The organism is Pseudomonas sp. NUPR-001 (assembly GCF_052147955.1).
GTDB lineage: Bacteria > Pseudomonadota > Gammaproteobacteria > Pseudomonadales > Pseudomonadaceae > Aquipseudomonas.
Window position 1 is genome coordinate 5,325,001 of the sequence record NZ_CP197353.1, and the last position, 112,473, is coordinate 5,437,473.

107 protein-coding genes (2 of these 107 cut by a window edge) are annotated in these 112,473 nt (G+C 61.5%); 67 read left to right on the top strand and 40 right to left on the bottom strand.

All coding sequences use genetic code 11. The annotated features are described in order from the left end of the window. Window positions 1-651 carry the 5' portion of a CoA-acylating methylmalonate-semialdehyde dehydrogenase gene (locus tag ACP6KB_RS24485; protein ID WP_442109965.1) on the bottom strand. It extends 843 nt beyond the left edge of the window, so 651 of the gene's 1,494 nt are visible here — the first part of the coding sequence; its start codon is at window positions 649-651; its stop codon lies off the left edge, out of view. 72 nt (window positions 652-723) lie between these two features. Then, window positions 724-2,070, bottom strand: coding sequence for an aspartate aminotransferase family protein (locus ACP6KB_RS24490; RefSeq protein WP_442109967.1), 1,347 nt, complete (start codon window positions 2,068-2,070; stop codon window positions 724-726). Window positions 2,071-2,188: 118 nt separating this feature from the next. Here ACP6KB_RS24490 and ACP6KB_RS24495 point away from each other — a divergent pair, with 118 nt between their 5' ends. The 4 genes from ACP6KB_RS24495 (at window position 2,189) to ACP6KB_RS24510 (ending at window position 5,443) form a co-directional block, all read left to right on the top strand. After that, window positions 2,189-3,106 (top strand): LysR family transcriptional regulator, encoded by a 918-nt coding sequence (locus ACP6KB_RS24495; protein ID WP_133216596.1) that lies wholly within the window; start codon window positions 2,189-2,191, stop codon window positions 3,104-3,106. A 62-nt stretch (window positions 3,107-3,168) separates the two neighbouring features. Beyond that, a complete protein-coding gene (locus ACP6KB_RS24500) occupies window positions 3,169-3,831 on the top strand; it encodes a TetR/AcrR family transcriptional regulator (RefSeq protein WP_442109969.1) in 663 nt (220 codons plus the stop codon). Window positions 3,832-3,841: 10 nt separating this feature from the next. Then, complete coding sequence (locus tag ACP6KB_RS24505) at window positions 3,842-4,426, top strand: IMPACT family protein (protein WP_442109971.1); 585 nt, start codon at window positions 3,842-3,844, stop codon at window positions 4,424-4,426. Window positions 4,427-4,762: 336 nt separating this feature from the next. Beyond that, complete coding sequence (locus tag ACP6KB_RS24510; RefSeq protein ID WP_442109973.1) at window positions 4,763-5,443, top strand: SDR family oxidoreductase; 681 nt, start codon at window positions 4,763-4,765, stop codon at window positions 5,441-5,443. Between the two features lie 44 nt (window positions 5,444-5,487). On the opposite strand, the gene ACP6KB_RS24515 is transcribed toward ACP6KB_RS24510, so the two are convergent. Further along, window positions 5,488-7,152 (bottom strand): phosphoethanolamine transferase, encoded by a 1,665-nt coding sequence (locus ACP6KB_RS24515; protein ID WP_442109975.1) that lies wholly within the window; start codon window positions 7,150-7,152, stop codon window positions 5,488-5,490. A 185-nt stretch (window positions 7,153-7,337) separates the two neighbouring features. On the opposite strand from ACP6KB_RS24515, the gene ACP6KB_RS24520 reads away from it, so the two are divergent. Then, on the top strand, window positions 7,338-8,291 hold the full coding sequence (locus ACP6KB_RS24520; RefSeq protein ID WP_442109977.1) for an adenosine deaminase: 954 nt from the start codon (window positions 7,338-7,340) through the stop codon (window positions 8,289-8,291). 59 nt (window positions 8,292-8,350) lie between these two features. Here the strand turns inward: ACP6KB_RS24520 and ACP6KB_RS24525 are convergent, their stop codons facing one another. Both ACP6KB_RS24525 and ACP6KB_RS24530 read right to left on the bottom strand, forming a co-directional pair. Next, entirely contained in the window at window positions 8,351-9,067 is a 717-nt protein-coding gene (locus ACP6KB_RS24525; RefSeq protein WP_442109979.1) for an ArsR/SmtB family transcription factor, read from the bottom strand. 483 nt (window positions 9,068-9,550) lie between these two features. Beyond that, on the bottom strand, window positions 9,551-10,468 hold the full coding sequence (locus ACP6KB_RS24530; RefSeq protein WP_442109981.1) for a LysR family transcriptional regulator: 918 nt from the start codon (window positions 10,466-10,468) through the stop codon (window positions 9,551-9,553). A 117-nt stretch (window positions 10,469-10,585) separates the two neighbouring features. Here ACP6KB_RS24530 and ACP6KB_RS24535 point away from each other — a divergent pair, with 117 nt between their 5' ends. Continuing rightward, a complete protein-coding gene (locus tag ACP6KB_RS24535; protein WP_442109983.1) occupies window positions 10,586-11,599 on the top strand; it encodes a zinc-binding alcohol dehydrogenase family protein in 1,014 nt (337 codons plus the stop codon). A gap of 125 nt (window positions 11,600-11,724) precedes the next feature. Then, on the top strand, window positions 11,725-11,889 hold the full coding sequence (locus ACP6KB_RS24540; RefSeq protein WP_442109985.1) for a hypothetical protein: 165 nt from the start codon (window positions 11,725-11,727) through the stop codon (window positions 11,887-11,889). Here ACP6KB_RS24540 and ACP6KB_RS24545 read toward each other — a convergent pair. Continuing rightward, complete coding sequence (locus ACP6KB_RS24545) at window positions 11,873-13,054, bottom strand: multidrug effflux MFS transporter (RefSeq protein WP_442109986.1); 1,182 nt, start codon at window positions 13,052-13,054, stop codon at window positions 11,873-11,875. The genes ACP6KB_RS24540 and ACP6KB_RS24545 overlap by 17 nt on opposite strands. Window positions 13,055-13,170: 116 nt before the next feature. After that, a complete protein-coding gene (locus ACP6KB_RS24550; RefSeq protein ID WP_442109988.1) occupies window positions 13,171-13,368 on the bottom strand; it encodes a heavy-metal-associated domain-containing protein in 198 nt (65 codons plus the stop codon). Window positions 13,369-13,515: 147 nt separating this feature from the next. Here ACP6KB_RS24550 and ACP6KB_RS24555 point away from each other — a divergent pair, with 147 nt between their 5' ends. From ACP6KB_RS24555 to cueR, 3 genes are read left to right on the top strand one after another with little or no spacing between them, the layout of a single operon-like run. Then, window positions 13,516-13,902, top strand: a complete 387-nt coding sequence (locus ACP6KB_RS24555) for a hypothetical protein (RefSeq protein ID WP_442109990.1) — start codon at window positions 13,516-13,518, stop codon at window positions 13,900-13,902. A 53-nt stretch (window positions 13,903-13,955) separates the two neighbouring features. Then, window positions 13,956-16,358, top strand: a complete 2,403-nt coding sequence (locus tag ACP6KB_RS24560; protein ID WP_442109992.1) for a heavy metal translocating P-type ATPase — start codon at window positions 13,956-13,958, stop codon at window positions 16,356-16,358. Next, entirely contained in the window at window positions 16,355-16,759 is a 405-nt protein-coding gene (cueR, locus tag ACP6KB_RS24565; RefSeq protein ID WP_442109994.1) for a Cu(I)-responsive transcriptional regulator, read from the top strand. Before ACP6KB_RS24560 ends, cueR begins: the two co-directional genes overlap by 4 nt. 4 nt (window positions 16,760-16,763) lie before the next feature. Here cueR and ACP6KB_RS24570 read toward each other — a convergent pair whose 3' ends face one another. Then, window positions 16,764-17,657: a PA4780 family RIO1-like protein kinase gene (locus ACP6KB_RS24570; RefSeq protein ID WP_442109996.1), complete on the bottom strand. Its 894-nt coding sequence runs from the start codon at window positions 17,655-17,657 to the stop codon at window positions 16,764-16,766. A 181-nt stretch (window positions 17,658-17,838) separates the two neighbouring features. Beyond that, window positions 17,839-18,627, bottom strand: a complete 789-nt coding sequence (locus ACP6KB_RS24575) for an AraC family transcriptional regulator (protein WP_442109998.1) — start codon at window positions 18,625-18,627, stop codon at window positions 17,839-17,841. Window positions 18,628-18,714: 87 nt separating this feature from the next. Here ACP6KB_RS24575 and ACP6KB_RS24580 point away from each other — a divergent pair, with 87 nt between their 5' ends. Then, window positions 18,715-19,734, top strand: a complete 1,020-nt coding sequence (locus tag ACP6KB_RS24580) for a bile acid:sodium symporter family protein (RefSeq protein WP_442110000.1) — start codon at window positions 18,715-18,717, stop codon at window positions 19,732-19,734. On the opposite strand, the gene ACP6KB_RS24585 is transcribed toward ACP6KB_RS24580, so the two are convergent. After that, window positions 19,721-20,998, bottom strand: a complete 1,278-nt coding sequence (locus ACP6KB_RS24585) for an acetyl-CoA C-acetyltransferase (protein ID WP_442110002.1) — start codon at window positions 20,996-20,998, stop codon at window positions 19,721-19,723. The two genes, ACP6KB_RS24580 and ACP6KB_RS24585, sit on opposite strands and share 14 nt — an antisense overlap. A 130-nt stretch (window positions 20,999-21,128) precedes the next feature. Between ACP6KB_RS24585 and ACP6KB_RS24590 the strand changes: the two genes are divergently transcribed. The 7 genes from ACP6KB_RS24590 (at window position 21,129) to ACP6KB_RS24620 (ending at window position 27,787) form a co-directional block, all read left to right on the top strand. Beyond that, window positions 21,129-22,481 carry a 3-oxoacyl-ACP reductase gene (locus ACP6KB_RS24590; protein ID WP_442110004.1) on the top strand — a complete coding sequence of 451 codons (1,353 nt, stop codon included), beginning with the start codon at window positions 21,129-21,131 and terminating at the stop codon, window positions 22,479-22,481. Between the two features lie 2 nt (window positions 22,482-22,483). Next, window positions 22,484-23,338 (top strand): MaoC family dehydratase, encoded by an 855-nt coding sequence (locus ACP6KB_RS24595; RefSeq protein ID WP_442110006.1) that lies wholly within the window; start codon window positions 22,484-22,486, stop codon window positions 23,336-23,338. 61 nt (window positions 23,339-23,399) lie between these two features. After that, window positions 23,400-23,705: a MazG-like family protein gene (locus ACP6KB_RS24600; protein WP_442110007.1), complete on the top strand. Its 306-nt coding sequence runs from the start codon at window positions 23,400-23,402 to the stop codon at window positions 23,703-23,705. Beyond that, window positions 23,702-24,451, top strand: coding sequence for a methyltransferase domain-containing protein (locus tag ACP6KB_RS24605; protein ID WP_442110009.1), 750 nt, complete (start codon window positions 23,702-23,704; stop codon window positions 24,449-24,451). The genes ACP6KB_RS24600 and ACP6KB_RS24605 overlap by 4 nt, the downstream gene beginning before the upstream one ends. A 19-nt stretch (window positions 24,452-24,470) precedes the next feature. After that, entirely contained in the window at window positions 24,471-25,112 is a 642-nt protein-coding gene (locus tag ACP6KB_RS24610) for a DUF4136 domain-containing protein (protein WP_442110011.1), read from the top strand. A gap of 19 nt (window positions 25,113-25,131) precedes the next feature. Next, on the top strand, window positions 25,132-25,692 hold the full coding sequence (locus ACP6KB_RS24615; RefSeq protein WP_442110013.1) for a DUF4136 domain-containing protein: 561 nt from the start codon (window positions 25,132-25,134) through the stop codon (window positions 25,690-25,692). 136 nt (window positions 25,693-25,828) lie between these two features. Continuing rightward, complete coding sequence (locus tag ACP6KB_RS24620) at window positions 25,829-27,787, top strand: pilus assembly protein TadG-related protein (RefSeq protein WP_442110014.1); 1,959 nt, start codon at window positions 25,829-25,831, stop codon at window positions 27,785-27,787. On the opposite strand, the gene ACP6KB_RS24625 is transcribed toward ACP6KB_RS24620, so the two are convergent. Together ACP6KB_RS24625 and ACP6KB_RS24630 are read right to left on the bottom strand one after the other, a co-directional pair. Further along, window positions 27,772-30,468: an ATP-binding protein gene (locus tag ACP6KB_RS24625; RefSeq protein WP_442110016.1), complete on the bottom strand. Its 2,697-nt coding sequence runs from the start codon at window positions 30,466-30,468 to the stop codon at window positions 27,772-27,774. The genes ACP6KB_RS24620 and ACP6KB_RS24625 overlap by 16 nt on opposite strands. Then, a complete protein-coding gene (locus ACP6KB_RS24630; protein WP_442110018.1) occupies window positions 30,465-30,908 on the bottom strand; it encodes a TadE/TadG family type IV pilus assembly protein in 444 nt (147 codons plus the stop codon). Before ACP6KB_RS24630 ends, ACP6KB_RS24625 begins: the two co-directional genes overlap by 4 nt. A gap of 74 nt (window positions 30,909-30,982) precedes the next feature. On the opposite strand from ACP6KB_RS24630, the gene ACP6KB_RS24635 reads away from it, so the two are divergent. Continuing rightward, window positions 30,983-31,453 (top strand): prepilin peptidase, encoded by a 471-nt coding sequence (locus tag ACP6KB_RS24635; RefSeq protein WP_442110020.1) that lies wholly within the window; start codon window positions 30,983-30,985, stop codon window positions 31,451-31,453. A gap of 132 nt (window positions 31,454-31,585) precedes the next feature. After that, the gene (locus ACP6KB_RS24640) at window positions 31,586-32,368 is read left to right on the top strand and encodes a response regulator transcription factor (protein WP_442110022.1); all 783 of its coding nucleotides are present in this window, start codon (window positions 31,586-31,588) and stop codon (window positions 32,366-32,368) included. Window positions 32,369-32,388: 20 nt separating this feature from the next. On the opposite strand, the gene ACP6KB_RS24645 is transcribed toward ACP6KB_RS24640, so the two are convergent. The 8 genes from ACP6KB_RS24645 to cpaB are packed head-to-tail and all read right to left on the bottom strand — an operon-like array spanning window position 32,389 to window position 39,828. Next, window positions 32,389-32,652 carry a DUF3613 domain-containing protein gene (locus ACP6KB_RS24645; protein ID WP_442110024.1) on the bottom strand — a complete coding sequence of 88 codons (264 nt, stop codon included), beginning with the start codon at window positions 32,650-32,652 and terminating at the stop codon, window positions 32,389-32,391. 7 nt (window positions 32,653-32,659) lie between these two features. Next, a complete protein-coding gene (locus ACP6KB_RS24650) occupies window positions 32,660-33,388 on the bottom strand; it encodes a tetratricopeptide repeat protein (protein ID WP_442110026.1) in 729 nt (242 codons plus the stop codon). Window positions 33,389-33,402: 14 nt separating this feature from the next. Further along, window positions 33,403-34,290, bottom strand: coding sequence for a type II secretion system F family protein (locus tag ACP6KB_RS24655; protein WP_442110027.1), 888 nt, complete (start codon window positions 34,288-34,290; stop codon window positions 33,403-33,405). Between the two features lies 1 nt (window position 34,291). After that, complete coding sequence (locus ACP6KB_RS24660; RefSeq protein WP_442110029.1) at window positions 34,292-35,173, bottom strand: type II secretion system F family protein; 882 nt, start codon at window positions 35,171-35,173, stop codon at window positions 34,292-34,294. Further along, window positions 35,170-36,441, bottom strand: coding sequence for a CpaF family protein (locus tag ACP6KB_RS24665; protein WP_442110031.1), 1,272 nt, complete (start codon window positions 36,439-36,441; stop codon window positions 35,170-35,172). Before ACP6KB_RS24665 ends, ACP6KB_RS24660 begins: the two co-directional genes overlap by 4 nt. Further along, on the bottom strand, window positions 36,438-37,628 hold the full coding sequence (locus ACP6KB_RS24670) for a pilus assembly protein (protein ID WP_442110033.1): 1,191 nt from the start codon (window positions 37,626-37,628) through the stop codon (window positions 36,438-36,440). The genes ACP6KB_RS24665 and ACP6KB_RS24670 overlap by 4 nt, the downstream gene beginning before the upstream one ends. Next, a complete protein-coding gene (locus ACP6KB_RS24675; protein WP_442110035.1) occupies window positions 37,625-38,875 on the bottom strand; it encodes a type II and III secretion system protein family protein in 1,251 nt (416 codons plus the stop codon). The genes ACP6KB_RS24670 and ACP6KB_RS24675 overlap by 4 nt, the downstream gene beginning before the upstream one ends. A gap of 20 nt (window positions 38,876-38,895) precedes the next feature. Next, complete coding sequence (gene cpaB / locus ACP6KB_RS24680; protein WP_442110037.1) at window positions 38,896-39,828, bottom strand: Flp pilus assembly protein CpaB; 933 nt, start codon at window positions 39,826-39,828, stop codon at window positions 38,896-38,898. 320 nt (window positions 39,829-40,148) lie between these two features. Here cpaB and ACP6KB_RS24685 point away from each other — a divergent pair, with 320 nt between their 5' ends. Together ACP6KB_RS24685 and ACP6KB_RS24690 are read left to right on the top strand one after the other, a co-directional pair. Further along, entirely contained in the window at window positions 40,149-40,355 is a 207-nt protein-coding gene (locus tag ACP6KB_RS24685) for a Flp family type IVb pilin (protein WP_442110039.1), read from the top strand. A gap of 54 nt (window positions 40,356-40,409) precedes the next feature. Further along, entirely contained in the window at window positions 40,410-40,817 is a 408-nt protein-coding gene (locus ACP6KB_RS24690) for a response regulator (protein ID WP_442110040.1), read from the top strand. Between the two features lie 69 nt (window positions 40,818-40,886). Here the strand turns inward: ACP6KB_RS24690 and ACP6KB_RS24695 are convergent, their stop codons facing one another. Next, a complete protein-coding gene (locus ACP6KB_RS24695; RefSeq protein ID WP_442110042.1) occupies window positions 40,887-42,551 on the bottom strand; it encodes a ShlB/FhaC/HecB family hemolysin secretion/activation protein in 1,665 nt (554 codons plus the stop codon). 74 nt (window positions 42,552-42,625) lie between these two features. Then, on the bottom strand, window positions 42,626-44,980 hold the full coding sequence (gene pbpC, locus ACP6KB_RS24700) for a peptidoglycan glycosyltransferase PbpC (RefSeq protein WP_442110044.1): 2,355 nt from the start codon (window positions 44,978-44,980) through the stop codon (window positions 42,626-42,628). A gap of 104 nt (window positions 44,981-45,084) precedes the next feature. On the opposite strand from pbpC, the gene ACP6KB_RS24705 reads away from it, so the two are divergent. Further along, entirely contained in the window at window positions 45,085-45,378 is a 294-nt protein-coding gene (locus ACP6KB_RS24705; RefSeq protein WP_133216558.1) for a hypothetical protein, read from the top strand. An 83-nt stretch (window positions 45,379-45,461) separates the two neighbouring features. Here ACP6KB_RS24705 and ACP6KB_RS24710 read toward each other — a convergent pair whose 3' ends face one another. Next, window positions 45,462-50,372 (bottom strand): alpha-2-macroglobulin family protein, encoded by a 4,911-nt coding sequence (locus ACP6KB_RS24710; RefSeq protein ID WP_442110047.1) that lies wholly within the window; start codon window positions 50,370-50,372, stop codon window positions 45,462-45,464. 101 nt (window positions 50,373-50,473) lie between these two features. Between ACP6KB_RS24710 and ACP6KB_RS24715 the strand changes: the two genes are divergently transcribed. Next, on the top strand, window positions 50,474-51,817 hold the full coding sequence (locus tag ACP6KB_RS24715; protein WP_442110049.1) for an MATE family efflux transporter: 1,344 nt from the start codon (window positions 50,474-50,476) through the stop codon (window positions 51,815-51,817). A gap of 72 nt (window positions 51,818-51,889) precedes the next feature. Here ACP6KB_RS24715 and speA read toward each other — a convergent pair whose 3' ends face one another. The 4 genes from speA to ACP6KB_RS24735 form a co-directional block, all read right to left on the bottom strand. Further along, the gene (gene speA, locus ACP6KB_RS24720; protein WP_442110051.1) at window positions 51,890-53,803 is read right to left on the bottom strand and encodes an arginine decarboxylase; all 1,914 of its coding nucleotides are present in this window, start codon (window positions 53,801-53,803) and stop codon (window positions 51,890-51,892) included. A 153-nt stretch (window positions 53,804-53,956) separates the two neighbouring features. Further along, on the bottom strand, window positions 53,957-54,328 hold the full coding sequence (locus ACP6KB_RS24725; protein WP_010221702.1) for a translation initiation factor Sui1: 372 nt from the start codon (window positions 54,326-54,328) through the stop codon (window positions 53,957-53,959). Between the two features lie 195 nt (window positions 54,329-54,523). Continuing rightward, on the bottom strand, window positions 54,524-55,060 hold the full coding sequence (locus tag ACP6KB_RS24730) for an NUDIX hydrolase (RefSeq protein WP_442110053.1): 537 nt from the start codon (window positions 55,058-55,060) through the stop codon (window positions 54,524-54,526). 3 nt (window positions 55,061-55,063) lie between these two features. Further along, window positions 55,064-56,137: a DUF2333 family protein gene (locus tag ACP6KB_RS24735; RefSeq protein WP_442110054.1), complete on the bottom strand. Its 1,074-nt coding sequence runs from the start codon at window positions 56,135-56,137 to the stop codon at window positions 55,064-55,066. 281 nt (window positions 56,138-56,418) lie between these two features. Between ACP6KB_RS24735 and ACP6KB_RS24740 the strand changes: the two genes are divergently transcribed. The 14 genes from ACP6KB_RS24740 to ACP6KB_RS24805 all read left to right on the top strand — a co-directional run bounded on the left by ACP6KB_RS24740 (window position 56,419) and on the right by ACP6KB_RS24805 (window position 75,301). Further along, window positions 56,419-58,032: a diguanylate cyclase gene (locus tag ACP6KB_RS24740; RefSeq protein WP_442110055.1), complete on the top strand. Its 1,614-nt coding sequence runs from the start codon at window positions 56,419-56,421 to the stop codon at window positions 58,030-58,032. Window positions 58,033-59,324: 1,292 nt separating this feature from the next. After that, the gene (locus ACP6KB_RS24745; protein ID WP_442114370.1) at window positions 59,325-60,104 is read left to right on the top strand and encodes a methyl-accepting chemotaxis protein; all 780 of its coding nucleotides are present in this window, start codon (window positions 59,325-59,327) and stop codon (window positions 60,102-60,104) included. Window positions 60,105-60,238: 134 nt separating this feature from the next. Next, window positions 60,239-62,029, top strand: coding sequence for a protein-disulfide reductase DsbD (locus tag ACP6KB_RS24750; protein ID WP_442114371.1), 1,791 nt, complete (start codon window positions 60,239-60,241; stop codon window positions 62,027-62,029). Window positions 62,030-62,202: 173 nt separating this feature from the next. After that, the gene (aroQ, locus tag ACP6KB_RS24755) at window positions 62,203-62,655 is read left to right on the top strand and encodes a type II 3-dehydroquinate dehydratase (RefSeq protein WP_028945755.1); all 453 of its coding nucleotides are present in this window, start codon (window positions 62,203-62,205) and stop codon (window positions 62,653-62,655) included. A gap of 97 nt (window positions 62,656-62,752) precedes the next feature. Then, window positions 62,753-63,211 (top strand): acetyl-CoA carboxylase biotin carboxyl carrier protein, encoded by a 459-nt coding sequence (gene accB, locus ACP6KB_RS24760; RefSeq protein ID WP_442110058.1) that lies wholly within the window; start codon window positions 62,753-62,755, stop codon window positions 63,209-63,211. A 17-nt stretch (window positions 63,212-63,228) separates the two neighbouring features. Then, entirely contained in the window at window positions 63,229-64,584 is a 1,356-nt protein-coding gene (gene accC, locus ACP6KB_RS24765; RefSeq protein WP_442110060.1) for an acetyl-CoA carboxylase biotin carboxylase subunit, read from the top strand. Window positions 64,585-64,836: 252 nt separating this feature from the next. Further along, the gene (gene prmA, locus ACP6KB_RS24770; RefSeq protein WP_442110062.1) at window positions 64,837-65,715 is read left to right on the top strand and encodes a 50S ribosomal protein L11 methyltransferase; all 879 of its coding nucleotides are present in this window, start codon (window positions 64,837-64,839) and stop codon (window positions 65,713-65,715) included. A 40-nt stretch (window positions 65,716-65,755) separates the two neighbouring features. Next, on the top strand, window positions 65,756-67,042 hold the full coding sequence (locus tag ACP6KB_RS24775) for a DUF3426 domain-containing protein (RefSeq protein ID WP_442110064.1): 1,287 nt from the start codon (window positions 65,756-65,758) through the stop codon (window positions 67,040-67,042). Between the two features lie 237 nt (window positions 67,043-67,279). After that, a complete protein-coding gene (gene dusB, locus ACP6KB_RS24780) occupies window positions 67,280-68,293 on the top strand; it encodes a tRNA dihydrouridine synthase DusB (protein ID WP_442110066.1) in 1,014 nt (337 codons plus the stop codon). Then, window positions 68,290-68,610: a DNA-binding transcriptional regulator Fis gene (fis, locus tag ACP6KB_RS24785; RefSeq protein ID WP_003186237.1), complete on the top strand. Its 321-nt coding sequence runs from the start codon at window positions 68,290-68,292 to the stop codon at window positions 68,608-68,610. Before dusB ends, fis begins: the two co-directional genes overlap by 4 nt. A gap of 82 nt (window positions 68,611-68,692) precedes the next feature. Further along, the gene (gene purH, locus ACP6KB_RS24790; RefSeq protein ID WP_442110068.1) at window positions 68,693-70,300 is read left to right on the top strand and encodes a bifunctional phosphoribosylaminoimidazolecarboxamide formyltransferase/IMP cyclohydrolase; all 1,608 of its coding nucleotides are present in this window, start codon (window positions 68,693-68,695) and stop codon (window positions 70,298-70,300) included. 144 nt (window positions 70,301-70,444) lie between these two features. Continuing rightward, window positions 70,445-71,740 carry a phosphoribosylamine--glycine ligase gene (gene purD / locus ACP6KB_RS24795; RefSeq protein WP_442110070.1) on the top strand — a complete coding sequence of 432 codons (1,296 nt, stop codon included), beginning with the start codon at window positions 70,445-70,447 and terminating at the stop codon, window positions 71,738-71,740. Window positions 71,741-71,875: 135 nt separating this feature from the next. Then, a complete protein-coding gene (locus ACP6KB_RS24800) occupies window positions 71,876-74,647 on the top strand; it encodes a response regulator (protein ID WP_442110071.1) in 2,772 nt (923 codons plus the stop codon). Window positions 74,648-74,704: 57 nt separating this feature from the next. Further along, a complete protein-coding gene (locus ACP6KB_RS24805; protein ID WP_442110073.1) occupies window positions 74,705-75,301 on the top strand; it encodes a MarC family protein in 597 nt (198 codons plus the stop codon). Here the strand turns inward: ACP6KB_RS24805 and ACP6KB_RS24810 are convergent. The 6 genes from ACP6KB_RS24810 to cobG all read right to left on the bottom strand — a co-directional run bounded on the left by ACP6KB_RS24810 (window position 75,286) and on the right by cobG (window position 81,278). After that, window positions 75,286-75,996 carry a hypothetical protein gene (locus ACP6KB_RS24810; RefSeq protein ID WP_442110075.1) on the bottom strand — a complete coding sequence of 237 codons (711 nt, stop codon included), beginning with the start codon at window positions 75,994-75,996 and terminating at the stop codon, window positions 75,286-75,288. The two genes, ACP6KB_RS24805 and ACP6KB_RS24810, sit on opposite strands and share 16 nt — an antisense overlap. 71 nt (window positions 75,997-76,067) lie before the next feature. Then, window positions 76,068-76,781 (bottom strand): hypothetical protein, encoded by a 714-nt coding sequence (locus ACP6KB_RS24815; RefSeq protein ID WP_442110077.1) that lies wholly within the window; start codon window positions 76,779-76,781, stop codon window positions 76,068-76,070. A gap of 106 nt (window positions 76,782-76,887) precedes the next feature. Continuing rightward, window positions 76,888-78,588 carry a precorrin-3B C(17)-methyltransferase gene (cobJ, locus tag ACP6KB_RS24820; protein ID WP_442110079.1) on the bottom strand — a complete coding sequence of 567 codons (1,701 nt, stop codon included), beginning with the start codon at window positions 78,586-78,588 and terminating at the stop codon, window positions 76,888-76,890. Beyond that, a complete protein-coding gene (locus tag ACP6KB_RS24825) occupies window positions 78,588-79,319 on the bottom strand; it encodes a precorrin-2 C(20)-methyltransferase (RefSeq protein WP_442114372.1) in 732 nt (243 codons plus the stop codon). The genes cobJ and ACP6KB_RS24825 overlap by 1 nt, the downstream gene beginning before the upstream one ends. Then, on the bottom strand, window positions 79,319-79,945 hold the full coding sequence (locus tag ACP6KB_RS24830; protein ID WP_133211149.1) for a precorrin-8X methylmutase: 627 nt from the start codon (window positions 79,943-79,945) through the stop codon (window positions 79,319-79,321). Before ACP6KB_RS24830 ends, ACP6KB_RS24825 begins: the two co-directional genes overlap by 1 nt. Next, window positions 79,938-81,278 carry a precorrin-3B synthase gene (cobG, locus tag ACP6KB_RS24835; RefSeq protein WP_442110081.1) on the bottom strand — a complete coding sequence of 447 codons (1,341 nt, stop codon included), beginning with the start codon at window positions 81,276-81,278 and terminating at the stop codon, window positions 79,938-79,940. Before cobG ends, ACP6KB_RS24830 begins: the two co-directional genes overlap by 8 nt. Window positions 81,279-81,395: 117 nt before the next feature. On the opposite strand from cobG, the gene cbiE reads away from it, so the two are divergent. The 16 genes from cbiE to cycA all read left to right on the top strand — a co-directional run bounded on the left by cbiE (window position 81,396) and on the right by cycA (window position 96,129). Further along, window positions 81,396-82,607 (top strand): precorrin-6y C5,15-methyltransferase (decarboxylating) subunit CbiE, encoded by a 1,212-nt coding sequence (gene cbiE, locus ACP6KB_RS24840; protein WP_442110083.1) that lies wholly within the window; start codon window positions 81,396-81,398, stop codon window positions 82,605-82,607. After that, window positions 82,600-83,709: a cobalt-precorrin-5B (C(1))-methyltransferase gene (locus tag ACP6KB_RS24845; protein WP_442110085.1), complete on the top strand. Its 1,110-nt coding sequence runs from the start codon at window positions 82,600-82,602 to the stop codon at window positions 83,707-83,709. Before cbiE ends, ACP6KB_RS24845 begins: the two co-directional genes overlap by 8 nt. Continuing rightward, window positions 83,706-84,437 (top strand): cobalt-precorrin-6A reductase, encoded by a 732-nt coding sequence (locus ACP6KB_RS24850; protein WP_442110087.1) that lies wholly within the window; start codon window positions 83,706-83,708, stop codon window positions 84,435-84,437. Before ACP6KB_RS24845 ends, ACP6KB_RS24850 begins: the two co-directional genes overlap by 4 nt. 58 nt (window positions 84,438-84,495) lie before the next feature. Further along, window positions 84,496-84,726 carry a type II toxin-antitoxin system VapB family antitoxin gene (vapB, locus tag ACP6KB_RS24855; RefSeq protein WP_442110089.1) on the top strand — a complete coding sequence of 77 codons (231 nt, stop codon included), beginning with the start codon at window positions 84,496-84,498 and terminating at the stop codon, window positions 84,724-84,726. Beyond that, window positions 84,726-85,136: a type II toxin-antitoxin system tRNA(fMet)-specific endonuclease VapC gene (gene vapC / locus ACP6KB_RS24860; RefSeq protein WP_442110091.1), complete on the top strand. Its 411-nt coding sequence runs from the start codon at window positions 84,726-84,728 to the stop codon at window positions 85,134-85,136. Before vapB ends, vapC begins: the two co-directional genes overlap by 1 nt. Window positions 85,137-85,261: 125 nt before the next feature. Beyond that, complete coding sequence (locus ACP6KB_RS24865; RefSeq protein ID WP_442110093.1) at window positions 85,262-85,699, top strand: NfeD family protein; 438 nt, start codon at window positions 85,262-85,264, stop codon at window positions 85,697-85,699. Between the two features lie 23 nt (window positions 85,700-85,722). Next, a complete protein-coding gene (locus ACP6KB_RS24870) occupies window positions 85,723-86,580 on the top strand; it encodes an SPFH domain-containing protein (protein WP_442110095.1) in 858 nt (285 codons plus the stop codon). 216 nt (window positions 86,581-86,796) lie between these two features. Beyond that, window positions 86,797-87,183, top strand: coding sequence for a DUF2946 domain-containing protein (locus tag ACP6KB_RS24875; protein WP_442110097.1), 387 nt, complete (start codon window positions 86,797-86,799; stop codon window positions 87,181-87,183). A gap of 47 nt (window positions 87,184-87,230) precedes the next feature. Further along, window positions 87,231-87,701, top strand: a complete 471-nt coding sequence (locus tag ACP6KB_RS24880; protein WP_442110099.1) for a copper chaperone PCu(A)C — start codon at window positions 87,231-87,233, stop codon at window positions 87,699-87,701. A gap of 23 nt (window positions 87,702-87,724) precedes the next feature. Beyond that, the gene (locus tag ACP6KB_RS24885; protein WP_442110101.1) at window positions 87,725-88,153 is read left to right on the top strand and encodes a DUF2946 domain-containing protein; all 429 of its coding nucleotides are present in this window, start codon (window positions 87,725-87,727) and stop codon (window positions 88,151-88,153) included. Between the two features lie 80 nt (window positions 88,154-88,233). Further along, window positions 88,234-90,297, top strand: a complete 2,064-nt coding sequence (locus ACP6KB_RS24890; protein WP_442110103.1) for a TonB-dependent copper receptor — start codon at window positions 88,234-88,236, stop codon at window positions 90,295-90,297. A gap of 58 nt (window positions 90,298-90,355) precedes the next feature. After that, window positions 90,356-91,717, top strand: coding sequence for a PepSY-associated TM helix domain-containing protein (locus tag ACP6KB_RS24895; protein WP_442110105.1), 1,362 nt, complete (start codon window positions 90,356-90,358; stop codon window positions 91,715-91,717). Window positions 91,718-91,883: 166 nt separating this feature from the next. Further along, window positions 91,884-92,672, top strand: a complete 789-nt coding sequence (locus ACP6KB_RS24900) for an ABC transporter ATP-binding protein (protein WP_442110107.1) — start codon at window positions 91,884-91,886, stop codon at window positions 92,670-92,672. Next, window positions 92,669-93,613 (top strand): ABC transporter substrate-binding protein, encoded by a 945-nt coding sequence (locus ACP6KB_RS24905; RefSeq protein ID WP_442110109.1) that lies wholly within the window; start codon window positions 92,669-92,671, stop codon window positions 93,611-93,613. Before ACP6KB_RS24900 ends, ACP6KB_RS24905 begins: the two co-directional genes overlap by 4 nt. Further along, window positions 93,610-94,620, top strand: a complete 1,011-nt coding sequence (locus tag ACP6KB_RS24910) for a FecCD family ABC transporter permease (RefSeq protein ID WP_442110111.1) — start codon at window positions 93,610-93,612, stop codon at window positions 94,618-94,620. The genes ACP6KB_RS24905 and ACP6KB_RS24910 overlap by 4 nt, the downstream gene beginning before the upstream one ends. A gap of 111 nt (window positions 94,621-94,731) precedes the next feature. Next, a complete protein-coding gene (cycA, locus tag ACP6KB_RS24915; protein WP_442110113.1) occupies window positions 94,732-96,129 on the top strand; it encodes a D-serine/D-alanine/glycine transporter in 1,398 nt (465 codons plus the stop codon). 66 nt (window positions 96,130-96,195) lie between these two features. On the opposite strand, the gene ACP6KB_RS24920 is transcribed toward cycA, so the two are convergent. Further along, window positions 96,196-96,486: a hypothetical protein gene (locus ACP6KB_RS24920; protein WP_442110115.1), complete on the bottom strand. Its 291-nt coding sequence runs from the start codon at window positions 96,484-96,486 to the stop codon at window positions 96,196-96,198. A 438-nt stretch (window positions 96,487-96,924) separates the two neighbouring features. On the opposite strand from ACP6KB_RS24920, the gene ACP6KB_RS24925 reads away from it, so the two are divergent. From ACP6KB_RS24925 to ACP6KB_RS24970, 10 genes are all read left to right on the top strand, one after another. After that, window positions 96,925-97,293, top strand: coding sequence for a Tc toxin subunit A (locus ACP6KB_RS24925; RefSeq protein ID WP_442110117.1), 369 nt, complete (start codon window positions 96,925-96,927; stop codon window positions 97,291-97,293). Continuing rightward, the gene (locus ACP6KB_RS24930) at window positions 97,233-97,370 is read left to right on the top strand and encodes a hypothetical protein (RefSeq protein ID WP_442114373.1); all 138 of its coding nucleotides are present in this window, start codon (window positions 97,233-97,235) and stop codon (window positions 97,368-97,370) included. The genes ACP6KB_RS24925 and ACP6KB_RS24930 overlap by 61 nt, the downstream gene beginning before the upstream one ends. Then, window positions 97,370-97,567, top strand: a complete 198-nt coding sequence (locus ACP6KB_RS24935; protein WP_442110119.1) for a hypothetical protein — start codon at window positions 97,370-97,372, stop codon at window positions 97,565-97,567. The genes ACP6KB_RS24930 and ACP6KB_RS24935 overlap by 1 nt, the downstream gene beginning before the upstream one ends. A 233-nt stretch (window positions 97,568-97,800) precedes the next feature. Then, window positions 97,801-99,066 (top strand): urea ABC transporter substrate-binding protein, encoded by a 1,266-nt coding sequence (gene urtA / locus ACP6KB_RS24940; protein WP_442110121.1) that lies wholly within the window; start codon window positions 97,801-97,803, stop codon window positions 99,064-99,066. Between the two features lie 84 nt (window positions 99,067-99,150). Continuing rightward, window positions 99,151-100,638 carry an urea ABC transporter permease subunit UrtB gene (gene urtB, locus ACP6KB_RS24945; RefSeq protein ID WP_442110123.1) on the top strand — a complete coding sequence of 496 codons (1,488 nt, stop codon included), beginning with the start codon at window positions 99,151-99,153 and terminating at the stop codon, window positions 100,636-100,638. Beyond that, window positions 100,638-101,717: an urea ABC transporter permease subunit UrtC gene (gene urtC, locus ACP6KB_RS24950; protein ID WP_442110125.1), complete on the top strand. Its 1,080-nt coding sequence runs from the start codon at window positions 100,638-100,640 to the stop codon at window positions 101,715-101,717. The genes urtB and urtC overlap by 1 nt, the downstream gene beginning before the upstream one ends. A gap of 35 nt (window positions 101,718-101,752) precedes the next feature. After that, window positions 101,753-102,574 carry an urea ABC transporter ATP-binding protein UrtD gene (urtD, locus tag ACP6KB_RS24955; RefSeq protein ID WP_442114374.1) on the top strand — a complete coding sequence of 274 codons (822 nt, stop codon included), beginning with the start codon at window positions 101,753-101,755 and terminating at the stop codon, window positions 102,572-102,574. A 63-nt stretch (window positions 102,575-102,637) separates the two neighbouring features. After that, a complete protein-coding gene (gene urtE, locus ACP6KB_RS24960; protein WP_442114375.1) occupies window positions 102,638-103,336 on the top strand; it encodes an urea ABC transporter ATP-binding subunit UrtE in 699 nt (232 codons plus the stop codon). A 36-nt stretch (window positions 103,337-103,372) separates the two neighbouring features. Next, the gene (locus ACP6KB_RS24965; protein WP_442110127.1) at window positions 103,373-103,903 is read left to right on the top strand and encodes a GNAT family N-acetyltransferase; all 531 of its coding nucleotides are present in this window, start codon (window positions 103,373-103,375) and stop codon (window positions 103,901-103,903) included. Between the two features lie 5 nt (window positions 103,904-103,908). After that, on the top strand, window positions 103,909-104,430 hold the full coding sequence (locus ACP6KB_RS24970; protein ID WP_442110129.1) for a GNAT family N-acetyltransferase: 522 nt from the start codon (window positions 103,909-103,911) through the stop codon (window positions 104,428-104,430). 120 nt (window positions 104,431-104,550) lie between these two features. Here the strand turns inward: ACP6KB_RS24970 and ACP6KB_RS24975 are convergent, their stop codons facing one another. Then, window positions 104,551-104,856, bottom strand: coding sequence for a chaperone modulator CbpM (locus ACP6KB_RS24975; protein WP_442114376.1), 306 nt, complete (start codon window positions 104,854-104,856; stop codon window positions 104,551-104,553). 2 nt (window positions 104,857-104,858) lie between these two features. Next, window positions 104,859-105,809 carry a curved DNA-binding protein gene (cbpA, locus tag ACP6KB_RS24980; RefSeq protein ID WP_442110131.1) on the bottom strand — a complete coding sequence of 317 codons (951 nt, stop codon included), beginning with the start codon at window positions 105,807-105,809 and terminating at the stop codon, window positions 104,859-104,861. A gap of 160 nt (window positions 105,810-105,969) precedes the next feature. Here cbpA and ACP6KB_RS24985 point away from each other — a divergent pair, with 160 nt between their 5' ends. Beyond that, the gene (locus tag ACP6KB_RS24985; RefSeq protein WP_442110133.1) at window positions 105,970-107,235 is read left to right on the top strand and encodes an Hsp70 family protein; all 1,266 of its coding nucleotides are present in this window, start codon (window positions 105,970-105,972) and stop codon (window positions 107,233-107,235) included. Between the two features lie 123 nt (window positions 107,236-107,358). On the opposite strand, the gene ACP6KB_RS24990 is transcribed toward ACP6KB_RS24985, so the two are convergent. Both ACP6KB_RS24990 and ACP6KB_RS24995 read right to left on the bottom strand, forming a co-directional pair. Continuing rightward, a complete protein-coding gene (locus ACP6KB_RS24990) occupies window positions 107,359-108,366 on the bottom strand; it encodes an AI-2E family transporter (protein ID WP_442110135.1) in 1,008 nt (335 codons plus the stop codon). Between the two features lie 45 nt (window positions 108,367-108,411). After that, window positions 108,412-109,212, bottom strand: a complete 801-nt coding sequence (locus tag ACP6KB_RS24995) for an AraC family transcriptional regulator (RefSeq protein WP_442110137.1) — start codon at window positions 109,210-109,212, stop codon at window positions 108,412-108,414. 97 nt (window positions 109,213-109,309) lie between these two features. Here ACP6KB_RS24995 and ACP6KB_RS25000 point away from each other — a divergent pair, with 97 nt between their 5' ends. Continuing rightward, the gene (locus tag ACP6KB_RS25000) at window positions 109,310-110,206 is read left to right on the top strand and encodes a DMT family transporter (RefSeq protein ID WP_442110139.1); all 897 of its coding nucleotides are present in this window, start codon (window positions 109,310-109,312) and stop codon (window positions 110,204-110,206) included. Here ACP6KB_RS25000 and ACP6KB_RS25005 read toward each other — a convergent pair. After that, complete coding sequence (locus tag ACP6KB_RS25005) at window positions 110,187-111,077, bottom strand: lipase family alpha/beta hydrolase (RefSeq protein WP_442110141.1); 891 nt, start codon at window positions 111,075-111,077, stop codon at window positions 110,187-110,189. The two genes, ACP6KB_RS25000 and ACP6KB_RS25005, sit on opposite strands and share 20 nt — an antisense overlap. 193 nt (window positions 111,078-111,270) lie before the next feature. Between ACP6KB_RS25005 and ACP6KB_RS25010 the strand changes: the two genes are divergently transcribed. Beyond that, window positions 111,271-111,801, top strand: a complete 531-nt coding sequence (locus ACP6KB_RS25010) for a ferritin-like domain-containing protein (protein ID WP_442110143.1) — start codon at window positions 111,271-111,273, stop codon at window positions 111,799-111,801. A gap of 40 nt (window positions 111,802-111,841) precedes the next feature. On the opposite strand, the gene ACP6KB_RS25015 is transcribed toward ACP6KB_RS25010, so the two are convergent. After that, window positions 111,842-112,473 carry the 3' portion of an AsmA family protein gene (locus ACP6KB_RS25015; RefSeq protein WP_442110145.1) on the bottom strand. It continues 1,402 nt past the right edge of the window, so the window shows 632 of its 2,034 coding nt (coding positions 1,403-2,034); the start codon falls outside the window, past its right edge; it ends in the stop codon at window positions 111,842-111,844.

The window sequence follows — 112,473 nt, forward strand, 5'->3', positions numbered from 1 at the left end:
GACTTCAGGCGCTTCGATCAGCGCGTCAACCGCTTCCTTGTCACCGTGCACCACGTTCAGCACACCTTTAGGCAGGCCAGCTTCGTGCAGCAGTTGGGCAATCAGCAGCGTCGAGCTTGGATCACGCTCCGAAGGCTTGAGGATGAAGCAGTTACCACAGGCAATGGCCAGCGGGTACATCCACAGCGGCACCATGGCCGGGAAGTTGAACGGGGTAATACCGGCAACTACACCCAGCGGCTGGAAGTCAGACCAGGCATCGATGTTCGGACCCACGTTGCGGCTATATTCGCCTTTGAGCACTTCGGGGGCCGCGCAGGCAAATTCGACGTTCTCGATGCCGCGCTTGAGTTCACCGGCAGCGTCTTCCAGGGTTTTGCCGTGCTCTTCGCTGATCAGCTGAGAAATACGGGCCTCGTTCTGCTCCAGCAATTGCTTGAAGCGGAACATCACCTGAGCGCGTTTGGCCGGCGGGGTGTTACGCCAGGCCGGGAAAGCGGCCTTGGCTGAGTCGATGGCCTGTTGCACGGTTTGCTTGCTGGCCAGGGCTACCTTGTGGATCGCCTGGCCGGTAGACGGGTTGAAGACATCAGCGGTGCGCTCGTTAGCAGCGACCAACTCGCCATTGATCAAATGTTGAACAGTGCTCATGCAAAACTCCAGAAAGGGGCTTTATCTGAGCGCGAGCGTACTCGCGCCCTCTTCTTATATAAGGTGTATCGATCAGGCGACCGAGTTGATCGCTTCGCCAACCGCGTCGAACAGGCGGTCCAGTTCCTGCGGCTGGCTGTTGAAGGTTGGGCCGAACTGCAGGGTGTCACCACCAAAGCGCACGTAGAAGCCGGCTTGCCACAGCTTCATGGCAATCTCGTAAGGACGCACGATGGCGTCGCCGTCACGTGCAGCGATCTGGATCGCGCCCGCCAGGCCGTAGTTACGGATGTCGATGATGTTCTTCGCACCCTTGATGCCGTGCAGCACTTTTTCGAAGTGCGGTGCCAGTTCGGCGGCGGCCTGCACCAGGTTTTCCTTCTCCAGCAACTCCAGCGCCGCGATACCAGCAGCACATGCGACCGGGTGCGCCGAGTAGGTATAGCCGTGTGGGAATTCCACGGCGTATTCCGGCGTTGGTTGGTTCATGAAGGTTTGGTAGATCTCGCTGCTGGCAATCACCGCACCCATCGGAATCGCACCGTTGGTGACTTGCTTGGCGATGCACATCAGATCCGGGGTCACACCGAACGCCTCAGCACCGGTCATTGTGCCCATACGGCCGAAGCCGGTGATCACTTCGTCGAAGATCAGCAGGATGTTGTGCTGGTCACAGATTTCACGCAGGCGTTTCAGGTAGCCCTTCGGCGGCGGCAGTACACCGGCGGAGCCGGCCAGCGGCTCAACGATCAAGGCGGCGATGTTCGAGGCGTCATGCAGCTCGATGAGCTTGAGCATTTCATCGGCCAGGGCAATACCGCCCTCTTCCGGCATGCCCTTGGTGAAAGCGTTGCTGGCCAGCAGGGTGTGCGGGATGTGGTCGACGTCCAGCAGTTGGCCGAACAGTTTGCGGTTACCGTTCACGCCACCCAGGCTGGTACCGGCGATGTTCACACCGTGGTAACCACGGGCACGGCCGATCAGTTTGGTCTTGGTGGCCTGGCCTTTCAGGCGCCAGTAGGCACGCACCATCTTCACCGCCGTGTCAGCGCACTCGGAACCGGAGTTGGTGTAGAACACGTGATTGAGGTTGCCTGGCGTCAGCTCGGTGATTTTCTCGGCCAGCTGGAACGACAGCGGGTGGCCGAACTGGAAGGCTGGCGAGTAATCGAGCACGCCCAATTGACGCGATACGGCTTCCTGGATTTGCTTGCGGGTGTGACCGGCACCGCAGGTCCACAGGCCCGACAGCGAATCATAGACCTTGCGGCCCTTGTCGTCGGTCAGGTAGCTACCTTCAGCAGCAACGATCAACCGTGGATCGCGCTGAAAATTGCGGTTAGCGGTATAGGGCATCCAGTGGGCATCCAGCTTGAGCTGGCTGGCCAAACCGACAGGAGCGTTTTCAGGCAGATTCATCGGGCAAGTCCTCGCAAGGCAATTGAGCAGCGATAAGTGTTGTTGCGACTAAGTTGTCATGACGATAAAGTCTGGAAAAGCCAACTTTTCTAATCTTCAGATAGACGAACACTAAACTATGAGCCGACGCCCCGATCCTCTCGCTCAAGTCAGCGATTTTGACATCCGTCTTCTGAAGATCTACCGCAGCGTCGTCGAGTGTGGGGGCTTTTCAGCGGCGGAAAACGTCCTGGGCATTGGCCGCTCGGCTATCAGCCAGCAGATGAGCGATCTGGAGCAACGCCTGGGCTTGCGCTTGTGTCAGCGTGGACGTGCCGGTTTCTCGCTCACCGAGGAAGGCCGCGAGGTGTACCAATCAGCGCTGCAATTGCTCAGTGCACTGGAGAGCTTTCGCACTGAGGTCAACGGCCTGCACCAGCACCTGCGTGGCGAACTGAACATCGGCCTGACCGACAACCTGGTGACCTTGCCGCACATGCGCATTACCCACGCCCTGGCCCAGCTCAAGGATCGTGGCCCGGATGTGCGTATCCAGATCCGCATGATCGCTCCCAGCCAGGTTGAACAAGGCGTGCTCGACGGCAGCCTGCACGTCGGCGTGGTACCGCAGACCAGCCCACTCTCGGGCCTTGAGTACCAGCCGCTGTACAGCGAGCGCTCGTTGCTCTACTGCGCCGTTGGCCATCCGTTGTTTTATGCCGACGACCGCCAGTTGGACGACGATCGCCTCAATACCCAGGACGCCATCGCCCCGACCTTCCGCCTGCCCGCCGATGTCCAGGCGCACTACCAGGCGCTGAACTGCACCGCCAGCGCCTCGGACCGCGAAGGCATGGCCTTTCTGATCCTCACCGGACGCTACATTGGCTACCTGCCGGATCACTACGCCAGCTTCTGGGTGCAACAAGGCCGACTGCGCGCCCTGAAGCCTGCGCAGCGTTTCTATGACCTGAGCCTGTGCTGGGTAACGCGTAAAGGGCGGCGTCCGCATCTGGTTCTGGAGAGTTTTCTGGAGAGCCTGGCAGCTACTCGCTGAAGGCTATTGCTGGTAGGTTAGCCAATCTGAAGTGATACCCATTGCCTTGTCTGGAACCGCCCATGTCCTTTGAAGTCCCTGCGCATCATGTCACCACCCCGGGCAAGCCCGCCGGGCGAATTCGCCAGAAGAATGAGCAAGCCATCATCCAGGCTGCTGAAGACGAGTTCGCCCGCCATGGTTTCAAAGGCACGAGCATGAACACCATCGCCCTCAAGGCCGGGCTGCCGAAGGCGAATCTGCATTACTACTTCACCAATAAACTCAGCCTGTATGTCGCGGTGCTGAGCAACATCATCCAGTTGTGGGACAGCACCTTCAACGCCCTGAGTGTGGATGACGACCCCGCCCAGGCGCTTAGCAGTTACATCCGCAACAAGATGGAGTTCTCCCGGCGCAACCCTCAGGCGTCGCGCATCTTCGCCATGGAAATCATCAGTGGCGGCAAATGCCTGAGCGACTATTTCAGCCAGGACTACCGCGAGTGGTTCAAAGGCCGTGCTGCGGTGTTCCAGACCTGGATCGACGCCGGCAAGATGGACCCGGTCGACCCGGTCCACTTGATCTTTCTGCTGTGGGGCAGCACCCAACACTATGCCGATTTCGCCACCCAGATCTGCCAAGTCACCGGCCGTAGCCGCCTGACCAAACAAGACATGGAAGATGCCAGCAACAATCTTATCCACATCATTCTCAAAGGCTGTGGCCTGAAACTTCCCGACTGAACCTGCGTTTATGCCTTTTACCCTGCTCGACACTTGCGAGTTTCGCGAAGAGATTCGCAAGAGCCGCTTCATTACCCTGGCAGCGCCGATCACCAGCGCCGCCGAGGCCATGAGCTTCATTGAACAACACAGTGACCTTGCAGCCACCCACAATTGCTGGGCCTGGAAGCTCGGCGCGCAGTACCGCAGCAGTGACGACGGTGAACCCGGAGGTACCGCCGGGCGCCCGATCCTCGCGGCCATCGAAGCGCAAGACTGTGACCAGGTGGTGGTACTGGTGATCCGCTGGTACGGCGGTATTCAGCTCGGCACCGGGGGCCTTGCTCGCGCCTACGGTGGCGGTGCCAATAAATGCCTGCAGCAGGCGGAAAAGCGCTTGCTGGTGAGCCGCAGCGAAGTCAGTTGCAGTTGCAGCTTCAGCGAATTGGCGCTGCTCAAGATAAGAGTGGCAGAAGCGGACGGTCTGGTTCTTGAAGAGCACTTCACTGCCAACGGTGTCGATTTGCTGCTGGCCTTGGGTGAAGAACAGATCGAGCCTGTGCAACGCCAGCTGGCGGACCTGAGCCGCGGCCGGATTGTGCTCGAACGGCGCTGAGCATTTGCCCACATTCACTGTGGGCCTGGCTGTGGATAAGCTCTGAGCACTCGCCTGTACGCCTTTATTTGCGCGGCCTCCAGGCAAACGATCATATTTTGATCAAGATTTGATGACAGTCCATCAACCGTCCGAAAATCAGTGAGTTATCCCCATTTATTACCCCTCGAAGGAAGCCTCACGACGCTTATACCCAGCATGTGTGCTTGCTCACAGATACTGTGGAGCAAACTGTGGATAAGCCGTGTAACCCTTCACCAATAGCCTGTTCAGCCACGCTTTGACTAGACTGGTTATTCTTTGATCAACGACCAATCCATTGAAAGGAGCTCATCCATGCCTTCGAACAAAACCGCCCTGATCATTGGTGCTTCACGCGGGCTCGGCCTTGGCCTGGTACAGCGTCTGCAGGAAGATGGCTGGAACATTGTCGCCACCGTCCGCGACCCTGCCAAGGCACCGGCACTGGCGGCGATACCGGGCGTGCAGGTACAAACCCTGGAAATGAACAGCACCGAGCAGCTCGATGCACTGCAAGCACAGCTCACGGGCCAGCGTTTCGACCTGCTGTTCGTCAACGCCGGGGTGATGGGCCCAGGTGACCAGAACGCCGAACGTGTCCAACTGGTTGACGTTGGCGATCTGTTCATGACCAACGCGGTATCACCGATCCGCGTCGCTCAGCGCTTTGCCCCGCAACTGAACGAAAACGGCGTACTGGCGTTCATGAGCTCGATATTGGGCAGCATTGCCATTCCCGACGGCAGCGAGATCTGCCTGTACAAAGCCAGCAAGGCGGCGCTGAACTCGATGATCAACAGCTTCGTCACCTTGCAACAACCGCCGCAGACGGTGCTGGCCATGCACCCGGGCTGGGTGAAAACCGATATGGGCGGCGAAAACGCCGAGATCGATGTGCTCACCAGCACCCGTGGCATGCTTGAACAAATCAAGGCCCACGAAGGCAAAGGCGGCCTGCACTTTATCAACTACAAGGGCGACAGCCTGATCTGGTAAAGCAGCGGGGACGGCATGGGCCAGCCTGCTGAACGCGGGCTGGCCTATTTCGCCAGCACAAACCTGCTCGCATCAAAATCGAACGCTGGCACATACCCAGTGCCCAGCATATGCGGGCATTTCGATGTTACGAAGTCGTTGCTCAACAGATCATGCGTGCTGTCGTATTCCGGCATCGAAATGCCGGTCAGATTCAACAGTGTATGCGACAGCGAAGAAGTGCTTACACGCTGCCCTTCCCGTTCCTTCAACTTTGCAAGCTTGAGCATTTGCTGATCTGAAACATTGCCGGATGCCCAGACAAATGCCGAGACGGCAAGATCATATTCGTTGCCCATGCCATGACCTAACAACTCACGACTGTCATCCAGTAGGTTCTCGCCGTGGTCCGAAGAGTACAGCAAAATCGATGGTCGCCCGTTTGACTTCAAACCTTCAATAAGCGTACTCAACAGCCAGTCCGTGTATAAGACTGCATTGTCATATTCGGCTGTGAGTTTGTCTTTTGCGCTATCGGTCGCCGGTTTGAATTGGTTGAATTCTTCGGGGTAACGCCGCGAATAATCAAAGTGACTGCCTTTGATATGGATGAATATCGCCTGTTTCTCCGTACCTGCTTTTTCAAGTATCCGCTGGTATTCCGGAATCAGTGCACCGTCATAGCTGCGCTCAAAATACTGACGGTGCTGGGCCTCGGCCGCAATCTGCGGAATGATGCCACCAAAACTGTCGACTTCCTGCGACGACAGCCAATAGGTTGCATAGCCGGCGGCCCGGTAGATACCCACCAGGGATTTTGTCGAAGCTATCGCGTCCCAATCCTGGATGTGCTGAAGGCTCAGCATCGAGGGCACGGCAACCGAGGTGTAGGGCGCGGTCGTGCACATGTTGTTGAACTTGAAAATCCCCGTCTGCTTGGCGATGTTGGGCGTAGTGTCCTTGTGGTAGCCGTAAAGCGACCAGTTGTGTGGCCGCGACGACTCACCGATCACAAAGACAATGGTTTCGATGTTGGAGGTATCGGCGATGCTGGTGATAACAACGTCCGACTCCAGACGCTGTTTGACGTGCTTTTTCGACTCCAGGTACAGCGCTGCCGTAAGCCCCATTTGCGACAGATAACCCACGGGCGTGCTTTGATCTTTGGCCACCAGGTCAAGGACCGCACCCTGGGTCAGTGAATTGACCTTCACGGTTTTATAAAAGTACGCGCCATACCCCAGCAGCAAGCCACTGACGGCGAGCAGAAACAGTATTTTGCTCTGATACAACTTACGCTTATACAGCCCTGCCAAGCCAACGCCGTAGCACAGGACAAACACCGCCAGAACGCTGCTGATCGACTGCCAGTAGGTCGATAAAAAATCACTGGCTTCCTTGTAGTTGGTCAGGCCAATAAATAAGTAGGCCGCCGTCAAGCGTGCGCCAAAATTCAGTACCAGAAAAAGGTCGATACTCGCCACCAGATAGAACGGTAACAGCAGCAGATGAACCTTGAACTGGTTAGCTGAAACAAAACGGATTGCCACCAGCCATAACAAAGAAATGGCAATGGTATAAAAAACCAGAAGGTCGATCTTGGAGTACTGATAGCTCACTACCAAGCGAAATAACAGCGGCGACAACAAAAACGACCACAACACTAACGTTGGCCACTCTGCTTTCAACACGCTCAATGAGTTATTGCGAAACGTAAGTAATTTACTCATTTATAATTATTCTCGATAGGTTCCCACCTGCCACCCAAGCGTAGCTTCGATCGATGGGTGCTGCCACAGGGCCATCTGCTACACACAGGCAGCGACGCACAGGCACCACCCGGTCAGCTTTCTCGGCCAGCCGCGGGCAACCTCTGTAGAATGCTGGCAACCGCACCTGATGAGAAACAGACTCTATGTACGACTGGCTTAACGCGCTGCCCAAGGCAGAATTGCACCTGCACCTGGAAGGATCGCTGGAGCCCGAGTTGCTGTTTGCCCTGGCTGAACGCAACAAGATCGCCCTGCCCTGGAACGACGTCGAAGCGCTGCGTTCGGCCTATGCGTTCAACAACCTGCAAGAGTTTCTCGACCTTTATTACCAAGGCGCCGACGTGTTGCGCAGCGAGCAGGACTTCTACGACCTGACCTGGGCCTACCTGTTGCGTTGCAAGGCGCAGAACGTCATTCACACCGAGCCGTTCTTCGACCCGCAAACCCACACCGACCGTGGCATTGCGTTCGAAGTGGTGCTCAATGGCATCAGCCGCGCACTCAAAGATGGCCAGCAGCAACTGGGTATCAGCAGCGGGTTGATCCTAAGCTTCCTGCGTCACCTGAGTGAAGAGGAGGCACACAAGACCCTCGATCAGGCCCTGCCATATCGCGATGCCTTTATCGCCGTTGGCCTGGACAGCTCGGAAATGGGCCATCCCCCGCGCAAGTTCCAGCGCGTCTTCGACCGCGCCCGCAGCGAAGGCTTCCTGACCGTTGCTCATGCTGGCGAGGAAGGCCCGCCCGAGTACATCTGGGAAGCCATCGACCTGCTGAAAATTCAGCGCATCGACCATGGTGTACGCGCCATTGAAGACGAGCGGCTGATGCAACGAATTATCGATGAGCAGATTCCGCTGACCGTCTGCCCGTTGTCCAACACCAAGCTGTGCGTGTTTGATCATATGAGCCAGCACAACATTCTCGACATGCTCGAGCGTGGCGTGAAGGTCACCGTGAACTCGGACGATCCTGCGTACTTCGGCGGCTATGTGACAGAAAACTTCCATGCCCTGCACACTCACCTGGGCATGACCGAGGATCAGGCACGGCGGTTGGCGCAAAACAGCCTGGATGCGCGCTTGATCAAGCCCTGACACTCTGCCCCATCGCGTGGCAAGCCTGCTCCAGCAGCAAGCGGGCTTGCCATTGGCTGCTAACTCACCGATTTCAACGCCATCGGGTAAGCAATCCGGTTGATCTGGTGCAAGCCTGCTGCATTGATGTGAAGCCTGCGTGAGGTTTCACTTTCGCGGATCCAGCCAGACTGCATGAACAGTTTCAGCAAACTGCTGCCCAAGGCGCCGCCAAGATGGGGTCGATGGTCACTCCACTCGCTGCAGCAGCGGCAACTGGTGAAACTTTTGCCTTGATGGCGGGCCAGGGATTCAATGAAGATGCCATAGCGGGCCAACTGCGCCCGACCTTCATGGGTTGCCTCGATCTGCTGATCCGTACCCTCCAGCCAACCGGCGTCGAACAGGCGCTGATACAGATCCGCCGCCAACTCACCGCCCAGATGATCACCACATAGCCGTGCACGACGCATCGACAATGGAATGCCATCATTGACGCCGGGCGCCTGCGCTTCCCGGGTAATGACCCGGACACTGGCCAAGGCTTCGACCGCTGCGCCCACTTCAGGCCCCGCCAGCCGGAAATAACGTTTCCTTCCGCGCGGCTCCAATTTGAGCAAACCACTGGCCGACAACTTTGCTAAATGGGCACAGGCCGAAGAGGGCGTCAGGCCTGCCATGTCTGCCAGTTCATCAGAAGGCCGCGCCACACCGTCGATCAAGGCCCAGAGCATTGCACTGCGTTTTGGGTCCGCCAGCAAGCTGGCGATCTGGCTGATACTTGTTACTGGTTTCATATCTCAAACTCCCTGCGAGATCACATCTGAAATCGATTGATTAACCATGCCAGCAGCAGTCACTGCGAGGTCCCCGATGCCAGAGCGGCTCAACTAGAAGTTGTGGTGTTACTACACCAGCAGCCAGCCCGTTCTACAGACGGATAAGTTAAGCGTGAGCGCTATACTTTCCGGCCTTTGCCAGGGAGACTTATCTCACTAAAAGTGACTGCGCGAATCATTATAAGCCGCCTCAAAGGCACTGTTTCCCGGTTCCGGCAAGACTACCCGGGTAAAATAGCGCTGCTCTGCCAAACCATAGGCACACCGCCTTCGACAGGCTCACAGGTTAATTTTCGATACAGGTGTTGAAGAAGCGCTTTCCATGCCTGCCCGTTTCAACTTTCAAATCAAAAACTATAAAAAAACCAGACATTAAGCCTACGGTTCATGTATTCAAAAGCTACAAATAAATAGGCAAGTTCTGTAATACCAAAAAGCACCTCAGTGGCTCAGGCCTGCCAATTGTTCGATCAACAGCTGGCAACGCTGCTTGAGTACAGTGCGCAGCAACTGCACTGGCTTACCCAACTGCGCCCGATGCGTGCACATCAGGTTCAACGGCGCAGGCTCGCCCTCCAACTGCTGCAACAGCACCTTCAAGTGCCCAGCCTGCACATCGAACGCCACGTCCAACCAGGACTTGTAAGCGATGCCATAACCTGCAAGTGCCCAACGCCGCACTACATCGGCGTCGTCACAGAATCGATCACCGGTGACAGTGACACCGACCTGTGCGGCCCCCCGCCCAAATCGCCAATGATCGTGAACACGGCTGCCCAACTGATAAAGCAAGCAATTGTGCTGAGCCAGGTGCGCGACGCTCGCGGGCTCACCATGGCGAGCCAAATAATCCGGGGAAGCACATAACACCCGCCGATTTTCCAGGCACACAGGCAGCGCCACCAGGCTTGAGTCTTCTGGTGAGCCATAACGCAGGGCAATGTCTGCGGGCTGACGAAACAAATCGGCATTGCGGTCGCCCAGTAACAAACGCACCGACAGCTTCGGGTGTTCGCGTTGCAATTCATCCAGCCAGGGCAACAGCACATTGCGGCCGAAGTCTGACGGCGCAGACAACTGCAGAACGCCACTGACCTCATCCTGCCCGCGCGCCAGTTCCCGCTGCCCTTCCTCCAGGCTGGCCAACGCACGGCGAGCGTGCGACAGAAAGCCTTCGCCCTCGGCGGTAAGGCGCAGGTTGCGGGTAGAGCGCGCCAGCAAGCGTGTACCCAGTTGTTGTTCCAGGCGTTTGAGGGCCGCACTGGCGACCGCTGGGGACAGGTCGAGCAGCCGCGCGGCGGCGGACAAGCTGCCCAGTTCTGCAGTACGCACGAACAGCTGCAAGTCATCGAATCGCACAGCGTCGCCCTCAATTATCAATAAATTATTGAAAGTATCTGTGCTTCTTGCGGCTTTTAACAGTAAGTGAAAGCGCTAATCATGACGCCCAACGCTCTCCCCTTCAGGACACACTTGATGAAAGCCATTGCCTACTACCAGTCCCTGCCCATTTCTGACCCGGCCGCGCTGCAAGATATTGAGCTACCCGCACCTGAGCCGGGACCACGGGACCTGCTTGTCGAAGTACGGGCCATCTCCGTCAACCCGGTCGACACCAAGGTGCGCCAGAACGTGCAGCCGCAGGACGGTGAAGCCAAGGTGCTGGGCTGGGATGTGGCCGGTGTGGTCACGGCGGTAGGCAGTGAAGTCAGCCTGTTTCAGCCAGGCGACAAGGTCTATTACGCAGGCTCTATCGCCCGCGCTGGCGGCAATAGTGAGCTGCATGTAGTCGATGAACGCATCGTCGGCCACATGCCCAAAACCCTGAGTTTTGCCCAAGCAGCAGCTTTGCCGCTGACCGCCATCACCGCCTGGGAGCTGCTGTTCGAGCGCCTGCAGGTAGCGCAAGGGCAAGACGACCTGGGCCAGCGCCTGTTGATCGTCGGCGCCGCCGGTGGAGTCGGCTCGATTCTTACCCAACTGGCCAGCCAATTGACCGGCCTCACTGTGATTGGCAGCGCTTCGCGCCCGCAGACTCAAGCCTGGGTGACTGAGCTGGGCGCGGACCTGGTGGTCGACCACCGCAAGCCGCTTGCCGAAGCGCTCAAGGCGCAAGGTATCGAGCATGTGACCCATGTCGCCAGCCTGACCCAGACTGACCAGCATCTGCCACAACTGGTCGAGGCCCTGGCCCCGCAAGGCAAACTGGCGCTGATCGACGACCCCAAGCAACTGGACGTCGGCTTGCTCAAACGCAAGAGCCTGTCGCTGCACTGGGAGTTCATGTACACCCGCTCGCTGTTCGAAACCGCCGACATGATCGAGCAGCACAACCTGCTCAATCGGGTGGCCGAACTGATCGACGCCGGCACGCTGAAGACCACCCTGGGCGAGCACTACGGCACCATCAATGCGGCCAACCTGCGGCGCGCGCACGCCCTGCTTGAAAGCGGTGCGGCCAAGGGCAAGATCGTCCTCGAAGGCTTCTGACGCCATACGCCCACCCCGCTGAAGGGGTGGGCACGACCGTCAGTCCGACAACTGATCCAGGTCATTTCCCTGCGGTGGGGCAGCGCTACAATTCTTCAGCCAACGCTAACCGCAGGTATGCCACGATGATCATTCAAGTCAGTGCATCAAGCCAGAAGCCCGGATGCCCCTGGCAAGTTCGCCTGGACCAGCAGGTAGTGAGCTTTCGCAGCGAGGCCGAAGCCCGTGCCTTCGTCACCACCTTGCAGGCCCGGCTACAGGCGCCTCATCCGCTCAAACGGGTCGGCTGAACTGTAAGCGACGAGTCAGCATTGCCATCGCTACCGCCGCCAATCCACACAAGCTGATGACCATGGCCATCGGCATGGCGCTGCCATCGTGCAGTACACCAACCAACGCCGCAGCACCAGCAGCAACGCTGAACTGCAAGCAGCCGAGCAATGCCGAAGCACTCCCGGCCCGTGCGCCTTGCCCATTCATGGCGCACGCCGAAGCGTTGGGGATGATGCAGCCCAAACTGGCGATACAGATGAACAGCGGAATCAGCAGCGGCCAGAGCTTGGCCGGGTGCAGGGCGCTGACTGCCAGCAGGGTCAAGCCCGCCGCCAAGTACACCCACACCGCCCGAGCCAGCAGAAAGGACGGCCCACGTTTGGCCAGCAGCCGCGCATTGATCTGCGCGACCAGAATGAAGCCGGCGGCATTGCTACCGAACAGCCAGCCATAGTGCTCGGCCGGTACGCCATAGAGTTTGATAAAGACGAACGGCGAGCCGGCGATGTAGGAAAACATCCCGGCAATCGCAATCCCGCCCGTCAGGGCATGGCCAATGAACACCCGATCCTTGAGCAAGCGTCCGTACTGGCGCAAGGCACCGGAGAGCGGTTGGCGTGGTTGATTGGCCGGTAGGCTTTCCGGCAGACCGATGGCTACCGCCACGGTGCACGCGGCACTGAACAGCGTCAGGGCAACAAAGATCGACTGCCAGCCGTAAGCGTTGACCAACACCCCACCAAGCATCGGCGCCAGAATCGGCGCCAGGCCCATCACCAGCACCAATTGGGAAAACACCTTGGCCGAAGCGATCGCATCGCATTTGTCACTGACGATGGCCCGCGACAGCACCATCCCGGCACAACCGCCCAAGGCCTGAACGAAGCGCGCCGCAATCAGGGTTTCCAGGTTGGGGGCAAAGGCACAGGCCAACGACGCCAGGGTAAACAGGCACACACCGAACAGCAGCGGGATCCTGCGGCCAAAACGGTCGGCCACCGGTCCATAGGCCAGTTGCCCGATGGACAAGCCCAGAAAGTACGCGGCCAGGGTGGTCTGGATGTGTTTTTCGTCAGTGCCAAAGGCCAGCGCCATCGCCGGAAAGCCTGGCAGGTAGAAGTCGATTGCCAAGGGCCCGAACGCACTCAGGGCTCCCAGAATCAGGATGGTTCGCAGGTTCATCGGAAATCCATAGCAAGCTAAGCAAGTCTGCTAGTGTAACCGCCCTGCCGGGATTGCGCTGTGAAGAGTTAGGCCCGCGCCGCGAATCTTTCGTTCGCCGTACGGGCCTGCGGGGCTCAGACGGCTTCGGCCTGATAACCTTCCTCGCGGATCAGTTCAAGAATCTGCGGGGCTTTCAGCAAGCTTTCTACTTTCACTTGCTTTTGCGCCAGGTCGACTTCAACCACGGCAGCGGCATCTTGAGCTTGAACAGCGCGAGTTACGGCCTTGACGCAGTGGCCGCAGGTCATTCCTTGAACAGTGAACACTTGCATGGGAACTACCTCCTGTGGGTTTTGACGCAGTTTCAAGCTTGCCACCGGGGTAAGGTCAAGTTCCTCTGTACGCTGCCGGGCTGGAAATCGTCGGCCGGGTCGGCCAAGCTGCGAACCTGACGATTGACGATGCAGGAGTTTCATTTCATGCGCAGGGCAGCTTTCGGCCTTTTCGGCCTGCTGGGTATTTTCGGCATGCTTAATCAAGCCAGCGCCGCCGGGCCCACCGACTACAGCATTCTGATCATCTCGCGCGAGCGCCTGGAAGTGGCGACGTCCTGTGAGATTGGCGTGTACATCAACGATCAACTGGCCGGTCGCCTGTTTCAGGAACAGTCCACTTCATTCAATCTGCCCCCGGGTGACCTCGATGTGCGCCTGCGCTACTTGCCCGGCCAGGCACAGGGTTGCCAACCAGGGATCGAGAATCAGCGCAGCAACCGCTTGCGACTACAGGCTGGGCAGATCAATAAATACCGGATTGCAGTCGATCAAAATGGCCTCACATTGATTAGAGCTGGCCTGGGGTATTGACCTTCCCCGCGTGGCAAGGTTGATGCTGATGGCCTGTCCAAGGAGGAGTGCTCATGTCTGCATCTACCACTTTCGATCTGCCGATTGCCGGCATGACCTGCGCCAGCTGTGCTGGCCGGGTCGAACGGGCGCTGCGTAAAGTCAGCGGCGCCGAACAAGTCAGCGTCAACCTCGCCACTGAACAGGCGCGGATTCAAGCACCGGCCGATAGCTTGCCGGAGCTGGTCAAGGCCGTCGAACAAGCCGGCTACCACGTGCCGAGCCAGACCCTCGAGCTGCAAATTGGCGGCATGACCTGTGCGTCCTGCGCTGGCAGGGTCGAACGAGCCCTGGCCAAAGTGCCTGGGGTACAACAGGTCAGCGTCAACCTGGCCAACGAGCGTGCGCACATTCAGGTGCTGGGCCAGCTCGACAGCGCACTGCTGATCGACGCGGTCACTCACGCGGGCTATTCCGCCACCTTGCCGAAAAGCACCCACGACAACCAGGCCGATGCCGAACGCCGCCTGCGCAAGGAGCGCTGGTCGGTTGCCCTCGCGGTACTGCTGGCGCTGCCACTGGTGTTACCGATGGTACTGCAACCCTTCGGCATTCACTGGATGTTGCCGGCCTGGGCGCAATTCGTCCTGGCCACGCCGGTACAGTTCATTCTCGGTGCGCGTTTCTACGTCGCGGCCTGGAAAGCCGTGCGCGCCGGCGCTGGCAACATGGATTTGCTGGTCGCCATCGGCACCAGCGCGGGTTACGGCTTGAGCATCTACCAATGGGCCCAGGCCAGCCCCGGAGAAATGCCACACCTGTACTTTGAAGCGTCCGCCGTGGTGATTGCCCTGATTCTGCTGGGCAAATACCTGGAAAGCCGAGCCAAGCGCCAGACCGCCAGCGCCATCCGCGCACTGGAAGCCCTGCGTCCGGAACGCGCGCTGCTGCTGGTGGATAACCAGGAGCGCGACGTGGCGATCAGCGAACTGCGCCTGCGCGACATCGTCGTGGTAAAACCCGGCGAGCGCTTCCCGGTAGACGGTGAAGTGATCGAAGGCCAGAGTCACGCCGACGAAGCCTTGATCAGCGGCGAAAGCCTGCCGGTGCCGAAACAACCCGGTGACAAAGTCACCGGTGGTGCAATCAACGGTGAAGGCCGCCTGCTGGTGCGTACCCTGGCATTGGGTACCGAAACGGTACTGGCGCGCATCATCCGCCTGGTGGAAGACGCCCAGGCAGCCAAGGCCCCGATCCAGAAGCTGGTAGACCGTGTCAGCCAGGTGTTCGTCCCGGCGGTGCTGGTGCTGGCGCTGATCACCGTGGTGGGCTGGTGGTTGGCCGGTGCCCCGCTTGAGACCGCACTGATCAACGCCGTGGCTGTACTGGTAATTGCCTGCCCTTGCGCCCTAGGCCTGGCCACGCCAACGGCGATCATGGCCGGTACCGGCGTCGCCGCCCGCCACGGCATTCTGATCAAAGATGCCGAAGCGCTGGAACGTGCCCATGACGTCAACCGGGTGGTGTTCGACAAGACCGGCACCCTGACCTCCGGCAGCCCACGCATTGTCCACAGCAAAGCTGCTGTCGGCGAACCGGCGCAATTGCTGCAACTGGCCGGCGCCCTGCAACGTGGCAGTGAGCACCCGTTAGCCAAGGCGGTACTGGACGCTTGTGCAGAGCAAGGCCTGGTGGTTGCCGATATCAGCAACAGTCAGTCACTGACCGGACGCGGCATCGCCGGCAGCCTGGACGGCCGCGAACTGGCCTTGGGCAACCGCCGCATGCTCGACGAGAGTGGCCTGCAACCTGAAGGTCTGGCGGTGTATGCCAAGGAATGGGAAGCCGAAGGCCGGACCCTGTCGTGGTTGATCGAACGCAGCCCGCAGTTGCGCGTGCTGGGCCTGTTCGCCTTCGGTGACAGCCTCAAGGCCGGTGCTGGCCAGGCTGTTCGGCAACTGGCCGACAAGGGCATCAGCAGCCACCTGCTGACCGGCGACAACCGCGGCAGCGCTACGGTCGTCGCGCAAGCCCTGGGCATCGCCGACGTACACGCCGAAGTACTGCCGGGCGACAAAGCGGCAAAAGTGGCCGAGCTCAAGCAGTCGGGTGTGGTTGCGATGGTCGGCGACGGGATCAACGATGCCCCTGCCCTGGCGGCTGCCGATATCGGTATCGCCATGGGTGGCGGCACGGATGTGGCGATGCAGGCGGCCGGTATCACCCTGATGCGTGGCGACCCGCGCCTGGTGCCCGCAGCGCTGGAGATCAGCCGCAAAACCTATTCGAAGATTCGCCAAAACCTGTTTTGGGCCTTTATCTACAACCTGATCGGGATTCCACTGGCTGCCTTCGGCATGCTCAACCCGGTGCTGGCTGGTGCCGCGATGGCACTGTCCAGTGTCAGCGTGGTCAGCAACGCGCTGTTGCTGAAAACCTGGAAACCCGAAACGCCACCACAGGAAGACGTGCAATGAACATCGGCCAAGCTGCTCGCCGCTCCGGGCTGAGCGCCAAGATGATCCGCTACTACGAGTCGATCGGCCTGCTTAAACCGGCGCTGCGCAGCGACAGTGGTTATCGCTTGTATCAGCAGGAAGACTTGCACAGCCTGGCGTTCATCAAGCGCTCGCGCGACCTGGGCTTTTCACTGGAGGAAGTCGCCCGCCTGCTGACCCTGTGGCAGGACCGCCAGCGCGCCAGTGCCGACGTCAAGGCCTTGGCCAGTCAGCATATCGATGACCTCAACCGGCGCATCGAAGAGCTGGTCAGCCTGCGCGACACCCTCAGCGAACTGGTCGCCCATTGTCAGGGTGACGACCGCCCCGACTGCCCGATCCTCAAGGACCTGGCAGCCGGCAGCAGTTGCTGTCACTGACGGGTTATTGCATCCAAGGCGGGGCAGGCTCTTCATTCTTGTTTGAGCCTCGCTCGGCCTCTTCCCGGCCGGCGCGCCGACGAGCGTCTTCAAAGCGTGCGGCATCGATCTCGCGCATCACCCCAGCGACATCGGCGCTGCGCTGCTCTTCCTGGAACAGACCGGTGAGTTCGCTTTCTGGCAGCAGTTCACCGGCCTGATACAGGGCCCACATTTCTTTAGCGAAACGGGTTTCCTTCAGCTCCGGGGCAAAGCGTCCGAAATAGGCCGCCATGTTGCCGACATCGCGCTCAAGCATGCTGAAGGCATGGTTGTTGCCCGCCGCGTCCACGGCCTGTGGCAAATCGATGATCACCGGCCCGTCGGGCCCGAGCAGCACGTTGAACTCCGACAAGTCGCCATGCACCAGCCCGGCACACAGCATCAGCACAATCTGGCGAATGATAAAGGCGTGGTACTCGCGCGCCTGCTCAGGCTCAAGCTGTACATCGTTGAGCCGTGGCGCCGCATCGCCATACTCATCGGCCACCAGCTCCATCAGCAGCACACCATCGAGAAAGTCGTAGGGCCGCGGCACCCGCACACCGGCATTGGCCAGGCGGAACAGCGCCGCCACTTCGGCGTTCTGCCAAGCGTCTTCTGCCTCCTTGCGCCCGTACTTGGAGCCTTTGGCCATGGCCCGCGCCTGGCGGCTGTTACGCACCTTGCGCCCCTCTTGGTACTCGGCGGCCTGACGGAAGCTGCGTTTGTTAGCCTCCTTGTAGACCTTGGCACAGCGCAATTCCTTCCCGCAGCGCACCACGTACACGGCGGCCTCCTTGCCACTCATCAATGGTCTGAGTACTTCATCGACCAGTCCATCTTCAACCAGTGGTTCAATGCGTTTTGGAGTCTTCATCGGCTTCTGTCGGGGATCCTGTTTTGCCAGACACGTGATTTTTTATAGGTCACCGCTGCGGTACCGGCTTGCCACTGGAGCAAGGCCGCACTGCGTTGTAACGGCAATCGGCCTGACTTGCCATAGTTTTTGTAAGTGACTGTGCACAATCGTTCACAAAAATCGCCAGATTTCGCTACCGCTACAGCCGCAAACCGCCCGGGGTAAAGCCGAACAGGCTCTTGAACGCTGCAATATAGGCCGAGGTCGAGTCATAGCCACTGCCCAATGCCGCCTCGGTAACACTTTGCCCGGCTTCCAGTGCGGTCAATGACGACAACAGGCGCATACGCTGGCGCCAGCCGCGAAAGCTCAAGCCGGTTTCACGTTGAAACAGCCGTGTCAGGGTTTTTTCCGAGGTATTCAAGCGTTGCGCCCATTGCCCGAGGCTTTGCCCCTGCTCCGGGTGGGCGAGCAGTTCATTGCACAGCTCAAGCAAACGCGGGTGCTTGGGCAAGGGTAAAGAGAATCCGACCTCAGGCAGGGCCTGCAACTGATCCAGCAATACCGCCACCAACCGTGCATCGGCACTGTCGTCTTCGCGATAGTCCACCGGCAGCAGGCAAAACTGCTTGATCAGCTCACGTGCCAGCGGCGTGACCTCCAGCACCCGGCAGTGCCCCGGCGCCCAGCTGGACGCGTCGCGGCGTACATACAGGCTGCGCATCTCGGCCTGCATCGAAGTCACTACCTTGTGTTCAACCCCCGCTGGAATCCACACCCCCCACTGCGGCGGGGCAAAATAACTGCCTTCGTCGGTGTACACGCCCAGCACGCCACTGATCGCGTAGGAAAACTGCACCCAGTCGTGCTGATGATGCGGCGTCCACGAGCCAGCCCCCAGGCTTTCGGCGCGTGCGTAAAGCGCTCGGGGCAGTTGCTCAAGCACAGGAATCGGACGAGGTGAGGGTTGCTGTCCGTTTATCGGCATCACTTGGCCTTATGTCGCAAGACGGAAATCATCCACCGAGCGTAGCCTCTGCACTCAATGATTACAAAATGATTCGAAGGCTAGCCTATGCATGCGCTCAAACACTTCAAACGCGTGGTCACCGACTGGTTCCTGTGTGGCATGTTCCTCGCCACCTTGCTGGCGTGGCTGTTTCCCAATGTTGGCCGCAGTGGCGGCGCGATGCACGCTGAATACGTGATCAACATCGGTGTATTCCTGGTGTTTTTCCTGCACGGCATCAACCTGTCTGGCGAGCAGATCGGTCGCGGCCTGAAAAACGGCCGCCTGCACCTGATGGTGCAGGGTTTCACCTTTATCGTCTTTCCCGCGCTGTGGTGGTTGGCCAACAGCCTGTTTGGCAGTCATCTGCCTGCGCTGCTGATGCTGGGCTTTTTCTACCTGTGCGCCTTGCCCTCGACTATCTCGTCTTCCGTGGCCCTGACCGGTAGTGCCGGTGGCAATGTACCGGCGGCGATCCTCAACGCCAGCCTGTCCAGTGTCCTGGGTATCTTCATCACTCCGTGGCTGGTCAGCCTGGTGGTCGGCAGCGGTAGCAACGGCATCGACCTGGGTGCCACCCTGCTGGACCTGTGTGCACTGCTGTTGTTGCCACTGCTGCTCGGTCAGTTGCTGCGCCCGTGGCTGGGGCGCTTTTTTGCCCGGCACAAGCGCTACACCAACATCATCGACAAGCTGGTGATCCTGCTGCTGGTTTACGCTGCGTTCTGCAACTCAATGGTCTCGGGCATGTGGCAACAGCAAGGTAACGCGGTGTTGCTTACCGCATTCGCGGGCAGCGCGCTGCTGCTGGCGCTGATTCTCTGGCTGACCACACGCAGCGCCCGCGTGCTGAAGCTGAGCCCGGCCGATGAAGTCGCAGCGGTGTTCTGCGCCAGTAAAAAGTCGCTGGCTGCGGGTGCGCCGATGGCCGCGCTGATCTTCGGTGCACACCCAGGCTTGGGCCTGATTCTGCTGCCGATCATGATCTACCACCCGTTGCAGCTGATCGTCTGCTCGATCATGGCCGAGCACTACGCCAATCGCCCAGCCCCGGAGCCTGCAGCAACGCTGCTCAGCGCTCAATGATCGCGGTTACGCCTTGACCACCGGCAGCGCAGATCGAAATCAGGCCACGGCCCTTGCCGGCCGTGGCGAGCAACTTGGCCATGTTGGCGAGGATGCGCCCGCCGGTGGCGGCAAACGGATGCCCGGCCGCCAGTGAACTGCCTTTGACGTTGAGCTTGCTGCGGTCGATGGCCCCAAGTGGCGCGTTCAAGCCGAGGCGATGCTGACAATAGTCAGGGTCTTCCCAGGCCTTGAGCGTGCACAGCACTTGCGCCGCAAAGGCTTCATGAATTTCGTAGAAGTCGAAGTCCTGCAGGGTCAGGCCGTTGCGCGCCAACAAACGCGGTACGGCGTAGACCGGGGCCATCAGTAACCCTTCCTGACCTTTGACGAAGTCCACTGCGGCGGTTTCACCGTCAAGCAGATAGGCCTGCACCTCAAGATTGTGCGCTTGTGCCCAGTGTTCACTGCTCAGCAGTACCAACGAGGCGCCATCAGTCAGCGGCGTGGAATTTCCTGCCGTGAGACTGGCTTTCTCGCCTTGCTCGAACACGGGTTTGAGGTTGGCAAGCGCTTCCAGGGTCACATCGGGCCGCAGGTTGTTGTCGCGGCTCAGGCCCAGGAACGGCGTGAGCAAATCCTCATGCCAGCCCTCGGCATAGGCCGCCGCCATGTGCTGATGGCTGAGCAGGGCCAGGTGGTCCTGATCCTGGCGCGAGATCTGCCAGGTCTGCGCCATCAGCTCACAGTGCTGCCCCATGGAAAGCCCGGTGCGCGGCTCGACGTTACGGGGCAATTGCGGCTTCAGGTGCCTGGGGCGCAGCTTGAGAAAAGCTTTGAGTTCATCGGCGGTGCTCTTGCCCCGATGCGCCTGCAGCAGGATCCGGCGCAAGCCTTCATTGACCGCGATCGGTGCATCGGAGATGGTATCGACTCCCCCGGCAATACCGCTGTCGATCTGCCCCAGGGCGATTTTGTTGGCAACCTGCAGCGCGGTTTCCAGCCCGGTACCGCAGGCTTGCTGCAGGTCGTAGGCCGGGGTCTGCGCCGACAAGCGCGAGCCAAGCACGCACTCGCGGGTCAGGTTCATGTCCCTTGAGTGCTTGAGCACCGCCCCGGCAGCCACTTCGCCCAATTGCAGGCCATGCAGGGAAAAGCGTTCGATCAACCCTTCCAGCGCTGCTGTGAGCATCGCCTGGTTGCTGGCGGTGGCATAGGCTCCGTCGGAGCGGGCAAAAGGAATCCGGTTGCCGCCCAGAATCGCCACCCGGCGCAGTGAGCGCATAGGTTTCGTCCTTTTCCAATGAGTGTTCAGCGCAAGTTCCCACATTTAGCGTAGGTGTTTTTTCCGCGTTCGAACGACCAATGGCCAAAGATGGTCCACACTTTGAAGCTTATTTCAGGGAGACGTGCACATGAGCGACCGCTACATAGACTTCGCCAACTCGGATCTCGGCCGGCGCCTGGTCGGTGCCGTGGGCTTGCCCAGCCCAGCCCGCCTGGAGCGCTGGAGCGCCGGGCGCCTGCGGCCCGTTGAAGGTGCACTGTTGCTCGGCGGCGGCCCCCTGGCGAACATTGTCGAAACCTTTGCCAAACGCCTGACCGACGAGGTCTACAGCTTTGCCAGCCCCGACCTGAGCGCCCCCGAGTGGGTCGCAGGCCTGGGCAGCAAAATCAAAGCGGTGGTGTTTGACGCCAGCGAGCTGGACGACATCGATCAACTCAAACAACTGCGCGAGTTCTTCCAGCCGCTGCTGCGCAGCCTGGCGCCCTGTGCCCATATCGTGATTCTCGGCCGTGCCCCGGAGCAACTGGATGATCCGCTGGCCCAGGTTGCACAACGTGCCCTGGAGGGGTTCAGCCGCTCGCTGGCCAAAGAACTGCGCGCTGGCGGCACCCTGCAATTGCTGTATGTCAGTGACGCAGGCGAAGCGCATCTGGAGGGCGCACTGCGCTTTTTCCTCTCACCCAAGAGCGCCTTCATCTCCGGTCAGGTTCTGCGTCTGGATGCCTGCGCCAGCAGCGTGCAGGACTGGACCCGCCCCCTGGCCGGACGCAAAGCGCTGGTGACGGGTGCTGCCCGTGGCATCGGTGCGGCGATTGCCGAGACCCTGGCGCGCGACGGTGCCGAGGTCATATTGCTCGATGTCCCACAGGCGAAAAATGACCTTGAAGCCCTCGCCGAACGCCTGGGCGGACGCAGCCTGACCCTGGACATTTGCGCCGCTGATGCCGCCGCACAACTGCTTGAAGGCCTCCCGGAGGGCATCGATATCGTTGTGCACAACGCCGGGATCACCCGCGACAAGACCCTGGCCAACATGACCCCGGAATTCTGGGACTCGGTGCTGGCAGTCAATCTCAAGGCGCCGCAACTGCTGACCCAAGCGCTGTTCGACAGCGGCGCCCTGCACGACAACGCACGCGTAGTACTGCTGGCCTCGATCAGTGGTATCGCCGGTAACCGTGGCCAGTCCAACTACGCCGCCAGCAAAGCCGGCTTGATCGGCCTGGCTCAGGCCTGGGCGCCGAAGCTGGCCACCCGCGGGAGCAGCATCAATGCCGTCGCCCCGGGCTTCATTGAAACACGCATGACTGCGGCCATTCCCTTCGCCCTGCGCGAAGCCGGGCGGCGCATGAGCTCGCTGGGCCAGGGCGGCCTGCCCGAAGATGTCGCCGAAGCCATCGCCTGGCTGGTGCAACCCGACAGTGGTGCGGTCAACGGCCAGGTGCTGCGGGTGTGTGGCCAAGCTGTGATGGGGGCCTGAGCATGACTCGACAGTGGCAGGACCTGAGCAGCACCGCCGCACTTTCCAGCCTCTACCTGCGCGCCGCAAGCAAGCGCAAGATCAGCGGCGATACCTTGCCGGACACGGGACTGCGCTGCACCCTGGCGGTGCAGCCCAAGCAACTGGAGGCGTATCGCAAACTCTGCCATTTCAGCGACGATGGGCGCTTGCCGGCGACCTTCCCCCATGTGATGGCGTTCGCCTTGCAGCTGCAACTGTTGACCGACAAGGCCTTTCCCTTGCCGTTGCTTGGCCTGGTTCACCTGCACAACAGCATCCGCGTGATACGCCCCTTGGGTGGCATCAGCCAACTGCGCTTCGCCGTGCACGTGGAAAACCTGCAAGCGCACGAGAAAGGCGCCACCTGCGACCTGATCACCAACGCTGAAGACGGCCTGGGCCTGATTTGGTCCGAAACCAGCCGCATGCTTTGCCGCGGCCTGAAGCTCGACGCTGAGCCCGCAACCCGCGAAGCTCCCAGCGGCGAGGCACTGGGCGAGTTGACCCGCTGGTACGCCGACAGCGACATTGGCCGCCGTTACGCCCGAGTCTGCGGCGACTACAACCCGATCCACCTGAGCGCCAGCAGCGCCAAGTTGTTCGGCTTCCCCACTGCGATTGCCCACGGCATGTGGAGCAAGGCCATGACCTTGGCGGCATTGCGCAGCCACCTGCCGGTGTCTGGCTATCAGGTCGAGGTGGACTTCCTCAAACCTGTGCGCCTGCCCAGCGAAGTCATCCTCATCGCCAGCCCCACGGCTGATGAGGGCCAACTGCGCCTGGACGGCCACGCAGCGTTAGTGCACATGCGCGGCGCCTGGCGACGTTTGGCCTGAAACGCCGCGCTTGCGTTGCGAAGGCGCCCGCCTGAAGCTATGCAGCTTGAGGAGAGCCTTGATGAACCTGCACGAACTGACCCAACGCCTGCACCGCATCCGCGACAACAATGATTGGCGTGGCTTCCACAGCCCGAAAAATCTGGCCATGGCCGCCAGCGTGGAAATGGCCGAACTGGTGGAGATCTTCCAGTGGCTGAGCGAAGAGCAGTCACGCCAGTTGTCACCTGAGCAACTGGAACACGCCGGCCAAGAGGTCGGCGATGTGGTGCTGTACCTGTTGCTGCTGTGCAGCGAGTTGGGCCTGGACATGGAGCAGGTGGTGCGCGCCAAGCTGGCCGACAGCGAAAGGCGCTTTGCCCAATGAAAGACCGCCATTTCGATGCCCTGGCCACCCGCTTTGCCGAAAAGATCTATGGTGGCGCCAAAGGGGCGATTCGCCTGGCCGTGCTGCAGGCCGACCTTGCCGAAACGCTCCCCGAGCGCCCGCTGCGCGTGCTGGATATCGGCGCGGGCCTGGGGCACATGGCCCTGTGGCTGGCCGAGCGTGGTCACCAGGTGACCTTGGCCGAGCCTGCTGCGCCGATGCTCGAAGGCGCCCGGGCACGCTTTGCCGAAGCCGGCAAGCAAGCCACCTTCATCCAGGCGCCCTGGCAAGACTTGCTCGGGCAACTGACCGAACCTTACGACCTGGTACTCTGCCACGCCGTGCTGGAATGGCTGGCCGAACCGGAGACCATCCTGCCGGTGCTGCACCAGTTGACCCGTAGCGATGGCCTGCTGTCACTGGCGTTCTACAACCGCGATGCGCTGGTGTATCGCAACTTGCTCAAAGGCCATTTCCGCAAACTGCGACGCAATGACATGGCCGGCGAAAAGCAGAGCCTGACCCCGCAAAAACCGCTTGATCCGCGCACACTCAGGGTGCAACTTGAAGGTCTGTGGCAGGTCGAAACAGAAAGCGGCGTACGGGTGTTCCACGACTACATGCCCAGCGAATTCCAGACCAAGGCCGAGTTGCTCGACCTGCTGGAAATGGAACTGGCGCATCGACGTCATCCCGCCTTTGCCGGCTTAGGGCGCTACCTGCACTGGATCTGTCGACCACGCTGAATCACACCAGGAGGGTGACATGTCGTACCGTTTGCCACTGAGCCTGCTGTGCCTGGTGTTGGCAGGCTGCCAGAGCCCCAACCCTTATGTCGCCAGCTCCCGCCCTCTGCCTCCGGCACCCCCGCACGCCGCCAACACCTTCGATGCCAGCGCTTACCCGGCAGCACCTCGGGACTTTGGCCGCTACCGCAGTTGGACCTGGCACAACGATCAGTTGCCAGCCGGTAGCGCGCTGGCCGAGCCGGCACAGTTGGCCGAAGCGGTCAGCAATGCCCTCGACCAGCATGGCCTGCGCCCAGCGCGCAATGGCCAGGCGGGCGACCTGCTGGTCAGCGCCAACCTGCGCCTGGAACGTCGCCTGCGCCAGGTGCGTGACGACTACTACCCGTACGGTGGCTACCCCTACTACCCCTATGGTTATGGCGGCTACGCCGGAATGGGTCGCTACAACAACGGTTATGGGGCGTATGCCAGTGTGCCCTTGGTCCGCACCTATGAAGTCGAGGTCATGGTGGTGCAGGTCGATTTGTATGACGCTCGCGACGGTCAGGCAGTCTGGAGTGCCAGCGCCGAGACCGACAGCCAGGGTTCACAGGGCGAACGCGAGAAAGCCCTGCGTGAATCGGTGAAAAAGGCTCTCAACGGCTATCCTCCCAGCTAAAGGTAATTGGAGATCCATCATGTTGCGCCGTCTCGCTTTACTCTCGCTAATGGTGTTGCTCAGTGCTTGCCAGAGCAACAAAGCCACCCAGGACTACGACGCCAGCCGCGATTTTACCGCCTACCGCAGCTGGGCCTGGCAGGAACCGGCGCTGCAGTACCGTCCCGATGATCCGCGGATCAAGAGTGACCTGACCGAGCAGCGCATTCGCCAGGCGGTGACGGGCCAGCTTGACCAACGCGGCTTGCGCCCGGTCCAGGGCAACAACAAAGCTGATCTGAACGTGCAAACCTACCTGATCGTCGAGCAGCGTCAGCAGCAGATCACCACCAACTACGGCGGTGCCTGGGGCGGTTACTGGGGTAACTACTGGGGCGGCCCGATGTACAACGAAACCCGTAGCGTCGACTACAAAGTGGCGACCATTCAGGTGGACATGTTCGACGCCAACGACGGCAAGCTGGTGTGGCGCGGCAGTGCCGAACAGATCATGAACAACTACCCGCCAAGCCCCGAAGAACGCGCCAGCGCGATTCAGAAAACGGTGACCAACGCCCTGTCGAATTACCCACCACGCTAAAGGCCAATAGCCACCATCGTGACTACACTGTAGGAGCGGGCTTGCCCCGTGATGCGTTTTTTCAGTCAAATCGCATCGCGGGGCAAGCCCGCTCCTACACGCTTTCGACGGCCTCTGCGCCGGCAAAGGAGTGCGCGTGTCCTCTCGCTTTCCCGCACGCCAACGCGGTGCAATCGGCTTGATGGCGGCCCTGACCCTGGGCATGGGCCTGCTGTTCATGTTGATGGTGATCGATAGCAGTCGGCTGTACCTGGAACAACGACGCTTGCAACGTATCGTCGACATGGCAGCCCTGGAAGCCGCTGGCCAACAGGCGGTGTGCAGCGGCAGTGGCCCGCAGGCCGAGGCAGTGGCCCGAGCGGGCGCTACTCGCAACGGCTTCGAACTGAACGCCGGGCAGACCCTGAACACCACCTGCGGCACCCTGAAAACCGGCAGCAACAGCCTGCGGCGCTTCAGCATCGACAGCACCCGCAACGAAGCCATCAGGGTGATTGCCAGCACGCAAGTCACCACCAGCGTAGCTGCAGGGATATGGGCGCTGGCCAATGGCAACAAGGTGCCCGACACGACAACCCTGAGCGCCAGCGCCATCGCTGCAACGCCAAAACCACCGCAAGCCATGCTGCGTATTCGCAGCACCCTGGCGAGCATCGATTCACGCAAGTCCGCACTACTCAACGCCCTGGTAGACCCCCTCGGCGGCCACCTGCAGCTCGACGTCGCCGGCTGGCAAGGTCTGGCCAACACCCAGATCAACCTGCTCAGTTACCTCGACCAACTGGCCATCGGTGTTCATGCGGATGTTGGCGACTATCAGCAATTGCTGCGTGCCGACGCCACGGCCACAAAGATGATCGACGCCGCCGTCAAAGTCCTGCAAAAAGGCGGTGCCAGTGTTGAAGTGGTCAGCAACCTGGCCAAGCTTTCACTGGCATCCGACAACAGCAAAACACTGCACCTGGGCGATATTCTCGACCTGCAAACCGGCACCACCAAAGCCGGGCTGGATGCCACCCTGCAAGTGCTCGACCTGGTGCAAAGCGTGATTCTGCTGTCGAGTAAGAACAACGCAGCCGTGGTTGAAATGCCGATCAGCGTGCTGGGCCTGGTCAATGGCAAAGTGCGCCTGAAAGTCATCGAGCCACAACAGATCTCGGCCATTGGCAACCCACAAACCGACGACATCAACGTCCACACCGCGCAGGTGCGAGCGCTGGTCTCTCTCGATCTGCCGATACTGGAGAGCATTGCCGGCCTGCTCAACGCGGTCACCAACCTCGCCACGCCCTTGACCAACCTGCTGAACAATCTGCTCAGTCTGAATCTGGCCGGTACCGTGCAATCCTTGACCTGTTTGCTGGCCAATGAATGCACTTACAGCGACATACGATTGCTGCCCGGCACCGTCAGCCTGGATGTCGGTGTACAGGTGGCCAGGGCCAACAGCAGGATCAGCCGCTACAGCTGCAACCCGGAGAAATCGCTCACCGCCAGCACCCAGAGTTCAGCCGCGGATCTTGCCATCGGCCAATTCAAGAACCGGGATGATTTCTTCAGCACCGACATCAGCAAAAAAACCGGTGTCGCGGCAGTCACGCCCTTGCCCTTGATTGATATCAGCACCCAAAAATGCCGCTTTCTGCTCGGGCTTTTAGGCTCCTGCGACCCACGCATTCCCTTTGCCGGTGGCGGCATCGGCTTGAAGGTCAATACGTCGCTGGTAGGCAGCAATCCAACCGATCTGAAGTTTTTACCCCCAGACCACACGCCGCCGGCAATCAACCAGCCACCCGCGTATCTGAGCACCAGCGCCAACAATGTCGTCAGCAGTCTGGATGGCACCATCGCAGGCATCGAGCTGCAGGCTTACAGGCCACTCAATGGCAATATTCTGGGCAGTGTGCTAGTGCTGGGGAGTAACGTACTGAACGGCGTCAAAGCGATCCTGCAACCGCTGATCAAAGGCCTGCTCAGCCCATTGGTCGATCCTCTGCTCAACGCCTTGCTGAAAGTCCTGGGGATCGACTTGGTCAAGGTCGAGGTCGGTGCCAACCTCGACTGCTCCAGCACCCGGGCTCAGCTGGTGCTATGAACCGGTAACTCGATACAGAAACGCGCGCCATCAACCGCGTTATCCACACTCAGGCAACCGCCCATGGCATCGATGATCCCGTAGCTGACCGACAAGCCCAAGCCGGTACCGACGCCCACCGGCTTAGTGGTGAAGAACGGTTCGAAGATGCGCTCGAGCAGGCGCGGATCAATGCCGCCACCGTTGTCCTCGACCAGCAGCCGTACCTGGCGCTCATCTGCCTCCATGCGCAAGGCAATCCAGGGTTGTAGCTCGCGCTGCTGTGCACGTTGCTCCAGCAATGCATCACGGGCGTTGACCAGCAAGTTGATCAACACCTGTTCCAACTGATCTTGATGCCCCATCACCAACGTTTGTGGTGGCGCTGTTTCAACCCGCAGATCCACACCTTTACTGCGCAAGCCATCGGCAAGCAATGACAGGGCCCCTTCCACCGCCTGCCAGGGCTCGAAAAGGTGCTGCTCGATCGCTGAGCGGCGGCCGAATACCCGCATGTGATCAACCACCCGCGAAGCACGCAGCACCTGGGCATCGATACGCTTGAGCTTGTCTTGCAGATAGTCCGCCTGCACGTCGCCGTTTTCCAGGCGTTTGAGGGCGTTGACCACCGCCATGCGCATCACGTTCAGCGGCTGGTTGATCTCATGAGCGAGGCCGGTCGCCATCTCACCCAGGGTCGCCATCTTGGCACTCTGCATCAGTTGCTGCTGGGTACGTCGAACCTGGGTGTTATCGCGGCCTACCGCCTGCACTTCCAACAGCCGGCCCTGCTCGTCGAACAAACCGCGATCGGACCACACCCACCAGGCGTGTTCGCGCCCTGGCAGCTCCAGGCAGATCTCTGCAGTGCTTACGGGCTGCTCGACACTCAGCGCTGCCACCCGCTCGACAAAGGCGTCGCGCTGCGCCTGCGACATCCACTGGCCGAGGTTCATGCCGGCCAGTTCTGCGCTCGTACATTCCAGATAGTCAGCCAACGGCTGGTTACCAAACACCAGGTTCAACTCCGGCGTGTAGCGGCAGATCATTGCTGGCGAATCTTCTACCAGCACTCGGTAGCGTTCTTCACTCTCACGCATGCGTTCAGCCGCTTCGGTGGCTTCGGTCACGTCCAGCCAGATTCCCACCACCTCCACCGGCAGGCCAAGGTCATCACGCAACAGCCGCGCCTCGTCGAGCACCCAGTGATAACCGCCATAGCGGTCACACAAACGATAGCGGCTGCGAATCTGTCCCTCGCGCAACAGGGTGCGGGTGCGTGCCAGCCATAGCGCCTGATCCTCAGGATGCACCCACTGGCCAGGCTGCAGCGGCGCCTCACCTGTGCTTTCCCAACCCAGCATCGGTTGCAGGCTGGCACTGAAGAACTCGGCCTGCAGGGCACCTTCGGCGTATCGCTGGATGTAGATCACCGCTGGCGAACTGGCGATCAGGTTTTCCAGGCGCGCCTGGGCTGCGCTGGCTTGCGACTGCTGGTGCTTGATATCGCTGATGTCGAGCATGAAGCCCTGCACCCGACGTTGCTGACCACTGCCGCGTACTTGCCCACACAAGCGATACCAACGTGGATTGGCCGCCAGGTTGTGGTCGAGCAAGCGCAGATTCAAGTGCAAGGCACACCCCTCGCGCTGCAACTCGCCCAGCGCCAGCTGCGCAGCTTCGCGATCAGCCGGGTGCACCCGGCTCAGCCATTGGCCGAGGGTTAGTCGCGCCGGTATCCCCAGGCTTTGCGCCAGCCCGGGGTCCACCTGCAACGAAGATTCACTACAGCGCCATTGCCACCAACCCGCGCCCAATTGCAGCTGCAAACTGTCCAGCCGCTCGGACTGCTGCTGCAAATTGAACGCGGCCAAACGGCTGACCAGCGGCTCGGCGTAGGCCGCGCAGGCGTTGAGTGCGTCTGCCGCATTCAAGGCTTCCAGCGGACCGACACAGATCAGCCAGGCCTGAACAATGTGCCCCTGTGCGTACGGCAACACATACGTGTCGGCTTGTGGCATCAACGCGTGTAGCTCTGCGTGACTGATGCTGGAGACCACCTGCCCCGCCACCTGACGCTCGAGCAAACGCCCGAGCAGTTCATCCGCAGGCCAATGCACGGGATCATGACTGCTGGCATACGTCTGCCAGCCCTGCTCGCCCTGCAGCAGAATCCGCCCAGCAGAGGCGCGCCAATGACGCACCAGCCATTGCAATTGTTCCTGGGCCACCTGGGGCAGACGTTCGATGCTGCAATCGCGCAGTTCCGCCGCCAGGTGACTGGTCAAATGACGCTGCCGCTCTGCATTGTGTGACTGCTGGCGGTGTTGCAGCAGGTCGCCGATGTCGAACAGCTGCAACATCCACTGGCCTGGTTGGCCCTGCAACCAGCCCCGGGTATGCAAGGTGCCGCCAGCGGCGGCCTTGAAGTCCAGATCCAACGGTTGCGCCTGCCAGTCCGGCGGTTCACCTTCGAGCACCAGCAAACTGTGCGGTTGCACGCAGTCCTGCAAGCGCACCTCAGCGTGCGCCGGCAAGGCCAGCGCGCAACGCAAAGGGCCAGCCATGCGCAGCACTCGGGCGGTATCGTCGAGCCACAGCTGCAGCCCCACCGCGGGCACACTGGGCGGCTGTTCCGGCTCTACCGGAGCCGCAGTGGAACGCCCACGCCAACGCTCGAACAAGCCTGGCCCGCCGCTCAAAGTTGCAGACTCGCTTCGGCCTTGAGGCTCGCGGGCAGTCGCGGTACTTCACCGATAAGCGGCAGGTCGATGACCGGCAGCACGGCAGTCAGCTTAGCTTTGGCGTAATCGATCTTCACCGTCAGCAGGTGCTCCTGCGACAAGGTGATACGAACATCATTGGCGAATTTGAATTTCAACGAGTCGGGCATCCACGCCAACTGCTCGCCGACCACCTTTTGCGCCAGCGCCTGGACATCGGCGCCGTAAGTGGCACTGCTGGGGTCCAGGGCAACGCAGCGGCGCACCGCTTCGCTGCTGGCCTGGTTGAACGATTGCAGCATGAGCATCGGCAGACCGTAGCCCACCACCCCATAAAATACCGCGAAGAAGATCACGAATACTGCAACGAACTCCAACGCTGCAGCGCCTTTTTGCCGCCTGGCCAAGCTTGCTTTCATGATCGCGTCTACCCTGACAGTGACACCTGATAGTCAGCATAGAATCTTTCACCACAAAGGGATGCATTTCGCCAATGCAAAGCATTGTCCTGCTGTTGTGGCTTGCCTTGTGCGCTGAACAAGATGTGCGAGAGCGCCAGATTGCCAACACCTTGACCCTCGGCGCGGCGTCATGTGCCTTGGCCTACCTGTTCATAACCGGGCACACCTGGATCGGCGCCGATGCCAGTGAAGGCGGCTGGGCCTTGGCCATCGTCATGCTCCTGACCCTGCCTGGCTACATGCTTGGCCGTTTTGGCGCAGGCGATGTAAAGCTGCTCGCCGCCCTGGCCCTGGCAACCGATCGCATGTACGTGCTGGGGACGTTTATCGGCGCCGGCGTCTCGGTGTTGATCTGGCTGGCCAGCCGCCGCTGGCTATGGTCCCTTTTAAGTCAGAAGGTTAAGAACCGCCTGAAGGCGCTGACCGAGGACTCGTCAAATAAACAGCCCTTTGCGCCGTTCATTCTGGCGGGGTTTGTGCTTGCTGCGGTGTGGACGCATTAGCCGCCATAGGGGGGCAGTGGGAGCGGGCTTGCCCCGCGATAACCAGCGCACAGCACGTGTACAGACTGGCAATCTACGTCTACTTTCTACAGTGCCACCAGGACGATGCAGCTTCTGAACAGGGAGTAGCGTGTGAACAAGACTGTCAGTGAGGTAAAGGTGTTGGTCGTCGATGACCAACCGTTGATCGTCGAAGAACTGTGTGAATTTCTGCAGAACAACGGCTACCGCTGCGTGCCGTGCCACTCCAGTACCGAAGCCATCGAACGGTTTGCCGCTGACCCCGCGATCGGCTTGCTGCTGTGCGACCTGCATATGCCCGAGCTCGATGGCATCGCAATGTTTGACGCGCTGAAGATCATTGCCGGGCAACAGCGAATATTCGAAGCCATCATGCTCACGGGCCAGGCGCACAAGCAGGATGTGATCAGGGCCTTGCGCGCAGGCTTTGCCGACTACTACCAAAAGCCGGTAGACCTCAACGAGCTGCTTGAAGGTGTTCAGCGCCAGGAAGTGGAATTGCAGGAGCGCCAACGAAACGTCCAGCAGTTGGGCACCCTCAATCAAAAACTGCAGTTTCTCGCCGACTCCATCGACGACCTGTACCAGGACTTGGAGAAAGCCCGCGGCCAGGGTGCACATCGTCGCGCCACCGACATCGAAAACGAAACCGACAGCGAAAGCCTGCCGGCCATATTCGCCAAGCTGTCACCGCGCCAACTGGAAGTCGCGCGGCTGGTCGGCAAAGGCAAGACCAATTATCAGATTGCCTGCGAACTGGGCATCACCGAAAACACCGTCAAGCTCTATGTCTCGCAGGTGCTACGCCTGACCCACATGCATAACCGCACACAGTTGGCACTGGCCCTGTCACCGAGCCATTCGCCGCTGTATCTGCGCCATACGTCGCACTAGCCGCGCCGCAACGTATCGGCTTATTTATCGGCCGCGCCCACAGATTCCCAGCGATAGAAGTCGGGAATCGCATATTTGTAGCTGTCCAGCCAGCGCTGCATGCTCTGTTCGCGCTCTTTGGGGGTGGCCGTTTGCGGGGTTTTCGAGGCCTTCTGGTTGCGCGCCTGCAGCTGCAACCAGGTTTCGGTGAGCGATTGTGCCTCGGCCGAGGCTTGCTCCTCGATCGCCGTCGCGGTCAACGGCAAAGCAGCGCAAGCCAGCAGCAGTAACCATGCAACTTTCATAAGCACCTCACTGTTGGCCGAAAGTGGAAGCGGCGGACGGTAGCGCTGCGACCCGATCGGCGCGCACCGCTGGCAGCTTGCCGGGCTTTTTCAATTGCTCGGCACGCGACTGGGCTTCGTTGAATTGAGCCGCGCTCAGGTGCAAGCGCGACACCAGATCGGCGGCCTGCTGCCACTTGTCCTGATACAACAGCAAGCTCACCAGATTGACCGCCGCCAGGCTGTTGTTGTCTTTAAGCTCGATGGCGGTGAGGAACTCGAAACGCGCCTGCTCGACATCGCCCTGGTTGAGGTAGACCACGCCAAGGTCATTGCGAATTTTCTCGTCGGTCGGCGCCAGGCGCACTGCGCGCAACAAATGACGCTGGGCCTGCAGGTTATCGCCACGCGCGGCAGACAACTGCCCCAGGCCATGTTCAGCTTCAGCCGCCAGGCAGCCACCGAGCAGGCTGCGGTACAACGGTTCGGCCTCGCTGCGCCCGAGCAGGCGTAGCACCTTGGCCTTGCGCAGACGCACTTGCGCCATGTCCGCAGGCAGCGTCTCCAGGTGCGCCAGGCTGGCATGCGGGCGACCTTCGCCAAGCATCTCGTCGGCCATGCTCAAGGCCAGTTCCTGACTCGCATCAGGCTTGGCGCAACTGGCATTGCCACCGGCCAGCGCCAACCACGGTGCCCTGCCATCAGTGGCACAACCGCCAAGCAACATCAGGCTCATGACTACCAAGACTGCTTTCATCCATGCTCCTCCACTCACGAGCCCATTGCCTTGGCCAATGCCGTGAAGCCGGGACCGGCGAGCACGATCAGCAAGGCGGGAAACAGAAACACCATCATCACCATCGACATTTTTCCGGACATCTTCGAAATGCGCTCCTGCATGCGCGTCAGGCGCCGATCATCGAGCAGTTGCTTGAGCGCCAACAGCGACTTCATCGCCCCGCCACCCTGGGCCAACAACTGCTGCAGGATCACGCAGGTATCGCTGAATTCATCCACCGCCAACAGCTGCGCGGTTTTCTCCAGTTCCGGGGCCAGGGCCAGGCCCGAGTCGACACGCGCCAGAATCAAGCGCAGTTCCTGGCTGAGCACGGGCAGCAACTGCCGCGACTCCTGACTCAACACGCGCAGCCCCTGCTCTACCGCCAACCCCGATTCGAACAAGATGCGCAGCAACGGTATGAAGGTCGAGACTTCGCGCTCAATCTGCTGCTGACGTCGCGCCGCCGCCAGCGCCAACAGGCGTTTAGGCAACAGGTAGCCGACCCCCAGCGCACACAACGGCACCACCAGCCAGGCGTTCTGCCGGTCGGCGTAGAAGGTTTCCTCAACCACCACACCAATGCCCAAGGCCAGTACGGGCAGCGCAAACTGGCCGGCGGCAAACAAGGCGCGCTGCCGACTGCGCCGCCAGCCGACCCGGTCAAGCAGCACTCGCGTTTCACCGTCGTAGTTCAACAGCCGTTGAGCCACCGGGCTGCTACCCAGCTGCTGCACCCAGTTACCCAGGCGATCGTTACTGGCCAACTGGCCTTGCAGCCGTTGCGCCACCAGACGCTGGCCGCGGCGCTGACGCAAAAACTGGCTAAGCAGCAATACAAACGCGGCGAAGAACAAGACGGCACTGAGCATCAAGACCATTTCACAGGCTCCGCAACATGCGCCACAACGCCAGGCAGCCAACCACCTGCAGCGCGAAGGCACCCAGCAACATCGCCTGGCCGTGACTGTCATGCCACATGGTCAGCAAATAGTTGGGGTTGGTGAACAGAAAATAGCCCGCCATGCCCACCGGTAGCAGGCCCAGAACGATTGCGGTCATGCGTGTTTCACCGGTCATCGCACGCAGCTGCCGGGCGCCCTGCTCACGCTCACGAATCAGCTTGATCAGGTTCTCCAGCAGCTCACTGGCATTGCCGCCGTAGCGATGGTTGATACGCAAGCCCAGGGCAAACAGGCGCAGTTCATCCTGATCATAAAGTTCAGCCAGGTCCTGCATGGCATCGTCCATGCCGACGCCCATTTGCACATTGCGGCGCACGCGCTGCAAGGCACCGTGCAAGGGGTCGCGGGAAGCGTCGATGGCGCCCAGTACCGCATCGCTCAAGGTGCGGCCGGCTTTGAGGCTACGCACACAATGATCGAGCAGCACCGGCAGCTGTTCGATCATGCGTTGCACGCGCCGACGGTAGCGCCAGCCCAGGTACACACGGAACATCAGTGGGCCAGCCAGCAGCGCAAGGACGCCGGGCAGCCACCCCAGCGCCAAGGCCAGTAGCAGTGACAGCGACGCCCACAGCGCCAGCCACGACAGCAGGCGATCGTTGCGCCGCTCAAGCCCGGCGCGCTGCAGTAAACGGTCCAGCCAGTCGTGGTGAGTGGCCACTGCAGGTGACGCCTCTGCCACCCGGCCCAAGCGCTGCAAAGTGCGCTCGGCGCCCGCCTTGCGCAAGCCGCTGTAAAACAGCCGCAGCGACAGCCCCAGCAACGCCAGGCACACCAGCCCCAGCAGCACGGCTATCATGCCGAAGGCTCGGAATACACCCGCCGCAGCTTGTCGCCCGCCGGGTTCGGCGCTTCCCGCATAAAGCCCTCGCCGCCGCGTCGATCAAGGCGAAACAGGGTGTTGGTGACGTACACATCATCACGCACGCCGACCACTTCCAACACTTCACTGACGCAGCGGCGGCCATCCGCCAACCGCGTCAGCTGGATCACCACATCGAGGGCCGCACAGATCATTTGCCGCAAGGTTTTCTCGGCCACCACCCGCCCGGTCAGCCCGACCAGGGTTTCCAGGCGCAGCAGGGCATCCTGCGCAGTGTTGGCGTGCACGGTACTCATCGAGCCGTCGTGGCCGGTGTTCATCGCGGTCAGCACATCAAGCACTTCGACACCGCGAATCTCGCCCAGCAGAATGCGATCCGGGCGCATCCGCAGGGCGTTGCGAATCAGCTCGCTGGATTTGATCTCACCATGGCCCTCGGCATTCGGCGGGCGGGTTTCCAGGCGTACCACATGGGGATGATCAAGCTGCAACTCGGCGACATCCTCGATGCTCACCAAACGCTCATGGGGGCTGATCAGCTGGCTGAGGATATTGAGCAAGGTGGTCTTGCCGGTGCCGGTGCCGCCACTGACGAGGATGTTGCAACGCCGCGTCACCGCCAGCTGGAGAAACTCGAGCATGTCGTGATCGATAGTGCGCGTCGCCAACAGGTCGGCGCTTTTGAGCATGTCTTTGCGAAACTTGCGGATCGACAGGCACGGCCCGTCCAGTGCCACCGGCGGGATGATCGCGTTGACCCGGCTACCATCGGGCATGCGCGCATCGACCATCGGCGAAGACTCATCCAGGCGCCTGCCCAACGGCGCCAGAATGCGTTGCATGACGCGCTCCACATGGTGGGCATCAATAAAACGCAGGTCGGTTTGTTGCAGCACCCCGTTGCGCTCTACAAACACCCGGTGCGGGCCGTTGACCAGAATTTCAGTGACGCTGGCGTCGCGCAGCAACACTTCCAGCGGCCCGAAACCGGTCAATTCATCGACGATTTCCTCGGCCAGACGCTCCATCTCGTAGCGCGATACGGCCAAGTGCAAACGCGAGATGTAGTCCCCGACCTGCTCCATGACAAACTGCGCCAGCGCCGGGCGCGAGCCTTCCAGCAAGTTACGCCCGCTGTCTTCGATGGCATCGATGATGTGCCGGTGCAGGGCGCGCTTGAGGGTAAGCGGGTCGTTGCCCAGGTTGTGCCGGGGGCCGCCGAACAGCTCATCGATGCTACTCATTTGTGCCCCCAGAGCCGGTTGAGCCAACTCGCGCTGACCGGTTTGTTGTGTTCGGAACGGCGGGCCAGGCGCTCACCCAGGGCCTGCAATTGATGGGTGAGGCTTTCACGCGGCGCCAGCTCGAACAGGGTCAATCCCTGGTTCTTGGCATTCAGGCGCACCTCGGGGCTGTAGGGCAGCACCATCAGCAACGGCAGGCCATAGCGCTTGCTCAGGGCTTCGGTGTCTGGCGCCACGCCCTTGAGGTAGCGGTCCACCAGCAGGCTGGCGTGCTCCAGCTTCATACCCTTTTCCCGCCACAGCGCCAGCACCTCAAGGTTGCGCCGACAGTCCAGCACGTTCTGGTCGGTGTACCAGATCAATTTGTCGCAATGGCTGACGAACGTACGCAGCGCTTCGCAGTCGGCCTGACCGGTAAGATTCACCACGATGTGCTGGAAGTGCTGACGCAAGGCGCTGAGCAGCATGTACAGCTCGGCGGCGCTGGTGCGCTCCAGGGGCTCGTCGCCCTCGGCGTAGGCCAGCAAGCGCAGGCCCGAGCTTTCGCGGCTGAAGGCACTGTCGATCAGGGTGTTGTCCAGGCGCCGCAGGTGGCGCAGGGCATCGCCAAAATGAAAGGAAGCCTCAAGGCCGAGCAACGCCAGGCTATCGCCACGGGGTAAACCCAAGTCGAGCAGCAAGGTCTGCTGGCCACTGCATTGCACCACCCGGGCCAGATGGCTGGTCAACAATGCACCATCGGCCGCGCTGTGCGCGCCATACAGTACCGTCAGGCCGCCCAGGCTGGGGTTGCTGGTAACGGCTGGCAGGCGTTTGCTCAAACGCCGCACCAGCCCGGCCACTTCGCTTGAGCGCGAGCCATAGGCGACGAAATCACGGGCACCGGCGCGCATGGCGTTGAGCACCAACTGGTTGTCCATGCCATCGCCGAGGGCGACGATCGCCAGCATCGGCTTGGCTTCCAGCACCCCTTCGATCAGCGCGCACTGGCTGACCACCTGCTCACGGTCCAGGCCAACGAACACCAGATTGGCGAAGGTCACATCAACCAGTGCCAGCAACTCGTCGAGGCTGCCACTGCTGGCACCGACCACCTGCCCCAACGGCGCCAGGGCGCCTTGCAACCATTGCAGGTCGCCCTCATTGCGGGTGATGGCGAGAAAAGTCTGACTCAGGCTTTCGCTCATTGTGATAACCCACTGCGACCTTCAAAGTCGCCGTTTTCGAGGAAGAACAGTCGGCCCCAACTCGGGTCATAGTTGCGTAACCCCTCACCCGGCAAGCTGGGCATTTGCGCATCGGCGGCCAGGGGCTGAACCAGGTGCGGGGTGACGATCATCAACAGCTCGGTTTCATCGCGCGTCATCTGCGACTGCCTGAAGAACGCGCCAAGAATCGGGATATCACCCAGCCCCGGAAACTTGTCCACCGCCGAACGGGTGGTGCTACTGATCAAGCCGCTGATCACGAAACTTTCGCCATCGGCCAGTGAAATGCTGGTATCGGTGCGCCGTACTTTCAGGCCCGGAACCAAAGTGCCGGCAATGTTCACGGCATTGGTGTAATCCAGCTCACTGACTTCCGGGGCAACCTTGAGGGTGATGCGATCACGGCTGACCACCGTTGGTGACAGCGCCAGGCGAATACCGAACTCCTTGTATTCGATCGACACGTTGTCGCTGCCGCTGCTGGGCACCGGGATCGGGATCTCGCCACCGGCCAGAAAACTGGCGGTCAAACCACTGAGCACCACCAGGCTGGGACGCGCCAGGGTGTAGGCAAAACCGCTGTTTTCCAGGGCATTGATCGCTGCCAGAAAGCGGCTGCTGCCACCGCCCCAGACGATATTGAAGACGTCATTGTCCAAGGGAATTCCGGTAATGGCGTCAGCCACACGGCCAGGCCTGACCACGGTGTTCGGCACCGTCCCCGGTGAGCCGATCAGCGAGTTGTTGGAGCCTTTGAACAGCAGGCGCGCACCGGCTTCCTTGAACTTGGTCCGGTTGACCTCGACAAAGCGGATATCGGCCTGCACCTGGCTGGGCAGGGTCGGGTCCTGGGACGGTGGCAAGGCGCTTTCAGCCATGTCGGCGCTGGCCACACCTTTGACGAACAACATCGCCTGGCGCGGGGTTTTCGAGCAGGCGGTCCACAGCATCAGGCTGGTGGCGCCCGGGGCCAACGCGGTCAGCAGTACCGCGTCGTCGCCGCTGGCCTGCACGTCGGCAATTTTCGAATCACCTACCGCTACTCGGGTGATGCTGACCGGCGCACGCACCTCCTGTTGCAGCCCTTGATCCAGTTCGATCACCCCAGGCAACTGGGCCAACGCCGCACAGCCACCACTGGCGGCATGCACCAGCGAAGCGCTTGGCCCGGCCCACAGCAGCGCCCACAGCAAATGCTTGATTACCCGCACGGAACGACTGCTCATTGAAGGGCATCCTTGCTTGGTCAGGGGGTTGGTTGACTGGATTGATTACCGCGGATGATCTCCATGCCACGACGTGGCGTTGAGCTGGCGACAGCCGGGGAAGCAGGTGCCTGCGCTAGCTGGCTGAAGCGATAGAGTTCGCGATTGGCGGTGTCGACTTCGGCAGCGCTGCTGTGCGGGTCAGCCCAGTAGCGGGCCAAACGTTGTTCTTCGGCGCTGCGCACCGCCAGGCGCAAACTACCGGCCTGGGCTGCGAGCAACAGACGACTGACCAGCGCTGCGGGGACGGCCAGCACCACCGTGCGTGCAGCGTTGCGCAGTTGTTCCTGACGGTCTTTTTCATTCAGTGCCTGCACCGGCTGACCATCATTGCCCAGCCCCAACTGCGCGCCGACACTGAGCACCCGCAGCGCCGGTAAAGCCACTTGCGCGCTGGCCTGCGGGTTGTGGTTTTCCTCGCGCAGGTACAACAACACATCAACGTAGTCGCCAGGGCTCAACTGCCCTGCCGCACCGACCACATCATCGATGGCCAGGGCCAGGGCGCGTTCATGCGGGCGGATCATGCGCGCCAGCGGGCCACCGGCGTCAAAGCTGCCCTGCTCCAGCCAGGTACCTGCACGCAACGGTCGCCAGCTGCTGCGCCCAAGCACCTGCTCAACACTGTGAAAACTACCGGCAGGCGCCACTTGCAGGCGCTCCAGCGCAAGGTCTTCGGCAGTCAGCGGGGTGTAAGGCGCAATATCACGGCGCAGTACCACGACCGGTTGGCGCAGCTCATCGGCAATGTTGGCGCTGACCTGCGCAGCGACGGGCACAGGCGCTGTGGTGGGTGCTGCGGCAACGGTAACCGGTTCAACCGCTGGACGGCTCAACAGCAAGCCCCAGTAACCGGCGAACAAGGCACCCAGCAGAAACACGCCAGCGAGGATGATGGTAATGCGACTGCTCATGCCGGCCCTTCCTGATACCCGTATTCGTCCTTTGCACCCAGCTGTGAACCCGCACACACCGTTGTCATCGGAAGTAACTATTTCGCTATTTGAAGGTAGCCCAGCAGAGTCAAAATGCCATTAGCCGTCAGAATTTTTTCCATCGCAAATCCGCCACCCCGTGGAAACAACAGGTTACTGACGTCAATAAGCCACTATCACTTTGTGATTAATGCCTTGTTACATTTGCCGGAGATTCGGGGTTTGACGATGCTGTGGTGGCAAAGGGGAATCATCGAACATCCCCCGCCATCAGCGCCTTGCGCGCCAGGAGAAGTGCCATGCGTGTTTCCCGAATCCTCAAGAGCTGCAAAGATTTCTTCTACCGCAAGGATGGCGCCTCGGGCATCGAGTATGCGATTGCTGCGGCGATGGTGGCGGTGGTGCTGAGTGCGTTTGTCGGCCCCATCTCTGATGACGTCAAAACGATTTTTACCAATGTCAAAACCTCCATGGAGAAAGCTGGCGACGTTGCCCCTCCACAATGATCTGTAGGTTCGCAGCATTGAGCTGGGATATTCGCCCTGAATCAGGAACACACCATGCCGACCTCTTCCCTGCGACAACAGATTCTCTTGGTGGATGATGAAGAGGACGCCTTGCTGGAACTTGCCGAGCTGCTTGAGGGCGAGGGCTTCTGTTGCCATACGGCAACCTCAGTGAAACTTGCCCTGCAACAGCTCACCCGCCACCCGGACGTGGCGCTGGTGATTACCGATCTGCGCATGCCGGAAGAAAGCGGCATCTCACTGATCAAGCGTTTGCGCGAGCACACTGCCCGCCAGCACTTGCCGGTGATTGTCACTTCCGGCCACGCTGACATGGACGACATCAGTGACCTATTGCGCCTCCAGGTGCTGGACCTGTTTCGCAAGCCGATCTATCACATCCGTCTGTTGGAAACCCTGGAAAACCTCTTCCCCAAACCCCGCCTGCACCTGGTGAACTAACCGGTAGGAGCGGGCTTGCCCCGCGATGCGGTGTGCCTGTTATCGGCTAATCGCGGGGCAAGCCCGCTCCTACAGTTGGAAGCTGAAACTCACGGTAAATCGCGGCTGCCGGTTGAGGCTGTCCAGGGCGATGTCTGACATCGGTTTGGCGGCTTCAAGCGACAGGTTGTAGGAACGGCCATCACCTACCCGTACCCCAAGCGCCGCTGAGGACAAGCGTGAATCACGTATTTCCAGCTCATTGAACCAGCTACGTGCGGCATCCACGGCCGCATAAGGCTGCACTAATTTAAGCCAGTCGCTGTCGTGCCTGAAGCTGTAGTTCAACTCGTAGGCCACGCCCCAGCCCTTGTCACCCGAAGCCTGGTCGACAGGGTAGCCACGCGCGAAGGTCTGGCCACCAAATACCACCCGTTCACTGTCCGGCAGGCTGTCGTTGCTCCAGTGCAACGCCGCCGACACTACGCCCTGCCACTGATCAAAAAACCGATTGCTCTGCAGCCCGGACACACGCAGGTGGAGGAAGTCCAGGTCGATGTCTCCATCAGTATCCGCGCCCAGGTAATCCATACCCTGATAGGCACCTGCACTGACGATACGCAATTGCCCAGCGTCGCTCTGGCGCCAGTCACCTTCGAATGCCACCGCACGCAGGTCAGTGTGCGTGCTGGTTTTCTGGGTTAAGCCAATCGCCTGGTAATCCGTATCGTCGTTGGTCACGTACAAGCGCCCCGCGACGCCAAGCCATTCGTTGGGCGCAGCAATTAACGTCTGGCTCAGGCCCACTGAATAGTGGTCGTACTTACGCTGTTGCCTGAGGTCAGTGCCGTTGTTCAGCCGCACCCGTGCACTTGAGTCGCCACGAAAGCTGGCGGCAGACAGGTTCAGTTGCGTGCCCTGAGCATCGACGTACTGGGCGTAGTCCAAGCGGTAGTAATGCTCGTGGAGGTCACCGGGGGGCGTCAGCGCGCTGAAGCTAACCTGCTCGGCCAGTGCCGTCTGGGCGTTGCTGCTGGCACTGAGCAGTGCCTGAAAATCTTCTCGGCTACCCTCGCTCAGGTCCAGCCGGGCACTGAACGGTTTGCGCCTGGCCTGCACGTTCAAGGTATTGGCGCCGTCGGTATCACCCGGCACCACCTGAGCTTCAACCGTCACCCCCGGCACGCGGTTCATCAACGCGGTGTAACGCTCCAGGCTTTGCCGGGTGAGCGGACGCTCGGTTTTGAGTTTGCCCGCCAGCGTGTCCAGGTAAGCTGAGGCCGGGCCTATATCACCCTGGAGCGCGTAGTCGCTAATGTAACCCTCGACCAGCACCACCAGCACCCGGCCGTCAGCAAAATCCTGTGGCGGCAGGTAGGCGTAAGACAACAGGTAGCCGTCTTGCTGGTAACGCCGGGTCAGGCGCTGGGTCGCTTCCAGCAGTTCAGCCACGCTGACTTGGTGATCGACCAGGTGCTGGTAGTTGTCCCGCAGGTCGCTCAACGGATAAAGCGTGCCGCCCTCGAAACGCACCTTGTGCAGATAAAAGCGGCTGCTGTTATCCACAAGCGGCACCTGAGGCGCCGGTAGTTCGATGTGCAGGGCCGGAGCGCCGGGGCGATAGCTATCGACCGGCAGATTGGGCGTCGGCAGGTTGCGCTCGACTTCGCTGGTGTTGAGATAACGTGGCAGTGGTTCGGCGCTCAGCCCGCTAGCCCAACAAAGACTGAGAACCGCGGCGGCCAACGGACGCATTCGACGCTCCATGATCCTGACAGCTTCAAGCGTAGGTGGTGGCCGCGCGGTCGTCTAATCAGCGCTGCGGCCGCTCACTCATTGATCTGAAACTGCACGCGTGCGGTCTGGCCACTTTCATCCAGGGCACTCAACTCGACACGCCCGATCTGTTCGAAGCGCGCGCTCAATTGCGCCTGGCCCAGCGTCTCACCGAGTGGCGCGCCATTGAGGAACCACCAGCGCCGACCACTGCCGCCCAAGGCGGAAAGCTCAAGGCGCAGCGGCTCATTGCTGGTGGCCGGGCGCCGCAACTGATCACCTTCACGCACGCCGACGATGGACAATGGCGGTGCGCTGGCCGGTACCTGTGGCGGGCAGACCGGATCGATCTTCGGCAAACGCGCTTCGCGACGTTCCAGGCGCGGCAACCACGGCTCCAGCGGTGCGGGCCACAAGGCAATGTCCTTGGCCTGCGCCCCCGGGCAACTGGCATCGACCCGCAACCCTTGTGCGTTCACCCAGACGCTTTCGCGCAAACCGACACTCAAAGGTTGGTCAGCCGCTTGCAAGGTCGGTGGTGTGGTGCCGTCCAGGGTCCAGGCAAAACGCTGGCGTCGGCAATTGGTATCTTGCCGGGCCAGCGGTTGGCCCAGCGGCCAGCAAATCGCAGCCACGCCGATATTGCTAGGCACCGCTGCCACCGGCACGCTGATACCGCGCTGACTGTCGCGATTGCTCAGCACGTCATGCACCTGCAGCATCAAGGGCGCCGCCGAGGCCAGACCAAACTGTCCGGGCACCGGCGTGCCATCGGGCCGGCCAATCCAGATACCGATCAGATAGCGCGGCCCGACGCCAATCGACCAGGCATCGCGAAAGCCATAGCTGGTGCCGGTCTTCCAGGCCAACAGCGGACGCTGGACCAGCTCGGCATGCGGGTCACGGTCCGGTCGGGCCTGGCCACTGAGAATGCGGCGAATGATCCAGGCGCTGCCCGGCGACAGCAAACGACGCTCTAGCAGCGGCGCATCCGGTTGCAAGCGCATCGGCGCACTCAAACCGCCGCGCGACAGGGCGCCGTAGCCTGCGACCAGATCTTCCAGGCAGCTACCCGCCCCGCCGAGGATCAACGACAGGTTGGGTTCAGCCAACGGTGGCAGGGTCAGCGGCACGCCACCGTTGCGCATCTGTGCGGCAAAACGCTTGGGTCCATAGGCTTCCAGCAACTGCACCGCAGGCAGGTTCAGCGACAGCGCCAATGCAGAACTGGCCGCCACCGGGCCACTGAAGCCCATGGAGAAATTCCCCGGGCGGTAGTCGCCGTAACGGCGTGGCACATCCTGCAGCAAGGATTCGGAATGAATCAGGCCATCGTCCATGGCCATGCCGTAAAGGAAGGGTTTGAGCGTCGAGCCCGGCGAGCGCAAGGCGGTGATCATGTCGACATGCCCGAAGCGGCGCTCGTCGTTCAGGTCCACCGAACCCAGGTAGGCGCGCACCGCCATATTCTGCGCTTCCACCACCAGAATCGCTGCCGAGGTACGCTCGGGCAGTCGCGCACGCCAGCCCAGCAACAAGTCCTCCAGACGGCGCTGCAGCGAGGCATCGAGGGTGGTGCGGATCAGCGGTGGGCTGTGCGGACGGTTCAGGCGTCGCGCCAGCAACGGCGCCAGCGCTGGCTCCTGGCGCGGCGCGAACAGCAGAGGTTCTTCCATCGCCTCGGTAACCCGCTGCGCCGGCCAGACGTCGTACTCGGCCAGACGCTTGAGCACTTTGTCGCGGGCCAACTGGGCGCGGGCCGGGTGCCGGTCAGGGCGCAAGCGGCTCGGGGCTTGGGGCAGCACCGCGAGCATGGCCGCCTCCGACGGCGTCAGGTGCAAGGGCGACTTGCCCAGATACGCCCAACTGGCGGCGGCCACCCCTTGCAAGGTGCCGCCAAAGGGCGCGCGATTGAGGTACAGCTCAAGAATCTGCGCCTTGCTCAAATGCCACTCCAGCTGCGCGGTGCGCCACAACTGCCGCAGTTTGCCCGGCAAGGTCCGTGAATGCGGATCGAGCAATCGGGCCACTTGCATCGACAACGTGCTGCCGCCCGACACCACCCGCCCACCCTGCAGGTTTTGCCAGGCAGCCCGCCCCAGTGCCAACGGATTCACACCCGGGTGCTGGTAAAACCAGCGGTCCTCGTAGGTCAGCAGCGCCTGCAAATAGTAAGGCGACACCTGATCAGCACTGACCGGATAGCGCCACACGCCTTCGGCATCGGCAAAACGCCACAGCGGCGTGCCATCTTCGGCCAGTACCACCCGGGCCAGGTCGTCTTTAGGCAAGGGCAACGGCCAGATGCGGTCGGCCATCCACACGAGCGCGCACAGCACACCGACAACTGCCGAAACAATGCAAAGGCGTTTTGCCATTGGGCTGAGCGGGCGAGCTAAGCTGAGCATCAAACCTCCCCGTCGCTAGCGGTGGGCAGGGAACCGAGCGGGCCAAGGCATGGCCAAAGCTGTGGCAACGGCAGACTCGCCGCGACGATCATCAGGAAGCAACTATGCATGTAGAAGGTTTTTTCGAGTGGCTGGGCCAGGCGCTGGGCGCGCTGATCCGCTTTGTTGTCGATGGTTTGAGCGGGTTGTTCAACCTGCTGGCCAACGCCGGTGGCAACTTCATTGATGGCCTGGCGCGCACACTGGGCATGGACACCTCGCTGGTCAGCATCATCGCTCTGATCATTGGCCTGATGTTGCTGTACTCGGCGATCCGAGCCTTTATGCGTGCCTCGATCATACTCGGCATCATCTGGCTGGTGCTGGGCTTGTGGGTGTTGAGCTGGATCATCCATTAAAGGGTGGGAGCGGGCTTGCCCCGCGATCGCGGTGTACCTGACACATCGCGATCGCGGGGCAAGCCCGCTCCTACATCAGCAGGTTAGCGGCCTTTGATGACCATTTCGCCGCCTGACTCCCCGACGGCCTGCAGGTTCGGCCGGTACATCGATTCGAACTGTGGCGGCGGCACTCGGTAGGTACCCGGAGTAACCGCACGCGCCAGGTACAGCAGGTGCGTCAAGCCATAGTTGTTCACCGGCAGCGCCGCGACATAGCGATCATCACGGAATTCCTGATGCACAATGTTGGCGTTCTGCATCGCCTCGCGCCACTCTTTGACCGCGCTGCTGGCGTTGTCCAGACTCGCTGCGCTCTGCGCCAGGTTCTGGTTTTCCAGCTCAAGCCCGGCAGGCAGCAGATCGACCACCAAGGCATCCGGCACATAGGTGTTGGTGTTCAACACCAGGTGCACCAGCACCAGGTCACCACTGTTGAGCGCGTGGATGTTCAGCGGCTCACCATTCATGCCCAGGTACTCACGACGAATGTTCAGGCCTTTCTGGCTCGGTGCCGGGGCGTTACGTGGATAACCGGACAGGGTCAATTGCTGGTACAGCGTCTCGCTGCCCTGGTTCTGTACGGTCAGCGGCGAAGCCAGCAGCGGCCCTTCCAGTTTCAAACCAGACTCGCTGTTGTTCAGGTCGCGCAGTTCACCGGCGCTGTCCAGACGCGCCGACCACTGGCCTTCAGGCTTGTTCAGCAAGCCACGACCGGCGAGGAACAAGGCGTTACGCTCCTGGGTCGACAACCACTGACTTGCAGCAATCTGATCGGACAACTGGAACAGGCGTTGATCAACAACGTTGCTGGCCAGGTTGTTTTCTTCGAGCAAGGCCAGGATCAAGGCCTGGTCACGCACCGGGCTGCCGTAGTCGCCCAACCAGTTCCGCCCATCACGCTCCACCGCCAGCCCTGCCTGCAACGCCGTTGCCGAGCGCGGCTTGTCACCCATCTTCTCCAGCGCGATAGCCAACTGCACCAACGGCAGCCCGGAACGCGCATCGCTACGCCGTTCGAACAAACTGCGCAGGGCACCCAGCGGCGCCTGCTGAGTACGCGCGAGTACCAGGCCTGCATAGGCTTGCACGGCAAAACGGCTGTGGTCGCCGTTGCTGCTGTAGCCGGCCTCGATCAGGTTGCGCTCCTGCAGGTAACGCAGCAGGCGCTCACTGGCTTTCTTCAGCGCTTCGGCAGGCACGGCGTAGCCTTGCTCGCGGGCACGCAGGAGGAAGTCGGTGACGTAGGCGGTCAACCAGTACTCTTCCTCGCTGTCGGAACTCCACAGGCCGAAGCTGCCGTTGTAGCGCTGCATACCCAGCAGATGCTCGATGCCCATTTCGATCTTGCGCTTGCGCACCTCGGCTGGCTCGCCGCTGATACCCAGGCGCTTGAGGGTCGCCGCGTCAGCATACAGCGAAGGGTACAAGCCACTGGTGGTCTGCTCCAGGCAGCCATAGGGGTAGGCTTCCAGCGCCCGGATCTGCTCGGCCAGGTTCAACGGCGGACGGCTGGACACGGCCAGCATGCCCTCCAGGCCATCCGGCTCGAACTCGGCCAGATCCGCTTCTGGCAGGCTCCACGGCTGATCGTTGAGCGCTACCCGGTAGTGCTTGAGCATGGCCGGATAGGCCGGACGAACGCCCAAGGTCCACTCACGGCTGAACGCCGTGGCCGTTTCACCCGGCAGCTGCAGGCCCTGCACCTCTACCTTGACCTTGCCTTGGCCCAGACCACCGCTGGCCTGCACCGGCATCAGCAAGGTGACTCGTTGGCCTTGGTTCAGCGCCAGGCTTTGCTCTGCGGCCCCCATCAGGCTCAGCTGGCCTTCGGTGCTCATGCGGACGTTGAGTTTTTGCGCTTGGCCCGACAGGTTCGATACATCCAGGGCCAATGTGGTGCTGTCGCCGCCAGCAAGGAAACGCGGAGCCGACAGCTCGGCGATCAAAGGTGCGGCAACCACGGTCTTGCCTTCTGCCACACCGAAGTGCTCGTCGGTCCAGGCCTGGGCCATCAGGCGCAGTTCACCGTTGAAGTCGGGGATATCGACGCTGGCCTCGCCCTCGCCGTTTTCGTTCAAGGTCACCGGCATGCTTTGCTGAGCGACGATGGTGATGCTGGTGCTCGGACGCTTGCCACCTTTGGCCATCGCCGCGTCACCACCAAAAGCCAGGCTGGCCAAGCGGCCCTGCCCGGCTTCGATCAACTGGCCGTAAATGTCCAGTTGGTCGGCACCGTAGGCCTTGCGTCCGAACATGCCCGTGAAGGGGTCTGGGGTTTTGTAGTCGGTAATGTTGAGGATGCCGACGTCTACCGCAGCCAGCAGCACATGCACTTGCTTGGGCACGCTGCCGTCGGCATTGCGCGCCTGAACCTTGACCGTCAGCGGCTGCTTGGGCCGCATTTTTTCCGGTGCCGTGAGCGTTACTGCCAGCTTGCGCTCGGCGCGATCGAGCGGCAGGTGCAAGACCCCAACGGCACGCTTGGGCGTGGCATTGACCTTGCGCTCGCCCGGGCGGATCACCAGGGCACTGACGTACAGGTCATGACGTGCCCACTTACGGTCGATATTGACTGCGAAGGTCTTGCCTTCAGCCGGCACGTCGATCTCTTGCCACCACAGCGGACCGTCACTGGACTCGACCATCAGGTAACCGGTACCGGCCGCAGGCGCAGTGACGGTTACGTTGGCGGTGGCGCCATCGCCATAGGAGGGTTTGTCCAGCGCCAGCTTGACCTGGTCCGGACGCACCGCGCCGCCGTCGGCGTTGTCCTGGGCCCGGTAACCGGCCCAGAAACGCTCGCTGGACACCAGCCCGGTCTGCGGGTCTTCAACCTCTACGCGGTACGGGCCCCATTCAACCAGGAAGGTCAGCTTGGCGGTGGAGCCGGCCTTGACGTTGACCGTCTCTTCACTCTGGGTAAGGAATTTCTCGTTGTAGTTGTAGCTCCAGCCGTCACTCTGCGAGTAGTTCCAGTAGTAGTCACGACGCTCCCGGATCAGGCGCACCTTGAGGTTGTTGGCGCCCAGTTTGTTGCCGTCGCGGTCGGCAACCAGTACCTCGAATTCCACCGGGCCGTCGCTGTCGGTTTCTTCACCGTCGAACAGGCCGCGCAAACCTGGCAGCCGCGTGGACGGCCAGATCGGCTGCTCCAGGCGCCGGGTAATCGGGCGGCCGCCGGATTCCTGCAGGCTGGCCTGTACAGTCAATTGCAGCGGCGAGCGGGCCTCAGACCATTTGCTCTCGATGCTTAGCGTGGTCTTGCCGTTGGCGTCGAGGGCGACTTCATCGAGCTCCAGGTCCTGACTCAGCTCGGTCTCGGTGATCGAGCCGAACTGATAGCCTGGCAACGCCGGCACCGCTTCACGCAACGGCCGCAGATACGCCTGACCGCTCAAGCGGTTACCCGCGGCCGGAGCGCCGTACAGGTAACGGCCATTGACGGCAATCTCGGCGGTCTCTTCCGGACTCAACGGCGTTTCGCTGCCCTTGAGCTCCAGGGCCAGACGCTCTGGCAGGAAGTCTTCGACCAGAAATTCATAGACCTGCTTCTTGCCGCCGCCAAGGTCGAACAGCAACTGCCAGCGACCGGTCGGGGCTTCAGTGGCCAGCTGCAGTTGATACTGGTACAGGCCATTACTGCTCGGCTCCCAGACGAACTTGCGGCTCACTTGCTCATCCGGCCGACGCACTTCCACCGTGACCGGCTGCGGCTTGAGCGGGCGGCCATCCTGGTCGCGCAGCAGGCCGTTGAGCAGCACGGTTTCGCCGGGCCGGTAGAGGTCACGCGGGCCGAACACGAAAAACTGCAGGGGGTTGGCCTGCGGGCCGGTGATGTCGAATTCGGCCAGGTCCAGCGCGGCACTGTTCAGGCGCAGCATGGTGGTGTGCACGCCCTGGTGTGCCAGCAAGGTTTCGGCTTTCGGCGGCATCGGCAGTTGGGCGTGGCCGTCGCTGTCGGTCTTGCCCTGGGCCAGCACCCGGCCTTCGCCATCGAGCAGTTCCAGGTTGACGTCGTTCAGCGCCTTGCCACCTTCCAGCCCCTGGGTGAAAACGTCCATGCGGTTCTGGTAACGGTGCGCCGATACGCCGATATCGCTGAGGGTGAACAGGGTGGCCGGCTGCGAGTAGTCGTAGGTACCCGAAGCGCGCATCACCGCCAGGTACACGCCCGGCTCCTGCAATTGTTTGATTCCGGCAATCGGCAGCAATACCGTTTCACGCGTGTTGCGCGCCGGGTTGAGGTCGAAACGGCCGCTGTAGACCAGGTCGGCCATATCCAGGGTTTCTTTCGACTGGTAGTAATACAGGCTGCTGTTGCGGCCCCAGGCGCTGAGGAACGGCGAGAGCTTTTCCGGCTTGATGCGGAAGAACTCGACATCGACCTTGTTGACGTTCAGGGCGATCACCGGCAGCCCTTCGGCCAGGCGCGTCGGCAGCAACGAGCCACGGCTGGCAAAGCCGATGGTGGCCTGCATGTCGCGGGTTTCCAGGCGGCTGATCGACTCGGCGGCCAGGCGTTTGCCATTGACTGCCTCAAGGCCGGCATCGATGGTCAGCACCAACTTGCGTTGCGGCTCCAGATGGCGCAGGCGCAGTTCCATGCCGTTGTCGGACAGTTCCCAGGCACCATCGACCTTGCCTTTGACGGTATCGACCAGGTGCACCCGCTCAGCGAAGTTCTGCTGCGCATCCAGCGGCACCGAGAAGCTCAGGGACAGGGCACTGGCGCCATCGACCTGCACTTCCGAGACATCCACCACGCTCAGCTCGCGACCGGCATAACGCTTGGCCAGGGTTGCGGCGTCTTCACGGGCAGGTTTGGCCGCATCCTCGGTCTGGGCCGGTGTTGATACAGGCGCAGGTGCCGGGGCCGGCTTGTCTGGAGCAGACGAGTCACAGGCACTGAGCAAGGCCAGCGCACAGGCCAGCAACAATCCTTTGTTGAGCATGGAGAAAACTCTTTAGCAGCAGGTTCTGAGGGAAGAACTATATATCAACAACGCCGTTCCCGGGCCGTGCAGCTACAATATGCCGCTTGCCTGGAGCCAACATGTCCCGATTGCTGAGCGACTGGCGCGACCGCCCGACCCACCACAAGGTCTGGGCGCTGGCCGCGCCGATGATACTGTCGAATATTTCCGTCCCCCTGGTAGCGCTGGTCGACAGCGCCGTGATTGGCCACCTTCCCCATGCCCATCAGCTCGGTGCCGTTGCCGTCGGCGCCAGCCTGTACACCTTTCTGGCCTGGGTGATGGGCTTTCTGCGCATGGGCTCCACCGGCTTTGCCGCCCAGGCCGCCGGGCGCGCCGATGGTGCGGCGTTGCGCCAGGTGCTGGTGCAAGGGTTGCTGCTGGCAATGTTGTTTGCCCTGCTACTGGGCGTGCTCGCCCTGCCCTTCAGCCACCTGGCCCTGCAGTTGATGCAGCCGTCGGCGGCATTGGAGCAATCGACCCTGGATTTCTTCCAGACCCGATTGCTCGGCCTGCCTGCGGCCCTGGCGAGTTTTGCCTTGGTTGGCTGGTTCCTGGGTACCCAGAACGCGCGGGCACCGCTGGCGATCATGTTGACCACCAACCTGCTCAACATCACCCTGAACCTGTGGTTCGTGCTCGGTCTGGACTGGGGTGTGCTGGGCTCGGCACGGGCCTCGGTGATTGCCGAGTGGAGTGCCGTCCTGCTCGGCCTGGCCCTGACCCGACCGGCCTTGCGCGCCTATCCCGGCAGGGTCGCCTGGGCTTTGCTCGCCCGCTGGCAAAACTGGCGGCCACTGCTGGCCGTCAACCGCGACATCTTCATCCGCAGCCTGGCCTTGCAGGCGGTGTTCTTCCTGATCACCGCACAAGGCGCGCGCCTCGGTGAATCTACCGTTGCCGCCAATGCCCTGCTGCTCAATGGCCTGCTGCTCACGGCTTATGCGCTGGATGGTCTGGCCCATGCGGTCGAGGCCTTGTGCGGCCACGCCATCGGTGCCGGCGACCGGTCGGCCTTGCGTCGTTCGCTGACCGTGGCGTGCGGCTGGTCGTTGCTGGCCAGCAGTGGCTTCGCCGCACTGTTTCTGTTCGGCGGCCATCTGTTCATCAACCTGCAGACCGACATCGAAAGCGTGCGCATCACGGCCTACCAGTACCTGCCTTATCTGGCCTTGTTGCCGCTGGTGGCGGTGTGGAGTTACCTGCTCGATGGCTTGTTCATTGGTGCGACCCGGGCGCGGGAGATGCGCAACGGCATGTTGATCAGCGTGGCCCTGGCCTTGCCGGTGGCCTATGCCGCCAAAAGCCTGGGCAACCACGGTTTGTGGTTGGGCTTTTTGCTGTTCATGGCCTTGCGCGGGGTGACACTCGCGGTGATGGGCTGGCGGTTGCAGCGGCGTGATGGGTGGTTTGTGGGTCAATAAAGCATCGCGGGGCAAGCCCGCTCCCACCTGGAGTTAGTGACTCGGTGGGAGCGGGCTTGCCCCGCGATTGCATCAGCTCGACAGGTACGACGAACGCGTCAGCCCCAGACGCAAGGCGTCGAGGAACTGGGTCTTTTCACGCGCGGTGATCTTGGCGCTGGCGCATTTGTCACGGTAGTGAGTCATCAACTCCTCCGGCGACAGGTGCACGTAGCGCAGCATGTCTTCGATGGTGTCGTGGGTCTCGATACCGGCGTGGTACACGCTGCCGTTCGGGTTCTGGTAGATGTTCACCGAGTCGGTGTCACCAAACAGGTTGTGCATGTCGCCAAGAATTTCCTGGTAAGCACCCACCAGGAATACGCCCAGCAGGTAGTCCTCACCTTCGTTGACGCTGTGGACCGGCATGCTGGTTTCGATGCTTTGCTCATCGACGTACTGGTTGATCTTGCCGTCGGAGTCGCAGGTCAAATCTTGCAGCACGGCGCGGCGCAGCGGTTCTTCGTTCAGGCGGTGCAGCGGGATGATCGGCAGGACCTGGCCGATGGCCCAGGTGTCCGGCAAGCTCTGGAACACCGAGAAGTTGCAGATGTACTTGTCGGCGAGCTTGTCGTTCAGTTCGTCCAGCACCTGACGGTGCGAACGCTGATGGGCCTTGAGCGAGTTGTGCAGGCGGCGGCAAACGGCGAAGTAGCACTGCTCGGCCAGGGCTTTTTCAGCCAGGGTGATTTTGCCGTCGGCATACTGGGCGGCTACGTCGCTCATGTAGTGGGTAGCACGCCAGTAGGTCTCGGTGACCATTTCCAGGTCGGTCGGGCCCAGCAGGTCGGCCAGCCACTGCACGGTTTCCGGCAGGGCTTCTTTGTTTTCGATGGTCGGCACGTCGTCGTTGTGTTTCTCGACGTCGGTCACCTGAATCACCAGCATGGCGTGGTGCGCGGTCAGCGAGCGGCCGCTCTCGGAGAAGATGTGCGGATGCGGCAGGCCCTGGGCATCGCAGAACTCTTTGAGCATGCCAACCACGACACCAGCGTAGTCATCCATGTCGTAGTTGATCGAGCTGGCGTTGCGCGAGTGGGTGCCGTCGTAGTCAACGCCCAGGCCACCGCCGACGTCGATGTGGTCCACCGGCAGGCCCAGCGCGCGCAGTTCGCCGTAGTAACGGATGGCTTCCTTGAAACCGTGCTGGTAGTCGGCCAGGTTGGCGATCTGCGAGCCCATGTGGAAGTGCAGCAGGCGGATGCCTTGATCCAGGCCAGCATCACGGAAGCGCTGAACCACCGAGATCAGTTGCGCAGCCGACAGGCCGAACTTGGACTTTTCACCCCCGGTATCAGCCCACTTGCTCGAAGCCAGCGACGACAGGCGCACGCGCAGGCCGACCTGCGGCTTGACCTTGAGCTCGGCGGCTTCTTCGATCACCAGCCCTACTTCCGACTCTTTCTCGATAACGATAAAGACGTTGTGACCGAGCTTCTGGCCCATCAGCGCCAGGCGAATGAACTCACGGTCTTTGTAACCGTTGCAGACGATGGTGCCGCCCTTTGGCGCCAGCGCCAGTACCGCCAGCAGTTCAGGCTTGGAACCGGCTTCAAGGCCAATGGAAACGTTTTGCGTGGCGATGATGTTTTCCACCACCGCTTCCTGCTGGTTGACCTTGATCGGGTACAACGCGGTGTACTGGCTCTGATATTCCAGACGCGCAATATTGGCATCGAATGCACCGGTCAGTTGGCGCACGCGGTCTTGCAGGATGTCGGGGAAGCGCACCAGCAGCGGCAGCGACAGGCCGCTCTTGCGCAGTTCGTCGACCTGCTCGTACAGATCGATCGGCGCACTGCCTGGCCCGTTAGGGCGAACTTCGACGCGGCCGGCCTCGTTGATTGCGAAGTAACCGGCCCCCCAATGGCGAATCCCATAAACACTGCGGCTGTCCGCAACTGTCCATTGGCTGCCATCATCTTTGCGTGTGCGTCGTACGGACATTGAAGTCCCCTATATAGAAAGTCGAATAACACCGGCCCACGGTCGGCGGGCGCAGTGTAAAACCAGAAAATGACGATTTTCCGTGTTCAGGGATAGACCCTTCCTACGGGAACGAGTTTAGAAAGCGAATTGCAAAAAATCGCGATGCGGCGATTAGCCGCCGGACTTTTTCGCTTTGAAGCCCTGTTTGATCAGCTCTGCCAATAACAGCTCGACGTGATCGCCCTGGATTTCGATGACCCCGTCTTTCAACGCGCCGCCGGTTCCGCAGCGACGCTTGAGCGTGCTGGCCAGATCCTTGAGCTGTTCCAGAGGCAGCGGTACACCGCTGATGGTCGTCACCGTCTTGCCGCCACGGCCTTTGCTTTCGCGGCGCACGCGAGCAATGCCATCGCCTTCAGGGATGAGCGTCTGTTTGCAGATGCAGGCATCTATGGGTTTGCTGCAGTCCGGACAATGCCGACCTGCATCAGTGGAGAACACCAGGCCACCGAGGGCGGCGAATGATGCGGCTTTTTTGGCCACTTTTGATCCTCGTACGGTGAGGACAAAAACTGGTCGACGCCCCGGGCAGGGTACCGACCGCGAAGCCCCACTCTGGCAGGGGCAGCGCAACTGCCGGACCCAGGGTACGGCAGCCTTGAAAGGCCGCGCAGTGTAACGATAAATGCCGCCGATGCTAAGTACAAAACTGCGCCATTTTGCACGTTATTCGCGACGTCAGGCCCGACGGTCGATATAGCGCTGCAATGCGGCCAGCGAATCGGGGCAATATGGCTGTTGCCGGCTGTCGGCCAGAGCCTGTTGCAGCGGCAGAAAGCGGGCTTCGCTGACCTCTTCAGGCTGCAGGCGCAAAGGCCCGTCCCAGATCGCCGAAAACACCGCGCACCACAGCCGGTTGCCAGGCTGATCGAAGAAAAAGCGCTCATGGGCCACCAATTCGACCCCGCTGACGCCAAGCTCTTCTTCCAGCTCACGGGCCGCCGACTCGGCGAAGCTTTCATCGGCCTGGACCATGCCGCCCGCGGCAACGTCCCAGTAACCCGGATAAATAGCCTTGCTCTCGGTACGCCGGTGCACGCACAGCTCACCGGCGGAGTTGAACAGCAGGATGTAGGTACCGCGCCCGATCAGGCCCTTCTCACGCAGCTCTTTACGCGGCAGCGCACCCAGCAGTTGATCGTGCTCGTCGACCCAGGCGATCAGTTCGGCGTCGGAGGCAGCGCGATGCGCCGCCTCTTGTCTGGAGATAACCACCGATCAGCCTTGCGACAGCAGTTGGCGCAGGTCGATCACCGCGGCGTTAGCACGGGAGATGTAGTTGGCCATGACCAGCGAGTGGTTGGCCCACATGCCAAAACCACTGCCGTTGAGCACCATCGGGCTCCACAGCGGTTCCTGAGAGGCTTCCAGCTCACGAATGATCTGACGCACGCTGACCGTGGCGTTCTTTTTCGCCAGTACATCTGCGAAGTCCACTTCGATGGCCCGCAGCAGGTGCGACAGCGCCCAGGCCTGGCCACGGGCTTCATAGAAGACGTTGTCGATCTGCAGCCAAGGGGTTTCGACCACTTCTTCATCCAGCTGCGGCGCTTGACCTGCTACCACCGACTCGGTTTTCAACGTGCTGTTGAGCTTGACCCGACCAACGCTCGCCGACAGGCGCTGCGACAGCGAGCCCAGACGGGTGGCCACGTCGCCCAGCCAGTTGTTGAGGTTGTCGGCACGGGTGTAGAACAGCGCGCCTTGTTGGTCTGGCGAGGCCAGACGCTTCTGATAGCGGGTCAGGGAGTTGATGCCTTCCTGGAACTCCGACTCGCTCGACGGCAGGATCCAGCTCTTGTTGTCGAAGTTGAAACGCGGCTCGGCCTTGGCCAGGTCAGCGTCTTCTGCCGACTGCGACTGCGAACGGGCGAAGTCTTTGCGCAACGCGCGGCTCAGGTCACGCACCTGCACCAGCACGCCATATTCCCAGCTGGGCATGTTGTCCATCCACAGCCCAGGCGGGAAGCGGTCGTTGGAGATGTATCCGCCTGGCTTGTTGAGCAAGGTGCCGGCTACGGTCTTGAGGGTTTCTACGGTGGTGTAGCCCACCACCATCTGCTGACCGGCCTTTTCAGCGGCCGCCTGGGCATTCTGTTGCACCGGGAACAGGTCGGGTTCTGCGCTCCAGTACCAGCCCAGGCCGATGCACACCAACAGGTACAGGCCGATCAGCGTGCCCAGGGCACGGCTGAAAAACAATCCGCCGAAGTAACTGCGAGTGGCGGCACTGCGGGGCTCGACTCGCTCGCGCGCCTCGGCTTTGCCTGTACGGTTTTTCCAATCCAGCATGGCGTTGTCCTTTCTGTCACGTCGGTTCAAGGGGTTCGACCGCAACCCCCGGGCTTCGTGCCAGCGCGGTGCACTATTGCCAGCACGCGCCGCCTGCCGGGGTCGGCAAGTATCGCTGCACTATAAATCAAGCGAGTCGGTTCGCATAAGCGACTATCGAGTCAACAAATGAATCAGCAAACCTGTACAGATAATTGATACAAGACACTCGATTGTCCAGAAAGTGGTGCTAGCATAGAGCCATCACTCGAATTGCCTCACCCCTTACAAGTAGTCAGGACATGACCGAGCCAGAAGACCCGAACCGTGAGCGTCTCAAGCAACACTTTGCCCAGCGGGTTATCAACCAGGCTCGGCAGATACTCGAGATCTGGCAGCGCCTGCAGCGCAGCGAGTGGTCGACCGGCGACTTGGGCGAGCTGCGCGAGGCAACCTTGCGCCTGCAGCGCTATGCAGAGCGTTTCGAGCAGCCGGAACACAGCCAGCTGGCTGAAGCCATCGGCCACACCCTCAGCGCGGTTGAAGCCAACAGCGCCTGCCTGAGCAGCAGCCTGATCAGCGAACTCAATCGCCTGATGCAGCGTTTGTCACGCACGGGTCTGCGCCAGGGTGACCGCCTGGAGCAGGTGCCCTTGCCGCCCCTGCGCAAGCCGGTTTACATCATGCTGCAGGACCACGACCGGGCCGAGCGCCTGGCTCAGCAGTTGGAGTTTTTTGGCCTCGGTGTACAAGCCTTGTACAGCGCCGATGCGTTTCGCGCCTCGATGAGTGAACGTTTGCCATCGGTCATCGTCATGGATGTCGACTTCACCGGTGCTGGCCTTGGCCTGCAGTTGGCTGCCCAGGCCCAGCAAGGTCTGGAGCAGCGCGTACCGTTGCTGTTCTTCAGCCTGCATGACACCGACACACCAACGCGCCTGGCCGCAGTACGCGCCGGTGGTCACGAGTTTCTCACTGGCACCCTGGAGGCTTCGAGCCTGCTGGAAAAGGTCGAAATGCTCACTAGCGTCACCCAGTACGAGCCGTTCAAAGTGCTGATCATCGACGACTCCAGAGCCCAGGCCATGCATACCGAGCGCCTGCTCAACAGTGCCGGTATCGTCACCCGCACCCTGATCGACCCAATCCGTACCATGGCCGAGCTGGCCGACTTCCAGCCCGACCTGATCATTCTCGACATGTACATGCCGGACTGCACCGGCACCGAGCTGGCCAAGGTGATTCGCCACAACGACCGTTATGTCAGCGTGCCCATCATCTATTTGTCCGCCGAAGACGACCTGGACAAGCAGCTCGACGCCATGAGCGAGGGCGGCGATGATTTTCTGACCAAGCCGATCCGTTCCCGGCATCTAATTACCACCGTACGCAACCGCGCCGCTCGCGCGCGCAACCTCAAGGCGCGGATGGTGCGCGATAGCCTGACCGGCCTGTACAACCACACGCACATCCTGCAACTGCTGGAAGATTGCAGCTTCCGCGCCCGCCGCGAAGAAAAGCCATTGAGCTTTGCCATGCTCGACATCGACCATTTCAAGAAGGTCAACGACAGCCATGGCCATCCCATGGGCGACCGTGTGATCAAAAGCCTGGCGCTGTTTCTTAAGCAACGGCTGCGCAAAACCGACTTCATTGGCCGCTATGGCGGTGAAGAGTTCGCCATCGTCATGCCCAACACCGATTTGTCTGCGGCGCATAAAGTGCTGGATGAAATCCGTACACGCTTCGCCGAGATCCACTACCCCGCGCAACCGAAGGATCTGTTCTGCACCTTCAGCGCCGGGGTGGTGCAACTCAACGATGAGCTCGACGCCCTGAGCATGGCGACTGCCGCCGACGAGGCCCTGTACCGGGCAAAAGGCGCTGGGCGCAACCGCGTGCAGCGCGTCGACTAATTAAGGCAAAGTGCCACTTTTTTACCTTTGACCTCGACTTCGTCATAACCCGGTCACAAAAACGCAATAACTTCAGGCGCTTACCATTCGGCCGTTGGTAGACCCTGCACATGCGCCTGAAGCTGCTCACCAATTTCAATACCCTGTTACTGGTAACCGTCTGCATCGCCCTGGGCGCCACTTTGTGGTGGTCACAGCGTGCGCTGGAGCGCCCCTACCAGATCATGGAACGCTACCTGTCGCTGTCGCAGCAGTTTCAAAACCAGACGGCGCGTAACATCCTCGACTACCTCAACAGCGGTGACGCCCTGCGCCATGCCACCGCGCTACAGGCCACTGCGGCCCTGCAAGAGGAACTGGCGCAACTGCCTCCCGCGCTGGCCGCGTCGCTAACGCCAAGCCTGGACAAGCTGCAGGGTTTCACCAGCAACGAACTGCTGGCAGCCGGCAAACTGGCCGGCGATCCGCAAGCCTTGCTGCTGCAAGCAGAGCGCGAGCTGGGGGCGAGCCTCGATCAACTGGCTGGCTACGCTCAGAACAGCAGCAACAGCGAGGCCGGCCGCTATGCTGCGCCGCTGTTTCGCGCCGCACTGCACCTGTCGCGCCTGTCGCTTGCCCGTGACAAGCTGGTCAGTAGCGGCCGCAGCGAACTGGCCGACGAGGTGGAACGTGAGCTTGCACAGATCACCGTCCAGGCCCAGGCGCTCGATGAGTTGCCGTTGCTGGGCGTGATTGCTGCACGCGAATCCAATGCGGACGACTTCGCCGCCCTGATGGGCCTGGAAAGCCAAAGCAACAGCGACAGCGAAGACAGCGGCGTCGCGCTTAAGCGGGAACTGAATAGCCTGCTCAAACGCTACCCGGGTGAACTGCAACGCACCCGCGAACAAATCCAGCGCCGTAGCGAACTGGCTACCCGCACCCACCAGCAGATTGACGCAGTACACGCGGCAATCGCCGCCCTGGAGCCGCTGGTGCGCAGTCAGCATGCGACGATTCAGGGTGAAGTACGTTTGATTCAGGGGGTGATGATCGGCCTGATTCTGCTGATCGCCCTGTTGATCGATACCTTGCAGCGGCGCCTGGCTCGGGTACTGACCAACCTGGCACCGGCCCTTGCGCGCTGGACTGAAGGCGATTTCAGCCAGGCCATTGCCTTGGCCAAAAGCAACCGCGAAATGCATGACATCCAGGACTCACTCAACCGCCTGCGCCTGTACCTGGTGGACCTGGTCGGCACGATCCGCAGCAATGCCGAGCAAGTCGCTGGCAGCAGCCATGCCCTGGCCGGCATGAGTAGCGCCCTGCACGATGGCGCCGAGCGTCAGGCCGGCGACACCGCACAAATCCGTGATGCCTTGGGTGAGTTGGAAGCCACCATCCAGCAAGTCGCTGGTGACGCCAGCCAGGCGGCAGAGGCCAGCCACGATGCCGGGCGCGCGGTGGAGCAAGGCCAGGCGGTGATCGGCCAGAGCCTCACCGGGCTGCGGGCGCTGGTTGATGAAGTTCAGGGCAATGCGCAGATGATCGAGCAACTGGCCGAAGAGTCGGCGACCATTGGCGGCGTGCTCACGGTGATTCGCTCGATTGCCGAACAAACCAACCTGCTGGCCCTGAACGCTGCCATCGAAGCGGCGCGTGCCGGAGAAATGGGCCGTGGCTTTGCCGTGGTGGCCGAAGAAGTACGCTCGCTGGCTCAGCGCACAACCGGTGCGACTGGCGAAATCCAGACCTTGATAGGCCGCTTGCAACAAGCCGCCCGCGACTCGGTGGAAGGCATGCGTGCACAACTCGAACATGCCGAAGCCACTGCCAACAAAGCCCAGGCCGCCGACGGCGCGCTGGATGAGATTGTCGCGGCGATCCAGACCATTTCCGCAACCGCGGTACGTATTGCCGACGTCACCGCCCAGCAAACGGGAGCCGTGAGCGAAATCCGCGACCACAGCGAACGGATTCATGACCTGGGCGAAGACAACCTTCAGCGCATCGGTGAAGGCCGACAACAAGGTGAGCAACTGCTCAGGCTCGGCGCCGAGCTGAACACCGCCGTACGTACATTCCGGCTATAACCCTCTGTAGGAGCGGCGGTGCGGCGACCCGACTTGCCCCGCGATGCGATGCGTCAGAAGTATCGCAATCGCGGGGCAAGCCCGCTCCCACAGTGTGGGGTATCATGCTGCCAATTCTGTACAGCGAGACCGCCATGCGCCGCCTGTTCTGCCTGCTTTTCCTGCTACTGGCCTTGCCCGCCGTCGGCGCCGGCCTGTTCGACAACCGCCCCAGCGCAACCCTGGGCGCCCCTTCGCTGAACAACAGTGCCGACTTCCTGCCGGTGCACGAAGCCTTCAAACTGAGCCTGGTACAAAGCGATGCACACAGCATCAAGTTGCGCTTTGTCGCCACTGAAGGCTATTACCTGTACCGGCACCGCTTCCAGTTCCGCACCGAACCTGCCGACATTGCCCTGGGCACCGCACAGATCCCGCCCGGCGAAGCCAAGCACGACGAATTCTTCGGCGACGTTGAGGTGTACCACGGCATCCTCGACATCGACATTCCTCGCCCCGCCAACGATTCACGCGCCTTTACCCTGCTGGTGGGCTATCAGGGTTGCGCTGACAAAGGCCTGTGCTACCCGCCAGAAACCGAACGCCTGAGCATCGAAGGCACTGGCGCAGCACCAGCCGGCAGCGCTGCAGGAACGCCGGCAACCGCCTGGACCTGGAAAGAACTGCTGCTGTTCTTCCTCGCCGGCGTCGGCCTGACCTTCACCCCCTGTGTCCTGCCCATGCTGCCGATTCTGTCTGGCGTGGTGTTGCGCGGCCAGGTCGGCGGCTGGCGCGGCTTTAGCCTGTCGCTGGCCTATGTGTTGCCGATGGCCGCCTGCTTTGCCCTGCTCGGCGCACTGATGGGGCTGTTTGGGGCGAGCATGAACCTGCAGGCGCGCCTGCAGTCAGCCTGGGTGCTGGTGCCATTTGCGCTATTTTTCGTGCTGTTCGCCCTGGCCATGTTCGGCCTGTTCGAGTTGAAGTTGCCGCACGCCATCAGCAACCGCCTGGAGCGCCTCGTCGGCCAGACCAAAGGCGGCTCGCTGCTGGGTGCCGCGATTCTCGGGGTATTCTCAAGCTTGCTGGTATCGCCTTGCGTATCGGCACCACTGGCCGGTGCGCTGCTGTACATCAGCGCCAGCGGCGATGCCCTGGGCGGCGCATTGAAACTGTTCGCCCTGGGCTTGGGCATGGGCGCCCCGCTGCTGCTGGTGGCCACCGGCGGCGCAGCCTGGCTGCCGAAGAGCGGGCCGTGGCTGGTCACGGTGAAAAACGCCATTGGTGTATTACTGCTCGGCCTGGCCATTGGCCTGCTCAGCCGGGTATTACCCGGCCAGGTCACGCTGTTGCTGGTCGGTCTGTTGAGCGCGGGCGTGGCGGTGTTCCTCGGCGCGCTGGAGTTCACGGTAAAAACCACCGCACAACGCCTGGCGCAGGTGCTGGGCCTGTTGTTGCTGGTGTATGCCCTGGCCTGTTGGTATGGCGCGCTGAGCGGCCAGACCGACCCGTTGCGCCCCTTGCCTCAAGCCACCGTTGCCACCAGCGCCAGCGCCGTAGCGACCACCACCCCAAGCGACTGGCTGACGGTAACCACCCCGGCCGCCCTCGACAGCGCACTGGCCGCGGCCAAAGCGGCGGGAAAACCGGTGGTACTGGACTGGTACGCCGACTGGTGCATCAGTTGCAAAGTCATCGAGCATGAAGTGTTGGCCGACCCCGGCGTCCAGCGTCAGCTTGAAGGCTACACGCTGCTGCGCTTCGATATCACTGAAAGCAACGCCGAACAGCGCACCTTGCTCGATCGCTACCAGCTGTTCGGCCCTCCCGCGCTGTTGTTCTTTGACGCGAACGGCAGCGAAAAAACCAGCGCTCGCGTGGTAGGTGAGACAAACGCCGGCGAATTTGCCGCGCATCTGACGCGCATCCGTGGCGATCTGGGTCTATAACTTGTTCTGGCCGCTGAAAAGCCATCACCGATGACCGAATTTAATAAATTAGTCACATATTTGGCGTGAATCTCGGTCATCGTGCTGGCTATTGCGGGCAACTGGACACTCCCTGCCGGTTTACGGCATAGTCGCCGCGCAACGTTTGTGCCTAACGATAAAAGGAACCACAGATGGCAACGCTACTGGTGCTGCACGGCCCCAACCTGAACCTGCTTGGCACCCGTGAGCCGGGCGTCTACGGCGCCGTCACCCTGGCCCAGATCAACCAGGACCTGGAGCAGCGCGCGCGCGCCGCGGGCCATCACCTGCAGTATCTGCAAAGCAATGCCGAGTACGAATTGATCGACCGTATCCATGCCGCGCGCAGCGAGGGCGTCGATTTCATCCTGATCAATCCGGCGGCTTTTACACACACAAGTGTCGCATTACGTGACGCATTGCTGGCGGTGAGCATCCCATTCATCGAAGTGCACCTCTCCAACGTGCACAAGCGTGAACCTTTTCGCCATCACTCCTACTTTTCCGATGTTGCTGTAGGGGTGATCTGCGGCCTGGGCGCCAGCGGTTATCGGCTGGCCCTGGAGTCTGCACTGGAACACCTGGCTGCTAACGCAAAGCCCTGATGACGAGAACCTGGCCTATGGCCGGGGCTCACAAGAAACGTTTGCTAACACGTTTTTATATTTACGCCCCTGACCGAACCTTGGGAGTTGATGATTAATGGATATCCGTAAAGTCAAGAAACTGATCGAACTGCTGGAAGAATCTGGCATCGATGAGCTGGAGATCAAGGAAGGCGAAGAGTCCGTACGGATCAGCCGTCACAGCAAGGCTCCGGCCCAGCAGTACTACGCACCAGCGCCAATGGCCGCTGCTGCCCCGGTCGCTGCACCTGCTGCTGCCGCGCCTGCCGCTGCCGAAGCGCCTGCCGCACCAAAACTCAACGGTACTGTGGTTCGCTCGCCAATGGTCGGCACCTTCTACCGTAAAGCTTCGCCAACCTCGCCTGCCTTCGTTGAAGTCGGCCAGACCGTGAAGAAAGGCGACACTCTGTGCATCGTCGAAGCCATGAAGATGATGAACCACATCGAAGCTGAAACCAGCGGTGTGATCGAATCCATCCTGGTAGAAGACGGTCAGCCGGTTGAGTTCGACCAGCCGCTGTTCACCATCGTTTGAACCGCGGAGAGCCAACGATGTCTGCGAAGCTGGAAAAAGTCCTGATTGCCAACCGCGGGGAAATTGCCCTGCGGATCCTGCGTGCCTGCAAAGAGCTGGGCATCAAGACCGTCGCCGTACACTCCACGGCTGACCGCGAACTGATGCACCTGGGGCTGGCTGACGAATCGGTGTGCATTGGCCCGGCCTCCTCCAAGGACTCCTACCTGCACATTCCGGCGATCATTGCCGCTGCAGAAGTGACCGGCGCGACTGCCATTCACCCAGGCTACGGTTTCCTTGCCGAAAACGCCGACTTCGCCGAGCAGGTCGAGAACTCCGGTTTCGCCTTCATCGGCCCGAAAGCCGACACCATTCGCCTGATGGGCGACAAGGTTTCGGCCAAGGACGCGATGATCAAGTCAGGCGTACCGACGGTTCCGGGCTCCGACGGCCCGCTGCCGGAAGATGAAGAAACCGCGCTGGCGATCGCTCGCGAAGTGGGTTACCCGGTGATCATCAAGGCTGCTGGCGGCGGTGGTGGTCGCGGTATGCGCGTTGTGCACAAGGAAGAGGACCTGATTGCCTCGGCCAAGCTGACCCGTACCGAAGCTGGCGCTGCGTTCGGCAACCCGATGGTTTACCTCGAGAAGTTCCTGACCAACCCACGTCACGTGGAAGTTCAGGTGCTGTCCGACGGCCAGGGCAACGCCGTACACCTGGGCGACCGCGACTGCTCGCTGCAGCGCCGTCACCAGAAGGTACTGGAAGAAGCACCGGCCCCGGGCATCGACGAGAAAGCCCGCCAGGAAGTGTTCAAGCGCTGTGTCGATGCGTGTATCGAGATTGGCTACCGTGGTGCGGGCACCTTCGAGTTCCTCTACGAAAACGGCCGTTTCTACTTCATCGAAATGAACACCCGTGTTCAGGTGGAGCACCCGGTTTCGGAGATGGTCACCGGTATCGACATCGTCAAGGAGATGCTCAGCATCGCCGCTGGCAACAAGCTGTCGTTCCGTCAGGAAGACGTGGTGATTCGTGGTCACTCCCTGGAGTGCCGGATCAACGCCGAAGACCCGAAGAAGTTCATCCCGAGCCCAGGCACGGTCAAGCACTTCCACGCCCCGGGTGGCAACGGCGTTCGCGTCGATTCGCACCTGTACAGCGGTTACTCGGTTCCGCCGAACTACGACTCGCTGATCGGCAAGCTGATCACCTACGGCAAAGACCGTGACGAAGCCATGGCGCGCATGCGCAATGCCCTGGACGAAATCGTCGTCGACGGTATCAAGACCAACATCCCGCTGCACCGCGACCTGGTGCGTGATGAAGGTTTCTGCAAAGGTGGCGTCAACATTCACTACCTGGAGCACAAACTGGCTAACCAGGAGTGATTCAGCAGGTGATGTAAAAAAGACCCCGGCCCAGTGGCCGGGGTCTTTTTTTGCCCTGATGACTCATTGGCCATACCCTCCCGGTAGGAGCGGGCTTGCCCCGCGATACGATGTGGCTGACAGATCGCTATCGCGGGGCAAGCCCGCTCCCACAGCACGCCTGCTCCTACCGCGTTGATTCCAACTGAAGTAAACTGGCGGGCTTCTCGCAGCCCAGAGCTGCCCCTGTAGATTTTTCCAAAGGTGCCCGCCATGCCTTGGCTGCAAGTACGTCTGGCCATCAGCCCGGAACAAGCCGAAACCTATGAAGACGCCCTGCTCGAAGTCGGTGCGGTGTCGGTCACCTTCATGGACGCCGAAGACCAACCGATCTTCGAACCGGACCTCAACACTACGCCGCTGTGGTCGCATACCCACCTGCTGGCACTGTTCGAAGCCGATACCGACGCAGCCGCCGTGTTCGCTCACCTGCAATTGCTGACCGGCACCACGCTGCCAGAGCACCAGGCCGAAGTCATCGAAGACCAGGACTGGGAACGCAGCTGGATGGACAACTTCCAGCCCATGCGTTTCGGCCAGCGCCTGTGGATCGTGCCAAGCTGGCACGCCGCCCCCGAGCCCGATGCAGTAAACCTGCTGCTCGACCCGGGCCTGGCGTTCGGCACCGGCACCCACCCGACCACCGCGCTGTGCCTGGAATGGCTCGACGGCCAGCCACTCAAAGACACACAAGTGCTGGATTTTGGCTGCGGTTCGGGGATTCTGGCGATTGCCGCCCTGCTGCTGGGCGCCCGCGAAGCGGTGGGCACCGATATCGACGTGCAAGCCCTGGAAGCCTCGCGCGACAACGCCGGGCGCAATGGCATCGCCGACGACAAATTCGCCCTGTACCTGCCCGAGCACATGCCGGCCATGCAGGCTGACGTACTGGTCGCCAACATCCTCGCGGGCCCGCTGGTTTCCCTGGCCCCGCAATTGTCGACCCTGGTGCGTCCAGGCGGCCTGCTGGCGCTGTCGGGCATCCTCGCCGAACAAGGCGAAGAAGTGGCTGCCGCGTACGCCAAAGACTTCGACCTGGATCCGATCACCGTGCGTGATGGCTGGGTTCGCATCAGTGGCCGTCGCCGTTAAGTGCGCCTAAAATAACCGTCTGTATAACCCGGATCGCCGCATGACCGACAGTTTCGTCACCCAGTGCCCGCATTGCCAGACCAGCTTTCGCGTCAGCCACAATCAGTTGAGCGTGGCCCGCGGCGTGGTGCGTTGTGGCGCCTGCATGCAGGTGTTCAACGCAGCCAAACAGCTGCTGGAACAGAGTGCAGCGCAACCGCCTGCGGTCGAAACGCAAAGCCCTGAACCCGCGGCACCAGAGCCGGAACCGGTTGCCCCTGCCACTCAACACGAGTGGAGTGCCGCCGACCTTGACCTCGACCAACTGGATCTGGACCAGGAACTGGCACGCCTTGAGCAACGCGAGATCCAACCGATCACCGAGCTCAAGGCTACTGCCCCGCGCGAAGACAGCCTGAGCGCCGTGCGCGACGAGCCGGAAAGCGACGAGCAACTGTGGACCGACAGCCTGTTCAGCACCCCTGCCGATGAGCGTGAGGCCCTGGACGAAACACTGGACGAGCCACAGCCGCCGCTGATCGAACAGCAGCCGCTGGATCTGGACCTTGTCCCGGCACCGGGCGAGCGTACCGAGCCTTCGCTGTCGCTGACCCCGGACGTGCTCGATGACGACCTCGACGACACCCCGCACCACACGCCCCCGATCATTCCAGACATCGACCAGACCCCTGTGGAGCGCCTGTCGGCGAAAGACCCGGATGACGACCTCGACGAGCCTCTGAGCGATCCGCAAGAGCGCCTGGAACCCGGCCTGGGTGCTGTGTCCAGTCGCCCGGCGCGTAAAGAGCCCCTGCTTGATCTGGTCGATGACCCGCTGCAACTGGACTGGAAAAAGCCCAAGACCCACTGGGGCAAGCGCCTGCTGTGGATTTTCCTGGTGCTGCTGGCTGCCGCCGCCCTGGCGGGCCAGTACATCTGGTATCACTTCGACGAACTGGCCCGCCAGGACCAATATCGCCCGTGGTTCCAGCAGATTTGCCCGACAATCGGCTGCAACGTGCCTTCACGGGTCGATATAGCCCGCATCAAGAGCAGTAACCTGGTGGTACGCAGCCATCCGGATTTCAACGGTGCCTTGATTGTCGACGCGATCATCTACAACCGCGCGCCGTTCACCCAGCCATTCCCGCTACTGGAACTGCGCTTTGCCGACCTCAACGGTCAGCTGATTGCCAGCCGCCGCTTCAAACCCGCCGAGTACCTGAGCGGCGAACTGGCCGGCAAAGGCGAAATGCCCAGCCAGGTGCCGATCCACATTGCCCTGGACATCCTCGATCCGGGGCCCAAAGCGGTCAATTACAGCCTGTCATTCCGATCGCCGGAATGACAGGTGAGCTGCAAGCTGCAAGCTTCAAGCCGCAAGCAAAAACGGGCCAGAGCGCGGGCCTGCTTTTTCTTGCGGCTTGAAGCTTGCAGCTTGCCGCTTCCCCCTTACAACTTCGCGGCCTAAGGCCGCAGTTGTTCAGATTTTATCCAAATCTATCTTTATCCGGTCACCGAGAGCGGGTATCATGCCCACCCTTTTTCGAACTCTAATGATCCGGCCCCACAACAGGGAACACCTATGTCGGCGGTACGCATCGGCTCTTACACACTGCAGAACAACCTGATCCTCGCCCCGATGGCCGGGGTCACGGACCAGCCTTTTCGTCAGCTATGCCGACGAATGGGTGCTGGCCTGGTGGTGTCGGAAATGGTCAGCAGCGACATGAGCCTGTGGAACAGCCGCAAGTCGCGGTTGCGCATGATCCACGAAGGTGATCCCGAGCCGCGCTCGGTGCAGATCGCCGGCGGTGATGCGCAAATGCTGGCAGCGGCGGCCCGGGCCAATGTCGAGGCTGGCGCACAGATCATCGACATCAACATGGGTTGTCCGGCAAAAAAAGTCTGCAACAAAGCTGCAGGCTCTGCTTTATTGAAAGATGAAGCCCTGGTCAGCGAGATCCTCCATGCGGTGGTTACCGCCGTGGATGTGCCCGTCACGCTGAAAATCCGCACAGGATGGGACAGGGCGAACAAGAACGGCCTGACGGTGGCAAAGATTGCCGAACAGGCCGGGATCCAGGCACTGGCGGTACATGGACGCACACGTGCCGACCTTTACACCGGTGACGCCGAGTACGACACCATCGCAGCCATCAAGCAAGCGGTGTCGATCCCGGTGTTTGCCAACGGCGATATCACCTCGCCAGAAAAGGCCAAGGCCGTGCTTCAGGCGACCGGCGCCGACGGCTTGCTGATAGGCCGAGCTGCCCAAGGGCGGCCCTGGATCTTTCGCGAGATCGAGCATTACCTGCGCACCGGCGAATGTTTGCCGGCGCCACAGTTGCAAGAAGTGGAACGCATTCTGCTGGAGCACCTGGCCGCACTACACGCCTTCTATGGCGATGTGATGGGCGTACGCATCGCGCGTAAGCATGTCGGCTGGTATCTGGCAACGCTTCCGGGCGCCAGGGAGTTTCGCGCCCAGTTCAACCGTTTGGAAGATACGCAAGCGCAGTGCGCCAACGTTCGCGGCTTTTTCCGCGATCGTGAACAGAGCCTTGAGACAGAGGACGGACCAGGGGTGGCCGCATGACGATGATGACCGAGACTTTAGTGAGTGGAACAACGCCCGTGAGCGACAACGTCAACCTGAAACAGCACCTGAATACACCGAGCGAAGAAGGTCAGACCCTTCGCGGCAGTGTGGAAAAGGCGCTGCACAACTATTTCGCCCACCTCGAGGGTGCGGCCGTCACGGACGTGTACAACCTGGTGCTCTCGGAAGTCGAAGCGCCGTTGCTCGAAAGCGTGATGAATTACGTCAAGGGCAACCAGACCAAGGCCAGTGAGTTGCTCGGGCTCAACCGCGGCACCCTGCGCAAAAAGCTTAAGCAGTACGATTTGTTGTAAGCAAGCATCCAAACCAGAAAAGGCGGCTCCCATTCGATGAGGTCGCCTTTTTTGCTGACTCCACCGCGTTATGGAATCTGAAATGACCGACCAGACTACCCGCCTGCCGATCCGCCGCGCCTTGATCAGTGTTTCCGACAAGACCGGGATCCTTGAATTCGCCCGTGAGCTGCAACAGCTTGGCGTCGAGATCCTGTCCACCGGCGGCACCTTCAAGCTGCTCCAGGACAACGGCGTTGCCGCGGTGGAAGTTGCCGATTACACCGGTTTTGCCGAAATGATGGATGGCCGGGTGAAAACCCTGCACCCGAAAATCCACGGCGGCATCCTTGGCCGTCGCGGCACCGACGACGCCATCATGGCCGAGCACGGGATCAAGCCGATCGATCTGGTCGCCGTCAACCTCTACCCGTTCGAAGCCACCATCTCCAAGCCGGGTTGCGACCTGCCGACGGCGATCGAGAACATCGACATCGGCGGCCCGACCATGGTGCGCTCGGCAGCCAAGAACCACAAAGACGTCGCCATCGTCGTCAATGCCAGCGATTACGCTCAAGTGCTGGAAAACCTCAAGGCCGGCGGCCTGACCTACGCTCAGCGTTTCGACCTGATGCTCAAGGCGTTCGAACACACCGCCGCCTACGACGGCATGATCGCCAACTACATGGGCACCGTTAACCAGGCCAGCGAAACCCTGAGCACTGAAGGCCGCAGCGAATTCCCGCGCACCTTCAACAGCCAGTTCATCAAGGCCCAGGAAATGCGCTACGGCGAGAACCCGCACCAGAGCGCGGCGTTCTACGTTGAAGCCAAGCCTGCCGAAGCCGGTATCGCTACCGCAGTACAGCTGCAAGGCAAAGAACTGTCGTACAACAACGTGGCCGATACCGACGCCGCACTGGAGTGCGTGAAGAGCTTCGTCAAACCCGCCTGCGTCATCGTCAAGCACGCCAACCCGTGCGGCGTGGCCGTCAGCCCGGACGCCGAAGGCGGTATCCGTCAGGCTTACGAACTGGCCTACGCCACTGACACCGAGTCGGCCTTCGGCGGCATCATCGCCTTCAACCGCGAACTGGATGCCGAAACCGCCAAGGCCATCGTCGAGCGCCAGTTCGTCGAAGTCATCATCGCCCCGAGCGTCAGCGACGAAGCGCGCGCCGTGGTTGCAGCCAAGGCCAACGTACGCCTGCTGGCCTGCGGCCAGTGGTCGGCCGAGCGTGCCGCTGCCTGGGACTACAAGCGCGTGACCGGCGGTCTGCTGGTACAGAGCCGTGACATCGGCATGATCAGCGCCGACGACCTCAAGGTAGTGACCAAGCGTGCACCGACCCAACAGGAAATCGACGACCTGATCTTCGCCTGGAAAGTGGCCAAGTACGTCAAGTCCAACGCTATCGTCTACGCCAAAGGCCGTCAGACCATCGGTGTCGGCGCTGGCCAGATGAGCCGCGTGAACTCCGCCCGTATCGCTGCCATCAAGGCTGAGCATGCTGGCCTGCAGGTACAGGGCGCGGTCATGGCGTCGGATGCATTCTTCCCGTTCCGTGACGGCATCGATAACGCAGCTAAAGTGGGTATCACTGCTGTGATTCAGCCGGGCGGTTCGATGCGTGACGCCGAAGTGATCGCCGCTGCTGACGAAGCCGGCATTGCCATGGTGTTCACCGGCATGCGCCACTTCCGTCACTGATGACTCGGTAGGAGCAACTGCACTCAGTGGGAGCGGGCTTGCCCCGCGAAGCGATTACACTGATGCACCGCAATCGCGGGGCAAGTCCGCTCCCACCGCCAAACCTACCAGCATCATCCGAATTAGCGTCATCGAGGTTTTGACATGAATGTTTTGATTATCGGTAGCGGCGGTCGTGAACACGCCCTGGCCTGGAAAGTCGCCCAAGACCCGCGCGTCGAGAAAGTCTTCGTCGCCCCGGGCAACGCTGGCACGGCCACCGAAGCCAAATGCGAGAACGTCGCTATCGACGTCACCGCCCTTGAGCAACTGGCCGACTTCGCAGAAAAAAACGTCGCGCTGACCATCGTCGGCCCGGAAGGCCCGCTGGTCGCCGGTGTCGTCGACCTGTTCCGCAGCCGCGGTCTGGACTGCTTCGGCCCAACCAAAGGCGCCGCTCAGCTGGAAGGCTCGAAAGCCTTCACCAAAGATTTCCTGGCCCGGCACAAGATCCCGACCGCCGACTACCAGAACTTCACCGAAATCGAACCGGCCCTGGCCTACCTGCGCGAAAAAGGCGCACCGATCGTGATCAAGGCCGACGGCCTGGCCGCCGGTAAAGGCGTGATCGTGGCGATGACCCTCGGCGAAGCCGAAGACGCCGTGCGCGACATGCTGGCCGGCAATGCCTTCGGTGAAGCCGGTTCGCGTGTCGTCATCGAAGAGTTCCTCGACGGCGAAGAAGCCAGCTTCATCGTCATGGTCGATGGCCACAACGTGCTGCCGATGGCCACCAGCCAAGACCACAAACGTGTCGGCGACGGCGATACCGGCCCGAACACCGGCGGTATGGGTGCCTACTCCCCGGCACCGGTAGTGACTGCCGACGTTCACCAGCGCGTCATGGACCAGGTGATCTGGCCAACCGTGCGCGGCATGGCTGAAGAAGGCAACGTCTACACCGGTTTCCTGTATGCCGGCCTGATGATCGACAAAGCGGGCAACCCGAAAGTCATCGAATTCAACTGCCGTTTCGGTGATCCGGAAACCCAGCCCGTCATGCTGCGCCTGGAGTCGAGTCTGGTGCTGTTGATCGAAGCGGCGTTTGCCAAGGCGCTGGACAAGGTTGAAGCGCAGTGGAACCCGCAGCCTAGCCTGGGCGTTGTCCTGGCAGCCGGTGGTTACCCTGGCGATTACAGCAAAGGCGCTGCCATCAACGGCCTGGACGCTGCAGCCAAGCTGACCGGTAAAGTCTTCCATGCCGGTACCGCGCTCAAAGATGGCCAGGTCGTTGCCACAGGCGGCCGGGTTCTGTGTGCCACCGCCCTGGGTGAAACCGTTGAAGCCGCGCAACAGCAGGCCTATCGCCTGGCTGCCGAGATCAACTGGGAAGGCAGTTTTTACCGTAAAGACATTGGCTATCGCGCCATTGCTCGCGAACGCGGTGAACATCAACAGTAACAAAACCCCCGCAAGCAGTGACGCCGCTGGCGTCCTGCTTACGGCTCAATGGCAGGGTCCATCATGGGCCTTGCCATTGGCTGGGGGCGCCGCGCATAGTTACCATTCGGCACTTTGCTAAGAAAGGATCTCGTCGTGCGTTGGCTCAGGATCGCCATTGGTCTCACCGTCAGTCTGCTGACCTTACTCTGCCTGTTTCCGGCGACCGCCGAACATGGCAGTGGCTGGGCGGTTTTGCTCGACGAACAGGCCAACCTGCAGCTCAGCGACGTGCGCTCCGATCGCTATCGCAACCAATTCAGCCCGATCCAGCTGAACCAGCTCGATGCCGCTACGCCCGACCAGGCATTGTGGCTGCATTACCGCCTCGAACCCGGCCAGCATGAACAACTGCTACGGGTGTTCGCCCCAGATCTTTCCCGTCTTGATCTGTACGCCCTCGATGGCGATCAGCTGATCAGACACATTCACAACGGTCGCCCCAACGAAAGCGGCGAATCGAGCGTACGCAGCAGCGATCACCAACTGGCCCTGCCCAACAGTACGCATACGCTGGACATCTACCTGCGCCTGGTGTCCGAACATCAATTGCGCCCCAGCATTACCCTGGAGAACGCTACCCAGGTTGCCGCCGATCAGCGCCAGACCCTGATGTTCGGCCTGCTGTTTGGCTGCTTGCTGATGTTGATGCTGCACAACTTCATCCGCTTCGCCTATTCGCGTTCCGGCACCAGCCTGAGCCTGGCGTTCTATCACGGCCTGATGATGCTCAGCGCCCTGATTCTGCTGAACCTCAGTGGCCCGTGGTGGAGCCTCTGGCATTCGGCGCAAACGCCTGCTGCGTACCTTACTGCGCTGCTGGCGAGCCTGGCCGGGCTGACTTTCACCCTGCGCTTTTTCCGCCCTTGCGAACAACCGCGCCTGAACCGTCTGTTGCAGGCCGAAATGATCCTTATCGGACTGTTCGGCCTGATCTTGCTGTTCGTCGATACCCTGCCGCTGAACCTGATGACCTATGCCCTGTTCGCCCTGGGCAGCGTCACCATGCTGCTGGTCTCCAGTTACTACTGGTACAAGGGTTATGAACCTGCGCGCCTGTTTGCCCTGTCGATGCTGGCCTTCAACGTCGGCTGCCTGGTGGTTTTGCCCGCCCTGTTGGGGCTGACCCGCACACCCACACAATTGTTGTTGTTCATTCTGCTCGGGCTGACCAGCTTCTGCGGTTTGCTGCTTAACCTGTCGGTCAGCGAGCGTCTGCGCCGAATCAGTGAAGAGCGCTTCAGTGCCAGTTGCGAACTGGCCGCCAGCAACGCCGAAATCAATGCCAAAGCCGAGTTCCTGGCCAAGATCAGCCACGAAATCCGCACGCCCATGAACGGCGTGCTGGGTATGACGGAATTGCTGCTCGGCACGCCGTTGTCGGTAAAGCAGCGCGACTACGTGCAGACCATCCACAGCGCCGGCAACGAGCTGCTTACGCTGATCAACGAGATTCTCGACATTTCCAAGCTTGAGTCCGGACAAATCGAGCTGGACGATGTGCAGTTTGACCTCAACGCCTTGATCGAAGACTGCCTGAGTATTTTCCGCGCCAAGGCCGAACAGCAGAACATCGAGCTGATCAGTTTCACCCAGCCACAAGTGCCACGGGTTATCAGCGGTGACCCTACGCGCCTGCGTCAGGCCATGCTCAGCCTGCTGGAAAACGCCCTGAAGAAAACCGAACAGGGCGAAATCCTCCTGGTGGTAGCACTCGACCAACGCGGCAGCGCGCCGCGCCTGCGCATTGCCGTACAAGACAGCGGTGAACCCATGTCGCCCGGTGAGCGCGAAGCGCTGCTGCAGGCCGAATTGCACAGTAAGCACTTCCTTTCCAGCAACAAGCTGGGCGGGCACCTGGGCCTGGTCATCGCCAAACAGCTGATCAGCCTGATGCAGGGTGAATTCGGTATCAAGACCAGCCACGGCCTGGGCAATACGCTGTGGATGACCCTGCCACTGGACCCACAGCGCCTGGAACAGCCCCCCGCCGACCTCGACGGCCCACTGCGCGGCGCCCGGGTGCTGGTGGTGGACGACAACGACACCTGCCGCAAAGTCCTGGTGCAACAGTGCAGCGCCTGGGGCATGAACGTCAGCGCCGTGCCTTCGGGCAAAGAAGCCCTGGCGTTGCTACGCACCAAGGCGCACCTGCGCGATTACTTCGATGTGGTGCTGCTCGACCAGAACATGCCCGGCATGACCGGTATGCAACTGGCGGCCAAGGTCAAAGAAGACCCCAGCCTGAACCACGACATTCTGCTGATCATGCTCACCGGCATCAGCAATGCGCCGAGCAAAGTCATTGCGCGCAACGCTGGGGTCAAACGCATTCTGGCCAAACCGGTGGCAGGCTACACCCTCAAGACTACCCTGGCCGATGAACTGGCCCAGCGCAGCAAAGACCAGCCGTTCGCCCCGCCACCGACCAACCTCGGCGCACCGCTGAACCTGCCTAGTGATTTCCGCATTCTGGTCGCTGAAGACAACAGCATCTCGACCAAAGTGATCCGCGGCATGCTCGGTAAACTCAGCCTTGAGCCCGACACCGCCAGCAACGGTGAAGAAGCCCTGAAGGCGATGAAGGCGCAACGATACGACCTGGTGTTGATGGACTGCGAAATGCCAGTGCTCGATGGTTTCTCCGCCACCCAGCAGTTCCGTGCCTGGGAAGTCAGCAACCAGCGCAAGCGCACGCCAGTGGTAGCCTTGACCGCACACATTCTGGCCGAACACAAAGAGCGTGCGCGCCTGGCCGGCATGGACGGCCACATGGCCAAACCGGTCGAGCTGTCACAGCTGCGCGAATTGATCGAATACTGGGTTGCCCAACGAGAAACGCAAACCACTCAGGTGCCGACCCCGTAATCTGCCAGAGCCCTGATACACTTGCTGTTCTACCCTCAGCAGTAGTGAGCCTCGACCATGCTCCATGAGTTATTCAGCGTCTACCTGAACATGCTCGTGCTCTACAGCCCGTTCTTTGTGCTTTCCTGCTTTATCAGCCTGACCCGCGGCCACTCCACCAAGGAGCGTAAACAGCTTGCCTGGCGGGTCGCCATTGCAGCGCTGGTGGCCAGCGTGTTGCTGTATCTGTTTGGCCGCACCATCTTCGGCATATTTGGCATCACCACCGACGCGTTTCGTATTGGCGCCGGTAGCGTGCTGTTCATTTCTGCACTGGGCATGGCGCAGGGCAAGTCGGCGGTGCAGCCTGACAGTGTCCAGCAAGATGTCACCATCGTACCGCTGACCATTCCCCTGACCGTCGGCCCCGGAACCATTGGTGCGCTGTTGGTCATGGGCGTCAGCCAACCGCACTGGGATGACAAGTTGCTGGCCATCGTCGGTATTGCCCTGGCCAGCTTTACCGTTGGCCTGGTGTTGTTTCTCTCACACCGCATCGAACGCATTCTCGGCGAACAGGGCTTGCAGATTGTCAGCCGCCTGATGGGGCTGTTCGTCTGTGCCCTTGCCGCGCAGATCATCTTCAGCGGGATCAAGGGTTACTTGAACTTGTAGTCGGCCTTGCTTGCCGCATTCACAGGCACGAGATACGTGGACCGAAGCGGCTCAAGCCGCTCCTGGAGAATGCCTCTGAGCCCGGCAAAAACGCCCTCGAACAGGTCGCCTGCAAATCGCCTTGTCACCAGGCGCTTGATTGCCTCTGCATGCAACGTTTGAGTCATCCATTGCCCCGACAACGACTGGCACGTTTCCAGGGACAGGCTACTGACCAACACCCGCAGCCCCGGAAGGACCACCCGAACCTCGAACGCCAGGCGATCAATGTGCTCACCCTCTGCACATTTCGCAGATTCCAGAGCCTCTGTGTTCAACAGCTGCAAGGCTGGATGCAGCGGCGGCAACGCTTCAAGCATCCGCCGGCTATCATACAAGGCCGGTAGCAACGCTGCAGGCACCAACGTCGCCAGCTCATTCCAGGCAATGTCCAGCGCGGTGTTGGCCACAAGCGCCCGGTCACACATGCGCTTGTGAGCAAATGTGCTGATCACCCACCCTAGTTCAGTGTGCCTGTCCATGTAGGTGCCATGCCACTGTTCGTTCTCACCGAGCAACCAGAACTCGGACGAGGCATTCAGCCAGGCAAACAAATGAGCGTCGAGCACATCACGGCGCTGACCCTCTTCAAGCTCTGCAGACAGCAACAGCAAGCAATTACCAGACAGTACGACAGAAAAACGGTGCGCGCTCATACATAGACTCCCCGAGCAAACCACTGGCACCGACAACCCGTCACCGGTACCTACGGTAATGCGATCTTTGTTTAGGCTGGCTTGACACGTTGTTTAGGCGTGATTGGCTTGTTAATCACTTCATGCTTGCTCCGTTCGCCTACGCGCAAGATCAACGTATCCTTGATCTGGTCATACAGGCTGCGATGGAAGGCCAACGCCGCAGCGCCGGTGTAGGTTTTGGAGTGACTGGAGCTCCATTCAAAAAACAGCAAGTTATTTGTGCTTGGTGGGGCTTCATCACTTTGCACACAACCGACGCTAAGCACGACTTCACCGGTGGGAAACTCTTTACACACGGCCATGTTCAGCGCTATGCCATCTTTTCCCTTATTGTCACGCTCGAGCAACTTGATGGCGTCGGGGCTTTCGGCCAGGGTGTCGATCGCATCACTGGCAACATCCATGACTGCGGCGCCCGCTGAAGCCCCGCCAGTAGCGAACGACAGGGCCATTTGTACGCCCTTGACCAGTAATTTATCGACCGACAAGCTCTGCGAAATAGCGTGTTCGTTGACTTGTTTAAACTTGATTGGCAACCAACCGCAGGTCTGCATCGTTAGCACGTAAGCCTTGAACCAATCCTCACTTTCAGTCGTTGGGAAATACTCTGCCGAAGCAGCCAGCGAACTGAACAGGTGACTGTAATAGAGGGCGTCAGTGTTCTCTTTCGACATGCCGATGAATACCAGCAGGTCGCCATTACTTACTTCAAGTTTGTTTTCTAATGTCTGGATCTCGCCCATGACTGTTCTTCCTTGATCGATATGAAAGGGGGGCCTGCACTCTGGCCCCCCCTTATATTGATCAACCGAATAACTGATGGGCACAGAGAAACCTACCCCTCGCAGCTCAGGGTTTTTCTCCATACCAACGCGGGGTGTAAACCCACGGCTGATGCCCAGGGCGCTCAAAGGCAACGGTGGTGGACGATCCGACCAGCACCATGGTGCGCATGTCGACGTCTTCCGCTGTCAGCGCCTGCAGCGTCAGCACGCGCAGGGTCTGGCCTGGCCTGCCGACATCGCGTCCAAGGACTACCGGCGTCGTCCCTGCGCGATGCTGGCGAACGATTTCCAGCGCGCGCCCCAACTGCCAGGGCCGGGAACGCGAGATAGGGTTGTAGAACGCCAACGCCAGGTCGGCCTGGCAAGCCAGGTCCAGGCGTTTTTCAATGATCGACCAAGGCTTGAGGTTGTCCGACAGCGACAACACACAGAAATCATGGCCCAAGGGCGCTCCGGCCAGCGCCGCGGTGGCCAGCGACGCGGAAACCCCGGGCAGCACCTGCAAGTCAACCGCATGCCAGCGCGGATCGCTGGACTCGTGCAAGGCTTCAAGCACCGCCGCCGCCATGGCAAACACACCCGGGTCACCGGAAGACACCACCACTACCGAGCGGCCCTCGGCAGCCAGTTCAAAGGCATGCCGGGCGCGTTGCATTTCTTCGCGGTTGTCGGTGCAGTGCGCCACCTGGTCGGCGCGCAACGGCCCGGCCATGCGCACGTAGGTTTCGTAGCCGAGGATATCGTTGGCTTGCGCCAGTTCCGCTTTGACCGCTGGCACCATGAACTCGGCAGCGCCCGGTCCCAGGCCGATCACCGCGAGGCGGCCACGGGCACGACCGATGTGCAACGGTTCAATCGGCTGGCTCGACACCACAATGGCCAGCCCCTCGGTAACGGCGTGCGCAGGCAACAACTGCGGCAATGCCTCGGCCGCCAGCGTGCTCGCGTTGCCTGCGTGTGGCGAAAACCGCAATGGCACACCCAGCTCGGCCGCCGCCGCGTGCAGGCCAGCATCGGCCATCAACGTCTCACTGGCCACCACGCAGGCCAACGCCGGTTCGGCGATGCGCGCGCGCTTCAACGCATCGCGCACCACGTTCGCCAGCTCAGGCTCGACGGTGGTAACAGCAACCATGACGCAGCGCGGATAGATCACCAGCTCATTGGCCGACGCGTCGCGCAAGTCACTGCCGACGTGAATGGCCAGGTGTGCCTGGTCGCTGTGCGGCAGTTGCGCCTGAGCCAGCCAGGGCGCCTCGCCGTCGATGCGCACCGACTCACCAGCAAGCAGGTCACTGACAAAACGCTTGCCCAGTTCCAGATCAGCCAGCGCATAGCCGCTCGGTGGATTGAGCAGGCAGGTACCAAAGCGCAGCTCGCCACTGGTGGTGATGGCCGCCGCCACACCCAGGCCTGCAGCGATTTCCCGGGCCATGACATTGACCCCACTCAGGCCACCCAACAAGGGCACCACCGCACTGCCATCTTCGGCCACGGCCAGAACGGCGGGCTCGACACCCTTTTCCAGCAACAGGCTGGCCAGGGTGCGAATAACAATGCCGGCCGCGCACAAGGCGATGATCGGCGTGTCTTGCTGGTAGAGCTGACGCACGGTGGCGCCGAACTCCTGATAGCTGCAGTCAACGCCCTCGACCCGGCCGTGCAGGCCATGGATCAAGGCGTCCGGGTAAATCTGTTGGATCTTGCGGGCAGTGGCCAGGCTGCCGGCGCCAAGAATGACGATGGCCGGGGCTTTGCGCGCCATCACCCTTGCCACCTCTCACCCGGAACGATGATCAGCGAGAAGTACGGCGACGACTGCGGATCAACCTCGTCCAGGGCGACGATCTTCTGGTTGGCCATGGTCGCGCGCTCCACGTACAAGGCGCGCTCGGCCAAGCCGAGTTCAGTCAGCACCTGACGAACCTTGGGGAAGTTACGCCCCAGCTTCATGATGACCGCAGCATCGGCATCGGCCAGACGACGCTTGAGCTCGTCGTGGGGCAGCACACCCGACAGCACCGACAGGCTCTGGTTGCGATACACCAGCGGCGCACCCAGCACCGAAGCGCCACCGAGCATCGAGCAGACACCCGGGATCACGTCGGCGTCATAACGCTCGGCGAGCCGGTCGTGCAGGTACATGTAGGAACCATAGAAGAACGGATCACCTTCGCAGATCACCGCCACATCACGGCCAGCGTCCAAGTGGGCGGCAACCTCCAGACTGGCAGCGTCGTAGAAGTCGCTGATCACCTGTTCATAGGACAGCGGCGCAGGCAGCACTTCAGTGGTCACCGGGTACACCAACGGCAACAGTGTTTGCGCGTCTTGCAAATGGGCTTCGATGATACCGAAGGCATTGCCGCGCTTACCCTTGGCAACGAAGTACGCCACCACCGGCGCTTCGCGCAGCAGGCGCAGGGCTTTGACGGTGATCAGTTCCGGATCGCCAGGGCCGACACCCAGGCCCAGCAAACGTCCACGAGCCTGCATCATTCGACCTCCGTGGCCAGGGCATTGACCGCAGCCGCCGCCATGGCGCTACCGCCCAGACGCCCCTGCATGATCACGAAGGGCACGCCACGGCTGTCAGCCGCGAGCATTGCCTTGGACTCGGCAGCGCCGACAAAGCCCACCGGAAAGCCGAGAATCAGCGCCGGTTTCGGTGCACCTGCATCAAGCATTTCCAGCAGGTAGAACAGTGCGGTCGGGGCGTTGCCGATCACCACCACGCTGCCTTCCAGATAAGGGCGCCACAGCTCCAGTGCCACCGCCGAACGGGTGTTGCCCAACTCCTGAGCCAACGCTGGCACCTGCTCATCGCGCAGCGTGCAAATCACCTGATTATTCGCCGGCAGGCGTGCGCGGGTGATGCCCTCGGAGACCATCCGCGCATCGCACAGAATCGGCGCGCCAGCGGCCAGGGCATCACGCCCGGCCTTGCCAGCACCTGGCGAGAACTGCAGGCCATCGATCGCGTCGACCATGCCGCAGGCGTGAATTACGCGTACCGCAAGCTTTTCCAGGTCGGCAGGAATTCGATCGAGCCGGGCTTCCTCTCGAATGATCGCGAAGGAATTGCGATAGATCTCCTGACCATCGCGGATGTAATCAATCATCAAGGGGGCTCCGTGAGCAGGCGTCTAGCAGTGCGCCAGCTTCTTTCAATGTGAGGTTGCGTGCGCGCAGCTGGCCAAATCCTGGCTGCGCTGGGTCACGCTGGTACAAGTCATAGTGCCCCGGGCGTTGAGCCAACAGGGTCAGCGGGGCAACATGGGCCATGGCACAGGAGCGCGAACAACCGCTCAGGTGCACACTGGCCGGGGCGCCACCGCGGGTAATTAACGTGGCCAAGTGGCGGGCATCGCCCTTGGTTTCAGCCTGGGCCTTGGCGCAGCCACTGGAACCGGTGCACGCCACCAGGCGGGCCAGCGGGTCAGTGGCCGAGCACAGCAGGCCCAGATGCGTCAGTCCACCGGTCACCGTGGCCACGTGCTGTTCGGGGATGTTGGGCAGCAGCACACTTTGCCAAGGCGTCATGCGCAGGCTGCCATCGCCCCACTGGCGGGCCAGTTGGGCGGCACCACGCAACATGCTCGGGCTCAAGCGCCCCAGCGGCGCAGCACCACCGACGGCGTTCAGGCCCGCTTGGCGTTGTGCGAACTGCCCCAAATAGGCACTGCCTGGCGTTGCCGCACGGCGCCACTGGAGCACGGTTGGATCGCGGCGGAGGGTCAAACCGAGCCCGGCGATAAAGTGCTCTGGCGAATGTTCGGCCAATAGCTGGCGCATCCGCGTTTGTTCCGGCTTGGCCAAGTCGAGGAAGCGGTTGAGCACGGCCAGCACCAACGCATGGCCCTGCGCAACCGGCACCGCGCCCAACGGTGAATCGCTGGCCGGGCAACCTGCCAGGCCGAAGGCCAAAAACACTTCGCCCTCCAGTTGCAACGCGCTGAGCCACAGGTCATGTGGATGCTCAAGCATCGCCATGGCCTCGCCGCCATCTACTTGCACAGCAAACTTGGCCGAAAGCTGATGCAGGTGCGGGGTGGTTTCCAACGCTTGCAACAGCGTCTGCGCCAACGGCCGGGTGTCGAACAGCATCGAGGGATCAAGCCCTGCTACCGGGCTGAGCATCAAGTTGCGCACATCATCGCCCGCCGCATCACGCGGGCCCAGGCCTGCCGCCAGCAAGCAGGCGATAAGCCCGGCCTGATCGCTGCCAATGCCGCGGATCTGCAGATTGCCACGGTTGGTGGCTTCAATCTCCCCGGCGGCAAAGCGCTCGGCTGCAGCGGCGACGGCATCGGCCTGATCAGCCGTCAGCACGCCGCCGGCCAGCTTGATCCGACAGATACCACCATCCTTCGCCTGCACGATACGCAGCAACCCCGGACAGGCCGAGGGGCGCAGCGAAACCTGGGGTTGGTGGGCTGTTACAGGCTGGTTCAAAAGGTCACCCGACAATCGTGAAAAGGCACTTCAGTGTAGAAGGCGCGGTATTATGCCTGCTTTGTCCGAAGGCATGAAAAGCCTGCCGGTCGGATTGCTGGGTATTGAGGAAAACACATGTCGCCCTGGCTGACAGTAGTAGGTATCGGTGAAGACGGTTTCAGTGGCCTGGGCAAGAATGCCCGGCGGGCGCTGCTGGGTGCTTCGCGGGTGTTCGGCAGCCAGCGCCAGCTCGATTTGCTGCCGCGCTGCATCGGCGGCGAGCGCCTGTTGTGGCCCAGTCCGTTTTCCCTGAGCCCGGTGCTGGCCCTGCGCGGTGAGCCGGTGTGTGTATTGGCCAGTGGTGATCCGATGTTCTTCGGCGTCGGCGCCAGCCTTGCACGTCAGCTCGATGCGCATGAGCTGAATGTACTGCCGATGCCCTCCTCCTGTGCGCTGGCCGCCGCGCGCCTGGGCTGGCCGTTGCAGGAAGTCATCACAGTGTCGCTGGTGGCGCGTCCGCTGGCCGCGCTCAATGCCCATCTCTACAGCGGTGTGCGCCTGCTGGTACTGAGCAACGATGGCAGCAGCCCGGCAGCGGTCGCGGCACTGCTGCGTGAACGTGGCTTTGGGCCGAGCCGCCTGCAGGTCTTTGAACACCTGGGCGGCAGCACCGAGCGCTGCCTTGAAGGCACGGCCGAGCACTGGCCGCACACACAGGTTGCCGCCTTGAACCTGATCGCCATCGAGTGCCAGGCCAGTGCTGATGCGCCGCGCCTGTCGCCGCTGGCCGGCCTTGCCGACAGCGCCTTCAAGCATGACGGCCAACTGACCAAACGCGATGTGCGCGCCATCACCCTGGCGCGTTTGGCACCGCAGCCGGGCGAGCTACTTTGGGACGTCGGCGCCGGTAGCGGTTCGATTGGCATCGAGTGGATGCGCGCTCATCCCAGTTGCCGCGCTCTGGCGATTGAGTCCGATGAGGGCCGTCAGGCGCTGATCGAGCACAACCGCGATGCCCTTGGCGTGCCCGGTCTGCAACTGATTCGCGGCCGTGCGCCGCAAGCCCTGGCTGGGCTGGAGCGCCCGGATGCGATCTTCATCGGCGGCGGTGTGACCCGCGAAGGCGTGCTTGAGCAGTGCTGGCAACAGCTGCGTCCGGGCGGCCGCCTGGTCGCCAATGCCGTGACCCTGCAAAGCGAACTGACCCTGGTCAACTGGCGCGAGCAGCATGGCGGCGAACTGACCCGCATCCACATCGCCCAAGCCCAGCCATTGGGTGAGTTCGACACCTGGCGCCAGGCCTTGCCGATCACCTTGCTAGAAGCGATCAAGCCCGCCGATGCGTGACGAGACCCAGGAACACCCCGCCCCCCTGCGCAGCGGTTTGACCACCGGCAGTTGCGCCACCGCCACCAGCCTGGCCGCTGCCCGCCTGCTGCTGACCGGCAGCGCCAGCGACGCCGTAGAGATCACCTTGCCGAAAGGCAAACAGGTGCAGATGCGCCTGGAGTTCTGTCGCCTGCATGAAGACGGAGCCGAGGCCGGCACCCTCAAAGATGCAGGCGACGACCCGGATGTTACCCATGGCGCCCTGCTTTACAGTGGCGTGCGCCTGCAGGCCGAGCCCGGCGTGCGCTTTGTCGCCGGTAAAGGCGTCGGCACCGTGACCCGCCCAGGCCTGGTGCTGGCGGTGGGCGAGCCGGCCATCAACCCGGTGCCACGGCGAATGATCAGCGAACACCTACAACGGCTGGCCGAAGAATGTGGCTATGGCGGCGGCTTCGAAGTCACGGTGAATGTGCAGGATGGCGAAAGCCTGGCGCTGAAAACCATGAACCCGCGCCTGGGCATTCTTGGCGGCCTGTCGATTCTGGGCACCAGCGGTATTGTCCGACCGTTCTCCTGTTCGGCCTACATCGCCTCGATCCACCAGGGTATCGATGTGGCGAAAACCAACGGCTACCTGCACATCGCTGCCTGCACCGGCAACGCCAGCGAAGACACCATGCGCCGGGTCTACAACCTGCCGGAAATCGCCCTGATCGAGATGGGCGACTTTGTCGGCGCAGTGCTCAAACACCTGCGCAAGGTCCCGGTGGACAAACTCAGCCTGTGCGGCGGCTTCGGCAAAATCAGCAAGTTGGCGGCCGGGCACATGGACCTGCACAGCCGCCACTCCAGCATCGACCTGCCGCAACTGGCGCAGTGGGCGGCAGCCATCGGCGCCGACAGCGAGCTGCAAGCGGCGATCTGCCAGGCCAACACCAGCCAGCAGGCCTTGGCCCTGGCCAGTGCTGCCGGTATTGCCTTGGGTGATGCGGTGTGTGCCCATGCGTTGGCGTTTGCACAAAGCGTGGTGCCGCCCGAGGTCCAAGTAGAAGTGTTCGCCATCGACCGCCAAGGCGGCATCGTCGGCCACGCCGCCGCTCCTACAGAGTGTGGGAAATGACTCGAATCTTGCTGCTTGGCGGAGTTACCGAAGCCCTGGCCATCGCCCGCACGCTTGGCCCCGAGCATGTCTACAGCCTGGCCGGCATCGGCCGGGTACCCAGCGATCTGAACTGCCAGGTCCGGATCGGTGGTTTTGGCGGTGCCGAGGGTTTAGCGGCGTATCTGCGCGCAGAGAACATCGACCTGTTGATTGACGCCACGCACCCTTACGCCGCCCGAATCAGCGCCAACGCCGCCCGCGCGTCACAGCTCAGCGGCGTACCCTGCTGGGCCCTGCGACGCCCGGCGTGGCAAGCGCAGGCCGGTGATGACTGGCGCGAAGTGGCTGACTGGGCCGAACTGATCGAAGCCCTGCGTCCGTTTCAGCGCCCGCTGTTCACCCTTGGCCGTGAGCCGTTGCAGCACCTGGAGGAGATCCCGCCGCAACAGTTCTGGACCTTGCGCGCCCTGGAGGCCTGCCCCGGTAACGAACGCTGCGAAGTGATCGGCGCCCGCGGCCCGTTCCTGCTTGAGGACGAGCGCAGGCTGTTTGAACGTCGGCAGATTGATGTGTTGATCAGCAAGAACAGCGGCAGCGCTGCGACCGAGCCCAAGCTCGACGTTGCGCGTGAGCGTGGGGTGCCGGTATTGATTCTGAAACGGCCTGAGTTGCCAGTGGTGGACAGGGAATTTTTCACCGTCGATACCTTGAGCGCTGCGCTTGATTCACTGCGTATATCCCATTGACATATACAGCACCCAGCATAAACTCGGACATACATTAATGCTTTCCAGGGAGGCCCCCATGGATCAAGGTGCCGTCTTCAAAAGCAATCGCAGCCAGGCTATCCGCTTGCCAAAATCCGTCGCTTTTCCCGAGAACATCACGCGTGTGGATGTGGTCGCCATCGGCCGCACCCGAATCATTTCGCCTGCCGGTGAAACCTGGGACAGCTGGTTCGACGACGAGTGTGCAAGCCACGACTTCATGGTTTCGCGAGAGCAGCCTAAAGATCAGGAACGTGAAGGGTTCTGATGCTCAAGTACATGCTTGATACCAACATTTGTATCTTCACCCTCAAGAACAAGCCACACGAGGTACGCGAAGCGTTCAACCGCCGCCACGGCCAACTGTGCATCAGTACCATCACATTGATGGAGCTGATCTACGGCGCAGAGAAATCCGCTGCGCCTGAGCGCAACCTGTCTGTCGTCGAAGGCTTTGCCGCGCGCCTTGAAGTGCTCAACTATGACAGTCATGCCGCAGCCCACAGTGGCCAGCTACGCGCAGAACTGGCCAAGGCCGGAACACCGATCGGGCCCTATGACCAGATGATCGCAGGGCATGCCCGCTCGCTCGGGCTTGTGTTGGTGAGTAACAATGTGCGCGAGTTCCTGCGTGTCCCTGGACTACGTGTGGAAGACTGGTTAAACCCCGCCAATTAGCGGGATCACCATCGTAGGAGCGGGCTTGCCCCGCGATCCCTTCACCATAATCAGATATTTCTGATTACCCCAGCTGCCGCCCCCTGACTTACACTGCCCGTTCCTCCCTGAAAGAATTCGCCCATATGGAAATGCAATGGTGGATCTGGCTGGTATTCGGGTTCGGCCTGGTTGTGCTGGAACTCGTATTACCAACCTTCTTTATTCTCTGGTTCGGCATCGGTGCGGTGCTGGTGTCGTTCATCGCCTACCTGGTGCCCAGCCTGCAGCTCGACATGCAGGTACTGCTGTGGGTGGTGCTGTCGTCGATCACCACGCTGCTGTGGTTCAAGGTGTTTCGCAAGAAGAAACCGGACACCCGCTGGACTGCTGACAATGTCCTCGGCGAGGTCGGCCTGCTGACTGCAGCCGTCTCCGAGTTCCACAAGGGTCGCGTGCGTTTCCAGAAGCCCATTCTCGGCAACGAGGAATGGATCTGCATTGCCGATACCGACATCCCCTCGGGCGAGCGCGTCCGCCTCACTGCCATCGAAGGCAATACTGCCCGGGTTACCCGGGCCTGATCAGCACAAGGAAACTTTGACTCATGACCAGCCTCATCGTCGCCGGCACACTCGCCGCGTTCGTCCTCATTACCCTGTTCAAAGGGGTACGCATCGTGCCTCAGGGCGAAGAGTGGATCGTCGAACGCCTGGGTCGCTACCAGGCCACCCTCAAGCCCGGCCTGAACATCGTCATTCCCTACATGGACGTGGTCGCCTACCGCCTGCCGACCAAAGACATGATCCTCGATGTGCAGCAACAGGAAATCATCACCCGTGACAACGCGGTGATCGTCGCCAACGCCCTGTGCTTTGCCAAGGTCGTCGATCCGCAGAAAGCTGCGTACGGCGTGCAGGATTTCAGCTACGCCGTGACCAGCCTGACCATGACCTCGCTGCGTGCCATTGTCGGTGCCATGGACCTCGACGAAGCGCTGTCCAGCCGCGAACAGATCAAGGCCCGCCTGCGCGAAGCGATGTCGGAGCAGACCGAAGACTGGGGCGTGACGGTACGTTCGGTGGAAATCCAGGACATCAAGCCTTCGGAAAACATGCAGTCGGCCATGGAGCGTCAGGCCGCTGCCGAGCGTGAGCGTAAAGCCGATGTCACCCGTGCAGAAGGCGCCAAGCAGGCTGCGATTCTGGAGGCCGAGGCACGCCTGCAATCGGCCAAGCTGGATGCCGAAGCGCAGATCAACCTGGCCGAAGCCTCGGCGCGCGCGATCTCCCTGGTGAAAGACGCCGTTGGCAACGAAATCACCCCGGCCATGTACCTGCTGGGCGAACGCTACATCGGCGCCATGGAAAACCTGGCGGGTAGCGAAAACGCCAAAGTCGTAGTGCTGCCTGCCGACCTGCAAGAAACCGTGCGCGGCCTGATGGGGCGCAACAAAGCCGTCTGATCACAGTGAGTGTGTGGGCTTGCTGTAATACCCTGTGGGAGCGGGCTTGCCCCGCGATGCGATGTGGCTGACAAATCGCATCGCGGGGCAAGTCGGGTCGCCGCACCGCCGCTCCCACAGAGGCCGCCGCGACATTTCATCGCATGCCTGGGTTTTTTACATATACTTTCAACTCTGGCTAAATAGCCATCACTCGATTCCTGACCGGATCTTTCCATGCCCTCACATCGGCTTGCCCATGCCTGGATTGCCTGCTTTGCAGTGCTGTTCAATCTGCTGGCCATGCCGTTGTCTGCCGCCGCGCCGAAAAGCCAGGCGGAACAACTACTCTGGGGTACGTTCTGCTCCACCGGCGGCACCAAGCTAATCGCCATTTCCCTCGGCTCGCCCGACGGCACCCGGCAAAACGATGACCACTCGACCATGCAACACTGCTGGTGTTGCTCCGGCGCCGCGCCACTGTTGGCATTGCCAGGGCAGCCTCCACGCTTGCTGTTGCCTACCCAGGACTTTGCCCGCCCCAAGGCCGTGCTTGTCGCCAATCAGCCGACGCCACGCCAACTGTGGCCAGCGCTGAACCCGCGCGCCTCCCCTCTAGCCTGACTTCACGACGCCGCCTGTTGCGAACCTGAATCGACTGGAGAATCACCATGTTCAAAAACGCCCTGCTGCTGGCCGCTCTGCTGCTGCCTGCCACCTTTGCCAACGCCCACGAATACACCAAGGGTGACCTGCATATCGCCCACCCGTGGTCGCAGGAACTGCCGCCCAACGCCCCCAACGTGGCTGCGTACTTTGTCGTTCACAACAACGGCAGCAGCGCCGACACCCTGCTCAGCATCGATAGCCCGATCAGCGACGACGTGCAGTTGCATGAGCATGTGCACAAGGACGGCCTGATGAAGATGCAGCAGGTGCAACGCGTGGAAGTACCTGCAGGCAAAGACCTGGTGTTCGCCCCCGGTGCCTACCATGTGATGTTGATGCAACCCAAGGACCGCAGCCTGCTCAGCGACGGCAAACGCTTCCCGATGACCCTGCATTTCGAAAAAGCCGGTGACGTCACCGTCGATGTCGCCGTGCAGAAGCAGGCCCCCGAAGGTGAAGCGCACAGCCACTGACCGCTGACTGAACGCTGCTCACCATGAGCATCGCCCGCAGCAGCCGCTCCCGCCCCGCACGCCCCGACTCCAGAAGGGTTCGTGGCAGCTGGCTGAGCCTGTTCGCCATGTTGATGATCTTCATCGGCCCACTGGTTTCCCAGTCGATGCCGATGGATCACCGTGCCATGTCGAAAGACATGAACATGAGCATGGCGATGGACAGCAGTGCCGATTGCCACAGCGACGGCCAGCACACGGATAGCGCTTCGCTGCATGTGATCTGGGAGAAGTGCGGCTACTGCAGCCTGTTCTTCCACTGCCCGGCCCTGCCCCAGGCCCTGAGCCTGCTGAACACCGAGGCGGCTCCTGCCAGCAGCACACTGATCACCCTGACCCGCCAGGGCTATGCCCGGCACACCGTGTTTCCCGGGGCCCTGACCCGCGCGCCACCTGCCTTCATCGTCGTCTGAAATCACCTGTTGCGTTCGTGGGTTCGGCACGCTGCCGATGGCCCACTGCGCCCTTATGACTGATCGATGTTGGAATCACTATGTCCGGCTGTACTGCTGTGTTTCGTTTGTCCCTGCGCGGGACCCTTGCCGTGATCTGCGGCACCTTGCTCAGCCCCCTGGCCCTGGCCGCCAGCGAGCACGAGGAGCATCGTCATGATCAAAATGAGTTGAGCCCGACGGTCATCACTGCGGTCGCGCCCAGTTCACCGCTGACCATCGTCACCAACCCGAAAGACCCACGCCAACCCGTACCGGCCAGCGATGGCGCCGACTACCTGAAAACCATCCCAGGCTTCTCGGCGATCCGCGCTGGCGGCACCAATGGCGACCCGGTGCTGCGCGGCATGTTCGGCTCACGCCTGAACATCCTCACCAATGGCGGCGTAATGCTTGGCGCCTGCCCAAACCGCATGGACGCCCCCACCTCCTACATTTCGCCAGAAACCTACGACCGGCTGACCGTGATCAAAGGCCCGCAAAGCGTGATCTGGGGGCCGGGCGCATCTGCCGGGACCATCCTCTTCGACCGCGACCCGGAGAAATTCGGCGAGCTCGGTAGCCGGGTCAACGCCAGCCTGCTGACCGGTTCCAATGGCCGCTTCGACAAGCTCGTCGACGCTGCTGCCGGTGGCCAGCTGGGTTATGTGCGGGTAGTCGGCAACCAGTCACACTCCGATGACTATGAAGACGGCAATGGCGACACCGTGCCGTCGCGCTGGGACAAGTGGAACGGTGATGTTGCACTGGGCTGGACACCGGATGCCGACACCCTGGTGGAGCTCACCGCCGGCAAAGGTGATGGTGAAGCCCGTTACGCCGGGCGTGGCATGGACGGCTCGCAGTTCAAGCGCGAAAGCCTGGGCCTGCGTTTTGAAAAGTCCAACATCGGCGAGGTGTGGGACAAGCTCGAGGCCCAGGTCTACTACAACTACGCCGACCACGTGATGGACAACTACACCCTGCGCACGCCCTCGGGCATGGGCATGATGGGTTCGCCGATGGTCAGCAACGTTGACCGTCGTACCTTGGGCGGCCGGGTAAAAGGCACCTGGCGTTGGAGCGAATTGCAGTTGATCGCTGGCGTTGATGCGCAGACCAACGAGCACCGTCAGCGCGGCGGCATGGGCATCGACGTGCACAAGCAAATGCCCTGGACCAAAGACGCCGATTTCCACAACTACGGCATGTTTGCCGAGCTGACCTGGTATGCCGCCGATCAAGACCGCGTCATCACTGGCGCACGCCTGGACCGCGCCTCGGCCAAAGACTACCGGGAAACCAGTGCCACCCGTGACGACACCCGTGCCGATACCCTGCCCAGTGGCTTTGTTCGCTACGAGCATGACCTCGCTGACCTCCCGGCCACCACCTACGTCGGCCTTGGCCACGCCGAGCGCTTCCCGGATTACTGGGAGCTGTTTTCGCCCAAGTCGGGGCCAGCCGGTTCGGTCAATGCCTTCGACAGCATCAAGCCTGAGAAAACCACGCAAGTGGACTTTGGCATCCAGTACCAGACCGAAGACCTGCAGGCCTGGGCCTCGGGCTATGTCGGCCAGGTCCGCGACTACATCCTGTTCGACTACCGCACCAACATGATGGGCATGAGCAGCTCGCGGGCACAGAACATCGACGCGCGGATCATGGGTGGCGAATTGGGGGCGGCCTATAACCTGACCTCGAACTGGAAAGCTGACGCAACCCTGGCCTACGCTTGGGGCAAGAACAGCAGTGATGGCACAGCGCTGCCACAGATGCCCCCCCTTGAGAGCCGCCTGGGGCTCACCTACAGCCGTGACGATTGGAGTGCCGGGGCGTTATGGCGGGTGGTCGCCGCGCAGAATCGCATCGCCGAGAACTACGGCAACGTAGTCGGCAAAGATTATGAAAAAAGCGCAGGTTTCGGGGTGTTCTCGCTCAATGGCAGCTACCGGGTCAGCAAGCACCTCAAGCTCAGCGCGGGGGTCGATAACCTGTTCGACAAGGCTTATGCCGAACACCTGAACCTGGCGGGCAACGCCGGCTTCGGCTACCCCGCAAGCGATCCACAGGCCATCAATGAGCCAGGGCGCACGCTCTGGACCAAGGTTGACCTGAGCTTCTGATCCACCCTCGGGGCGCGATCGCCGATCGCGCCTTACCTGCACAACATGGGAGCACACCATGAGCAAAGCGCCGATTAGCTTCTACAACCTGGCCTGGCGTTGGCACTTCTATGCCGGGCTGTTTGTCGCCCCGGTCATGATCCTGCTGGCGATCACCGGGATCATCTACCTGTTCAAACCGCAACTCGACCCGTTGCTTTACCGTGACCTGATGGTGGTCGAAGCCGGGCACCACCGGCAAAGCGCCGACCACTTGCTGCAACAGGTACACACGGCTTACCCCAAGGGGCAGGTCAGCCAGTACCTGCCAGCGATTGCCGCCGACCGTAGCGCACAGTTCGTGGTCAAAGATGCCGGGCGTGAACTGAACGTGTTCATCAACCCCTATGACGGCACACTGCTGGGTGAGCAGGACGCAAAAAGCAACCTGCAAGCGGTCGCCCGTGCCCTGCATGGCGAGCTGATGATTGGCACCGTCGGTGATCGACTGGTGGAACTGGCCGCTGGCTGGGGCATCGTGCTGGTGGTGTCCGGGTTGTACCTGTGGTGGCCACGCGGCAAGAGCAGCGCGGGCGTGCTGTGGCCGCGCCTGAATGCCCGTGGGCGCCTGCTGTGGCGCGACCTGCATGCCGTCACCGGTTTCTGGGGCTCGGCCCTGTTGCTGCTGATGTTGCTCAGCGGCATGACCTGGACCGGCTTCTGGGGCGCGAAGTACGCCGATGTCTGGAACCGCTTCCCTGCCGCCATGTGGAACGATGTGCCGCACTCCGACCAACAGGCCCGCGAACTCAACAGCGCAACGCGCCAGACCGTCCCCTGGGCAGTGGAAAACACCCCGATGCCGCAGTCGGGTGCGCATGCCGAGCATGCCGGGCATTCGATGGCCTCAAGTGCCCCGGCGGCCCCGCAAGTCAGCCTGCAGCAGATTCAAGAACTGGCGGCTACCCGTGCGGTGGTGCCGGGCTACAGCATCACCCTGCCCACCAGCGCTGACGGCGTTTACACCATCGCCGTGTTTGCCGACGACCCGCGCAACGACGCCACCCTGCATGTCGACCAGTACACCGGCAAGGTGCTGGTGGATGTGCGCTGGCAAGACTACAACGGCGTTGCCCGCGCCACGGAAGTGGGGGTGATGCTGCATGAGGGCAAGATGTTCGGCCCGCTGAACCAGATCATCGTGTTGCTGATTTGTTTGATGATTCTGCTCGGTTCGGTCAGTGGCCTGGTGATGTGGTGGAAACGTCGGCCTGAAGGTGGCCTGGGTGTGCCGCCGCTGCGCCATGATTTGCCGAAATGGAAGACGGCGATAGTGATCATGGTTGCGTTGGGTGTGGTGTTTCCGTTGGTGGGCGTTTCGTTGCTGGCTGTGTGGGTGCTGGATTGGGGGGTGTGGTCGCGCCGAATGAAGACTGCTTGAGCGGTGGATAAATCTTTTCGCGGGGCAAGCCCGCTCCTACGGCATTTCTTCGGTGGGAGCGGGCTTGCCCCGCGATGGTGGTCTGTCTGGTGGATCGTCTCGCGGGGCAAGCCCGCTCCTACCGGCTGAGCTGCTACCATAGCGGCCCGCTTTCGCCAGGATTGTCATGAGTACCCTGAGTATCAGCGACCTGCACTGGTCGCCACTGGGCCACGGCCATTGTCATCACCAGTTCCAACTGCACGCGGTCGATCTGCAGGTCAGGGCGGGAGAGTTCGTCGGTTTGATCGGCCCCAACGGCAGCGGTAAAACCAGCCTGCTGCGCTGCGCGTACCGCTTCAATAAACCTGAACGCGGCGTGGTGCGCCTGGATGATCACGACCTCTGGCGTCAGTCGCCCCGTTGGTGTGCGCAACGCATTGCCGTGGTGCTGCAGGAGTTTCCCGATGCCTTCGGCCTGAATGTCGAGGAGGTCGTGGCCATGGGCCGCACCCCGCACAAGGGGCTGTTCGACGGCGACACCGAGGCAGACCGGCAGTTGGTCAAATCCGCGCTGCAGGCAGTCGGTCTGGACGGCTTTGATGACCATGCCTTTGCCAGCCTTTCGGGGGGCGAAAAGCAGCGGGTGATTCTCGCCCGCGCCCTGGTTCAGCAACCGCAGGTGTTGATCCTCGATGAGCCCACCAATCACCTCGACCCACGCTATCAGCTGGAGCTGTTGCAGCAAGTGCGCCGCCTGGGCATCGGCACCCTGGCCAGCATTCATGACCTGAACCTGGCGGCGGCCTTCTGTGATCGCCTGTACGTGCTGGATCACGGGCGCATCGTCGCCAGCGGTACTCCCAGCGAGGTGCTGACCACCGACTTGCTGCTCGACGTCTTCGGTGTACAAGCACTGATTGACCGCCACCCCCTCGCCGACCACCCACGCCTTACCTGGATAACCCAGCGATGATTCGAACGACCTTGCTGCTGCTCGCCCTGCTGGCCAGCACCAGTGCTTTCGCCCAGGCCACCCAGTACCCGCTGACGGTACAAAGCTGCAACCGCCAGGTGACCTTCAACAAAGCACCCGAGCACGCCCTCAGCCACGACATCAACATGACGCAGATGATGCTCGCACTCGGCCTGCGTCAGCGCATGGTCGGCTACAGCGGTGTCAGTGGCTGGAAAGCGGTCACCCCGGAACTGAGCAAGGCACTCGACGGTTTACCGGAGCTGGCCAGCAAGTACCCTTCGGTGGAAACCCTGCTCAACGCCAATGTCGATTTCTTCTTCGCCGGCTGGGACTACGGCATGCGCGTCGGCGGTGACCTCACCCCGCAAACCCTGGCACCGCTGAACATTCCGGTGTACGAGTTGACCGAGTCCTGTGCCTTCGTGATGAAGCGTGCGGCCGCCAGCCTCGACGACACCTATAACGACCTGCGTAACCTCGGCAAGATTTTCGATGTACAAGCGCGTGCCGAACAGTTGATCGGTCAGATGCAGCAACGCATTGCCGTGGTTCAACAGGCACTGCCAGCACAACGCCCACGGGTGTTTCTGTATGACAGCGGTGAAGACCGCGCCATGACCTCCGGCCGCCTGGGCATGCCCCAGGCGCTGATCGAAGCGGCGGGTGGCCGTAACGTGCTCGACGATATCGACGCCAGTTGGACCCGGGTGAACTGGGAAAGTGTGGTCGAGCGCAACCCCGAAGTGATCGTCATCGTCGACTATGGCGAGATCAGCGCAGCGCAAAAACGTGCCTTCCTCGAACAGCACCCGGCGTTGCAGTCGGTGTCGGCGATCCGTCATCAGCGCTTCGTGGTCATCCCGTACGTGGCCGCCACACCGAGCCTGGAAAACGTCGACGCCATCGAAACCATCGCTGCCGGCTTGCACGGCGCATGACTCGCTACCGCTTGCTATTGCTCGGCCTGAGCGGCCTGCTGCTGGTGTCCTGCGTGGTGTCGCTGGGCTTCGGCGCAGCGCCGGTGCCGGTAGAGGTGGTGTGGCGCGTGGTGCTGTTCAAAGTCTTCGGCATTGCCCCCGAAACGCCAGCCTGGAGCACCGGCCAGGAGCACATCGTCTGGCTGATTCGAGTGCCGCGCATGCTCCTTGCCGCCCTGGTCGGCGGTGGCCTGGCGATGATCGGTGCGGTGTTGCAGGCGGTCACGCGCAACCCGCTGGCTGATCCGCACCTGCTCGGCGTCACCTCCGGTGCGACCCTCGGCGCGGTGCTGGTGGTGTTGCATATCGGTGAAGTGCTGGGCGTACTGACCCTGCCACTGGCCGCCTTTATCGGCGCGCTGTGTAGCATGCTGCTGGTGCTGGCGATTGCCAGCCGCGGCGGTCGCCTGGACAGCGACCGCCTGCTGCTGTGCGGCGTGGCAGTGGCGTTTGTGATGATGGCAGTGGCCAACCTATTGCTGTTTCTCGGCGATCACCGCGCCAGTTCGGCGGTGATGTTCTGGATGCTCGGCGGCCTGGGCCTGGCGCGTTGGGAACTGCTGCCGATCCCGGCGCTCAGCGTGTTGCTCGGCTTGACCCTGCTGCTCGGCATGGCACGGGCGCTCAATGCGCTGATGGCCGGTGAGCAGACGGCGGTGACCCTCGGTTTGAATGCCCGTTCGGTACGCCTGCTGGCCTTTCTGATTTGCTCGCTGTTGACCGGGGTGCTGGTGGCGATCAGTGGCTCGATCGGCTTTGTCGGCCTGATGGTGCCGCACATTGCCCGGCGTCTGGTCGGCGCCGAACACACCCGCTTGCTGCCGGTGTGCCTGTTGCTGGGCAGCCTGTTCCTGATCTGGGTCGATGTTGCCGCCCGCACGCTGATCTCACCGGAAGACCTGCCCATCGGCATCGCCACCGCCGCGATTGGCGGCTTGTTCTTTATTGGCCTGATGCGCAAGCGTTGATCGTCGTCAAGCACGCTTTGGTCTTGAGACGTATTGTCGCGGTTGCGCCAGGAAGGCGCGTGTTAGCCTAACGCGCACAAGAGAAATGTATTACATGGAATTGCCTAGCCTATGACTGCAAACCTGCCCCCGCAACAACCCATACCTGATGAACACGAACACCTCGAACGCAGCCTGTCCAACCGCCATATCCAGCTGATCGCCATCGGTGGCGCCATCGGTACCGGGCTGTTCATGGGCTCGGGCAAAACCATCAGCCTGGCCGGTCCGTCGATCATCTTCGTCTACATGATCATCGGCTTCATGCTGTTCTTCGTCATGCGGGCGATGGGTGAGTTGCTGCTGTCGAACCTGGAATACAAGTCGTTCATCGACTTCTCCGCCGACCTGCTCGGCCCCTGGGCCGGCTATTTCACCGGCTGGACGTACTGGTTCTGCTGGATCATCACCGGCATTGCCGACGTGATCGCCATTTCCGCCTATTCACAATTCTGGTTTCCCGACTTACCACAATGGGCACCGGCGCTGGCCTGTGTCGGGCTGCTGCTGTCGCTGAACCTGATCACGGTGAAGATGTTCGGCGAGATCGAATTCTGGTTCGCCATGATCAAGATCGTCGCGATCCTGGCCCTGGTCGGTACGGGTTTGTACATGGTGCTGGTCGGCTTTGAATCGCCCGCCGGGCGTACCGCCAGCCTGACTAACCTGTGGAACGACGACGGCATGTTCCCCCATGGCCTGATGGGCTTCTTCGCCGGTTTCCAGATTGCCGTGTTCGCCTTCGTCGGTATCGAACTGGTGGGTACCACCGCTGCGGAAGCGAAGAACCCCGAGCGCACCCTGCCGCGGGCGATCAACTCGATTCCGGTGCGGATCATCGTGTTCTACGTACTGGCCCTGATCACCATCATGGTGGTGACCCCGTGGCGCGATGTGGTGCCGGGCAAGAGCCCGTTCGTTGAGCTGTTCGTGCTGGCCGGTTTGCCAGCGGCGGCGAGCATCATCAACTTCGTGGTACTGACTTCGGCGGCGTCGTCGGCCAACAGTGGCGTGTTCTCCACCAGCCGTATGCTGTTCGGTCTGGCCCAGCAAGGTGATGCACCGCGCAGTTTCGAACACCTGTCGAGCCGCAAGGTTCCGGCCAACGGCCTGTACTTCTCCTGCTCGTGCCTGTTGCTGGGTGCAGCGCTGATGTACCTGGTACCCGACTTGATTGAAGCCTTCACCTTGGTGACCACGGTGTCGGCGGTGCTGTTCATGTTCGTCTGGACACTGATTCTGCTGTCGTACCTGAGCTTTCGCAAACACCGTGCAGCCCTGCACCAGGCCTCGAACTACAAGATGCCGGGCGGGCGTTTCATGTGCTACGTGTGCTTGCTGTTCTTCGCCTTCATCCTGGTGCTGTTGAGCCTGGAAAGCGACACCCGCGCGGCGCTGATCGTGACGCCGTTGTGGTTTCTGCTGCTGGCGGTGACCTACCAGTTTGTACGTAGGGCGCGGCACGATTGAGCTGACTTTTTCGCGGGGCAAGCCCGCTCCTACAGGTGCTGTGGGAGCGGGCTTGCCCCGCGAGACTTACCCTTGCTCCACCCCCCGCAATACCGCTTCGGTCAGTGCCAAGCCTTTCTCCAATGAATTCTCCGTTGCGGTCAGCAAACTACGCAGCGGATCTTCGGCCTGTTCAAGGGCCAGCGCATTGGTTTCGTAAGCGGCCTTCAACGCGGTCACCGCGCACACTAGCGCATCCTCGGCATCCACCCCGGCAAGCACCAGGCAAGTCGGCTCATGGGCCTGATGGCAGGTACCAAAGTGTGTCGCGGCAGTCACGTGGCGGATCGGTGGATCTGGAACGATCTTCTTGAGCATGGTGCTACTCCTTGCGGCTCTCTCTAAATGTCGCTCCGCGCCCACACGCCAATATGGGTGAGCGGAGCCGTGCGGGTTGGCGTGCCGGTCAGAGATACCCGGTGAGCCCGAAGGCTCCCACACACGGCTCCGCCCATATCGGGTGCAACCATGCCGAACACAATCGCTGAGTGCGTTAGTGCTCTGTATCTCTGAACCTGGGACGCCAATCCCGTGCCGCAGAATCTACTGCGGTGCGGCACGGTACTCAACTACTGAGGATGTGTCAAAACGTTAACCCCCTGGCCAGCCCCGCAACGCCGGGCTCTCCACGCCTTACCTGGCATTTTTGTCAGTTGCGGCAATTTTCGCCCGCGCCTCAAATGTGCTCAGACCTCCCCCGGTGACCGGCCCTGCCGTTCACGCACGCCGTCTGTTCAAGCATCAGGAGCACCGCGCATGACCAGCCAGGAATCCGTCGTCACCCCCAACACTTACGCCAAGCTGTTCCCCGAGCAGCTCAGCAACACGTGCAGCCCAGAGGCACCCGAGGCCAACTGCGGGCCGATTGCCTACCTCAGTGCCTTGTACCAACAAGCCCTGTCGCTGGCCTACCTCGCGCTGACCGAAAACACTCCGTTCTACAACTGGCTGGTCGCCCGCCAGGAGCAGATCTACGGCGCTGCCTACGACGTTGTACGTTCGCTGTGCCTGGGGTGGAAGAGGCCTGGCGTTATGAAATTGGCGACTACCGGCGCGAAAGCTTCATCGACACCACGGCCTGGTTCGACAACTACAAGGGCATGCTGGCGGGCGAGTCGCTGCTGAGCAACCTGCAACACATGGAGAACCAGTTGCCGAAGACGGGCTGGGTTACGAGCCGGGCACCTGGGTGTATGAGCTGATGTTCCATGACGGACGTTATCTGCCGTTCGAGGGTACAGGGGCGATCTCGGAATGGACCCTGGAGATTCCCGGCGGCGCGGCGTGGAAGGATCCGTCGGTCATCGAGGACATTACTTTCAACATGGTGTACACGGCTAAGGCGGGGGATAGTGCGTTTACTGAGGCCGTGAACAAGTTGAAGTTGAAGTCGAGTTGATACGCGATCGCGGGGCAAGCCCGCTCCCACAGTGGGAGCGGGCTTGCCCCGCGATCAGCCGCACCACAGCCCTAACCCTGTGCATGGCGCACCAAGCTGGCCCGCAAATCCTCGCAACCACCCCCCACAACCCCAGCAAATACGGGGCTTCGCCACTTGTACACAAGTCGGCATACCACTTGCAAAAGCCCTCTTCGCGTTGCCAACACTCTAAAAAGCACCGGAGAGAGCACATGAAGCGTCGCAGTCTGATCAAGGCCTTTACCCTCAGCGCGTCCATCGCGGCGATGGGCTTAAGCTGGAGCATCCAGGCCGCCGAGACCATCAAGGTCGGTATCCTGCATTCGCTGTCCGGGACCATGGCGATTTCCGAGACCTCACTCAAGGACATGGCCTTGATGACCATCGAGCAAATCAATGCCAAGGGTGGTGTGAACGGCAAGATGCTCGAACCGGTGGTGGTAGACCCAGCCTCGAACTGGCCGCTGTTCGCTGAAAAAGGCCGGCAACTGCTGACCCAGGACAAGGTCGCGGTGGTCTTCGGTTGCTGGACGTCGGTGTCGCGCAAGTCGGTGCTGCCGGTGTTCGAAGAGCTCAACGGCCTGCTGTTCTACCCGGTGCAGTACGAGGGCGAGGAAATGTCGCCGAACGTGTTCTACACCGGCGCGGCGCCGAACCAGCAGGCCATTCCTGCGGTGGAGTACCTGATGAGCGAAGACGGCGGCGCGGCCAAGCGCTACTTCCTGCTCGGCACCGATTACGTTTACCCGCGCACCACCAACAAGATTCTGCGTGCCTTCCTGCACAGCAAGGGCGTAGCCGACAAAGACATCGAAGAGGTGTACACGCCGTTTGGTCACAGCGATTACCAGACCATCGTTGCCAACATCAAAAAGTTCTCGGCCGGCGGCAAGACTGCGGTGATCTCTACAGTCAACGGCGACTCCAACGTGCCGTTCTACAAAGAGCTGGCCAACCAGGGCTTGAAAGCCACCGACGTACCGGTGGTGGCTTTCTCGGTGGGTGAAGAGGAACTGCGCGGCATCGATACCAAGCCGCTGGTGGGGCATCTGGCAGCGTGGAACTACTTCGAGTCGGTGCAGAACCCGGTCAACAGCCAGTTCGTCGCTGACTGGAAGGCCTATGCCAAGGCCAAGAACCTGCCGGGTGCCGACAAGGCGGTGACCAACGATCCGATGGAGGCCACCTACGTCGGTATTCATATGTGGGCGCAGGCGGTCGAGCAGGCTAAATCCACTGACGTCGACAAGGTCCGTGAGGCGTTGGCCGGGCAGAGTTTCAAAGCACCGTCGGGTTACACCCTGACCATGGACAAGACCAACCACCACCTGCACAAGCCGGTGATGATCGGCGAGATTCAGGATGACGGGCAGTTCAGTGTGGTGTGGGAGACCGAGCAGCCGCTGCGTGCGCAACCCTGGAGCCCGTTCATTCCGGGTAACGACAAGCGTCCGGATTATGCGGTGAAAGGTAATTGACGCCATCGCGGGGCAAGCCCGCTCCTACACCTGTGGGAGCGGGCTTGCCCCGCGATGAACCCACCGCTGATACCGGGATAAACCATGTACAGACTCCTGCTCACCCTCCTCTTGCTGCTCCCTCTGGCAACCCAGGCCGGCGAGGGTGAATTCTTCCTCACCGCCAAGCCCAACGAGCAGGCCCGCCTGCTGCAGGGCTGGGCGGCACAACCGGATCCATCACGCCTCGAACTGCTGACCTCGCTGCAGCAAGGGCGCCTGAGCCCTACTGATACCCGCAAACTGCGCCTGAACAACCGCCTGCGCGGCCTGGTCGACAACGCCCTGGCCAGCCATCAACTGCTCAGTGATGACGCCAGCGTGCGCCTGGCTGCCGCGCAGCAGTTGCAAAAAAGTGCGCAGCCGGCGCAAGTCGCCTTTCTCGACCGGCGCTTCGCCAGCGAAACCGACAGCGCCGTGCACGCAGCCCTGGGCCTGGCCCTGGCCAATCTGCAACTGGCGGCCAGCGAACCTGCGGTGCGTCTGGCAGCGGTTCGCCTGCTCGGCGAAACCGGCGACCCCATGGCCCGCACCCGCCTCGAAGCGCTCCTGCAACCGGGCGTGGAAAGTGACGCCAGCGTGCGCACCGCCGCTGAAACCAGCCTGGCTCAGGTCAAGCGCAAGTTGCTGATCGGTGAAGTGCTCGGCCAGGCCTTCAGCGGCTTGTCACTGGGCTCGATCCTGCTGCTGGCGGCATTGGGGCTGGCGATCACCTTCGGCTTGCTCGGGGTGATCAACATGGCCCACGGCGAAATGCTGATGCTCGGGGCCTACGCCACCTATGTGGTACAGGTGTTGATCCAGCGCTATGCACCTGCGGCCATCGAGCTTTATCCACTGATCGCCCTGCCCGTGGCGTTCTGCGTCAGCGCCGGGGTTGGCATGCTGTTGGAGCGTACGGTGATCCGCCACCTGTACGGTCGTCCGCTGGAAACTTTGCTGGCCACCTGGGGCATCAGCCTGATCCTGATCCAGGCCATCCGCCTGCTGTTCGGTGCGCAGAACGTTGAAGTGGCCAACCCGGCGTGGCTGTCTGGCGGCATTCAGGTGCTGCCGAACCTGGTACTGCCCTACAGCCGCCTGGTGATCATCGGCTTTGCCCTGTTCGTGGTGCTGCTGACCTGGCTGCTGCTCAACCGCACGCGCCTGGGCCTGAACGTGCGCGCCGTGACCCAGAACCGCAACATGGCTGCCTGCTGTGGCGTGCCCACCGGGCGTGTCGACATGCTTGCCTTCGGCCTCGGCTCGGGTATCGCCGGGCTCGGTGGTGTGGCCCTGAGCCAGATCGGCAACGTCGGGCCAGACCTGGGCCAAAGCTACATCATCGACTCGTTCCTGGTGGTGGTGCTCGGCGGCGTCGGCCAACTGGCCGGTAGCCTGTGGGCCGCGTTCGGTCTGGGCATTGCCAACAAACTGCTGGAGCCGCAAATCGGTGCGGTGCTCGGCAAGATCCTCATCCTTGCGTTGATCATTCTGTTCATCCAGAAACGCCCGCAAGGCCTCTTCGCACTCAAGGGACGGGTGATCGACTGATGAACCAGCCTCTGCTTGTTACCGCCAGCCAAAAGGTCGGCCCGCGTTGGACCCTGGCCACGGGTGCCGTTGTCTTGCTGGTGCTGCTGACCTTGCCGCTCCTGTCGTTGCTGCCGGACGGCCACGCCTTGCAGGTCTCGGCCTACACCCTGACCCTGGTCGGCAAGATTCTCTGCTACGCCATCGTTGCCCTGGCGCTGGATCTGGTCTGGGGCTACGCCGGGTTGCTGTCGCTGGGGCACGGGCTGTTCTTCGCCCTCGGTGGCTATGCCATGGGCATGTACCTGATGCGTGAAGCGGCGGGTGATGGCCTGCCAGCGTTCATGACCTTCCTGTCATGGAGCGAGCTGCCCTGGTACTGGGCCGGTACCCAGCACTTTGCCTGGGCCTTGTGCCTGGTGGTGCTGGCGCCCGGTTTGCTGGCCTTGGTGTTCGGTTTCTTCGCCTTCCGCTCGCGGATCAAGGGTGTGTATTTTTCGATCATGACCCAGGCCCTGACCTTCGCCGGGATGCTGTTGTTCTTTCGCAACGAAACCGGCTTTGGCGGCAACAATGGCTTCACCAACTTCAAAAGCATCCTCGGTTTTCAGATCACCGCACAAAGCACCCGTGCGGTGCTGTTCCTGCTGACCGTTGCGCTGCTGGTCGCCAGCCTGTACCTGGGCTGGCGGTTGGCGCGCAGCAAGTTCGGCCGGGTGTTGACCGCACTGCGCGATGCCGAAAACCGCTTGATGTTCTGCGGCTACGACCCGCGTGGTTTCAAACTCTTCGTCTGGGTGTTGAGCGCGGTGCTGTGTGGCCTGGCGGGTGCGTTGTACGTGCCGCAAGTGGGCATCATCAACCCCAGTGAAATGTCGCCGACCAACTCCATCGAAGCCGCCGTGTGGGTGGCCCTTGGCGGGCGCGGCACGCTGATCGGCCCGCTGCTCGGTGCCGGTCTGGTCAATGGCATGAAGAGCTGGTTTACCGTGGCCTTCCCCGAGTACTGGCTGTTCTGCCTGGGCGCGCTGTTCATTCTGGTGACCTTGTACCTGCCCAAAGGCGTGGTCGGCCTGCTGAAGAAAAGGGGTGAGCAATGAGAGCGATACCACTACCTCCGGTGCACCCGGAATTCATGCTCGAACCGATCCTCGATGCCGGCAGCGGCCGCGACGCCATCGGCCTTGGTCAGGTACGCGGCGAGGGTCTGGACGTGCGCCACGGCACGGTCCTGACCCTGGAAGACATCAGTGTCAGCTTCGATGGTTTCAAAGCCCTCAACGCGCTCAACCTGTACATCGGCGTCGGTGAGTTGCGCTGCATCATCGGCCCCAACGGCGCCGGTAAAACCACCCTGATGGACGTGATCACCGGCAAGACCCGGCCCACCACCGGCAAGGCCTGGTTTGGTGAAACCCTGGACCTGACGCGCATGAGCGAAGTGCAGATCGCCCAGGCCGGTATTGGCCGCAAGTTCCAGAAGCCCACGGTGTTCGAAGCCTTGAGTGTGTTTGAAAACCTGGAGCTGGCGCAGAAGGCTGACAAGTCGGTGTTCACCAGCCTCGTTGCGCGCTTGAGTGGCGAGCAGCAGGACCGCATTGATGAGGTGCTGCGGACCATCCGCCTGAGCAATTCGGCGCAGCGCCCGGCCGGGTTGTTGTCGCACGGTCAGAAGCAGTTTCTCGAAATCGGCATGTTGTTGATGCAAGACCCGCAACTGCTGCTGCTCGATGAGCCGGTGGCGGGGATGACCGACGCAGAAACCGAGTTCACCGCGGAGTTGTTCAAGGGCCTCGCGGGCAAGCACTCGCTGATGGTGGTCGAGCACGACATGGGCTTTGTCGGCAGCATTGCCGACCATGTCACGGTGCTGCATCAGGGCAGTGTGCTGGCCGAGGGGTCGCTGGAGCAGATGCAGGCGGATGACCGGGTGATCGAGGTGTATCTCGGTAGGTAGTTGAACAGCTTCGCGGGGCAAGCCCGCTCCTACACCCGCGATAAAGCAGCCAAGGACATGACCATGCTGAAAATCGATTCACTGCACCAATACTACGGCGGCAGCCATATCCTGCGCGGTCTCTCATTCGAGGCCAAAGTAGGTGAGGTAACTTGTTTGCTCGGCCGCAACGGCGTCGGCAAAACCACCTTGCTGCGCTGCCTGATGGGCCTGCTGCCAACCCGCGAAGGCGCCGTGCATTGGGAAGGCCAGGCGATCACCACGCTCAAGCCACACCAGCGGGTTCAGGCCGGTATCGCCTACGTACCGCAGGGCCGCGAGATCTTCCCGCGCCTGACGGTCGAAGAGAACCTGTTGATGGGCCTGTCGCGTTTTGGCGCCAGCCAGGCGAAAAGCGTTCCAGCGTTTATCTATGAGCTGTTCCCGGTACTGCTGCAGATGAAACACCGGCGCGGCGGCGACTTGTCGGGCGGTCAGCAACAGCAACTGGCGATCGGCCGTGCCCTGGCCAGCCAGCCACGCCTGCTGATTCTCGATGAGCCCACCGAAGGTATTCAGCCTTCGGTGATCAAGGAAATCGGTGCGGTGATCAGCAAGCTCGCTGCTCGCGGCGACATGGCCATCTTGCTGGTCGAACAGTTCTACGACTTTGCCGCCGAGCTGGCCGATCAGTACCTGGTGATGTCGCGCGGCGAAATTGTCCAGGCCGGGCGCGGTGAAAACATGGAGGCCGAGGGTGTGCGCGGCCTGGTAACCATTTAACCTGAACACCACTTTGCAAGCGTTCGAGAAGCTGCCATGACTTACCTGATTCGTGATGCCGTTACTGCCGATCTGCCGGGCATTCGCGACATTTACAACGACGCGGTGCTCAACACCACGGCGATCTGGAATGAACAACCCGTTGATCTAGCCAATCGCCAGGCCTGGTTCGACGCTCGCCAGGCCCAACGCTACCCGATTCTGGTAATAGTCGACGCCGCCGCAGACCAAGTGCTCGGCTATGCTTCGTTCGGTGACTGGCGCCCGTTCGAAGGCTTTCGGCATACCGTTGAGCACTCGGTGTACATTCGCGCCGATCAACGCGGCAACGGCCTCGCGCCGAAGCTGATGCAAGCGCTGATCGAACGTGCGCGCGCCTGCGACAAGCACGTGATGGTCGCCGCTATCGAAAGCGGCAACAGCGCCTCGATCCGTCTACATGAGCGCCTGGGTTTTACCCTCAACGGGCAAATGCCGCAGGTCGGGGTGAAGTTCGGCCGCTGGCTGGACCTGACTTTTATGCAGCTGATCCTCAACCCCGGCGCGCAGCCGCGTGCCATGGAGTGAAGCCTATGAATGCTGCGCACCTCAATCGGGTGACCCATGAAAGCTTTACCCATTACCGTGACGGACTGGTGGATTTACTGCTCGATGCCGTACGCCACGGTGCCTCGGTTGGCTTTCTGGAAAACATCGATGCGCAACAGGCCAACAGCTACCTGGATGAAGTGAAACAGCGCCTAAGCAGTGGAGAGTTGCTGCTGTGGGTGGTCAGCAAGGATCAGGAAGTGCTTGGCAGCGTGCAGCTGGGGCTGTGCCAGAAGCTCAATGGGTTGAAACGGGCGGAAGTGCAGAAGTTGCTGGTGCACAGTGCCGCACGCCGCCGGGGGCTGGGGCAACAACTGATGCAGGCGCTGGAAGCCACCGCACGGCAGAAACAACGCGTGACCTTGTACCTGGATACCGAGGCTGGGTCGGAGGCGGAGGCGTTTTATCAGTCGCTGGGGTATATCAAGGCTGGGGAGATTCCGGAATACGCATGTGGGCCGGATGGCACGTATCGGCCGACGGCGCTGTACTACAAGTTGCTCTAACCCCTCCTCTCAGTGGGAGCGGGCTTGCCCCGCGATTGCGATCCGCCTGTCACATTGCAATCGCGGGGCAAGCCCGCTCCTACAGGTAGTGCAAGACAGTTGCCCTCCAAGATGAAGCGTTCAGCCTTGCAGAAACCTGCCCAACCGCTGCCTGAGCATGGTGTTCTCACTGCGCAGTTGCTGAACCTCTTCCAGCAACTCCAGCGCCAGCGCCACCCCTTCCCACTCCAGCGCAAGCTCGCGCTGCAACTTCGCCGCACGCTTGGCCAGCAGCGCCGCCTGGTCGTCAAACAACCACTCTTCCGGCGTTCGCCCGGAAGGTTCGACAATGCAGTGCTCGACGATTTCGATCACGTAGGCGGCCGGTAGATCGGCTTCCCGACAAAGGGTCTGCATGTCCAGTTGAACGACCAGGGTACTGCTCATCATCAGTTACTCCATTGTGTCCTCGGATTGAATGCCGCCTTCTCTGCCAGCTTGTTCCACAACTCGCGGGTTGTGTCGTCGCTGTGGCTGGGCATCACCACTTTCAGCTGTGCATAAAGATCGCCGCGCGCACCCTGCTTGTTCGCCAGGCCCATGCCCTTGACCCGCAGGCGCTGCCCACTCTGGCTGTCGGGGCGGATGGTCAGGTTGATCTTGCCGGTCAGGGTCGGCACCGCCACCTTGGTGCCCAGTGCGGCCTCCCAAGGCGCCAGCGGCACGGTAATGATCAAGTCATGACCTTCGACATCGAACAGCGGATGCGGTGCCATGCGGATGGTCAGGAACAGGTCGCCATTGGCGCCACCGCCGATACCCGGCGCACCCTGGCCCTTGAGGCGGATTTTCTCGCCGTCGGTCACGCCAGCAGGGATCTTCACATTCAGGGTTTTGGTGGTGAAACCGGTACGCTGGCCACTGCCGTTGTGCTGCGGCACCTGGAAACTGATCTGCTTCGATTCGCCAGACAGGGTTTCTTCCAGGAAGATCGCCAGTTCCATTTCCACGTCTTGCCCTCGCCGACCGGCGCTGCGTTGCTGTTGGCCACGACCGAACGGATTGCCGTTGCCACCACGGGCGCCAAAGATCGAGCTGAAGAAATCGGAAAAGTCGCCACCTTCAAAACCACCCGAGCTGCGGCTTTCCCAACCGGGCGGCCCCTGGAATGGGCGGCCATGCTGGCCGTATTTGCGCAGCTCGTCGTATTCAGCGCGTTTTTCCGGGCTGCTCAGCACGTCATGCGCTTCGTTTACTTCTTTGAATTTTTCCTCGGCGTCACGCTCTTTGCTGACGTCGGGGTGATACTTGCGCGCAAGCTTGCGGTAGGCCGTTTTGATCGCCTTGTCGTCCGCTGTAGGCTCTACGCCAAGTATCTTGTAGTAGTCTTTGAAGTCCATCTAAGGAATCACCATCAAATTGTGCGTTGCTTCTGTAGATTGGGGTCAAGCATAGCCTTTCAAGGCGACCTTGGGTTTGCTGTAAAGCAGATAATCGGTCTTGATTCTGCTGGCCACTGGCATAAACTGCGCGGCCGTTTTTCCCCCGGAAGTACATCCCATGAGTGACGCATCCCCGGCCCGTGCCTGCGGCATCGACTTCGGCACCTCCAACTCCACCGTCGGCTGGCATCGCCCGGGCGTGGAGTCGTTGATCGCCCTGGAAGACGGCAAGATCACCCTGCCGTCGGTGGTGTTCTTCAACATCGAGGAGCGCCGCCCGGTCTACGGCCGCCTGGCCCTGCACGAATACCTCGAAGGTTACGAAGGCCGCCTGATGCGCTCGCTCAAGAGCCTGCTGGGTTCCAAGCTGATCAAGCATGACACCAGCGTGCTGGGCACCGCCCTGCCGTTCAAAGACCTGCTGGGCATGTTCATCGGCGAGCTGAAAAAGCGCGCCGAGGCCAATGCCGACCGCGCCTTCGATGAAGTGGTACTGGGCCGTCCGGTGCATTTCGTCGATGACGACCAGGCCGCCGACCAGGAAGCCGAAGACACCCTGGCCGAAGTGGCGCGCAAGATCGGCTTCAAAGAAGTCTCCTTCCAGTACGAACCCATTGCTGCGGCCTTCGACTATGAGTCGAACATTCAGGGTGAAGAGCTGGTACTGATCGTCGATATCGGCGGTGGTACCTCCGACTTCTCACTGGTGCGCCTGGCCCCGGAACGGCACATGCTCGACAACCGTCACGATGACATTCTCGCCACCGGCGGCGTGCATATCGGCGGTACCGACTTCGACAAACAGCTCAGCCTGCAGGGCGTGATGCCGCTGTTCGGCTATGGCAGCCGGATGAAAAGTGGCGCCTTCATGCCCACCAGCCATCACATGAACCTGGCCACCTGGCACACCATCAACTCGGTGTACTCGCAGAAGTCCCAGTTGGCCCTGGGCAGCATGCGCTACGACATCGAAGACACTGATGGCATCGACCGCCTGTTCAAGCTGATCGAGCAGCGCGCCGGTCACTGGCTGGCGATGGAAGTGGAAGAAACCAAGATCGAACTGACCCACAACGACCGTCGCCTGGTTGATCTGAAACGGGTCGAATCGGGGTTGAGCGTCGATCTGACCCGGGCACTGTTCGAAGAGTCGATCGACAGCCTGCTGGAGCGTGTGCGCGGTAGTGTCACGGAGTTGCTGATCAAGGCCGGTGTTGGCGTTACCCAAGTTGATACGGTGTTTTTCACCGGTGGTTCCAGTGGTATCCCGGCCCTGCGCCAGAGCGTGGCGGCGATGCTGCCCAATGCCCGGCATGTTGAAGGCAACATCTTCGGCAGCATTGGCAGCGGCTTGGCCATTGAGGCGCGTAAGCGCTACGGTTGAATCACCTGTGGGACTGTCTTGCACCACCTGTCTGTGGGAGCGGGCTTGCCCCGCGATTGCGATTAACCAGTCACATCGCTTCGCGGGGCAAGTCGGGTCGCCGCACCGCCGCTCCCACTGGCATCACACCAACTCAGCCTGGCGCAGTTCGCTCTTGAGGTAGGCATAGTAAATCGGCCCGGCCACCACCCCCGGCAAGCCAAACGCCGCTTCGCACACCAGCATCGCCAGCAGTAGCTCCCACGATTTGGCACTGATCTGCCCGCCAACAATCCGCGCGTTGAGGAAGTACTCGACCTTGTGGATAACAATCAGATAACCCAACGCCGCCATCGCCACCCAGATCGACAACGACAGGCCGACAATGGTGATCAGGGTGTTGGACATCAGGTTGCCGATCACTGGCAATAATCCCAGCAGGAAGGTCAGCACGATCAGGGTTTTGGTCAACGGCAGGTGAACGCCGAACATCGGCAACACCACCGCCAGGAAAATCCCGGTAAAGAAGGTGTTGAGCAGGGAGATCTTGATCTGCGCAAAGACGATATTGCGAAACGCCTGCACCAGCAGCGCCAAACGGTTGAACAGCGCCGCGGCCAGGGGTTTGCGTCGAGAGATATCAGGGATGCGCTGCAAGGCGACGATAGCGCCGAGAATCATGCCGATCAGCAAGGTGACGAACATGTGCGCCGCGCCCTTGCCCACCAGTTGCAGCTCACCCAGGTGGGTTTTCAGCCACTCACCGATGGCCACTTTGAACTCTGCGGCGCTGGCCGGCAGGTAAGCGTCAACGAATGGCGGCAGTTGCGCGCGCGCCTGGTCCACCAGCAGCATGAACTTATCCAGCGAGGCGCCAGGGTTCTCGGCTTCGTGCAGCAGAAAACTGATCGCCCCGGCGAACACCAGGGTCAGGGTGCTGACCACCAGCGTGCCAAGCAGTGCCACCGCCAACCAACGCGCACGTTCCCCGGCAATCAGCAATTGCAGCTTGGGCGTGAGCATGTTCACCAGTTCGAACACCAGCAGGCCCGCCAACAGGCTCGGCAACAGCTTGAGCGGTAACGCCAGCAACAGGCCGGCGAATACGATGATCCAACTGGCCATTTTGATCTGGCGCGGGGTGAAGGTCATACAACCTCAAAGGCAACGGCGGGAAAAACCGCAGTCTGCCAGCCTTCACCCGGCAGGCATAGTGGCAGTGCGGGCCTGGCGCCGATATTGCTCAGGCGTGCACTGGGCATGGCGCTGGAACATGGCGATGAAGGCAGAGGCACTGCTGTAGCCGAGGTCGAAGGCAATCTGCTGGATCGGCAGGTTCTGCTCCAGCGCTTCGATGGCGCGTAAAAAGCGCAGGCGCAGTCGCCACTCACCAAAGCTGATCCCCAGCTCCCGCAAGAACTGCCGGGCCAGGGTGCGCTCACTGACATGCACGCCCGCCGCCCAATCCGCCAGCGGCCGGTTGTCGCCCGGCTCGGCCTGCATGGCCTGCAGCACACCTTCCAGCGCGGCGCTGCGGGCATAAGGCAAGAAGCAGGTCTGGGTCGGGGCCAGGCGCAGTTGATCGACCAGTACCTGGGCCAGACGCCGGTCGGCTTCATCCTCCGGCACGCTGACGTCGCGGCGGGCAAAGTCGCTGAGAATGGCCTTGAGAATCTCGCTGATCACCAGGGTGCAGGGCTGCGCTGGTAATGTCTGCGACAAGGCTCGGTCGAGGTAGACCGAACGGTAAACAATCGCCTGCGGGTTGTAGCAGCTGTGATCGGTGTCGGGCGGCACCCACACGGCATAGTGCGGTGGCGAAACAAAGCGCTGACCATCGATTTCCAGGTGCATGATGCCGTGCGCCGCATAGTTGAGCTGGCCCCAGGCGTGACGGTGCGCGGCGCTGTGGGTGTCGGCACCGAACTCGTCGTAACGAAAGTACACCGGCGCGGGCAAGGCGGTGAATTGCGGGATGTCGAGGTATTTAAGCGCCATGCTGTCTGGATCGATGGGTGGGTTGTCTGGATGCAAGTATAGCTAACAGGACAGACAGCAGATAATAGCGCCCTGTACTTACACGAGTTGTTGCCTCATGAATTATGCGTTTCCCCTGTTGGCCATCTTTATTTGGGCGGGCAACACGGTCATCACCAAAATGTCCGCCGGGGCGATTTTTCCCGCCGAGATCGGCTTCTATCGCTGGCTGCTGGCCGGCCTGTTGTTCACCCCGTTTCTGCTGCGGCCCATGCTGCGCCACTGGGCAGAGATCCGTCCTAACCTGGGGAAAATCTTCGTGCTCGGGGTGCTGGGCATGGCGGTGTATCAGAGCCTGGCCTATTTCGCCGCAGCCATCACCAGCGCCACCAACATGGGCATCATCCTCTCGCTGATGCCGTTGATGTCGTTGGCATTGGCCATCATCAGCCTGGGACAACGCCTGACCTTTGGCGCGCTGATCGGGGCGGTGGTGTCCTTCGTCGGGGTGCTGGTGGTGGTGTCGGCCGGCGATCTGGGTACATTGCTGCAGCACGGCGTCAATGGCGGCGACTTGATGATGCTCATCGCTACCCTGGCCTATGCGCTGTACAGCACCTTGTTGAAGAAATGGCAGCTACGCCTGCCGCCTCTGGTGCTGTTGTACCTGCAGGTGCTGGTGGCGATCATCGTGCTGTTGCCGTTGTTCCTGCTGTCCGACAAGACCGGGCTGGGCCAGGGCAATATCGGCCTGGTGCTGTACGCCTGCGTACTGGCCTCGATGATCGCGCCCCTGGCGTGGATGCAGGCGGTCAGCCGCCTGGGGCCGAGCCGCACCACACTGTTCTTCAACCTGTTGCCGGCCATCACGGCGGTGATTGCCGCTGTGGTCCTCGATGAGCAACTGGCACTCTATCATGTGTCCGGTGGTCTGCTGACCCTGGCCGGGGTGATCCTTGCCGAACGTTGGCAAACGCCCCTTCGCCCTGCTCCGCTTACAGCCCAGCAGCCTTGAGCCGCGCCGCATGCTCGGTAAACAGCCGCACCGGCTCGGCGCCCTTGCCCACCGCCCCCAGTGACTGGTTGACGATGTCGAGGTGATCCAGCGGGTAGTCATCACCGATGACCTGCCCCAGGTGCGAACTGTAGCGGCCAACCATGCCATCACAATGCCCGGCCTCACGGACGAAGGTGCGGGCGAACAGGCGGCAGAAGCGGTTGCTGCCATCCAGGCGGTTCAGGCCCCGGTCGGTGATCCCCGGCTGCAAGGTGCCAGACCAGGAGTAATAGCGCACACCGTTGACCAGCGCCGCGCCCTCACCGCCCCAGGTGTCGGGCAGGCCCTGTGGATAAGCCTGGTTGAACAGGGCCACGCCCGCGCAGGTCAGTGAGTGATGCGAGGCATGCACATCGATCGGCAGCTGCGGCCCGCGCCAGCCGGTTTCCAGCCAGCCGATCAATACGCCCAGGCCATGCAACAGGGCCTTGAGCAAGCGACCACGGGCCGAGTCGGTGGGGTAATGTTCAAGCAGGTAGTCGGCCAATTCCGAGCCCTGGTTCGGCCCGGCAATCGAGGTGACCGAGGCCACCCACTCTGGCCGTTTGGCTGCCGCGTAGCGGGCGGTGAGCGCGCCTTGGCTGTGACCGAGCAGGTTGACCTTGTCGGCCCCGGTGCGCTGGCGGATGTCTTCGATGATCTTCAGCAATTGCTCGCCACGTACTTCGGTTGAGTTGAGCGGCGATACCTGAATGGCAAAGACCTTGGCACCGCCGCGGCGCAAGGCCGAGACAATGCCAAACCAGTAGGGGTACAACAGCAGGCGGACGAAGCCGAGCATGCCCGGCACCAGCACCAGTGGATAACGTGTGGCAAGTGGTTGTGCCATTGGCTGTGTTTCCCCCTTCCGTGGACGTGGATAGCCATTCGCGGGGCAAGCCCGCTCCCACCGGCCTGTGGGAGCGGGCTTGCCCCGCGATCAGTCTCTGCCCACTCGGTTGCAACTGCAATCGAACTCCTGACGCTCGCTGCGGTTCCAACCCTGTACACCCTGCAGCACCGTGATCAGCCAGGAGATGACCATGAGTACCGTTGAACTGACCGATGTGAACACCCTGCGCGCCCGCGCCCGCAAGCATGTCGAGCAAGGCGCCGTGACCGAAGGTTACAACGCCGACCGGGAGAAAATCCTGCGCCTGCTCAACGAATCGCTGGCCACCGAGTGGGTTTGCGCCCTGCGCTACAAGCGTCACTACTACATGGCCAGCGGTATCAAGGCCAGCGTTGCCGCCGACGAGTTTCTCGAGCACGCCAACCAGGAGTTGGAGCATGCCGACAAACTGGCCGAACGCATCGTGCAATTGGGCGGTGAGCCGGACCTGAACCCGGACAACCTGAGCAAGCTTTCCCATGCCCAATACGTGGCGGGCAAGAACCTCAAGGAAATGGTGCTCGAAGACCTGATCGCCGAGCGCATCGCCATCGACAGTTATCGCGAGATCATCCAGTACATTGGTGAGTCGGACCCAACCACCCGGCGCATCTTCGAAGACATCCTGGCCCAGGAAGAAGAGCACGCCGACGATATGGCTGATTTGCTTAAAGGGTTGTGAGTGTCATCGCGGGGCAAGCCCGCCTTGCCCCGCGATACGCTCACCCCGCCTTCATCCGCTCCAGCAGCGGCGTACACTGATTCGGCACATCCCCCCCAGGCGCCACCAGCGCCAGCAAGCCCGCCGCCGGGCCGATCAGCACACCCAACGCCACCATCCCCGCGCCTCGCAAGGCCAGCGGTACCGCCTGCACTCCGGCATCAGGCTTGGCGAAAGGCCCGCGCACGTACAACGGCGAACGCAACGACAACAGCCGCACGCCTTTGGACTCAGGGTTAACCTTCAAATCCAGCTGCTCGGTGGCAAAGTTCGCCGTGCCGTTGATGTAGATGATCGCGTTCTCGGTGTCGAACACGAACAGCCGGGTTGTCGCCAAACCATCCTTGATCGCGAAGTCGGCTGCAGCACAGTTGATCTTCACGGCTTTGTCACCGAACAACTGCCCGACCACATAGTTACCCACATTCAATCCGGCAATCTCCATCAAGCCACGGCTGATGGCGCCATCGTTGATGAGCATTTTCAGCTCGCCATTGGCGGTTGCCAGCAACTTGGCCACCGAGTTGCCTCGTCCACTCAGGTCGGCATCACCGTTGAGCTGACCAAAGCTGGTTTTCATCGGTTCAAAGGTCGGGAACAACTGCTTGAGTTTGAAGCCTCGGGCGCTGAGCT

What these genes read in the sequence shown, in the direction of transcription:
- ACP6KB_RS24490 (WP_442109967.1), bottom strand. Translation starts at nt 2,070, where the DNA reads ATGAATCTGCCTGAAAACGCTCCTGTCGGTTTGGCCAGCCAGCTCAAG.
- ACP6KB_RS24495 (WP_133216596.1), top strand. Translation starts at nt 2,189, where the DNA reads ATGAGCCGACGCCCCGATCCTCTCGCTCAAGTCAGCGATTTTGACATC.
- ACP6KB_RS24500 (WP_442109969.1), top strand. Translation starts at nt 3,169, where the DNA reads ATGTCCTTTGAAGTCCCTGCGCATCATGTCACCACCCCGGGCAAGCCC.
- ACP6KB_RS24505 (WP_442109971.1), top strand. Translation starts at nt 3,842, where the DNA reads ATGCCTTTTACCCTGCTCGACACTTGCGAGTTTCGCGAAGAGATTCGC.
- ACP6KB_RS24510 (WP_442109973.1), top strand. Translation starts at nt 4,763, where the DNA reads ATGCCTTCGAACAAAACCGCCCTGATCATTGGTGCTTCACGCGGGCTC.
- ACP6KB_RS24515 (WP_442109975.1), bottom strand. Translation starts at nt 7,152, where the DNA reads ATGAGTAAATTACTTACGTTTCGCAATAACTCATTGAGCGTGTTGAAA.
- ACP6KB_RS24520 (WP_442109977.1), top strand. Translation starts at nt 7,338, where the DNA reads ATGTACGACTGGCTTAACGCGCTGCCCAAGGCAGAATTGCACCTGCAC.
- ACP6KB_RS24525 (WP_442109979.1), bottom strand. Translation starts at nt 9,067, where the DNA reads ATGAAACCAGTAACAAGTATCAGCCAGATCGCCAGCTTGCTGGCGGAC.
- ACP6KB_RS24535 (WP_442109983.1), top strand. Translation starts at nt 10,586, where the DNA reads ATGAAAGCCATTGCCTACTACCAGTCCCTGCCCATTTCTGACCCGGCC.
- ACP6KB_RS24540 (WP_442109985.1), top strand. Translation starts at nt 11,725, where the DNA reads ATGATCATTCAAGTCAGTGCATCAAGCCAGAAGCCCGGATGCCCCTGG.
- ACP6KB_RS24545 (WP_442109986.1), bottom strand. Translation starts at nt 13,054, where the DNA reads ATGAACCTGCGAACCATCCTGATTCTGGGAGCCCTGAGTGCGTTCGGG.
- ACP6KB_RS24550 (WP_442109988.1), bottom strand. Translation starts at nt 13,368, where the DNA reads ATGCAAGTGTTCACTGTTCAAGGAATGACCTGCGGCCACTGCGTCAAG.
- ACP6KB_RS24555 (WP_442109990.1), top strand. Translation starts at nt 13,516, where the DNA reads ATGCGCAGGGCAGCTTTCGGCCTTTTCGGCCTGCTGGGTATTTTCGGC.
- ACP6KB_RS24560 (WP_442109992.1), top strand. Translation starts at nt 13,956, where the DNA reads ATGTCTGCATCTACCACTTTCGATCTGCCGATTGCCGGCATGACCTGC.
- cueR (WP_442109994.1), top strand. Translation starts at nt 16,355, where the DNA reads ATGAACATCGGCCAAGCTGCTCGCCGCTCCGGGCTGAGCGCCAAGATG.
- ACP6KB_RS24570 (WP_442109996.1), bottom strand. Translation starts at nt 17,657, where the DNA reads ATGAAGACTCCAAAACGCATTGAACCACTGGTTGAAGATGGACTGGTC.
- ACP6KB_RS24575 (WP_442109998.1), bottom strand. Translation starts at nt 18,627, where the DNA reads ATGCCGATAAACGGACAGCAACCCTCACCTCGTCCGATTCCTGTGCTT.
- ACP6KB_RS24580 (WP_442110000.1), top strand. Translation starts at nt 18,715, where the DNA reads ATGCATGCGCTCAAACACTTCAAACGCGTGGTCACCGACTGGTTCCTG.
- ACP6KB_RS24585 (WP_442110002.1), bottom strand. Translation starts at nt 20,998, where the DNA reads ATGCGCTCACTGCGCCGGGTGGCGATTCTGGGCGGCAACCGGATTCCT.
- ACP6KB_RS24590 (WP_442110004.1), top strand. Translation starts at nt 21,129, where the DNA reads ATGAGCGACCGCTACATAGACTTCGCCAACTCGGATCTCGGCCGGCGC.
- ACP6KB_RS24595 (WP_442110006.1), top strand. Translation starts at nt 22,484, where the DNA reads ATGACTCGACAGTGGCAGGACCTGAGCAGCACCGCCGCACTTTCCAGC.
- ACP6KB_RS24600 (WP_442110007.1), top strand. Translation starts at nt 23,400, where the DNA reads ATGAACCTGCACGAACTGACCCAACGCCTGCACCGCATCCGCGACAAC.
- ACP6KB_RS24605 (WP_442110009.1), top strand. Translation starts at nt 23,702, where the DNA reads ATGAAAGACCGCCATTTCGATGCCCTGGCCACCCGCTTTGCCGAAAAG.
- ACP6KB_RS24610 (WP_442110011.1), top strand. Translation starts at nt 24,471, where the DNA reads ATGTCGTACCGTTTGCCACTGAGCCTGCTGTGCCTGGTGTTGGCAGGC.
- ACP6KB_RS24615 (WP_442110013.1), top strand. Translation starts at nt 25,132, where the DNA reads ATGTTGCGCCGTCTCGCTTTACTCTCGCTAATGGTGTTGCTCAGTGCT.
- ACP6KB_RS24630 (WP_442110018.1), bottom strand. Translation starts at nt 30,908, where the DNA reads ATGAAAGCAAGCTTGGCCAGGCGGCAAAAAGGCGCTGCAGCGTTGGAG.
- ACP6KB_RS24635 (WP_442110020.1), top strand. Translation starts at nt 30,983, where the DNA reads ATGCAAAGCATTGTCCTGCTGTTGTGGCTTGCCTTGTGCGCTGAACAA.
- ACP6KB_RS24645 (WP_442110024.1), bottom strand. Translation starts at nt 32,652, where the DNA reads ATGAAAGTTGCATGGTTACTGCTGCTGGCTTGCGCTGCTTTGCCGTTG.
- ACP6KB_RS24650 (WP_442110026.1), bottom strand. Translation starts at nt 33,388, where the DNA reads ATGAAAGCAGTCTTGGTAGTCATGAGCCTGATGTTGCTTGGCGGTTGT.
- ACP6KB_RS24655 (WP_442110027.1), bottom strand. Translation starts at nt 34,290, where the DNA reads ATGGTCTTGATGCTCAGTGCCGTCTTGTTCTTCGCCGCGTTTGTATTG.
- ACP6KB_RS24660 (WP_442110029.1), bottom strand. Translation starts at nt 35,173, where the DNA reads ATGATAGCCGTGCTGCTGGGGCTGGTGTGCCTGGCGTTGCTGGGGCTG.
- ACP6KB_RS24665 (WP_442110031.1), bottom strand. Translation starts at nt 36,441, where the DNA reads ATGAGTAGCATCGATGAGCTGTTCGGCGGCCCCCGGCACAACCTGGGC.
- ACP6KB_RS24670 (WP_442110033.1), bottom strand. Translation starts at nt 37,628, where the DNA reads ATGAGCGAAAGCCTGAGTCAGACTTTTCTCGCCATCACCCGCAATGAG.
- ACP6KB_RS24675 (WP_442110035.1), bottom strand. Translation starts at nt 38,875, where the DNA reads ATGAGCAGTCGTTCCGTGCGGGTAATCAAGCATTTGCTGTGGGCGCTG.
- cpaB (WP_442110037.1), bottom strand. Translation starts at nt 39,828, where the DNA reads ATGAGCAGTCGCATTACCATCATCCTCGCTGGCGTGTTTCTGCTGGGT.
- ACP6KB_RS24685 (WP_442110039.1), top strand. Translation starts at nt 40,149, where the DNA reads ATGCGTGTTTCCCGAATCCTCAAGAGCTGCAAAGATTTCTTCTACCGC.
- ACP6KB_RS24690 (WP_442110040.1), top strand. Translation starts at nt 40,410, where the DNA reads ATGCCGACCTCTTCCCTGCGACAACAGATTCTCTTGGTGGATGATGAA.
- ACP6KB_RS24695 (WP_442110042.1), bottom strand. Translation starts at nt 42,551, where the DNA reads ATGCGTCCGTTGGCCGCCGCGGTTCTCAGTCTTTGTTGGGCTAGCGGG.
- pbpC (WP_442110044.1), bottom strand. Translation starts at nt 44,980, where the DNA reads ATGCTCAGCTTAGCTCGCCCGCTCAGCCCAATGGCAAAACGCCTTTGC.
- ACP6KB_RS24705 (WP_133216558.1), top strand. Translation starts at nt 45,085, where the DNA reads ATGCATGTAGAAGGTTTTTTCGAGTGGCTGGGCCAGGCGCTGGGCGCG.
- ACP6KB_RS24710 (WP_442110047.1), bottom strand. Translation starts at nt 50,372, where the DNA reads ATGCTCAACAAAGGATTGTTGCTGGCCTGTGCGCTGGCCTTGCTCAGT.
- ACP6KB_RS24715 (WP_442110049.1), top strand. Translation starts at nt 50,474, where the DNA reads ATGTCCCGATTGCTGAGCGACTGGCGCGACCGCCCGACCCACCACAAG.
- speA (WP_442110051.1), bottom strand. Translation starts at nt 53,803, where the DNA reads ATGTCCGTACGACGCACACGCAAAGATGATGGCAGCCAATGGACAGTT.
- ACP6KB_RS24735 (WP_442110054.1), bottom strand. Translation starts at nt 56,137, where the DNA reads ATGCTGGATTGGAAAAACCGTACAGGCAAAGCCGAGGCGCGCGAGCGA.
- ACP6KB_RS24740 (WP_442110055.1), top strand. Translation starts at nt 56,419, where the DNA reads ATGACCGAGCCAGAAGACCCGAACCGTGAGCGTCTCAAGCAACACTTT.
- ACP6KB_RS24745 (WP_442114370.1), top strand. Translation starts at nt 59,325, where the DNA reads ATGAGTAGCGCCCTGCACGATGGCGCCGAGCGTCAGGCCGGCGACACC.
- ACP6KB_RS24750 (WP_442114371.1), top strand. Translation starts at nt 60,239, where the DNA reads ATGCGCCGCCTGTTCTGCCTGCTTTTCCTGCTACTGGCCTTGCCCGCC.
- aroQ (WP_028945755.1), top strand. Translation starts at nt 62,203, where the DNA reads ATGGCAACGCTACTGGTGCTGCACGGCCCCAACCTGAACCTGCTTGGC.
- accB (WP_442110058.1), top strand. Translation starts at nt 62,753, where the DNA reads ATGGATATCCGTAAAGTCAAGAAACTGATCGAACTGCTGGAAGAATCT.
- accC (WP_442110060.1), top strand. Translation starts at nt 63,229, where the DNA reads ATGTCTGCGAAGCTGGAAAAAGTCCTGATTGCCAACCGCGGGGAAATT.
- prmA (WP_442110062.1), top strand. Translation starts at nt 64,837, where the DNA reads ATGCCTTGGCTGCAAGTACGTCTGGCCATCAGCCCGGAACAAGCCGAA.
- ACP6KB_RS24775 (WP_442110064.1), top strand. Translation starts at nt 65,756, where the DNA reads ATGACCGACAGTTTCGTCACCCAGTGCCCGCATTGCCAGACCAGCTTT.
- dusB (WP_442110066.1), top strand. Translation starts at nt 67,280, where the DNA reads ATGTCGGCGGTACGCATCGGCTCTTACACACTGCAGAACAACCTGATC.
- fis (WP_003186237.1), top strand. Translation starts at nt 68,290, where the DNA reads ATGACGATGATGACCGAGACTTTAGTGAGTGGAACAACGCCCGTGAGC.
- purH (WP_442110068.1), top strand. Translation starts at nt 68,693, where the DNA reads ATGACCGACCAGACTACCCGCCTGCCGATCCGCCGCGCCTTGATCAGT.
- purD (WP_442110070.1), top strand. Translation starts at nt 70,445, where the DNA reads ATGAATGTTTTGATTATCGGTAGCGGCGGTCGTGAACACGCCCTGGCC.
- ACP6KB_RS24805 (WP_442110073.1), top strand. Translation starts at nt 74,705, where the DNA reads ATGCTCCATGAGTTATTCAGCGTCTACCTGAACATGCTCGTGCTCTAC.
- ACP6KB_RS24810 (WP_442110075.1), bottom strand. Translation starts at nt 75,996, where the DNA reads ATGAGCGCGCACCGTTTTTCTGTCGTACTGTCTGGTAATTGCTTGCTG.
- ACP6KB_RS24815 (WP_442110077.1), bottom strand. Translation starts at nt 76,781, where the DNA reads ATGGGCGAGATCCAGACATTAGAAAACAAACTTGAAGTAAGTAATGGC.
- cobJ (WP_442110079.1), bottom strand. Translation starts at nt 78,588, where the DNA reads ATGGCGCGCAAAGCCCCGGCCATCGTCATTCTTGGCGCCGGCAGCCTG.
- ACP6KB_RS24825 (WP_442114372.1), bottom strand. Translation starts at nt 79,319, where the DNA reads ATGCAGGCTCGTGGACGTTTGCTGGGCCTGGGTGTCGGCCCTGGCGAT.
- ACP6KB_RS24830 (WP_133211149.1), bottom strand. Translation starts at nt 79,945, where the DNA reads ATGATTGATTACATCCGCGATGGTCAGGAGATCTATCGCAATTCCTTC.
- cbiE (WP_442110083.1), top strand. Translation starts at nt 81,396, where the DNA reads ATGTCGCCCTGGCTGACAGTAGTAGGTATCGGTGAAGACGGTTTCAGT.
- ACP6KB_RS24845 (WP_442110085.1), top strand. Translation starts at nt 82,600, where the DNA reads ATGCGTGACGAGACCCAGGAACACCCCGCCCCCCTGCGCAGCGGTTTG.
- ACP6KB_RS24850 (WP_442110087.1), top strand. Translation starts at nt 83,706, where the DNA reads ATGACTCGAATCTTGCTGCTTGGCGGAGTTACCGAAGCCCTGGCCATC.
- vapB (WP_442110089.1), top strand. Translation starts at nt 84,496, where the DNA reads ATGGATCAAGGTGCCGTCTTCAAAAGCAATCGCAGCCAGGCTATCCGC.
- vapC (WP_442110091.1), top strand. Translation starts at nt 84,726, where the DNA reads ATGCTCAAGTACATGCTTGATACCAACATTTGTATCTTCACCCTCAAG.
- ACP6KB_RS24865 (WP_442110093.1), top strand. Translation starts at nt 85,262, where the DNA reads ATGGAAATGCAATGGTGGATCTGGCTGGTATTCGGGTTCGGCCTGGTT.
- ACP6KB_RS24870 (WP_442110095.1), top strand. Translation starts at nt 85,723, where the DNA reads ATGACCAGCCTCATCGTCGCCGGCACACTCGCCGCGTTCGTCCTCATT.
- ACP6KB_RS24875 (WP_442110097.1), top strand. Translation starts at nt 86,797, where the DNA reads ATGCCCTCACATCGGCTTGCCCATGCCTGGATTGCCTGCTTTGCAGTG.
- ACP6KB_RS24880 (WP_442110099.1), top strand. Translation starts at nt 87,231, where the DNA reads ATGTTCAAAAACGCCCTGCTGCTGGCCGCTCTGCTGCTGCCTGCCACC.
- ACP6KB_RS24885 (WP_442110101.1), top strand. Translation starts at nt 87,725, where the DNA reads ATGAGCATCGCCCGCAGCAGCCGCTCCCGCCCCGCACGCCCCGACTCC.
- ACP6KB_RS24890 (WP_442110103.1), top strand. Translation starts at nt 88,234, where the DNA reads ATGTCCGGCTGTACTGCTGTGTTTCGTTTGTCCCTGCGCGGGACCCTT.
- ACP6KB_RS24895 (WP_442110105.1), top strand. Translation starts at nt 90,356, where the DNA reads ATGAGCAAAGCGCCGATTAGCTTCTACAACCTGGCCTGGCGTTGGCAC.
- ACP6KB_RS24900 (WP_442110107.1), top strand. Translation starts at nt 91,884, where the DNA reads ATGAGTACCCTGAGTATCAGCGACCTGCACTGGTCGCCACTGGGCCAC.
- ACP6KB_RS24905 (WP_442110109.1), top strand. Translation starts at nt 92,669, where the DNA reads ATGATTCGAACGACCTTGCTGCTGCTCGCCCTGCTGGCCAGCACCAGT.
- ACP6KB_RS24910 (WP_442110111.1), top strand. Translation starts at nt 93,610, where the DNA reads ATGACTCGCTACCGCTTGCTATTGCTCGGCCTGAGCGGCCTGCTGCTG.
- cycA (WP_442110113.1), top strand. Translation starts at nt 94,732, where the DNA reads ATGACTGCAAACCTGCCCCCGCAACAACCCATACCTGATGAACACGAA.
- ACP6KB_RS24920 (WP_442110115.1), bottom strand. Translation starts at nt 96,486, where the DNA reads ATGCTCAAGAAGATCGTTCCAGATCCACCGATCCGCCACGTGACTGCC.
- ACP6KB_RS24925 (WP_442110117.1), top strand. Translation starts at nt 96,925, where the DNA reads ATGACCAGCCAGGAATCCGTCGTCACCCCCAACACTTACGCCAAGCTG.
- ACP6KB_RS24935 (WP_442110119.1), top strand. Translation starts at nt 97,370, where the DNA reads ATGTTCCATGACGGACGTTATCTGCCGTTCGAGGGTACAGGGGCGATC.
- urtA (WP_442110121.1), top strand. Translation starts at nt 97,801, where the DNA reads ATGAAGCGTCGCAGTCTGATCAAGGCCTTTACCCTCAGCGCGTCCATC.
- urtB (WP_442110123.1), top strand. Translation starts at nt 99,151, where the DNA reads ATGTACAGACTCCTGCTCACCCTCCTCTTGCTGCTCCCTCTGGCAACC.
- urtC (WP_442110125.1), top strand. Translation starts at nt 100,638, where the DNA reads ATGAACCAGCCTCTGCTTGTTACCGCCAGCCAAAAGGTCGGCCCGCGT.
- urtD (WP_442114374.1), top strand. Translation starts at nt 101,753, where the DNA reads ATGCTCGAACCGATCCTCGATGCCGGCAGCGGCCGCGACGCCATCGGC.
- urtE (WP_442114375.1), top strand. Translation starts at nt 102,638, where the DNA reads ATGCTGAAAATCGATTCACTGCACCAATACTACGGCGGCAGCCATATC.
- ACP6KB_RS24965 (WP_442110127.1), top strand. Translation starts at nt 103,373, where the DNA reads ATGACTTACCTGATTCGTGATGCCGTTACTGCCGATCTGCCGGGCATT.
- ACP6KB_RS24970 (WP_442110129.1), top strand. Translation starts at nt 103,909, where the DNA reads ATGAATGCTGCGCACCTCAATCGGGTGACCCATGAAAGCTTTACCCAT.
- ACP6KB_RS24975 (WP_442114376.1), bottom strand. Translation starts at nt 104,856, where the DNA reads ATGAGCAGTACCCTGGTCGTTCAACTGGACATGCAGACCCTTTGTCGG.
- cbpA (WP_442110131.1), bottom strand. Translation starts at nt 105,809, where the DNA reads ATGGACTTCAAAGACTACTACAAGATACTTGGCGTAGAGCCTACAGCG.
- ACP6KB_RS24985 (WP_442110133.1), top strand. Translation starts at nt 105,970, where the DNA reads ATGAGTGACGCATCCCCGGCCCGTGCCTGCGGCATCGACTTCGGCACC.
- ACP6KB_RS24990 (WP_442110135.1), bottom strand. Translation starts at nt 108,366, where the DNA reads ATGACCTTCACCCCGCGCCAGATCAAAATGGCCAGTTGGATCATCGTA.
- ACP6KB_RS24995 (WP_442110137.1), bottom strand. Translation starts at nt 109,212, where the DNA reads ATGGCGCTTAAATACCTCGACATCCCGCAATTCACCGCCTTGCCCGCG.
- ACP6KB_RS25000 (WP_442110139.1), top strand. Translation starts at nt 109,310, where the DNA reads ATGAATTATGCGTTTCCCCTGTTGGCCATCTTTATTTGGGCGGGCAAC.
- ACP6KB_RS25005 (WP_442110141.1), bottom strand. Translation starts at nt 111,077, where the DNA reads ATGGCACAACCACTTGCCACACGTTATCCACTGGTGCTGGTGCCGGGC.
- ACP6KB_RS25010 (WP_442110143.1), top strand. Translation starts at nt 111,271, where the DNA reads ATGAGTACCGTTGAACTGACCGATGTGAACACCCTGCGCGCCCGCGCC.